Annotated in this window: 97 protein-coding genes, 1 tRNA gene, 1 pseudogene, 1 riboswitch and 1 other annotated feature (1 of these 101 running past the window's edge); of the genes and pseudogenes, 17 read left to right on the forward strand and 82 right to left on the reverse strand. The window is 36.3% G+C overall.

Annotated features, from left to right (window positions below):
• Window positions 1–21: 21 nt before the first annotated feature.
• Window positions 22–2,670: a magnesium-translocating P-type ATPase gene (mgtA, locus tag AB3I12_RS06605; RefSeq protein ID WP_010738332.1), complete on the reverse strand. Its 2,649-nt coding sequence runs from the start codon at window positions 2,668–2,670 to the stop codon at window positions 22–24.
• Window positions 2,671–3,017: 347 nt separating this feature from the next.
• Window positions 3,018–3,192, reverse strand: a riboswitch (M-box (ykoK) riboswitch).
• Between the two features lie 219 nt (window positions 3,193–3,411).
• Here mgtA and ndk point away from each other — a divergent pair.
• Window positions 3,412–3,855 carry a nucleoside-diphosphate kinase gene (gene ndk / locus AB3I12_RS06610; protein ID WP_010719910.1) on the forward strand — a complete coding sequence of 148 codons (444 nt, stop codon included), beginning with the start codon at window positions 3,412–3,414 and terminating at the stop codon, window positions 3,853–3,855.
• A 113-nt stretch (window positions 3,856–3,968) separates the two neighbouring features.
• Here ndk and AB3I12_RS06615 read toward each other — a convergent pair whose 3' ends face one another.
• Window positions 3,969–4,880 carry a helix-turn-helix domain-containing protein gene (locus AB3I12_RS06615; RefSeq protein ID WP_010738334.1) on the reverse strand — a complete coding sequence of 304 codons (912 nt, stop codon included), beginning with the start codon at window positions 4,878–4,880 and terminating at the stop codon, window positions 3,969–3,971.
• A 502-nt stretch (window positions 4,881–5,382) separates the two neighbouring features.
• Window positions 5,383–7,458: an LTA synthase family protein gene (locus AB3I12_RS06620; protein ID WP_063626671.1), complete on the reverse strand. Its 2,076-nt coding sequence runs from the start codon at window positions 7,456–7,458 to the stop codon at window positions 5,383–5,385.
• Between the two features lie 117 nt (window positions 7,459–7,575).
• Here AB3I12_RS06620 and AB3I12_RS06625 point away from each other — a divergent pair, with 117 nt between their 5' ends.
• On the forward strand, window positions 7,576–7,791 hold the full coding sequence (locus tag AB3I12_RS06625) for a hypothetical protein (protein WP_063626670.1): 216 nt from the start codon (window positions 7,576–7,578) through the stop codon (window positions 7,789–7,791).
• 63 nt (window positions 7,792–7,854) lie between these two features.
• Here AB3I12_RS06625 and AB3I12_RS06630 read toward each other — a convergent pair whose 3' ends face one another.
• The 8 genes from AB3I12_RS06630 to AB3I12_RS06665 form a co-directional block, all read right to left on the reverse strand.
• Window positions 7,855–8,475, reverse strand: a complete 621-nt coding sequence (locus AB3I12_RS06630) for a hypothetical protein (protein ID WP_010738336.1) — start codon at window positions 8,473–8,475, stop codon at window positions 7,855–7,857.
• Between the two features lie 405 nt (window positions 8,476–8,880).
• Window positions 8,881–10,431: a bifunctional UDP-sugar hydrolase/5'-nucleotidase gene (locus tag AB3I12_RS06635; RefSeq protein WP_063626667.1), complete on the reverse strand. Its 1,551-nt coding sequence runs from the start codon at window positions 10,429–10,431 to the stop codon at window positions 8,881–8,883.
• Window positions 10,432–10,787: 356 nt separating this feature from the next.
• Window positions 10,788–12,068, reverse strand: a complete 1,281-nt coding sequence (locus tag AB3I12_RS06640) for an extracellular solute-binding protein (protein WP_063626665.1) — start codon at window positions 12,066–12,068, stop codon at window positions 10,788–10,790.
• Between the two features lie 24 nt (window positions 12,069–12,092).
• The gene (locus AB3I12_RS06645) at window positions 12,093–13,391 is read right to left on the reverse strand and encodes an MBL fold metallo-hydrolase (protein ID WP_063626663.1); all 1,299 of its coding nucleotides are present in this window, start codon (window positions 13,389–13,391) and stop codon (window positions 12,093–12,095) included.
• Window positions 13,375–14,193 carry a carbohydrate ABC transporter permease gene (locus AB3I12_RS06650; RefSeq protein WP_053765872.1) on the reverse strand — a complete coding sequence of 273 codons (819 nt, stop codon included), beginning with the start codon at window positions 14,191–14,193 and terminating at the stop codon, window positions 13,375–13,377. The genes AB3I12_RS06645 and AB3I12_RS06650 overlap by 17 nt, the downstream gene beginning before the upstream one ends.
• Entirely contained in the window at window positions 14,190–15,077 is an 888-nt protein-coding gene (locus AB3I12_RS06655; protein ID WP_063626661.1) for a carbohydrate ABC transporter permease, read from the reverse strand. Before AB3I12_RS06655 ends, AB3I12_RS06650 begins: the two co-directional genes overlap by 4 nt.
• Window positions 15,077–16,153, reverse strand: a complete 1,077-nt coding sequence (locus AB3I12_RS06660; protein WP_010738341.1) for an ABC transporter ATP-binding protein — start codon at window positions 16,151–16,153, stop codon at window positions 15,077–15,079. The genes AB3I12_RS06655 and AB3I12_RS06660 overlap by 1 nt, the downstream gene beginning before the upstream one ends.
• A 365-nt stretch (window positions 16,154–16,518) precedes the next feature.
• A complete protein-coding gene (locus AB3I12_RS06665; protein WP_063626659.1) occupies window positions 16,519–17,916 on the reverse strand; it encodes a glycoside hydrolase family 1 protein in 1,398 nt (465 codons plus the stop codon).
• Between the two features lie 396 nt (window positions 17,917–18,312).
• Here AB3I12_RS06665 and AB3I12_RS06670 point away from each other — a divergent pair, with 396 nt between their 5' ends.
• Together AB3I12_RS06670 and AB3I12_RS06675 are read left to right on the forward strand one after the other, a co-directional pair.
• The gene (locus tag AB3I12_RS06670; protein ID WP_063626657.1) at window positions 18,313–18,738 is read left to right on the forward strand and encodes a hypothetical protein; all 426 of its coding nucleotides are present in this window, start codon (window positions 18,313–18,315) and stop codon (window positions 18,736–18,738) included.
• A gap of 250 nt (window positions 18,739–18,988) precedes the next feature.
• The gene (locus AB3I12_RS06675; RefSeq protein WP_010719924.1) at window positions 18,989–19,171 is read left to right on the forward strand and encodes a hypothetical protein; all 183 of its coding nucleotides are present in this window, start codon (window positions 18,989–18,991) and stop codon (window positions 19,169–19,171) included.
• Window positions 19,172–19,480: 309 nt separating this feature from the next.
• Here the strand turns inward: AB3I12_RS06675 and AB3I12_RS06680 are convergent, their stop codons facing one another.
• The 17 genes from AB3I12_RS06680 to AB3I12_RS06760 form a co-directional block, all read right to left on the reverse strand.
• Window positions 19,481–20,185 (reverse strand): deoxynucleoside kinase, encoded by a 705-nt coding sequence (locus AB3I12_RS06680; protein WP_010719925.1) that lies wholly within the window; start codon window positions 20,183–20,185, stop codon window positions 19,481–19,483.
• A 22-nt stretch (window positions 20,186–20,207) separates the two neighbouring features.
• Window positions 20,208–20,648 (reverse strand): nucleoside 2-deoxyribosyltransferase, encoded by a 441-nt coding sequence (locus tag AB3I12_RS06685; protein WP_010719926.1) that lies wholly within the window; start codon window positions 20,646–20,648, stop codon window positions 20,208–20,210.
• Entirely contained in the window at window positions 20,648–21,223 is a 576-nt protein-coding gene (locus AB3I12_RS06690) for a TIGR00730 family Rossman fold protein (protein ID WP_063626655.1), read from the reverse strand. The genes AB3I12_RS06685 and AB3I12_RS06690 overlap by 1 nt, the downstream gene beginning before the upstream one ends.
• A 1,322-nt stretch (window positions 21,224–22,545) precedes the next feature.
• Complete coding sequence (locus AB3I12_RS06695; RefSeq protein ID WP_063627693.1) at window positions 22,546–23,550, reverse strand: sugar kinase; 1,005 nt, start codon at window positions 23,548–23,550, stop codon at window positions 22,546–22,548.
• Window positions 23,551–23,569: 19 nt separating this feature from the next.
• Window positions 23,570–24,310, reverse strand: coding sequence for a KDGP aldolase family protein (locus AB3I12_RS06700; RefSeq protein WP_010719929.1), 741 nt, complete (start codon window positions 24,308–24,310; stop codon window positions 23,570–23,572).
• A 20-nt stretch (window positions 24,311–24,330) separates the two neighbouring features.
• Complete coding sequence (locus AB3I12_RS06705) at window positions 24,331–25,437, reverse strand: DgaE family pyridoxal phosphate-dependent ammonia lyase (protein ID WP_063626652.1); 1,107 nt, start codon at window positions 25,435–25,437, stop codon at window positions 24,331–24,333.
• A complete protein-coding gene (locus AB3I12_RS06710; protein WP_063627692.1) occupies window positions 25,421–26,533 on the reverse strand; it encodes an amidohydrolase/deacetylase family metallohydrolase in 1,113 nt (370 codons plus the stop codon). The genes AB3I12_RS06705 and AB3I12_RS06710 overlap by 17 nt, the downstream gene beginning before the upstream one ends.
• 8 nt (window positions 26,534–26,541) lie before the next feature.
• The gene (locus tag AB3I12_RS06715; protein WP_063626650.1) at window positions 26,542–27,630 is read right to left on the reverse strand and encodes a DUF871 domain-containing protein; all 1,089 of its coding nucleotides are present in this window, start codon (window positions 27,628–27,630) and stop codon (window positions 26,542–26,544) included.
• A gap of 22 nt (window positions 27,631–27,652) precedes the next feature.
• Window positions 27,653–28,987 (reverse strand): PTS sugar transporter subunit IIC, encoded by a 1,335-nt coding sequence (locus tag AB3I12_RS06720; RefSeq protein ID WP_063626648.1) that lies wholly within the window; start codon window positions 28,985–28,987, stop codon window positions 27,653–27,655.
• 496 nt (window positions 28,988–29,483) lie between these two features.
• The gene (locus tag AB3I12_RS06725) at window positions 29,484–30,185 is read right to left on the reverse strand and encodes a GntR family transcriptional regulator (RefSeq protein WP_063626646.1); all 702 of its coding nucleotides are present in this window, start codon (window positions 30,183–30,185) and stop codon (window positions 29,484–29,486) included.
• Window positions 30,186–30,425: 240 nt separating this feature from the next.
• The gene (locus AB3I12_RS06730; RefSeq protein WP_010719935.1) at window positions 30,426–31,187 is read right to left on the reverse strand and encodes a formate/nitrite transporter family protein; all 762 of its coding nucleotides are present in this window, start codon (window positions 31,185–31,187) and stop codon (window positions 30,426–30,428) included.
• A gap of 336 nt (window positions 31,188–31,523) precedes the next feature.
• Window positions 31,524–32,966: a glycoside hydrolase family 1 protein gene (locus tag AB3I12_RS06735; RefSeq protein WP_063626644.1), complete on the reverse strand. Its 1,443-nt coding sequence runs from the start codon at window positions 32,964–32,966 to the stop codon at window positions 31,524–31,526.
• A 14-nt stretch (window positions 32,967–32,980) separates the two neighbouring features.
• Entirely contained in the window at window positions 32,981–34,849 is a 1,869-nt protein-coding gene (locus tag AB3I12_RS06740; RefSeq protein WP_053765881.1) for a beta-glucoside-specific PTS transporter subunit IIABC, read from the reverse strand.
• A gap of 120 nt (window positions 34,850–34,969) precedes the next feature.
• Window positions 34,970–35,821: a BglG family transcription antiterminator LicT gene (gene licT, locus AB3I12_RS06745; RefSeq protein ID WP_010738350.1), complete on the reverse strand. Its 852-nt coding sequence runs from the start codon at window positions 35,819–35,821 to the stop codon at window positions 34,970–34,972.
• A gap of 256 nt (window positions 35,822–36,077) precedes the next feature.
• A complete protein-coding gene (locus AB3I12_RS06750) occupies window positions 36,078–36,800 on the reverse strand; it encodes a class A sortase (RefSeq protein ID WP_010738352.1) in 723 nt (240 codons plus the stop codon).
• Between the two features lie 51 nt (window positions 36,801–36,851).
• Complete coding sequence (locus AB3I12_RS06755) at window positions 36,852–37,178, reverse strand: nucleotide pyrophosphohydrolase (RefSeq protein ID WP_010719940.1); 327 nt, start codon at window positions 37,176–37,178, stop codon at window positions 36,852–36,854.
• Between the two features lie 172 nt (window positions 37,179–37,350).
• Complete coding sequence (locus AB3I12_RS06760; RefSeq protein ID WP_034699715.1) at window positions 37,351–38,544, reverse strand: MFS transporter; 1,194 nt, start codon at window positions 38,542–38,544, stop codon at window positions 37,351–37,353.
• 343 nt (window positions 38,545–38,887) lie between these two features.
• Here AB3I12_RS06760 and AB3I12_RS06765 point away from each other — a divergent pair, with 343 nt between their 5' ends.
• Complete coding sequence (locus tag AB3I12_RS06765) at window positions 38,888–39,577, forward strand: N-acetylmannosamine-6-phosphate 2-epimerase (protein WP_063626642.1); 690 nt, start codon at window positions 38,888–38,890, stop codon at window positions 39,575–39,577.
• Between the two features lie 281 nt (window positions 39,578–39,858).
• Here AB3I12_RS06765 and AB3I12_RS06770 read toward each other — a convergent pair whose 3' ends face one another.
• A complete protein-coding gene (locus AB3I12_RS06770) occupies window positions 39,859–40,743 on the reverse strand; it encodes a diacylglycerol kinase family protein (protein WP_063626640.1) in 885 nt (294 codons plus the stop codon).
• Window positions 40,744–40,846: 103 nt separating this feature from the next.
• Window positions 40,847–42,934 carry a VWA domain-containing protein gene (locus AB3I12_RS06775; RefSeq protein WP_231105544.1) on the reverse strand — a complete coding sequence of 696 codons (2,088 nt, stop codon included), beginning with the start codon at window positions 42,932–42,934 and terminating at the stop codon, window positions 40,847–40,849.
• 259 nt (window positions 42,935–43,193) lie between these two features.
• Between AB3I12_RS06775 and AB3I12_RS06780 the strand changes: the two genes are divergently transcribed.
• Entirely contained in the window at window positions 43,194–44,696 is a 1,503-nt protein-coding gene (locus tag AB3I12_RS06780) for a helix-turn-helix domain-containing protein (RefSeq protein WP_063626635.1), read from the forward strand.
• Between the two features lie 332 nt (window positions 44,697–45,028).
• Here AB3I12_RS06780 and AB3I12_RS06785 read toward each other — a convergent pair whose 3' ends face one another.
• Together AB3I12_RS06785 and AB3I12_RS06790 are read right to left on the reverse strand one after the other, a co-directional pair.
• Window positions 45,029–46,885 (reverse strand): ABC transporter ATP-binding protein/permease, encoded by a 1,857-nt coding sequence (locus tag AB3I12_RS06785; protein ID WP_063626632.1) that lies wholly within the window; start codon window positions 46,883–46,885, stop codon window positions 45,029–45,031.
• Window positions 46,869–48,845: an ATP-binding cassette domain-containing protein gene (locus AB3I12_RS06790; RefSeq protein WP_368015647.1), complete on the reverse strand. Its 1,977-nt coding sequence runs from the start codon at window positions 48,843–48,845 to the stop codon at window positions 46,869–46,871. Before AB3I12_RS06790 ends, AB3I12_RS06785 begins: the two co-directional genes overlap by 17 nt.
• 82 nt (window positions 48,846–48,927) lie before the next feature.
• Here AB3I12_RS06790 and AB3I12_RS06795 point away from each other — a divergent pair, with 82 nt between their 5' ends.
• Window positions 48,928–49,758: a MerR family transcriptional regulator gene (locus tag AB3I12_RS06795; protein WP_010719950.1), complete on the forward strand. Its 831-nt coding sequence runs from the start codon at window positions 48,928–48,930 to the stop codon at window positions 49,756–49,758.
• A gap of 478 nt (window positions 49,759–50,236) precedes the next feature.
• On the opposite strand, the gene aguA is transcribed toward AB3I12_RS06795, so the two are convergent.
• The 3 genes from aguA to ptcA all read right to left on the reverse strand — a co-directional run bounded on the left by aguA (window position 50,237) and on the right by ptcA (window position 53,962).
• A complete protein-coding gene (aguA, locus tag AB3I12_RS06800; RefSeq protein WP_010738362.1) occupies window positions 50,237–51,334 on the reverse strand; it encodes an agmatine deiminase in 1,098 nt (365 codons plus the stop codon).
• Complete coding sequence (locus tag AB3I12_RS06805) at window positions 51,288–52,706, reverse strand: APC family permease (protein ID WP_063626629.1); 1,419 nt, start codon at window positions 52,704–52,706, stop codon at window positions 51,288–51,290. Before AB3I12_RS06805 ends, aguA begins: the two co-directional genes overlap by 47 nt.
• A 236-nt stretch (window positions 52,707–52,942) precedes the next feature.
• Entirely contained in the window at window positions 52,943–53,962 is a 1,020-nt protein-coding gene (ptcA, locus tag AB3I12_RS06810) for a putrescine carbamoyltransferase (RefSeq protein ID WP_034866258.1), read from the reverse strand.
• A 270-nt stretch (window positions 53,963–54,232) separates the two neighbouring features.
• Between ptcA and AB3I12_RS06815 the strand changes: the two genes are divergently transcribed.
• Window positions 54,233–55,168 carry a response regulator transcription factor gene (locus tag AB3I12_RS06815; protein ID WP_063626626.1) on the forward strand — a complete coding sequence of 312 codons (936 nt, stop codon included), beginning with the start codon at window positions 54,233–54,235 and terminating at the stop codon, window positions 55,166–55,168.
• Between the two features lie 472 nt (window positions 55,169–55,640).
• Here the strand turns inward: AB3I12_RS06815 and AB3I12_RS06820 are convergent, their stop codons facing one another.
• From AB3I12_RS06820 to arsC, 16 genes and pseudogenes are all read right to left on the reverse strand, one after another.
• Entirely contained in the window at window positions 55,641–56,045 is a 405-nt protein-coding gene (locus AB3I12_RS06820; RefSeq protein ID WP_010719955.1) for a PTS sugar transporter subunit IIA, read from the reverse strand.
• A gap of 37 nt (window positions 56,046–56,082) precedes the next feature.
• Entirely contained in the window at window positions 56,083–56,892 is an 810-nt protein-coding gene (locus tag AB3I12_RS06825; protein ID WP_063626623.1) for a PTS system mannose/fructose/sorbose family transporter subunit IID, read from the reverse strand.
• The gene (locus AB3I12_RS06830) at window positions 56,879–57,775 is read right to left on the reverse strand and encodes a PTS sugar transporter subunit IIC (protein ID WP_010719957.1); all 897 of its coding nucleotides are present in this window, start codon (window positions 57,773–57,775) and stop codon (window positions 56,879–56,881) included. Before AB3I12_RS06830 ends, AB3I12_RS06825 begins: the two co-directional genes overlap by 14 nt.
• A gap of 12 nt (window positions 57,776–57,787) precedes the next feature.
• A complete protein-coding gene (locus AB3I12_RS06835) occupies window positions 57,788–58,267 on the reverse strand; it encodes a PTS system mannose/fructose/N-acetylgalactosamine-transporter subunit IIB (RefSeq protein WP_010719958.1) in 480 nt (159 codons plus the stop codon).
• Window positions 58,268–58,270: 3 nt separating this feature from the next.
• A complete protein-coding gene (locus AB3I12_RS06840; RefSeq protein ID WP_010738366.1) occupies window positions 58,271–60,049 on the reverse strand; it encodes a beta-galactosidase family protein in 1,779 nt (592 codons plus the stop codon).
• 834 nt (window positions 60,050–60,883) lie between these two features.
• Window positions 60,884–61,822 carry a hexose kinase gene (locus tag AB3I12_RS06845; protein ID WP_063626621.1) on the reverse strand — a complete coding sequence of 313 codons (939 nt, stop codon included), beginning with the start codon at window positions 61,820–61,822 and terminating at the stop codon, window positions 60,884–60,886.
• An 11-nt stretch (window positions 61,823–61,833) separates the two neighbouring features.
• Window positions 61,834–62,841 (reverse strand): tagatose-bisphosphate aldolase, encoded by a 1,008-nt coding sequence (gene lacD, locus AB3I12_RS06850; RefSeq protein ID WP_063626619.1) that lies wholly within the window; start codon window positions 62,839–62,841, stop codon window positions 61,834–61,836.
• Between the two features lie 22 nt (window positions 62,842–62,863).
• Entirely contained in the window at window positions 62,864–64,036 is a 1,173-nt protein-coding gene (locus tag AB3I12_RS06855) for an SIS domain-containing protein (protein WP_063626617.1), read from the reverse strand.
• A 12-nt stretch (window positions 64,037–64,048) separates the two neighbouring features.
• Window positions 64,049–64,780, reverse strand: a complete 732-nt coding sequence (locus tag AB3I12_RS06860) for a GntR family transcriptional regulator (RefSeq protein ID WP_010719963.1) — start codon at window positions 64,778–64,780, stop codon at window positions 64,049–64,051.
• Window positions 64,781–65,034: 254 nt separating this feature from the next.
• Window positions 65,035–65,223: pseudogene (locus tag AB3I12_RS06865) on the reverse strand (transposase); the annotation flags it as partial.
• On the reverse strand, window positions 65,192–65,380 hold the full coding sequence (locus AB3I12_RS06870) for a hypothetical protein (RefSeq protein WP_063626615.1): 189 nt from the start codon (window positions 65,378–65,380) through the stop codon (window positions 65,192–65,194). The gene AB3I12_RS06870 and the pseudogene AB3I12_RS06865, both read right to left, overlap by 32 nt.
• A gap of 199 nt (window positions 65,381–65,579) precedes the next feature.
• Entirely contained in the window at window positions 65,580–68,693 is a 3,114-nt protein-coding gene (locus AB3I12_RS06875; protein ID WP_063626613.1) for an AAA family ATPase, read from the reverse strand.
• Window positions 68,683–69,285 carry an ABC-three component system middle component 1 gene (locus tag AB3I12_RS06880; RefSeq protein ID WP_063626611.1) on the reverse strand — a complete coding sequence of 201 codons (603 nt, stop codon included), beginning with the start codon at window positions 69,283–69,285 and terminating at the stop codon, window positions 68,683–68,685. Before AB3I12_RS06880 ends, AB3I12_RS06875 begins: the two co-directional genes overlap by 11 nt.
• A 15-nt stretch (window positions 69,286–69,300) precedes the next feature.
• On the reverse strand, window positions 69,301–70,572 hold the full coding sequence (locus tag AB3I12_RS06885; protein ID WP_231105534.1) for an ABC-three component system protein: 1,272 nt from the start codon (window positions 70,570–70,572) through the stop codon (window positions 69,301–69,303).
• A gap of 20 nt (window positions 70,573–70,592) precedes the next feature.
• Window positions 70,593–71,657, reverse strand: coding sequence for a ComEC/Rec2 family competence protein (locus tag AB3I12_RS06890; protein WP_063626610.1), 1,065 nt, complete (start codon window positions 71,655–71,657; stop codon window positions 70,593–70,595).
• A 449-nt stretch (window positions 71,658–72,106) separates the two neighbouring features.
• Window positions 72,107–72,517, reverse strand: a complete 411-nt coding sequence (arsC, locus tag AB3I12_RS06895) for an arsenate reductase (thioredoxin) (protein WP_010719969.1) — start codon at window positions 72,515–72,517, stop codon at window positions 72,107–72,109.
• Window positions 72,518–73,039: 522 nt separating this feature from the next.
• Between arsC and AB3I12_RS06900 the strand changes: the two genes are divergently transcribed.
• Window positions 73,040–73,735, forward strand: coding sequence for a hypothetical protein (locus AB3I12_RS06900; protein ID WP_063626608.1), 696 nt, complete (start codon window positions 73,040–73,042; stop codon window positions 73,733–73,735).
• Window positions 73,736–74,143: 408 nt separating this feature from the next.
• On the forward strand, window positions 74,144–74,833 hold the full coding sequence (locus tag AB3I12_RS06905) for a hypothetical protein (protein WP_231105533.1): 690 nt from the start codon (window positions 74,144–74,146) through the stop codon (window positions 74,831–74,833).
• A 545-nt stretch (window positions 74,834–75,378) separates the two neighbouring features.
• On the opposite strand, the gene AB3I12_RS06910 is transcribed toward AB3I12_RS06905, so the two are convergent.
• From AB3I12_RS06910 to AB3I12_RS06980, 15 genes are all read right to left on the reverse strand, one after another.
• A complete protein-coding gene (locus AB3I12_RS06910; protein WP_010738374.1) occupies window positions 75,379–77,103 on the reverse strand; it encodes a DUF6119 family protein in 1,725 nt (574 codons plus the stop codon).
• Window positions 77,104–77,426: 323 nt separating this feature from the next.
• A complete protein-coding gene (locus AB3I12_RS06915; protein ID WP_063626606.1) occupies window positions 77,427–80,102 on the reverse strand; it encodes an AAA domain-containing protein in 2,676 nt (891 codons plus the stop codon).
• 83 nt (window positions 80,103–80,185) lie between these two features.
• Window positions 80,186–80,443 carry a hypothetical protein gene (locus AB3I12_RS06920; protein ID WP_063626604.1) on the reverse strand — a complete coding sequence of 86 codons (258 nt, stop codon included), beginning with the start codon at window positions 80,441–80,443 and terminating at the stop codon, window positions 80,186–80,188.
• A gap of 454 nt (window positions 80,444–80,897) precedes the next feature.
• Window positions 80,898–82,289, reverse strand: coding sequence for a Fe-S cluster assembly protein SufB (gene sufB, locus AB3I12_RS06925; RefSeq protein WP_010719974.1), 1,392 nt, complete (start codon window positions 82,287–82,289; stop codon window positions 80,898–80,900).
• Window positions 82,290–82,293: 4 nt separating this feature from the next.
• A complete protein-coding gene (gene sufU / locus AB3I12_RS06930; RefSeq protein ID WP_063626603.1) occupies window positions 82,294–82,764 on the reverse strand; it encodes a Fe-S cluster assembly sulfur transfer protein SufU in 471 nt (156 codons plus the stop codon).
• Window positions 82,751–83,986, reverse strand: coding sequence for a cysteine desulfurase (locus AB3I12_RS06935; RefSeq protein WP_063626601.1), 1,236 nt, complete (start codon window positions 83,984–83,986; stop codon window positions 82,751–82,753). The genes sufU and AB3I12_RS06935 overlap by 14 nt, the downstream gene beginning before the upstream one ends.
• Window positions 83,983–85,272, reverse strand: a complete 1,290-nt coding sequence (gene sufD / locus AB3I12_RS06940; RefSeq protein WP_063626599.1) for a Fe-S cluster assembly protein SufD — start codon at window positions 85,270–85,272, stop codon at window positions 83,983–83,985. The genes AB3I12_RS06935 and sufD overlap by 4 nt, the downstream gene beginning before the upstream one ends.
• 13 nt (window positions 85,273–85,285) lie before the next feature.
• Window positions 85,286–86,059: a Fe-S cluster assembly ATPase SufC gene (gene sufC, locus AB3I12_RS06945; RefSeq protein WP_010738387.1), complete on the reverse strand. Its 774-nt coding sequence runs from the start codon at window positions 86,057–86,059 to the stop codon at window positions 85,286–85,288.
• A 456-nt stretch (window positions 86,060–86,515) separates the two neighbouring features.
• Window positions 86,516–87,364 (reverse strand): MetQ/NlpA family ABC transporter substrate-binding protein, encoded by an 849-nt coding sequence (locus AB3I12_RS06950; RefSeq protein WP_010738388.1) that lies wholly within the window; start codon window positions 87,362–87,364, stop codon window positions 86,516–86,518.
• 23 nt (window positions 87,365–87,387) lie between these two features.
• Complete coding sequence (locus AB3I12_RS06955) at window positions 87,388–88,074, reverse strand: methionine ABC transporter permease (protein WP_010719980.1); 687 nt, start codon at window positions 88,072–88,074, stop codon at window positions 87,388–87,390.
• Complete coding sequence (locus tag AB3I12_RS06960) at window positions 88,067–89,101, reverse strand: methionine ABC transporter ATP-binding protein (protein ID WP_063626597.1); 1,035 nt, start codon at window positions 89,099–89,101, stop codon at window positions 88,067–88,069. The genes AB3I12_RS06955 and AB3I12_RS06960 overlap by 8 nt, the downstream gene beginning before the upstream one ends.
• Before the next feature lie 76 nt (window positions 89,102–89,177).
• Window positions 89,178–89,447: a binding site (T-box leader), on the reverse strand.
• 88 nt (window positions 89,448–89,535) lie between these two features.
• The gene (locus AB3I12_RS06965; protein WP_034699629.1) at window positions 89,536–89,874 is read right to left on the reverse strand and encodes a glycine cleavage system protein H; all 339 of its coding nucleotides are present in this window, start codon (window positions 89,872–89,874) and stop codon (window positions 89,536–89,538) included.
• Window position 89,875: 1 nt separating this feature from the next.
• Window positions 89,876–90,232, reverse strand: a complete 357-nt coding sequence (locus tag AB3I12_RS06970; RefSeq protein WP_010719983.1) for an arsenate reductase family protein — start codon at window positions 90,230–90,232, stop codon at window positions 89,876–89,878.
• A gap of 5 nt (window positions 90,233–90,237) precedes the next feature.
• Window positions 90,238–91,434: an FtsW/RodA/SpoVE family cell cycle protein gene (locus AB3I12_RS06975; RefSeq protein WP_010719984.1), complete on the reverse strand. Its 1,197-nt coding sequence runs from the start codon at window positions 91,432–91,434 to the stop codon at window positions 90,238–90,240.
• A 174-nt stretch (window positions 91,435–91,608) separates the two neighbouring features.
• Window positions 91,609–92,427, reverse strand: coding sequence for a LysR family transcriptional regulator (locus tag AB3I12_RS06980; RefSeq protein ID WP_053765903.1), 819 nt, complete (start codon window positions 92,425–92,427; stop codon window positions 91,609–91,611).
• A gap of 318 nt (window positions 92,428–92,745) precedes the next feature.
• On the opposite strand from AB3I12_RS06980, the gene AB3I12_RS06985 reads away from it, so the two are divergent.
• Both AB3I12_RS06985 and AB3I12_RS06990 read left to right on the forward strand, forming a co-directional pair.
• Entirely contained in the window at window positions 92,746–93,708 is a 963-nt protein-coding gene (locus tag AB3I12_RS06985) for a TDT family transporter (RefSeq protein WP_010719986.1), read from the forward strand.
• Between the two features lie 200 nt (window positions 93,709–93,908).
• Complete coding sequence (locus AB3I12_RS06990) at window positions 93,909–94,949, forward strand: YeiH family protein (protein WP_034866233.1); 1,041 nt, start codon at window positions 93,909–93,911, stop codon at window positions 94,947–94,949.
• Between the two features lie 142 nt (window positions 94,950–95,091).
• On the opposite strand, the gene AB3I12_RS06995 is transcribed toward AB3I12_RS06990, so the two are convergent.
• Window positions 95,092–95,577, reverse strand: coding sequence for a methylated-DNA--[protein]-cysteine S-methyltransferase (locus AB3I12_RS06995; protein WP_063627689.1), 486 nt, complete (start codon window positions 95,575–95,577; stop codon window positions 95,092–95,094).
• A 216-nt stretch (window positions 95,578–95,793) separates the two neighbouring features.
• Between AB3I12_RS06995 and AB3I12_RS07000 the strand changes: the two genes are divergently transcribed.
• Window positions 95,794–96,735 (forward strand): glycosyltransferase family 2 protein, encoded by a 942-nt coding sequence (locus tag AB3I12_RS07000; protein ID WP_034699620.1) that lies wholly within the window; start codon window positions 95,794–95,796, stop codon window positions 96,733–96,735.
• 226 nt (window positions 96,736–96,961) lie between these two features.
• Here AB3I12_RS07000 and AB3I12_RS07005 read toward each other — a convergent pair whose 3' ends face one another.
• The 3 genes from AB3I12_RS07005 to AB3I12_RS07015 form a co-directional block, all read right to left on the reverse strand.
• Window positions 96,962–98,443 carry a helix-turn-helix domain-containing protein gene (locus AB3I12_RS07005; protein ID WP_053765904.1) on the reverse strand — a complete coding sequence of 494 codons (1,482 nt, stop codon included), beginning with the start codon at window positions 98,441–98,443 and terminating at the stop codon, window positions 96,962–96,964.
• Between the two features lie 137 nt (window positions 98,444–98,580).
• Window positions 98,581–98,976 (reverse strand): hypothetical protein, encoded by a 396-nt coding sequence (locus AB3I12_RS07010; RefSeq protein ID WP_063626596.1) that lies wholly within the window; start codon window positions 98,974–98,976, stop codon window positions 98,581–98,583.
• Between the two features lie 846 nt (window positions 98,977–99,822).
• Window positions 99,823–99,895, reverse strand: a tRNA-Thr gene (locus AB3I12_RS07015).
• Window positions 99,896–100,014: 119 nt separating this feature from the next.
• On the opposite strand from AB3I12_RS07015, the gene AB3I12_RS07020 reads away from it, so the two are divergent.
• Entirely contained in the window at window positions 100,015–100,257 is a 243-nt protein-coding gene (locus AB3I12_RS07020) for a hypothetical protein (RefSeq protein WP_010719992.1), read from the forward strand.
• Window positions 100,258–100,651: 394 nt separating this feature from the next.
• Here the strand turns inward: AB3I12_RS07020 and upp are convergent, their stop codons facing one another.
• From upp to AB3I12_RS07055, 7 genes are all read right to left on the reverse strand, one after another.
• A complete protein-coding gene (gene upp, locus AB3I12_RS07025; protein ID WP_010719993.1) occupies window positions 100,652–101,281 on the reverse strand; it encodes a uracil phosphoribosyltransferase in 630 nt (209 codons plus the stop codon).
• Window positions 101,282–101,515: 234 nt separating this feature from the next.
• Window positions 101,516–102,463, reverse strand: a complete 948-nt coding sequence (locus AB3I12_RS07030) for an alpha/beta hydrolase (RefSeq protein WP_063626594.1) — start codon at window positions 102,461–102,463, stop codon at window positions 101,516–101,518.
• Between the two features lie 533 nt (window positions 102,464–102,996).
• The gene (glyA, locus tag AB3I12_RS07035) at window positions 102,997–104,241 is read right to left on the reverse strand and encodes a serine hydroxymethyltransferase (protein ID WP_368015648.1); all 1,245 of its coding nucleotides are present in this window, start codon (window positions 104,239–104,241) and stop codon (window positions 102,997–102,999) included.
• A gap of 231 nt (window positions 104,242–104,472) precedes the next feature.
• A complete protein-coding gene (locus AB3I12_RS07040) occupies window positions 104,473–105,504 on the reverse strand; it encodes an L-threonylcarbamoyladenylate synthase (protein ID WP_053765908.1) in 1,032 nt (343 codons plus the stop codon).
• A 191-nt stretch (window positions 105,505–105,695) separates the two neighbouring features.
• Window positions 105,696–106,535, reverse strand: a complete 840-nt coding sequence (gene prmC / locus AB3I12_RS07045) for a peptide chain release factor N(5)-glutamine methyltransferase (RefSeq protein WP_010719997.1) — start codon at window positions 106,533–106,535, stop codon at window positions 105,696–105,698.
• Entirely contained in the window at window positions 106,528–107,601 is a 1,074-nt protein-coding gene (gene prfA, locus AB3I12_RS07050) for a peptide chain release factor 1 (protein WP_010719998.1), read from the reverse strand. The genes prmC and prfA overlap by 8 nt, the downstream gene beginning before the upstream one ends.
• Before the next feature lie 2 nt (window positions 107,602–107,603).
• Window positions 107,604–108,188 (reverse strand): thymidine kinase, encoded by a 585-nt coding sequence (locus tag AB3I12_RS07055; protein ID WP_010719999.1) that lies wholly within the window; start codon window positions 108,186–108,188, stop codon window positions 107,604–107,606.
• 232 nt (window positions 108,189–108,420) lie between these two features.
• On the opposite strand from AB3I12_RS07055, the gene AB3I12_RS07060 reads away from it, so the two are divergent.
• Window positions 108,421–109,029, forward strand: coding sequence for a class I SAM-dependent methyltransferase (locus tag AB3I12_RS07060; RefSeq protein ID WP_063626592.1), 609 nt, complete (start codon window positions 108,421–108,423; stop codon window positions 109,027–109,029).
• A 140-nt stretch (window positions 109,030–109,169) separates the two neighbouring features.
• On the opposite strand, the gene lepB is transcribed toward AB3I12_RS07060, so the two are convergent.
• From lepB to AB3I12_RS07080, 4 genes are all read right to left on the reverse strand, one after another.
• The gene (lepB, locus tag AB3I12_RS07065) at window positions 109,170–109,739 is read right to left on the reverse strand and encodes a signal peptidase I (protein WP_010720001.1); all 570 of its coding nucleotides are present in this window, start codon (window positions 109,737–109,739) and stop codon (window positions 109,170–109,172) included.
• Between the two features lie 205 nt (window positions 109,740–109,944).
• Window positions 109,945–110,718, reverse strand: a complete 774-nt coding sequence (locus AB3I12_RS07070) for a DUF6681 family protein (protein WP_010720002.1) — start codon at window positions 110,716–110,718, stop codon at window positions 109,945–109,947.
• A complete protein-coding gene (locus tag AB3I12_RS07075) occupies window positions 110,715–111,215 on the reverse strand; it encodes a hypothetical protein (protein ID WP_025480242.1) in 501 nt (166 codons plus the stop codon). The genes AB3I12_RS07070 and AB3I12_RS07075 overlap by 4 nt, the downstream gene beginning before the upstream one ends.
• Before the next feature lie 187 nt (window positions 111,216–111,402).
• Window positions 111,403–112,134, reverse strand: a complete 732-nt coding sequence (locus AB3I12_RS07080; protein ID WP_063626591.1) for an epoxyqueuosine reductase QueH — start codon at window positions 112,132–112,134, stop codon at window positions 111,403–111,405.
• 153 nt (window positions 112,135–112,287) lie between these two features.
• On the opposite strand from AB3I12_RS07080, the gene AB3I12_RS07085 reads away from it, so the two are divergent.
• On the forward strand, window positions 112,288–113,688 hold the full coding sequence (locus tag AB3I12_RS07085) for a TrkH family potassium uptake protein (RefSeq protein ID WP_010720005.1): 1,401 nt from the start codon (window positions 112,288–112,290) through the stop codon (window positions 113,686–113,688).
• A gap of 167 nt (window positions 113,689–113,855) precedes the next feature.
• On the opposite strand, the gene AB3I12_RS07090 is transcribed toward AB3I12_RS07085, so the two are convergent.
• The gene (locus tag AB3I12_RS07090; RefSeq protein ID WP_010720006.1) at window positions 113,856–114,518 is read right to left on the reverse strand and encodes a CPBP family intramembrane glutamic endopeptidase; all 663 of its coding nucleotides are present in this window, start codon (window positions 114,516–114,518) and stop codon (window positions 113,856–113,858) included.
• 499 nt (window positions 114,519–115,017) lie between these two features.
• Here AB3I12_RS07090 and AB3I12_RS07095 point away from each other — a divergent pair, with 499 nt between their 5' ends.
• Window positions 115,018–115,343, forward strand: the start of a protein-coding gene (locus AB3I12_RS07095; protein ID WP_063626589.1) for an Rgg/GadR/MutR family transcriptional regulator. It continues 517 nt past the right edge of the window; the window shows 326 of its 843 coding nt (coding positions 1–326); it begins with the start codon at window positions 115,018–115,020; the stop codon falls past the right edge of the window.

Genomic DNA, 115,343 nt, shown 5'->3' on the forward strand with positions numbered 1-115,343 from the left:
ACGGTGTTCATTCATCAACCATTACAATAGTTCGCCGAATTTTTTAATATAGAATTTTTTGACCATTGTCACTAATGTCAAGTAAGCTAAAATCGTTACGACTAACCAAGTCCAGTAAGTTCCTGGTAACGGCATCAAACCTAGTTCTGCACCAAAGCCTGTAAATGGCAGAATCGAACCTACAACGATTCCTAATGTCGTAATCGTAAACATCGCAAATGTCGCATTGCTTTGGATAAATGGAATCTTTGGTGTCCGTAGTGCGTGTAGGACTAATGTTTGTGACCATAATGATTCAACGAACCAACCTGCATGGAACAACGCAATAAATACGATCTTTTGTTGTGCATCTAATGTATGGAAATCTCCACCTACAACTGCTGGACAAATGATAAAGTACATCAATAAGTAGGTAGTGATATCAAAAATCGAACTCGTAGGTCCAAAATACACCATAAATTTCCCAATGCTTGATGCTTCCCATTTTTTAGGCTCATGTAGATATTCTTTATCCATTTTATCCCATGGAAGTGAGATACAAGACACATCGTAAATCAAATTCAAAAAGAGAATTTGCAGTGGCAACATTGGTAAAAATGGTAAGAATGTGCTAGCAACTAAGACGGAGAACATATTCCCAAAGTTTGAACTTGCAGTTGCCTTGATGTATTTCATGATGTTCCCAAATGTTTCTCGACCAGATAAAAGACCTCTTTCTAAAATCGTTAAATCTTTTTCTAGTAAGATCACATCGGCTGATTCTTTTGCGATATCTACTGCTGTATCAACCGAAATACCGATATCCGCTACTTTCATTGCCGGTGCATCATTGATACCATCGCCTAAAAAGCCCACGGTATGGCCATTTTGACGTAAAGCTGTCGTTAAACGAGCCTTTTGTTGAGGATTCAATTTAACAAATACTTCATGATTTTCAGCAACTTGTGCTAATTCGCGATCATCCATTTCTGAAATCTTTTCACCAGTGATCAATTCATTAATTTCCAGACCCACTTGACGACAAACCGAACGAGTGACTAATTCATTATCACCAGTTAAGACTTTGACTGCGACACCATGATCTTTCAATGCTTTTAGTGCTTGTTTCGTCGTTTCTTTTGGAGGATCAAGGAAAGCAAGGTATCCAATCAATACCATATCTGATTCATCTTTCACTGAAAATTCGCCAACTACGCTTGGGTTTGTTTTTTGGGCCACTCCGATTACACGTAGACCATCTTCATTTAAATCTCTCACTTTAGCAAGAACTGATTCTCTTTTTTCATTGGTTAATGGACTAACGATCCCATCAATGTCGATGTAATTAGAGATACTCAACATCTCTTCGATCGCACCTTTGGTAATCATTTGTGTTTTACCTGCGGTGTCCTCTACAACGACACTCATCCGACGACGTTCAAAGTCAAATGGAATTTCATCCACTTTTCGGTAATTGATTTTATCGGTTGCTAATGTTTGTTTGGCTTCATCAATAATTGCTACATCCAACAGATTTTTTAATCCTGTTTGATAGTAACTATTTAAATACGCATGGCGTAAAACACGATCATCTTCTTTACCAGAACAATCCATGTGGTATTCTAAAATGATTTTATCTTGAGTCAATGTCCCAGTTTTATCCGTACATAACACGTCGATCGCACCAAAGTTTTGGATCGCATTCAAATTTTTGATGACTGTTCCTTTTTTCGCCATCACACTAGCGCCTTTAACTAAGTTCGTAGTAACAATCATTGGTAACATTTCAGGTGTAAGACCGACTGCTACAGATAAACCGAATAGAAAAGCTTCCAGCCAATCCCCTTTAGTCAACCCATTGATAACGATAACTGTTGGTGCCATTAAAGCCATGAATTTGATCAATAACATGGATGTTTTATGAATACCAATTTCAAAGCTTGATTTGATCGGTTTTTCAGAGAGCGTTTGAGCCACATGTCCAAATAATGTTTCATTACCAACAGATACAATAATACCTTCAGCACTCCCACTGATAACGTTACTTCCCATAAAAGCCAAATTTTCATAACTAGTTTCACTCAAAGTCTCATCATCGTAAACAATCGCTTGCTTTTCGACAGGGTAACTTTCACCAGTTAAGGCAGCTTGTGAAATAAATAAATCTTTGGCTGACAACAGACGCATATCTGCAGGAATCATATCACCTGCTGATAATCGAACAAGGTCTCCACAAACGATTTCTTCCATTGGAATCTCAGTATAATCACCGTTACGTTTAACTGCTGCGGTTACTTTTACCAATGATTTTAATTTTTCTGCGGCTTGGTTAGAGCGAACAGATTGAACCAACGTCATCGTTCCACTGACGATGACCATCGTAAAGATGATAATCACTCCAAATAAATCTTTATCCCCAGGAGCGGCTAACACGTATTCTGTGATAAATGAAATCACTCCGAGTGCAATCAATACCAAGGTGAATGGTGTAATATAAGCTTTTAAAGCTTCTACAATAAAGGGTGTTTTCTTCCCATAAGAGATTGAATTTTCACCATATTTTTCTCTTGATTCTTCAATTTGTTCGTCTTTCATTCCTTGATCAGTCGAATGAAAGAAGTTCAATAATTCTTGTTTTGTCTTTCCTGCAAATGCAGCATACATTTTTTGTGTATCTCTCTTTTTTTCCATCTCATTTTTCTCCTTAGACCCAGTAAATATAAGCAATACTTATTTAAGCTGGGTTATTTTTAGTTAGTTGAGTAATGGAGAAAATGCTGTATTTAAAGGGGCTGAAAACAGATAGATAATAGCCTCAGCCAGCAATTTCTCTCGCATTATTTTCTTCGCAGGACTGTCATCCATTTGTTCTCATCTCCTTTAACTTGATAAAATTGTTCTTGTTTCTCTTTCGTTTTAAAAGCATCAACTTCCCAACGAAACCACCTCCATTTTTTGTTTGTTAGGATTGTTTCAACACAAAAAGACCTTTCATCAAAAATTCAGCGAAAGGTCGAAAAAGCACATAAAAAAAAGCTTCTTTGATCTCATCGTTGAGTTTTGACACTGTACAACGTAAAAAGCAATTCCTTGCTTTTAGCTACCTTATGAAAAGCCTTGTCTCGACAATTCCTGTTCTACCCATTGGCGTCTCTCGACGTTTTTGGGCAGTAGCCTGTGTTTGTATAGGAGCCTCACCTAACAAATCCTATTTAGTTTTCCTTCGTAAATATAACAACTTATGCACCGATTGTCAAACTTATTTTTTGCTTTTTCCAAACATTTATGGTAAATAAATTGTTTTTGATTGATGGGATTAGAAAATTCTTATTGAATTTAATAGCCCGCATGTTGATCAGCTTTTTCACTTTGATTGTGGGTTTACTCAGACACCAGTATAATAAAGGTATAACAAAAAAAGGGGTGTATCAGATGGAACGTACATTGGTCATTATCAAACCGGATGGTGTCAGACGTCATTTAATTGGGCGGATCATCCAACGATTTGAAGAAAAAGGATTAGCAATTACTGAAATGAAGTTTGCAACAATGACAAAAGAACTCGCACAAGAGCATTATCATCACTTAAGTGGTCGGAGCTTTTTCGATGAATTGATTGATTATATGACCTCGGGACCAGTAGTCTATCTTGTTTTAGCTGGAGAGGATGTCATCGATATCGTCCGTAAGATGGTCGGTGCAACTAAAGCTGTAGATGCTGTTCCTGGAACGATTCGTGGAGATTATGCCTTACCTGGAACTGAAAATATCATTCATGCATCTGATTCAAGAGATGCTGCAACCAATGAAATCAATCGTTTTTTCCCATTATTCGATACAAAAAAGCAAAAATCTGAGATCGTTCATCCTGAATGACCAAACAGATTTGCTCTTACTGATAGTTGAGTGAAAGAGCAGAAAAGTACCTGACAGTTCGTTTAGTCAATGATTGTTGCAAGGTCTTTTCTACTCTTATTCACTTGTCTTACTTATTCTTGTTCTATTTTTGCAATCTGTTCAAACAACATCATTTTTTTCTCTTCTTCTTTTATCACTTCCAAGAGTTTCTCTTCAAGACGTTTGCGCTCTTTCTTGCCTAGGGTATATTCGATGACCGTAAAAAAAGTATTCAACTCTTTTGAAAGTGGTTCACCTAAGGCTTGTGCAATTAGCTTTCTGTAGTATTCTGTCATCAAACTTTCATAAATGATTGTTGATTTTTCTTTGTGTGCCAAACTGCGAGACATATCGAGGTTGATACTACGCGCTTTTTTGAAACGTTTTTTATCGATATAATAAAGCGTGAGATTCATTAAAAATGTAAATAAATAGTCTTCATTCAAAGAATCGGTCATTTGTCGCATTCTTTTTTTGATTTTCAAGTAATGATTGTCTAGAAATGAATCACTGAAAATATAGGGATACTTGGAAAGAATATCTAACTCAAAATGACCATATTCCCTGATTTTCATAAAGTATTCTTCAATCGTACGACACTCATATCCTAGAAATTCTAATTGCAACTCCATTTTTCCATTCGTCTGCCAAAACATCTGTAGATTTAACATTAAATAGTATAAATCAGCTGTTTTTTTATATTGCTTTCGGTTGTTGGCAATTTCCTTATAAGGATCAAAGTTCTCTTCTTGGATTTTATTTAAAAGATGCCGACTTTTCTTCGTTTTTTTGGGTTCTTCAAGCTGATTACGTAACCATTCATATTCGGCCAAAGAAATATTTAAGCGTTCCAAGAAGGCTTTTAGTGTACAAAAAGAGATCTTCTTTACGGTATGATTTTCGATTCCTACTAGAGATGTTTTAGAACAGATTCCCTTTGCTAACTGTGTTTGTGTCAACTTTCGATTCACTCGAAGTTGCTTGATTAATTCTCCATCATACATAATTGATCGTTACCAAAACCAATAACTGAGTGAGTGCCATGTACGAAACAGTTGATCTTTCATCCTTCTTGTAACACTTCTACAACACGTATCACATGACCGTTTGTATGATAAGAAATGTTTAGCCAAAGTGTTGAAAAATAAATTAGCTGCTTGGATCTGTGCTTCTATATGTACATGTTCGTTCATTGCCAGTTGTTGTTTTGATTAAACGTTTCCCCTCCTTGTTGTTTCTGATTTTTATTCTTCGGTCAACCTATAGCTGACAAGTTTATCCTGTTTTCCTTTTCTATTTTTATTTGATTCAACTGAATTCAGCCATCATTTTTTACACCTATCCAAATTTCCTCGGATTTTTCACTTCCAAAAGAATCGCTGTAAAAAATTTGTTTCCTTCACTAATTACATACGCTAAAATAAAAAAGTTTACGAATTATATAAAAAAAACTTCCAAAAAAGTGAAAACAAATCGACTTTTTTGGAAGTTTTATCAACTATTCATTTAATTATTCTCATCTGTTTCTGCAGGGTAAAGGTTAGTCGTTGTTTTATTTCCATTTTTAGAATAAACACTCGTGGACTTGCTTCCTTTTTGTTTTTCAATGGTTTCATTTTTCTCTGCATCATTTTTATAATCATACTTTTTAGGATCAATCGTTTTAAAGTTATCTGGTACATAGAAACGTAATAGATTCTCTTGATTCAACTTATCAGATAAACTTAAAGCCGTTTTGACTTGATTCTGATCTTTTTCCACTTCTTTTTGGATACCAGCTTTTTTAGGATCAATGATTTCCCCTGTTTGGTTATCATAAGTTTTTCCATCTAAAACGGTATATTTAGGTGTCACAAAATTACCATTTCTAAAGGCAACCAACTGATCATGCTGTGGTGAAAGCAAATCTGTACCAAAATGGATATAGTCTTTATCATTGATTCCTACTAAGTGTAACAGGGTAGGTAACACATCAATTTCGCCACCATATTCATGATTGATCTCACCTTTTTTATAACCTGGAATGTGGAACATCAATGGCACTCGCTGCATTTGAGCATTATCAAAATCATCCCAAGTAGTAGGGTCTTTTCCTAAGGCTTTCGCCAAGTCTTTATTATCCGTATTGGATATTCCAAAATGATCTCCGTAGATGACAAACATCGAATTTTGATAGATACCGGATTTTTTCAAATACGTAAAGAATTGTTCCAACGATTGATCTAAATAATGAGCTGTCCGGACGTAATCATCTACTCTGCTATTGCCAGTCTTCAATGATGGGAAATTAAAATGTTTATCGTCTGTATAGTATGGCGTATGATTAGTTACCGAAAGAAACTTAGTATAGAACGGTTGTTGTAAATGTTCCAAATATTTAGCTGATTCTCTGAATAAGTCCTTATCTAAAATACCATATCCCAACGTTTCATCTGAACTATTGAAATAAGAACGATCAAAGAAGTTGTCATAGCCTAAATTTTTATACACATGATCTCGGTTCCAGAAGCTCCCGACATTCCCATGGAAAACCGCGCTCGTATAGCCTTGCTGTTGCGCCAAGATTGCTGGAGCAGCTTGGAACGTGTTATCTGAACCTAGCTCGGTAAACAAAGAACCTTGTGGTAAACCAAAAGTTCCCGTCTCTAACATATTTTCTGCATCACTTGTTTTTCCTTGTCCAACTTCATGGAAGAAATTGTCAAAGCTGATCGTTGATTGATTCTTATAGATACTATTTAAGAATGGCGTTACTTCTTGACCATCTACCTTCATATTGATTAGAAATTGTTGGAAGCTTTCTAAATGCAGGACAATGATGTTTTTCCCTTTAGCCACGCCAAATGTTGCTGGATTAGGAGCAGCATAATGATTTTCGGTGTATTTTCTCACTTCTTCCACACCATTACTACTTGCATGCGCACGAACACTACTTGTCATCCCTGTTTTGATAGCATCGTAAATAGTATAGGCATCGATTCCCAAATATTTGACGATGTAAGAACGGTCAAACGTCCGTTGCAACAATTGGGGACGATTTGCTTCACTAAGCGCTAAATTTCCTGAAAAAATCAACGCTGACAGACAAGTAACTGCGATCGCCACTGGTTTAGAGACTGCAGGACTTTTTACTGGTATTTTTTTAACAAACATCCAGATGATGAGTCCTACAAATACTAATATATCCAACCAATACAAAATGTCATGAGGTCTCATTAATGCAAAGGAACTTCCTGATAAACCTTGTGAAACTTTAGAAAAGCCTAGAATAGACTTTACGGTCACGAAATCTGTAAATTCTCGATAAAAAATAATATTCAAATAAAGCAAAAGCGTATTTAAAATATCAATGATTAAAAGAACAATCAATGCGGGTTTCAATTTTTTTATATATAATGCTAAACCAAAAAACAACAATGTCGTTGCAATTGGATTAATCCACAGAATAAAGTATTGGATGCTGCCTTCAACGCCCAATGAAAAATCAACGTAATAGGCAAAGATCGTTTTCAGCCAAAAGAAAAAACTAGCTGTCAAAACAATCAGCAAACGATTTTGGCACAATTTTTTCAAATGTGTCACAAGTATCACTTCTCTCTTTTATTTTTTTTTATTCTGCTCCTAAAAAATGAAAATTTCCTAAAAAAAGGGTTATTTTAAGATTTTTTTTAGAAATGAAGGGAGCAATTATGGATATCTATGCCAAAAAAAAGAACCCCTCAGACTAAATATGTCCATCCTGAGGAGTTTTTGTTAGCTGTTTTTGTTTTGGTCAACCTGAACTACAATAGTTCTAGTTATCGAATGAAGCAAGAACAATCAGTCAAATATTCAGCAGAAAACAGTAACTTAGTAAAAACAAATGAACTTTCATCATTTCAAATGAATGACTATCATGCACCTCTCAGTACTTGAGCTGGAAAAGACGGGCTGTCTCATCTATTTCCCAGTTTGCGTACTCTTACTAAAATACTCGTGTTACTTTGCCTTCTGTTGCTGACTTGCTTTGCTGTTTTTTGTGCTATTTTTAGTTGTACGACTCGATTGTGTCTTGGACTTACTTTGGGTCGTACTTTGAATTGTTTCCGAACGTTCAGAAGAACTTTCCTGAGTCGTATCAGAATTTTCTTTGACTTCTTTATTCATCTTTATCCAATCTTTCAGACGGGTACTAACAACCTCACGATTCACCTTATCTGAATAGCTGGTTATTACTTTTCCGTTCTTTAATCGAGCTAGTTTTTCTCCGTCATTGGTTAAAAGTAAGACGGTCAAATGTTTATCGTTGAATTGATATTGTCTTAACGAAATAGCACTTAAGACATCATCAATATTGATAAACTGATTACTTTCCTTGTCTTTTGGCAAATAAAGCTCTAATTCTCCCTTATCATAGTTGGCTACTATCTTGTAATCCTTCCACCAATAAGTAGAAAATTCCTTTTTAAATTTATCTACTGATTCTTTACTTGCAATGATTTTTTCTGTTTCTAGTTGAGCGATATCTGCTGTCATTTTTCCTGAAACTGCGGCTGATAAAAAAAGCAGTAAGAAAAAACCAACTAACCAAAAGAGAAGAAAAGGACGTTTTTTTCTCATACCTTTCTCCACTCCCATTCAAATTTGCCTATTCCATTATATACAAAAAATGAAGAGTAAAGACAAAAAAGTAAAAAAAGATATTAAATAACGAAAATTTTTTTATAAATAACCCATACTGATGGATCGTTTTATAAAAAAGGTTGTAACTAAATTTATAGTAAAGCAAATTTAGAACGTTTCTAAGATCATACTTTCACCAAAAAAACGTTATAAGTACATTGAAAATAACCTGAAACTTACAACACTTGAGACTGTTAATCATTTACAACAATTACCTTTTGGATTAGTTTTGATAAACAATTTTGTTAATTGCATGCTTCGATTTATTTACCTTCGTTTTGGCTTGCTCTTTTCTTGAATAGACTTGAATAGACAGATTTCACTAATTTCTGTCCCCCTTGTTTACTTGATTACCCGAAAGTTATGATTCACTTCAGCATGAATTTGTTGATGTTTTCTTAAATAATCAGCAATCAGTTCAGTCATATCGATTTGGATTTCACGAATGATTTTATCGGCAGAGAACATGTGATAATTCCCACCACCGACCGCTCTGTACTGATTCATGACTACTTCCAGCTCTTCCTCAGGATGGATCGGTTTGCCTGCTCTGGCTAATTTAGTGATCCTTTGCCCTACTGGTTGACGTAAATCGATCTCATAATCAATGCCCTCATACATGTCATAATTATAATACTGTGGTTTAGGTTCAATGAACGCAGGATTAAATACGATCTCGCCTGATTCTATTGCCAAGAAGTTTGCTGTTTGTTCTAAGGCATCTCTTAGATCCTGTCCTGTAATTTTAAGAACTGCTAAAGTATTAGGATAAATATAATTGGTAATAATTTCTCTCATTGTAATAGTTTCATTGAATCCTTGACCTTCATTGTTGAACAGAGCCGTTCCAGAAATCGATACTCCGCTGGCAGCCATTTGCACCTGATTAATAAACTCAATATAAGGATGTTCCACGATTCGTGCTTGCATCGGATCAGTGATTTTCATGTCTCCTTGTACCTCTCCCACTGGTTGATCAAGCCATGTTTGCAATTCATTTTCTGTTTTTTGAACAAGTGAAAGAATATCTTCATCTGCCTCGTCAGTTACTAAGGAAATCAGTTCTGCTTTTCCGTCCGAAACACGATAGCCATTAACTGTTCTTTCCAAGGATAATTCGATTTTACCTAAAAATTCGCCACGATAGCCCGGTTGGATAATCGGCACACCATTTACCTTCGCAGCAATCACTCGATGTTGGTGCCCAGTAATCAACGCATCCATCCCAGCTACTTCTTGGAGTAGTTGGAAGCCTTCATTTTCGCCAGTCAATGCTTCGGTGGGTTCGCCAGTCTCTAAATCTTTCTCGAATCCACCATGATAAGCTACAACCACTACATCTGCTAATTCTCTAAGTTTAGGTACATACTGTTTCGCTGCTTCAACTGCAGAAACAAATTGTAGGTCTTTAATTGTTTCAGGTTGTTCCCAATGGGGGATATATTGCGTGGTCAACCCTAAAATCGCCACTTTGATCCCTTGTTTTTCAATCATCACATAGGGCTGTCCAAAATAAGGATCGCCTTTGCTCGTTAAAATATTAGCAGATAATACAGGATGCTGATAACTAGCGATAGCTTGTTCTAAGTAAGATAAGCCATAATTAAATTCATGATTTCCTAATATACTAGCGTCCACATCCATTTCATTTAAGACATTCGTTAATTCTGAGACGTGGTGATCTTGTTGTTTTGCTAAGTAGTAACTAAAAGGTGACCCCTGAATGAAGTCACCGTTATCAATGACATAAAGAGGGTCTGGGCTAGCTTCTCTGATTTGTTTGATCCTACTAGCAATTTTTGCATAGCCATAAGGTTGTTCTTGATCCGTCGCATAGTTCGTTGGATAGATATATCCATGGACGTCACTAGTTGCTAACAATGTTATTTTCATACTTGTCTCCCATTTCATGCGACTGAACCAAAACTTGCCTCAGTCTCTTTTAGTCTCTCTAAAAACGAATAAACGGCGTTCAAGAAGCAACTCCTCAACAATAAGCGATGATTTTCTAAAATATGAGGAGCTATTTTAAAAAATTCTCTCTTATTCGCTCGGAGTTGAACGCTTCTCTCACAGCCTCTTGTTCACAGCGAGACAAAAGCAGCATCTTCGAAAAATAAGCCGAAATTGACCCAAAATTTGAGAAGAAAATTTCGGAAACTCCTTCTTATTTCTTGATGTTAAACACTTTTGTCACAACCGCCTAAAGCAAACAAGCTAACGTTCTTAACGTTCTTTCGTTCGATTGTTTATTGATTCCAAGCATCTTCCAATTGAGGAACGGAATCTTTTATCAGTTTCTTCGTATCTTGATTCGTATTCGATAAAATGTTTTCCATGATCGAACGTACCTCATTATAAGCAGGATCTGCGTTTTCAATCACAGGGATCGAGAATAGATCAGAAGTAGCTGCTTCTAAATATTGTGGTACTTTTGTTTCTGTAGAATTCTTGTATTCATCACTTTCAAGAACCGATTCAACGATTGGCATATAACCAGTCATATTTGCCCAATACAGTTGGTTTTCCGGTTGCGCTAAAAATTTCATATATTCAAAAGCAGCTGTGCGTTTTTCAGCACTGGCACTACTGAACATATAGATATCCGTTCCTTGTTGCAAATTGATTTTTTCAGGACGTGGCGCAACGCCATACTCAAATTTTCCTTCAGTATCTTTTTTCACATAACCTTCTCCAGCAATCGAGCCAACAAACATTGCCACTTGTTCATTTGCAAAAGGACCTGACAAGTACTTATCCGATCCAGCAATTCGGAAATAACCATCTTTGACGCCCTCAGCATAGTAATCGATCACTTTTTGTGATTCTTTCCCATCTAAAGCTAAGTCTTTGTCAAAATCAACACCTTGATTTTTCATACCGATCGCATAGTAGTTATTCAATGAATCAAACCCAGCACCCACCACTTGCCCATCTGATTTTTCATAGATCGTTTTTGAAGCTTCTTTTAATTCTGCTAGTGTCGTCGGCACTTCAACGTTATATTGTTTTAATAGATCTGCATTGTAGAAAAGCATTTCCGTTGATTTGTTAAAAGGGATACCATATTGCTTGTCATCAATTTTAGCACCTTCTAATAATGAATCACGGATTTCTTCCTGATCCTTCCAGCCAATCGTATCATTTTCGATATAAGGGTTTAAATCAACCAACATCTCATCTTGAGCGGCATTCCATAGCCATCCTGGATAAGCTTGAGTGATTGTCGGCAGATCCTTAGGTGAAGGTAATGTCGAATTGATTTTTGCTTGAAGATCCGAATATTGCGATTGATTTTGCAACTCTACCTTGATATTAGGATTTTCTTTCATGAAGTCATCTGTAAGTTTCGTTAATGCTTCTTCTTGCGCACCATTCATCGCATGCCAAAAATTGATCGTTGTCTTTTCATTGATTTCTGTTACGATATCCTCACTTGAACTATCTACCTTTTCATTCTTTCCACAAGCACTTAACGCAAATACTGCTGCTGCAGCCACAAACACAGAAGCCCATTTTTTCATTTTCATCTTCTTTTTACTCTCCCTTTTCTCTTATAAAATAATTTGTTCGCCACGTTTTGGCAAAATTCTTTCTCCATAAGGATTGACTAATTTCTCGGGTTTTAACGTATGGATCGGCACTAACACTTTTGGTTGTATCTTGTCGATGATTTCAGCTAAATCAGCTGGAAATGCGTGTCCAGACAGCGATAATCGAACAAATTCAACTTGCTTTTCAGCTAAAATCTTTAAAAAGACAGCATATTGTGGATCAAAATCTCCCAATGGTTGGGCATCACTATGAATGTATAAACCTCCTCCTTGCAAGTTTTCTATATTATCAACGACTTGCCAAACAAAAGTTGTTTCATCGTTGCGTAAAACTTCGTAGGGATATTCTAATTCTGACTGAAGAATCGGAATGACTGGACTATCCGTTAAATAGTAATAGGGCACATCCATTCCTAGAACTTCTTTCATTAATGCAGCCATATTCGCTTCTAAAACCATCGTTCGCGGGGATTGTTTCACCAGCATTTCAAAGCGTTTAAGGTTTGCTGGGTACCCATTGAAAGTAATTTGACGATTAGGATATTGATCGACCAGTTCACAAAAGCGCTGAACTAGCTCTTCTTCCGTAGCAATTGGCGTTTGTTCGCTTATTTCTCGGTCAGGAAAACTGATGCTGACGCCTTCCATCATCAATAAGTCAGTCTGAAATGATTTTTGACTAAACGTTTCTGTCATTTGCCGGTCATATCCATGAAGACGCAAGTCACCAGTGTAAGTCAAGAATCGGTCAGGCGTTTTGATTAGTAAAGCAGCTGCACCATACGCATCATGATCGACTGGTAGAATCTCCACACTGATTTCTCCGATCTGGACAGTTTCATAAGGAGATAATCCATTCATTTCACGTATAAACCCTTCTTTTTCAAAAGGAGAAGGAATCAAGAAATCGTTGTTTCGATGAAGGGAATGTAAGATTTGCTTCGTTTCATTTAAAGTGTATAAAGGAATTGCTGGATCAAGATAATTGATCATTTTTGAATGATCTAAATGAGCGTGAGATAAGAAAACGGCTGTATGCTGATACGGCTCTCTTTCTCCTGCTTGTATGTGCTGTACTTGATCAAACAGCCTTGGATCATATAATCCATTCAAGTCAGGAATCAATCGATGTTCAAGCAATGTATTTAAAGATTCATCAGCTAAGTCTAATTCTGGACGGTACTCTGTGCCAAAATCAAAAAAGATGTGTGAATCGTGGTAGGCAACTTCAATGATCGTTCCACCGATCGTTAAGATTCCGCTATGGAAAGTAATCACTGTTTTATCCTTTGATTCCATTTTTCGCCACTCCTCGTATAATTTCTTTTCTAAAAATCAAATAAATAATCAAAATCGGGATAACTGTTAACGTCGCCGCCGCCATTTGTAAATGAACATCACTCCCACTTTCAGAGGTAAAAGCAGCTAAACCATTATTTAACAGGCGGAATTTTTTCTCGTTCGTCACAAGCAGTGGCCATAAAAATGAATTCCAACTTGAAATAAACGTCAAGATACCCACCGTGACTAATGCTGGTTTAGACATCGGCACTAAAATTTTCCAAATATACTCTAGATCACTGGCACCATCGATTTTAGCTGCTTTATAAAAGGTACTGGAAATACTCTTTAAATACCCGTTCAAATAATAAATATAAAAAATACTGGTCAAGAAAGGAATGATCAATGCACTATAGCTGTTTAGTAATCCCATTCGTGAAATCGTATTGTAATTCGTAAAAATAATGGACTCATAAGGAACCATTAGTAATGAGATCATGATCCCGATAATCAATTTTTTAAAACGAAATTCCAGACTTGTTAACGCAAAAGCCGCTAAAACAGATGTGATGACTGTAGCAATCGTAGTTACTAACGAAACAAAGACGGTATTGAAGAAATAACGTAAAAATGGCGCTTTTTCAAATACCTCCGTATAATTTCCCCATTGAAATGATGTTGGCAGTATGGTTGGCGGAATACTCGTTGCCTCACTATATGTCATCAACCCAGCTAAAATCATATAAATAAATGGAAAAATCGTTACGATCCCTAAAATTCCGATAAATAGCAATGAGAGTCCTGTAACAACTTTTTTCATCCTCTTCTCCCTACTTTCTTCAACAATTTATTTTGAATAAATGTGATCAGTAAAATGACGAGGAACAAAATGACCGTCGCCGCCATAGCGATCCCTGGTCGACCAGCGATGTGGAATTTATCGTAAATATAAAAGACCGCTGTCGTAGCACTTTTGGCGATCCCTGGCTGCCCACCAAACAAAGCATAGACTTGAGTATAGACTTTAAACGCTCCGATGATATTGACAGTCAACAAGAAGGTGATCGTTGGGATCAATTGAGGAAACGTGATCCGACTAAAAATCTCCCAAGCATCTGCTCCAAACATTCGAGCAATTTTATAATGCTCTTCGTCAATATTTCTTAAACCAGCCAATAAGATAATGATATTGAATGCGAGACTGGTCCAAACCCCAAAGATGATCAACGTTGTCATACTCATCGAAACATTATCTAACCAATTGATTGATTCAAATCCTAAAAAATTCAGCAAATAATTAATGAGCCCATAGGACCCGTTGAAAAAATAGCGAAAGACGATCCCGATAGCAATCGTACTTGTCACATAAGGCATGAAAAAAATCGTTTCAAAAAAAGTCTTATGTTTCACTTTTTCAAAGATCACCCAAGCGATTCCCAGTGAAAGGAGCAATGAAATAGGAACAACTGAAAAAGCAAACAATGCGGTGTTTCTTAATGCTTTGATAAAGACTGGGTCTGACAACACACGCTGATAATTCTCAATTCCTGCAAATTGTTGATTGATTAAGGAGCCTTTTTGAAAGCTCATCGCTAGTGAACGGAACAACGGATAGATACTGAACAAAACAATAATGACCAATGATGGCAGTAAGAAGAACCAAGCTTTCGGTTGATTTTCTGGATCATATGCTTTTTTGAACATTAGTACACCCGCTCCCCTTCTTCATCGAAAAGAAACATTTTATGGTACTGGAAATCAAAAGAGAGTACCGTATCTTCCTCGATGAGTTTTTCAATACTAACGATCGATTTCAGACGTTTCGCAGCGAGCGAAAAATTCAAAATCTGTTCACGTCCGATCAATTCAACTCCAGAAACTTGTACTTCGAACAATCCGTTAGTCGTTGGAAAAACGTCTTCTGGTCGAATCCCTAAGATATATTTTCCATCCACTAATGGTTTTCTTAATTGAGCGGATTCCAGTTTCGTCAGAGGAATTTGAAAATCCGTATGGCTGATTTTCCCTTCACGAACATTGACCTCGACCGGTAACGTATTGATGATCGGGTTACCGATAAAATTGGCAACAAACAGGTTAGCCGGGTCTAAGTATAAATTCTGCGGAATATCATTTTGTTGAATCACACCTTCATTCAGTAAAATGATTTTGTCACTAATCGAAAGTGCTTCTTCTTGATCATGCGTCACAAAAATCGTAGTGATTCCAACTTCTTTTACCAAACGACGAATTTCTTCTCGTATCTTTAATCGCAAGCGTGCATCCAAATTACTTAAGGGCTCGTCTAATAATAAAACTTCTGGTTTCTGGACTAAGGCTCGTGTAATAGCCACACGTTGTTGTTGTCCACCTGATAAAGTCCCTGGTTTTTTATCTTGGAGTTCTTCGATATTCGTTAGTTTCATATATTCCTGTGATATTTTTTTAGCTTCCGCTTTTTTGATTTTGTTTTCGCCAACCGTCAATGGAAACATAATATTCTCAACCACAGTCATATGCGGGTATAAAGCATAATTTTGAAATACAAAACCAATATTCCGATCTTTCGGTTCCGTTCGTACCACCGACTCTCCACTAAAACGAATGTCCCCATGACTAGGGCTTAATAACCCCGCAATCAAATTCAAAATCGTTGATTTTCCACAACCACTAGGGCCAAGCAAACAAACCAAATCCCCTTTTTCGATTTGAAAATCAACAGACTTCAGTGCTTCAAACCCATTATCGAATACTTTCTTCAGATTGATAACCTCAATCATTTTTCATAGCCCCTCACGTAATAAAATTTCTTTTTACAGGTGTTAATAATTTCTACCTTATAATCAATGCTAACGCTTCTATGTGTAGATTGATTTAATTCTGTGTAAATATCTTGAAAAGAAAACCATCTGCTCACACTTCCTCCAAAAAAGATAACGTTCGTATTTTAATCATATAGAAACGGTTACAATTGATAAAAAATAAAAAAATCACTTAAAAAGCATACTTACTTTATAAAGATATCAAATAACATTCTTTATTTATATACATTCAAAAGCGTTTTCATTGTATTCTAATTTTTCAAACAAACAAAAATATTCCTCTTGACCGTTTATTAAACGGATCAAGAGGAACGTTGACTTTTTTATATTGTAAATTGGTTGGTATCAGATAGTTTTTTAAACCAGTGACCAGATTTTTTGATCGTCCGTTTACCATCATTCGCTAAATCAACGGAAATAAATCCATAACGATTTTTGTAAGCATTGGTCCACGACCAGTTATCCATACACGTCCACATATGATACCCCAAGCAATTAGCACCTTCTTCGATTGCTTGGTGAACATATTTTAGATGTTCTTGGACAAATTCAATGCGATAATCATCGTGGATCATCCCATCTTCTTCGATAAAACGTGCTTCATTTTCAACACCCATACCGTTTTCAGAAATGAAACAGTCAATATTACCATAATGGTCTCGAACATTGATTAAGATATCATAAATTCCCTTTTCATAAATTTCCCAACCACGATAAGGATTCATTTTACGATTTGGCATTTCATAATTATCAAAATAATCTTCTGGCATTGGTCCATTTTCATGATCAATCGGTGTTTCTTTCGCTTTGACTCTTCTTGGTTGGTAATAATTGATCCCTAATAAGTCAATGGTATTTTCTTTAATGATCGCTAAGTCATCTTCTTGCATCGCTGGTACCATGTCTAATTCTTTCACAATGGCGATCAATTCTGGTGGGAACTCACCTTTAACTGCTGGATCAAGAAACGAACGATTAAAAAAGGCATCAGCTAATTTAGCTGCTTTGACATCTTCTGGGTTGTTTTCATCCCGAGGATAGCTTGGTGTTAGATTCAAAATGATTCCGATTGAGCCATCTAATGCCATGGAATGATACGCTTTGACGGCTAATGCAGAAGCCAGCGCTTCATGATAGCCTACTTGGATCGCCTTTTTCATATCGGACTCTTCCGGGTAATGCCAACGGTAAAGATACCCAGCTTCAACTGGCACGATTGGTTCATTATGGGTAAACCATTTTTTGATTTTCGTCCCAAATAATTCAAAACAAATCTTAGCATACCTTTCATACGCTTCAACCGTTTCCCGATTAAGCCATCCGCCTTTTTCTTGCAAAGGCATCGGCATATCAAAATGATATAAATTCACAAATGGTTCAATGCCATTAGCGATCAATTCATCGAAATACGCATGGTAAAAATCAACAGCTTGTTGATTCACTTCGCCAGTCCCTTCAGGAATCAGGCGACTCCATTGGATCGAAGTACGAAAACTATTGTGTCCAGTTTGTTTCATTAATTGAACGTCTTCTTTATACTTCGTGTACACTTGTGATGTCTTTTCAGGACCTACTTGATCAAAGAACTTTTCTGGTTCTTGGCTAAACCAATAATCAAAAATATTCTCTCCTTTACCATCGCCAGCAATACGACCTTCTGTTTGTGGGCCACTTGCGGCTGATCCCCACCAAAAATTACTTGGAAATTGATAATTTGTCATCCACTCACACCTTCTATTAAAGAGTTCAGTTTATTTGCTAAATAATACTTGTTCCCTACTCAATATAGCAAACGTTTACACCAGTTACAAGTTAATTTAGCAAACGTTTTATTTAGTGGAAACGACTCGTACACCCCTACTTTATTTGCTGTACTGAGCAAACCAGTTCTTTTGAAGGGGAGTTGACATCTGTAAAGAAATGAGATTGAATAGAAGAGACATAACCACCTTTTTTCAATGGAATAGACAAAAGCTAGTATTCCTAAATCTTATAATAGAAGCTATACTAATTTATTAGTCACAGTAAACGCAACGACAGAAACCCAGCCAACTTGGTTGACTAGCGGATTCACACCGTTTGTAGTTAAAGCTGTATCATACAATGGAGGAAATATTTTGAAGAAATTAGTCATCATGGTTCTTTCGCTTGTCAGCTGTTTTACTTTATCAGGATGCAGCCTATTCGGTGGATCTGGTAACTCAGCAGACCAAATGACAGATTCATCGACTCTACAAGCTGAAAAAGAGGATATCAGTAACAGTAACTATTCATTAAAAGTCCGCAAAGACATGAATTTAGTCAGTGGGCAAATCATTTTTAGCGATCATAAAATGGAATGGACACGTACCTATACAGGAACTGAAAAAGATACCGCAAGTACTTCTCAAGAAAAAACAGTACTCAATGATATCAAGATCAAGACCGAAGCAGACACTTATACCATCTCTGGTAAAGAAGATGGTAAAGAAGTATCCGTTACCTTCAAAAAGATCGGAAACTACCGAATCGAAGATCAGGACGGAAATATTTATAGTTTGTAAAAGACCTAAAAAGACCGACTTGACCTGATCAGTAAAGGAAAAACTTTTAGAACAGCTTTTATTTTTGAAAAAACTTGCAACTGTTCTGGCTGTTTTCTTGTCACTTCGTACAAAAAAACGAGAGCTGACATGGCTCACTCGCTAGGAATTAACCGGAATTAAGAGAAATTGTTAATTTCTCTTAATTTTTTTGTTTCTGCCATTTCTTTCTGGTATATTGGGTAAGCACAATGTGATAAAGGAGAAAAAAATGAGTATATTTGATAGTCATGATTATTGTACTTGTACAACCAGTAAAAATATTCATACCGAATTTAGTGATCAAGGAAGCTTAAGTATTTGCGATCACTGTCATAAAACTGTAAAAGATTCATTTAAGTCATTTGAATCCTATACGAAAGAAAGACATGCGGATGTTTTAACTGTTAAATAAAGTCTCGGCCTTATTTTGTATAAGTATGGCAGGATACCAATAGGTCAAAAGATTTGAAGAGGTCAAAAGACACGTTCAAATCTTTTGATCTATTTTTACTATCTTTTTCACTTAGCCAAAAATAGATTTTTCCTTGATAAATTGATTACTATCGAACTGTGTTCTTTCGAATCATGTCTTTTCAGGAACCGCTCTATCAAAAACAAGCTGAAAAACCGCCAAATCGTTTCGACTATCTTGGAGGTTTTCCAGCTTGTTTCTTAAAATGAACGATGTCATCATCTTTTTTAAATGGAACATTATGACTGTTTACTGACCCAGTCCTTGTCCTTTTGCATGTTGATTCTCAGTAAAGTATTTCCCTGCCTCTACATCGCTTAATTCTGCTAATTTTTGTTGGATTTGTTCAATGACCTCTTTTGCATGTTCTGGCTTTTCAACAAAATCGAAGCGGTCACCATCGATTTGAATCTTCGGACAAACATCAAAATCTTCATACCATTGATCATAACGTTGATTTAAAGAGCGATAATAGTCATAAAGTGTCTCATCACTTTCCAGCTGTTCATAATCACGACCCCGTTTTTTGATGCGATCCAACATTGTATCCAAGGACACTTTGATATGAACCATCAAGTCTGGACGTTTCTTAGGAGCAACATCATCTAACTCGTTAAGCATCGTATCCAATAAATTATCATATTGTTGCACTTCAATATCGGTCACTCGACCTAGATCTGCATTTAAATGAAATAGCAGGCTATCTTCATAGATCGAACGGTCTAACACGTTATCATCATCCACTAAAGCATTTTTCATCGCTAAAAATCGTTTATTCAAAAAGAAAATTTGCAATAAAAAAGCATACTGTTCTGGATTTGAATAAAAAAGTGGTAACACTTCATTGTCCTCAACACTTTCATAAAATGGTTTTGAGTCGATTTCTTTCGCAAGCATATCTGTCAAACTGCTTTTTCCTGCACCAATCGTTCCTGAAATTAATATCACTGACATGCAATCCTTCCTCTTTCTATTTCTATAAGTACTCGCCTACGTATTTCGTTACTGGTAATGTTTTAAAATCGTAGTCACGTACTTCGTCAACTGTTTTTAAATAAGTATGCAAACTTTGAGTAATCATCAAATTAGTTGGAACAGTCTCTTCTTGGAAAACAATCATTGGTTTTTTCATCATTGTCGCTGCCCCTAATTCATAAGCTGTCCCTGGATCAATGATTTGATGTTCATAATCTAAAATAGCTACTACGTAATCAGCTGCTGTTAGTTCTGCCATATCTTTTTCATAAACTTCTTGTGCCCAACCTGCACTAAACATTTCATAATTACTTTCTTGATGATGTCTTGGTGAATAAAAACCAGTCACCGTTGGATTTTCTTCCAATGCTTTTTCGATACGAGCAACACGCTCGACTTGCTCCTCTGAAAAGAATGGACCTGCTAAATAAATTTGACTCATTAATTTGCCTCCTCTAATAATTGTTGTGTTTCACTTACTTCTGCGCGTAATAAATCGACTAGTTCTAATGGGTTATTTGAAAAAAAGACGTAATCCAGCCATTTGGCATCCATAAATTCTTCTTTGGCAAACGTTTCTAATAACGTCTTTAAACCTTCATAATATCCTCCGATATCTAAAATACCAATCGGTTTCTTCGCTGTTAAATCAATGGCCATCCAAGATAAAAGTTGAGAAAACTCTTCTAAGGTTCCCAATCCTCCAGGAAAGATCAAAACAGCATCTCCTTGTTCAAATAACAATACTTTTCGTTCGTCGATTGTCTCGGTAGGAATAAAAGTTGTTACATTTGTATTCGGTAACTCAGAATCAAAAAGCCCTGTTGGATAGATACCAGTGACTTTCCCATTGTTTTCTAGTAAAGTCTGACTGAAAACTCCCATGATACCCGATTCTGATCCACCATAAACCAGCTCAATCTCTTCTTGAGCCATATATTTTCCTAACGTTTGGGCAATAAATTTATAGCTTTCTTTATTACCAAAACGGGAGCCACAAAAAACTGTTAGTTTCAAAAAAACACATCCCAACTCAAAAGTCTAACTTCATTTTACACTTGTTTTTTTAAAATAAAAGACTAGATTTTGTGATTTTTTAGTGGTATATAAGAAAACAAACACTATATCTAGTGTTTGTTGGCGAAAACTTTTTTAATCTTTTTTATTTTAAAAAAATATTAAATAACATAAATGTTTAAATTTGAAACGACTTTCTTAATTAAGAAAGCTTGCTTTCATCGTGTTCTGACAATAACATTCACTCATTTAACGAGAATCTAGCATCATTCTTTTCTCGAAAAAAATTTGATAAAATAATTGTTATGTTTCATTATCTGTAAATGTTTCGCTAAAAATTTTATGTATATGAACTCCCCAATCAAATGCTTTCTTGAATTGTTCTATTTTCTGATATTCATCACATTTTGACAACCAATAAGAAAGACCAACTTTTTATCTAATAGCAAAAAAATAAGCCAATACTTGAAAGAAAATCTACATTCCTTCAATATATCGGTTTTATCTCATGGTACGACGGCTCACTCAATTATTGTTCTGATCTTGAAAAACGATAGAAACAGCCAAATGCTTTTATTCTAAAACATGTGCTTTTTTTATGTTCCTTGAAAAAGCCAAAACCAACATTGACGCACTTTACTCGCCCAAGTAAACTCTCCCCTATTTGTTGCACTTGCTATCTTCATTTTACTCGTTATCCTCAGGTGTATGTTTTTGGATAAAAAAATGGACTGGACACATCGTATCCAATCCATTTATGGCACAGTAAATAAAACACATGTAGTTCATCTATTTTTCTCATCAAAAAAGGTAGATTTCTCCTTTGAGATTCGATACAATAAACGAAGTTGATGGTTTCCATTGACTATGGCAAACTTGATTGGTCAATGTGGTTGACTTTTTCAAGACCTCTGTTTCTGGCTGCCACTAGAAATGGAGGTGCCTTTTTTTATTTGGCTGTTTCTATCTGTTCCTTATAATACTGATCGCTTACGTGGTAGTCAAGAGAAAACGAAAACCTACAAAAAACTGTACTGTTTTTCTCCCAGATTTTTGTCAAAAATATTTCTCCTTCTTTTAGACCCTAAAAACAACAGAGAAAGTTAGCGATCTAAAACGACCGCTACAGTTGCAACTCTATCCAATCATTTCTGGATTTTTACCATCAGCTTATTCAACTCTTGGCTGATCCGCTATCTACTAAAAGCTAACTTTTAATATTTCAGACGATGTCAAAAAGTCTTGAAACACTGATTCCCGTTTCAAGACTTTTTTAACGCTCCGATGCATTTTATTTCGTCCATTCATCGCAAGACTATTTCTTAGCGAATCAAATCGACATCTGGCGCATCTAGTAATTGTTGAACCTGTTTTCTAGTTGTGAGCGGAACATCTCCTTGGATTGCATGAGCCAAACGAGCATTTCCTGTTGCAAACTCGACGGTTCTAGTCAATGACCAGTTTTCCGCATATCCTAATAATATCCCAGCCGCAAAAGCATCCCCTGCACCAATTCGGTCTAAAACAAATAACTCGTAAAAAGGTGTTTCAACGTCTTCTGTGACGGTGATCAAATATCCTTTTAATTGTTTTCTTCCTTCATTGCTAGTTCGTTTCGTACCAGCAAACCATTCGATGTCATAATAAGCTAAAAAGGATTGGATATAGGCGATAGGATTTTTCGTTGAATCGCTTGTTCGCCATTCTAATAATTCCGTCAAATCACGGATCGAGCCAAATAAAATCGTACAATAAGGTAAAATTTCCTCATAGCGTTGTTTCAAGAGGTTTCTTTGATCTTGTTCCTGGTTCAATGTTGGCCGAAAGTTGAAATCAAAACATACTTTTTTTCCCTGAGCATGAGCTTTCTTGGCAAGAGAAATCGCTGTTTCGGCACACTGATCAGACAAACTCAAACTGATCCCGCAAATATGCACAAGATCTACTGTTTCAATAAACGCCTGTAATTCATAGTCATTTTCTTGAGACAATCCAAAAGAACTATGTTTTCGATTTTGGTAAGTAACTTCAGTAGGACGAACACCATACCCCATTTCTGCGAAATAGGTACCGATATGTTGTTCTTGTTGGATTACATACTTCGTTTCAACACCGATACTTTTTAAGTTAGCTAACGCAGCACTGCCTAAGCGATTATCGGGCAGAGCCGTCAATAGATAACTCTCCATATCAAAATGAGCTAGATTACCAACTAGATTCACACCTGTTCCGGTATATGCCAGTCTTAATGTATGAGTTTGTTCTAGCATCAAGTGTTCTGGAGGTGTCAATCGCAACATCACTTCTCCAAATGCCCCAAATTTCATTTTCTCACCTTTTTTCATCTTAGCTGACAACTTTTTTCATGATTTGTAGTAATGTCCGGACATCCTCTGGCTTCGTATTGCCCGTTTCAGGGTCAATAATCGAGCTGTAGACATGGGGAATAATCTTTTTCACCTTGGCATCGACAGCGATTTGAAGGATCTCTTCAAAGTTGGTTAAATCAATTCCTCCTGTTGGTTCTAATGCAAAATCATAAGTGGCACAAGCTTGCGCTACCGCCTCATACTCTTTTTGATGTGCTAACCCTTTCATTGGAAAATACTTGATTGATGTTCCTCCCATATCTTGCAGTAAGCGAATCGCTGTTTCAATCGTGACTACGCCTGCTGTACCTTGAGAACTTAAAGGACCGGTTGCAATATTGACATACCCTTCTTTACCTGTTGGTGAAACTAATCCATTGACCACTGTTTCATTTTGACCTAACACAGCTCGTGAAGCACCCACTCCAGTAAATACTTGGTTCACATGTTGTGGTTGCAAGACTTTTGCCAAACGAGTCACCATTTGACTCTGGTTTGGATCACCTGCTCCCAAGCCAACTGATAGCGCATTATTCGTTGCTGCTTGATACTTTTTCATGTCAGCAATCGCTGCTTCGTCTGTTTCATAGTTTTTTGAAAGCACCCCCAGCAAAATATGTCCTTCAGCTGCTTCATAACACTCCACCGCATTTTCAACAGAATTAGCTAAAACATTCAAACAAACTTGATCGTGTAAATAGTTAGGAATTCGTGACATTTTTTTCTCTCCTTTTTCACTCAAGATAATTTTGTTTCATTCATGATTTCTTGCAGGCGAACAATGATTTTTTTCATTTCTTCTTGATTGACCGAACGTATGTCAAATTCAATGATACCATGATTCGCTTGATAATCTCGTGTATAGACTGCTGGATTTTTTTCTTTTAGTGCCTGAATAACTGAATGTGCAGAACGATCACTGATTTTAACACTCGCTCGATAAATCTCTCGACCAGCTGGATCTTGAACAATAGTTGCTGACAAATGATCAATGTGATTCAACTCTTCAACAAATGGTTGTAAACGGTGCTTCATTGACTCACCAGATTCACTGCCATGTTCAAGATAATCGGTGACCGCTTGAGTAAACCCTAAAATATTCTCTTTACCGATTTTCATCGAACGACCGATCCCTTTTGATTGTAATCGTACCCATGGTATATAAGGATTCTTTCCAATCACCATCCCTGCACTTGGACCTTCGATCGCCTTTGCACCCGAATAAATCACTAGGTCCACTCCTAGTTTAGTGTATTTGAATAAATCCTCTTCTGCTGCTGCATCAACAATCAACGGGATTTCATGTTTTTGGGCAACTGCTACTGCTTCTTCTACTGACAACATACTTTTTTGAACCGTATGGTGACTTTTGACATAAAGAATCGCTGCGGTATTTTCAGTGATACAGCTTTCAAGATGTTCAGTGCTACACATATTGGCATAACCTGCCTCGATTACTTGCCCCCCACCTTGTTGAATCATTAATTCAACGGATGTGCCGTAATCAACATTGTGTCCTTTGGGTAAAATAATTTCCTTTTTCTTGATAGTTGTTGAATAAGGATGATAAACATGAGTTAGACTTCCTTTGCCAATAACCGCTGCCACTGCTTGAACAATACCAGCAGAAGCACAAGAAACGATCTGAACATCCTCAACTGCTAAGAGATTCGCCAGATAAGCACCCGTTTTTTCACTCAGGTCTGACATTTCAAAAAAATGTTCGCCGCCAAAGCGTTGCGCTGCCAAAACAGATTCCGATACTTTGGAAACACCTAAAATCGTCATCCGGCCTGAAGCATTGATCACTTCTTTTAAATTGAATTTATCATAACTTACACTCATAACTCTTTCCCCCAATAACTACGCTAACTGGTTTGATTTGTTGATCGATCACTTGCTGTTGTCCATTCGAGTCAGTGATCGTCTTTTCTTGGTCAACAAATTCAAATATTGTAAAATCCGCATCAAAACCTACTTCTATCTGACCTTTCGTTCCTAAATGAAAATTTTTAGCCGGCACACAAGTTACCTTTTCTAAAATTTCTGACCAGGAATAGCCGATAAAATGCAATTTTTCCATCGTTGTCGCTAAATCGTAAACGGGGCCGTTCTTTCGATTACGAATATAGATATCCGTGCTAATAGAGTCCGCTTTGATTCCTTGGTCATAGGCTGCTTTTGCCACCTCAAAATTAAAACTGTCGGTGCCATGACCAATATCGAAAATCACCCCTTTGGCTAAGGCATCTTTGACAAACGGTTTAATCTGATGAGTTTCTTTCTCCATAATCCCGTTATCTTTCCCATTAAAACAATGGGTCAAGATATCGCCTTTTTCCAGGAGCTGCAAAATTTCTTCTAAATGTGGTGGGGCAGAGCCAATATGCACCATCAAAGGAATTTGATGATTCTCTTTTTGAATTTTTTTCGCCCATTCCAGCGGTGTCAATCCATTATTCCCAACCACGGTTTTGCTCATTCTGGCTTTGATTCCCACGATAAATTCTGGAAATTCAGTCAATTTTTCTTTGACCAAATTCGCTTGTATCTTGGATAAATCAGCTAATTCATCTTGTTCTACGATGCCCCACTTTGAAATATTCAACAAGGCATACACATTGGTTTTGGCTTTTTTTGCTCGTTCATAAAATTGATGGATATTTTCGGCACCTGTTGTTCCTGCATCGATAACCGTTGTTACCCCTTTACTCACACCAATCTGGTCTGGGTAATCATAATATAAAGTCATTTCCTCAAAACAATGGACATGGTCATCGATCCAGCCAGCAGAAAGATAGTGCCCTGGCTGCAACGTTTGTTCTGTTTTTCCTTTTTCTGGGATACTTGTTGCGATTTTCTGGATTTTTCCATCATTGATCCCAATATCCAGTGTTTCGCCAGTTAATCTACGTGCATTTCTGATCACTAAATCGAACATCACAACGCCTACTTTTCTATAAATTTGAACTTCGACCATGGGTGGATAAAATCTAGTAAGAGATGTTCTTCTGGTACAATTGCACCAACTTTATTTTTCCTTGCATCCCGATGTGGTTCTAAAACAATTTGAAGTTCATTTTTGTATTTGCCAAATGTATCATTTCCAATGACTACATCACCGACTTGAAATTCATTTTCGTTATCATGAGCTTCATTTTCTGCATTTTTATATTTTTTTCGAACTTCAGTGGAACGAATAACCTGTTCAGTGATATCTCCTCGACGAACATGTTGTTCTCCTAATACAATTTGTCGTTCTACTTCATGAGTAGCTGTCTGCCACTCGATCGTAAATACTGTTTGATAGCGATCCATTTCCCCTAACATACGCAGCTCTTCTTCAGATGCGTAGGCATTTCCAATAATGACATCATCGATCAACCCAGTAGCAAACAAATGTTTTGCTGCTACATGGACCGGTAAATGACGGTGCATCTCTAACGTAGTCAACCCATCATTGATATCCCAAGGTCCGATTGTTCCCACCTGAGAAGAAACAAAAGCAGCCGTTCGTAACCCTTGTTTTTTAAATCGTTGGCTGCAAGACTCAAAAAATCGGTAAGGTAAGCCTGTTCCTTCTTGAGGATAAAAATTATGACACCCATAGAGAAAGGGTTTATTTGCTTGATGAGACAAAATATTATCCAAATAAGCAACATCATTACTCATATTCAACTCAATCGCTAACTGATAAGGGTTATATGACAGCAAAGCTTCTTTTCCGCCGTCAAATCCTAAATCAAGACGGATTCCATCTGCACCAGTTTCGTGGAAAAAACTTAAGTCGTCATACGAAATGTCCAACTGTTCAAAAATGTTGGGAGCAACATCTAAAATCGTTTCAAATCCCAATTCTTTCGCAAAATGAATCAATTTTTGAAACTTTTGTTTTACAATCAGAGGATCTTCCGTTACTTCTAACATACTCATAAAAATACGGGTAAACCCATAACGTTGTGCTAATTGCAAATATTCTTGATCTTTGATTGGATCACTATGATCTGGGTAAAGTGAAATCCCTAGTGCACGTTTCATAGCCACTAACCTCCATTTTTTATTATGCTTGTTCCTCGGTAACGCCCGTCACCATTGGTGCTTCTTCTTGCGCTTGTTCTTCTGCTTCACGAGCCAGTTGTTGTTTTTCGAATACTTTGAAGAACGGATAATAAATAGCCAATGTGATCAGGAAGTTAGCAATGACTAACACGCCAGCCGCTACGCTCCAGTTTGTACTCATCCAAGCCGCGATTGGCGAAGGAATAGCAAATGGTAACCGAGCCGTCATCATTGGTATGAGACCACTAACCGTTAAGACATATGACAAAGTAGTCGTTACTAACGGTGCAAGAATGAACGGAATCCCTAATACTGGATTCATTACAATCGGTGCCCCGAAGATCACTGGTTCATTGATGTTGAATAGTCCTGGTAAAATCGATAATCGACCTAAACTCTTTAAATATTTTGATTTGGAGAACATGAATAAAACCACTAAAGCCAAGGTTGTTCCTGCGCCACCGATCCACACGTACCACTGTAAAAACTGTTCTGTAAAAATATTCGGCATATTATGAGCATTCGCACCAGCGTTGAAAGCATCAATGTTTTCAGCAATCGAAATATCCCAAAATGGGCGAATCACTGGTCCCATAATGGCTGGTCCATGAATCCCAAGAACCCAGAAAAAACAAATCAAGAAGACTGTTAATAAACCACCAAACAAACTATTCCCTGCAAGTATGCCTTTTAGCGGCATCAATAACTCACTTAAGAACCCATTCAGATCAAAACCAAGCATATGTCGGATCACCCAGAAGAAAATCAAAATCACCGCTCCAGGAATCAATGCAACAAAAGAGTTTGTCACTTCTGGTGGCACCCCATCAGGCATCTTGATTGTAATTTTCTTTTCAATGAAGAAACGATAAATCTCGACAGAAATAATTGCTGTAACAATGGCACCAAATAATGAACCTGATCCTAGATTCGCAATATTGATATAACGTCCTGCTGTGATTCCTTCCAAGTCTTCTAATACCTGTGTCGGTGGTGCTGCCACGATCAGAAAAGACATCAATGCTAATATACCAGCCGTCAAGGAATCAACTTTATAACTTTTTGCTAATGATGAAGCAATCCCAAATGTTGCGTATAATGCCAAAATCCCTATCGTATAACGAAAAGGAATATCCAAAATTTGCCGATAGGGTTCGATCACTGCTGCCACAGATTCAATCGGAATGTTCAGTAAAATCGTAAAAAATGAACCGACGATCGTTAGTGGCATCGTTGCAATAATTCCTTTTCTAATTGCCGTCATGTGCCTCTGTGTTCCAATTCGGTTAGCTACTGGCATAATCTTTTGTTCAATCAATCCTACAAACTTATCCATTGCCACTCTCTCCTTTTATAACATTATAATGTTTATCAAAGTGATCGTACCATATTATGCTGATTTTGTAAACGATTTCTATAAATAGTAAAAATTTTTCTACTCTCTAAGGAAGCTAATCCTAAAAATACACAATCCTTCCCCCATCACAAGAAACCACCTGCGAATATCTTGACCCATGTATCTGATGGCTTCTGCGGTAATAACGGCGTGCCTTACAAAATATGAAAAGCTATTTTCTGGTAAGCCTTTAACCTGAGGCTTTTACCTCCTGATAGACGGTGTTTAAAAGGTTGCTTCTGCGGTAATAACGAGCGTACTTACAAAATATGAAAAGCTATTTTCTGGCAAGACTTTAACCTGGAGCTTTTACCTCCTGATAGACGGTGTTTGAACGATTGCTTCTGCGGTAATAACGGCGAGCCTTACAAAATATGAAAAGCTATTTTCTAAGGCTCGCCGTTATTACTTGAAGCAGAACATCGTTCAAACAACCTTATGTTTCATAGTCTATATGATAAGGATGCAGATTGGTCTCGTAAATTGCTTCTGAATATTCGATTGTTTTCCCCAAGTGAGTCTTTGATTGTCGCGTTCTTTTAATCGCGATCTCTGAGGTAGTTTTTAAAATTTCCCGTTCATCCTTTGTTAGAAACACAGCGGAAAAATCATCGGCAAAGGAGGCGATGGCATAACCTTTTTGGGTCAATAATCGATATAAAGACTCTTCATCAAATACTTTGCGCTTGATTTCTAGCAAATCACTTGGCAGATAATGCGTAAAGTAAATATAAGGACGGTCGTTTAAGTAGTATAATCGCTTAAAACAGACAGCCGTTGAACCAAAAGAGGCAAATAATGGATGATCTTTTTTTAAAGTGATTTTCTTTAATTCCAACGTTTCTTTGTGAACTGTATGTTGTGAGTTTTCTAGAATCTGTGTAAAACTTGCCGCTTTTGACAAACGATTGTATGGACGATTACTTACTACCGTCGTCCCTCGTCCGCTTTTCTTTTCGACATATTCATCTGTTGCTAATAATTCAATGGCCTTACGAACCGTGATCTTACTTACTTGAAACATTTCTTCTAATTCATTTTCTGTAGGCAACATGGTGCCGACAGGATACTTTCCTGAAAAGATATCTTCTTTGATCTTGTCTGCAACTTCTAGGTATAGTACACGTGTCCTTTTCATAACTTCACCTTTCGATTTTATTACTAGAATCATAGCACATAAAAAATAAAAAAAGAATATAAACGCCATGGATTAGCTATGTTGGTGGATTGAGGATTAAGACAATAGTTCTTCTTTTTTATCTATAAAATTATAATAGGAAGAAATTATTTTATCATTTACAAAAAACACCAAAGTAAGCAAAACGCAAACTTCGATGTTCTTATTAGTCTTCTAACTTATCGATCAACATGCTTATTTTCAATGATGCTTATAGCTTGCATAGTAAAATCCTGATACGAATATTGCACCGCCGACAATATTACCGATATAAACTGGGATAAAATTCAAGAGAAATTCTGTCCAAGTCGCTTGTCCTTCAAAAATTGCGGCTGGGATCACAAAGCAGTTAGCCACACTATGCTGAAAGCCGATGGCAACAAAAATCATTACGGGGAACCAAATAGTCAATACTTTTCCAGCTGCATCTTTTGCTCCATAGGATAGCCATAATGCTAAGCCGACAAACCAGTTACAACCGATTCCCGAACCAAGTGCTTGCCACCAAGAAGCTTCGATCTTATGATCAGCAATATGGATGACTTGGTCCAAATAAACGCCTGAATGAGTCAATCCGACAAAGTGTCCAAAGAAATATGCAACAAAAATGGCACCCACGATATTAGCTAACGTGATAATTGTCCAATTTTTAACTAATTGTGAAAAAGTTACTTTTTTATCCATAAAAGCAATTGCAACCGCCATCATATTTCCAGTAATTAATTCCCCGCCACCAAGCAGGATCACCAATAGTCCGATAGGAAACACAGCCGCCCCTACTAAACTAGTTAAACTCGCCAGTGATTCTGGAATCGAAGCTGAAACTCTGATGTAGGCTAAATAACCTAACGAGATCATTGCTCCTCCGATAAAACCTAGAATTAATTTCGCAAGAATTGGCTTTTGGATCTTTTTAGTTCCAAGATGGATACTGATATCCATAATTTCTTCTGGTGTATACATAGATGTTCAAACCCACACTTCCCATATTTTTTCAAAAATAATAGTGATTTATTTCACATTTTCATTTTAGATTATATCATCTTCCATTCCTAATCCCTATGATTATTTTAAAATAACCGATATTTTTTTATCATTCTATGACAGGGCACACAAGTGAGACTTTCCCACATCTCGTGATTTTTTTCTTTAGAACAACGAGAGTAAAATGAATCGCTCGATCAAATAGAAAAAAGACCATTTTCGACAGTGATTTGTCAAAAATGACCTTATTTTCTTTATCAGAAATGAACTATTCTTAATTTCTTAGTAAACAACGGTTCTATCATGAATACAAACTTACAGTTTTTCTCCATTGGTGGCGATGACTTTTTGATACCAATCAAAAGATTTTTTCTTTGAACGATTTTTGGTTCCGTTCCCTTCATCATCCAAATCAACATAGATAAATCCATAACGTTTACTCATTTCACCAGTCGAAGCACTTACCAGATCAATACATCCCCATGGCGTATATCCCATGAGTTCCACTCCATCAGCCACCGCTTCTCCCATTGCTTCGATATGCCGACGTAAGTAATCAATACGGTAATCATCATTGATTTGCCCGTCTTCTTCTACCTTATCAATCGCGCCTAACCCATTTTCAACAATAAACAATGGTTTTTCGTAACGGTTGTACAACTCGTTTAATGCAATCCGTAAACCTTCTGGATCAATCTGCCATCCCCATTCACTGGCTTCTAAGAACGGATTTTTAACTCCACCTAAAAGATTACCCGCTGAGGCCGCTGCATCTGGGTCCGTTTCGTTGACTGCAGTAGACATATAATAGCTGAAACCGATATAGTCGACTGGATATGCTTGCAACAACTCAAAATCTTCAGTCGTTTGTTCTAATTTGGCACTATCTACGCCATATTTTTCATACGTGCGGTTTGTGTATGCCGGGTATTGTCCCCGTACTTGAACATCTGCACAGAAGAAATTGAATTCTTGGTTCTGGATCAATGTAGCTACTTGATTGATTGGATTAGCATCTATGCTATACGTCGTTGCATAGATAATCATACAACCCACTTGGCTATCCTCTCGTAATTCATGAGCGATTTTTACAGCTTTACTACTTGCTACAAATTGGTTATGCCATGCTTGGAAGATATTTTGATAATCAGCCGCACCATTACTTTTTACTAATCCTTGACTCAAAGCTGGAAAATGAAAAGCTGAATTGATCTCATTGAACGTCATCCAATATTTGACTTTATCGCTGAAGCGTTCAAGCACCACTTTAGCAAAGCGTTCGTAAAATTCAATCAGTTCTCGGTTTTTCCATCCGCCATATTTTTTTGCTAGATTTAATGGCATTTCGTAATGGGAAATCGTGATCACAGGTTCAATCCCATGTTTCAAACATTCATCAATCACTTCTTCATAAAAGGTTAAACCTTTCTCATTCGGTGTTACTTCGTCTCCTTGAGGGAAAATCCTAGTCCAAGCAATGGAGAAACGATAACATTTAAAGCCCATTTCAGCAAAAAGCGCAATGTCTTCTTTAAACCGATAATAATGATCGATCCCTTGATGGTTAGGATAGGTATATTTATCTGGTTGGATCGTCCAATCAAAGTCTTCACTGCCAATAACTGCAAATCGTTGTTTCCCCCCAGGCATCGCGTCAGCAACTGAGAGCCCTTTCCCATCTTGATCATAAGCACCTTCTAATTGATTGGCAGCTGTAGCGCCACCCCATAAAAAATCTTTTGAAAACTTTGTAGTCATCTGCTATTTCCTCCTTATTTGACAATTGCTAGAAAATCTTCACTAGCAATCAGTTCTTCTTGATTTAATTCCAACACATCAGCAAAATGTTCCGTGTTTGTAATAACGATTGGCGTGATCACACTGTATCCAGCGGCTTTAATCGCTTCAATATCAAATCGAACCAATAAATCACCAGCTTTTACTTGATCCCCTTGTTTTACAAAAGTCTCAAACCCTTGTCCTTCAAGCTCAACGGTATCCATACCGATATGCATCAAGATTTCAATTCCATCTTTCGTTGTTAAACCAACCGCATGACCTGTTGGGAAAATGGTCGTGATCTCCCCATCTGCTGGCGCAATCAATTCACCTTTTTCCGGATCAATCGCAAGCCCTTTTCCCATCGCTCCAGAAGAGAAAACTTTATCCGGAACATCAGATAATGGCAGGACTTTCCCGCTTAAAGGACTTTTTAGATTATGTCGAGCAGAACTAATCGTGTCACCTGCTGTTGTTTGTTGATTTGTTTCTAGTTTTTCATCTTGGACGGTTTCATCAAATCCAACGATCAGCGTACCTACGAATGCTAAGACAAATGAAAGAGCTGTCGCAAGGATTGCCATGGTCACATTGGATTCAACTGCTTGGTTCGTACTAATAAACGTTGGGATCGTTAACAAGCTTACTAACCCGCTAGAGAAAGCTTTCACACCAGCAAAACCAATCATTGCGCCTCCGATACCGGCTGACAGACAAGCAACGACAAACGGTTTCTTTAACGGTAAAGTTACCCCATAAACAGTTGGTTCCGTAATGCCAAAAAGTGAGGTAATTGTAGATGAAATACCTAATGAACGAAGCTTAGTATCTTTGGTCCGAATCGCCACTGCTAAGGCTGCACCACCTTGAGCTAAAACGGCTGGTAAAAGCATTGGAACCATGACGTCAAACCCATATTGTTCAATATTCAAGAACATGATCGGTACAAAGCCCCAGTGCATCCCAAACATTACGAACACTTGCCATAAACTTCCCATAATCAAGCCCGCAACTAATGGACTAAAGCTGTAAATCGAATTAAATAGACTACCTAACCCATTACCGATAACTGTCCCGATTGGACCTAACAGTAAGAAAGTTAATGGCACCATCACCAATAAAACGATCATTGGTACAAAAATCATTTGTAAAAATTGTGGAATCACTTTTTTCACCAGCGGTTCAAATTTGCTTTGGACCCAAACAGCTAAAATGATCGGAATCACTGAAGATGTGTAACCTGATTGAGCTAACACGATTGGTAAGCCAAAGAAATCCACTGCCCCTCCAGCTCCAGCTAGTTGCGTGATTGCTGGATAAACTAACGCCATAGCAATTGCCACAGATAAAAATTGGTTCGTTTTGAATTTTTTGGCTGCAGTAAAAGCTAACATCACTGGTAAAAAGGTAAAGACACCATCTGCGGCTGCAAATAGAACTTGGTAAGCCCCAGTATCCGTAGCCAGCCAACCTAACACCGTTGCCAAAGATAAAAATCCTTTTAAGATCCCTGCAGCTGCCATTGCGCCTAAAAATGGCGTGAAAATACTAGAAATAATATCAATCAAGCGATTCAAAGGATTTTTTGACTGATCCTCTGTTCCTGATTGATCTGTCAGACCTTGCTCATCAACGATTGCTTGGTAAACGTCAGCCACATTACTACCGATAACTACTTGGTACTGACCACCACTTTGTACTACTTGAATCACATCTGGATCCTGTTTTAACTTTTGTGTATCTGCGACCGATTCATCTTTTAATTTGAAACGTAAACGTGTCGCACAATGTACTAAACTATTGACATTCTTTTCACCTCCGACTGCCTCCCATACTCTTTTACCAACTGCTTGATTATCCATCTTCTTTTCCTTCTTTCTAGTTGATTTAATCAAATAAAAAACCTAGATTGAAAAAACGGTCACGAAAATTCGTGCCCTATTTTTCAATCTAGGTTTTGCCTGCTTTACCAGTAACAATCCTTAAGATTGGGTACTTTGTTTTTCACTCACTACACGTTGGATGTGAATCGTTAAATAGATTTGTTCTGCGACTCCCATTGGTTCCTGTTGTGTTTTTAAGAGATAGTCATTGATCCGTTCCGAACAGCGAAAGGCTTTTGGATACTTCCCTTGAACGAGCGCATAGAGAAATTCATCCTGCTCATCCGAACTTTCGCCTTTTAAATAGCGTTGTGTAAAAAATTGTAAATGGGTGATGATTCGTTGGTAATTCAACGATTCCTCGTCAAATGTCACACCAAAGAACTTACTAATAATGCTGAGAATATCTCTAACGATCGTCGTTGCAGTCATCGTGACTTGCATATCCCCATTTCCTTGTTGGCTATTCACTAAATGAAAAGCGATAAATCCTGCTTCGTCAATCGGTAGACTGACTCCAACTTTTCTCTGGATCAATTGCAATACTTCTTTGGCCACCAAGTATTCTTTCGGATAAAATTTCTTTGTTTCAAAAAGAAGTGGATTTGGTAACTGGATATTTTCGTTCGCTCGACAAATCGCATAATGAATATGATCGGTCAATGTCAAATAAATATTTGACGACAACGAAACGCCTAATCGTTCTTCCGCCACATCAACGATCTGTTTGACTAATTCTACTTCTTCTAATGGGACATCCGCCATCAGCTGTTGAAATTGATTGGTTGCTAAGGAATCTTTTAAAACAAATTCTTTTTGAACTGCTGTTTTATCAATCCTATCACCAGGTCTTTTTTGAAACGCGAGGCCTTTGCCCATACAGATAATCTCTTCACCTCGTTCGTTTTTTGAAATGACGACGTTATTATTTAAGACTTTTTCAATAACCATTTTCCCTCGCCCTCTCATAAAAAAAATAAAAAAACCTAGAATCCCCCTGTACTTTAGGTTGAATTCTGGTTTTGCCTGCCGAACAGTAACAATCCATCGATTATCTGAACCAAGCATAGCACCCTTCTTTAATTTTTGCAAGCCTTTTCAACTTTTTTTTTTAGTAATTGTAAAAATGAGAAATTAAAAAACCGACGAAAACTATTAGCTACTCGAGCGAACTAGCAATCGTCGGTTTTTCATTAACTATTTTCGTCTAAAATGTTCGTGTTTCCATATTGAATGCTGCCTTCATTTCTTTCGTCGCTTTTTTCATTGGTGTAACCTTCTCTAATTCGCCTTGAACGACTAATCGAGTCACCGCATTCATATCTCCGCACGTAATCAAAGTAACGAGCGATTTTCCTTCTTGGATATTTAACAGCTGGGTTTCCGTCGGTGCCACTTTTTCTTTAAAGGTTGCTTTATACGTATAGACATTTTCCAAATCTACCAAATAGATTTTATCTCCTAATGATAAATTTTCTAGTGGCGTGAATAATAGTTGTGGATTGCTCGAACGATGACTCGCTAAAGCATAATTTCCTTTTCCCATTTGCTGATTAGGATCTAATGTCCCCGCACCATAAAGCAAGTTCGCATTATCTAAACCTCTAAAAATCGGGATATTGATTGCCACAGAAGGAACAGCAATACTACCAATAACTGGTAAGTCCGTTCGATTCAATTGGGCACGCAACACACTTTCCGTACTCATTGACTCCACTGCATCAAAATCAAAACTTGCCTCTTTTTCGTTGTTTTTCTTGATTTCATCTTTTGTCACATTGGCAATTGCGTATTTATCTCCGGTATTTTTAACAAAATAATCTTTGATCTGTTCATTAAAAATTAACGCTAAGCCAACCAATAATAGTAAAAATAAGAAAAAATTGGCGATCCATCTTTTTACTCGACCTTTGCTTGGTTTTTCCTTCATTCACTTGCCTCCCTTATTTAGCTAAAATAAACGCAACCTATAGTTTCACACTTAAAGTTCTGTATATTTCTTTCGTTGTCCTCGACTTGCTTCTACTGGATATTTCAATTTATTTTTTGCTAATTTTTCTTCAATAATTTCATCAAGATCCAACTGTAAATTGTCAGCCATCATGTAAGAATAGATCAAGACATCTGCCAGTTCTTCTTTGATCCGCTCTAATGAAGTTTCCTTCACTTCTTCTGGTTGCTTCCATTGAAAAAGCTCCAGTAATTCAGAAGCTTCTAAGGAAATAGAAATTGCAAGATCTTTTTCGTTATGAAATTGTCGCCAATTTCTTTCGTCTCTAAATTGATTGACTTTCGCCATACTATCCATGAACATTCACCTATTTCTTTATTCGATTACTAATAATCATACCATGTTTTTAATAGAAAATAAGTATATTTACCTAGATAAAATAAAATATACGTATTTATTTAACGATCTTTTTATAAAGCAAAATGATAACGAATGTTACTTATCCACTGATAACTTACACCAATGGATGTTATTCTTGTAAGCTGAATTTTAATTCTTTTACACCAGTAAGTGTCCACAAGACCACTAGACTGACAAGATAAATACTACTTAGAAAAATAATCACAGCAGATAATTGATAATGATCCATCAAAAAGCCAATAATGATCGAAGAAAATCCACCTACAGCTCTACCTAAATTCATAATAAAGTTATTGGCTGTTGCACGGATCTCAGTAGGATACAGGCTACTAATGATTGCACCATAGCCGCCATACATGCCATTGATAAAGTAACCAACAACCACCGCTGCTGCTACTAAACTCCATTGACTACGAGCTAAAACGAGTAAGAAGACCGAGAGCGCTGAACAAATCAAGAATAAAGTAAAGGCTGTTCTGGGACCTAATTTATCCATGATGATCCCAAAAGTCAACATACCTAATGACATCCCCACAATCGTACTCACCATCCATAAAGACGAACCTGAAACGGATAATCCTAGTTGTGCTTGCATGATCGAAGGTAACCAATTCATCAAACCAAAATAACCAGCAATTTGGACAGTCACCATAAGACTCAAGCCAATCGTCTGCCAAGTAAGTTGTTTTGTTTCAAATAGATTGCGTAACTTTGTTGCCTTTTTAGTTGCTTTCGCAGCTTGAAATGCCTCCGGTTCTTTTAAGCCATGTCGGATGACTAAAACTAATAATACAGGTAATACACCAATCACATATAACATGCGCCACCCGAGCCATGGAATGACGATTGCCGCCAAAATAGCAGCGAGAGCCGCGCCTACTTGGGCTCCAATACCAGCAATGGACGAAGCTCGTCCAATTTGTTTTTTTGAAAAAGTTTCAGAGATCAAAGACATACAAGCGCCATACTCGCCCCCAGCCCCGATTCCTGCAATAAAACGAAACAAGTAGACTAAATAAATCGTTGAAGAAAAATACATCAATAATGAAGCAATTGAAAATAAGATAACCGTTTGAGAGAACACCTTTACTCGACCATATTTATCCGCCATCAGACCAAAAAAAATACCTCCAACGAGCATCCCCAGATTAGTGATCGTCGCAATCATTCCCGCTTGCGTTCCACTAATATGAAAAGTTGCAATCATTGAAGATAAAGAAAAAGCTAGGAACATGATATCCATATTCTCTAATGCAATCCCTGATGATGTTGCTAATAAAACCTTCCGTTGATACTTCGTCATTTTTGTTACCCCTTTTCTTTCATTTTTACCCTAAATTGTTAAAATCATATATAAAAATCAAGAAAAAAGCAAGAAATTTTGTTTTTTTATGTCAATTCATTCACTCAACTGATCTACGCTGTTTTTGAGAACTATCACTTGCTCAATAATTACGAAATCGCTACACTTATTTTGTAATCAAAAAATAAAGCGTTTTTCTAAACCGCTTATTTGTCTGATCAAGCAATTTATCTTAGATATCCATTATCTAAGTAATCACTTTTTTGCTATCATTCGCATAGCCTTAGCTCTTTGCGAAACGTTTTTGTGAAACTGAGAAAAAACTATAAAGGAGAAAAACAGAATGGACAAACAATTATTCTTAGAAAAAATTGCTGGTGGGCTGATCGTTTCCTGCCAAGCCTTACCTGGAGAACCTTTTTATACAGAAGAAGGTAGTTTGATGCCTTATTTTGCTTTAGCTGCTGAAAAAGCAGGAGCTGTTGGTATCCGTGCGAACTCAGTACGGGATATTATGGCGATCAAAGAAAAAGTGGCCCTGCCGATCATCGGTATCATTAAACGTGATTATCCTCCTGAAGCGCCATTTATTACAGCAACCATGCGGGAAGTTGATGAACTAGTAGCCACAGGGGTTGAAGTTATCGCTTTGGATTGTACTTTACGCAAACGCCACGATGGTCTGAACATCAATGAATTCATTGCTAAAGTCAAAGAAAAATATCCACAGCAATTATTGATGGCTGATATCGCCACTTTTGAAGAAGGAAAGAATGCTTACGAAGCAGGAGTTGATTTTGTGGGGACAACTTTAAGCGGCTATACAGAAGAAAGTGTGAAACAAGCTGGTCCTGATCTCCCACTCATCCAAGAACTGATCCAAGCTGATATATGCGTTATTGCAGAAGGTCGGATCCACACGCCACAACAAGCCAAACAAGTCAAAGATTTAGGCGTAGCTGGCATCGTTGTAGGTGGCGCGATCACACGCCCTCAAGAAATTACTCAACGCTTTATCGAAGCATTAGATTAAGAGACTCCTTCATTTTTTCAGGAGAAATGCTTTTTCGTCCTTCTAACTAAATCAGCTAAATAGAACTAACCAAAAACAGCCAGAACGAGACTGAGCCAAACCTTGCCTCAACCTCATCCTGGCTGTTTTTCAGTTTATTATTCCAACTTTATTCACAGCCTCTGTCTCACCAGATTCTCAGATCCGCTTAAAATCGACATCAGATGACAGAGGTACCTACTGTTCAAAACAAAGGCTATGACTCAGATCAACAGCTTAGAAAGATGATCCTCCCTGGTTTCTCAACAATAAATCATCAGATGAGAAGGAAGAACTTTTAGTGTGACAGGCAGATTGACACCTTCATCGCCATCCACATTTGTTGCCAATTCTTGGTCTTCATTCAAAGCAATCTGGATCGTTTCACAGGTTTGATAAGCCAGATGATCGGTAGAAGAATCAACACCTTTTAACAAATCAGGCAATGTTTTTAACGTATCTAACAATGAAGTGTCTTTTAAATAAACCAAGTGCAATTTGCCATCGTTTACTTTAGCATTAGGTATCAATGTTTCAAAACCACCAATTGAATTAGTTAATCCTACCAGCAATGTACTACTTTCAATTTGTTTTTCCTGCCCATCAATGACTAACTGGAATTTATAAGATTGGGTTCCAGCCAATTGCTTGATTCCTGAGATAAAGTAAGCAAACTTACCATATTTTGTTTTCTTTTCTGGATCTACATCATTGATTGACTCAGGAATGGTCCCGATCGCCACGACATTCATAAAATATTGGTCATTGATTTTCCCAATATCTAATGGTTGCAACGCATCCATTGAAAGATGAGCGATAGCTTCTTCGGGTTCTAACGGTATGCCTAAAGCACGGGCTAAGTCGTTGACTGTCCCTAACGGAATAAAACCAAAATTTGGACGATGTGCTTGTTCAGCGATCCCATTGATTCCTTCATTAACAGTACCATCTCCACCCATGACAAACACGCTGTGATACCTATCCACTGTCGCTTCTCGAGTAAAATTCTTGGCATCTCCAGCTTTTTTCGTATGAAGAACAACGACTTCATCAAACATCGTGGTTAACTTTTGATGGGCCAGTTTTTCATATTCTTGTGCTTGTTCTCCTCCAGAACTTGGATTAACGACCAACAACGCTTTTTTCATCCTGGTTCCCCCTTCGTTTCACAACATGACTTTGACTAAACTATAGCACAAAAAAACTCAGAGCATCTAGTTTCAGACATTCTGAGCTACACCAGCTGATTGGCTATCTTATTTTACGAATCAAATAATAACCCACCGATCCGACGATCATCGTTCCCAGAAAGACCAGAATGGATGAGGAATGTTCATTTGTTTTTGGTAAATGTTCCGCTTCAGAATCAGTCGAAGATTCAGAAGCAATCTGGAGCATCGCCTCTTTTTTAGTTGTACTTGGTCCAGAGTTTCTTAAGTCGATGGTGCTTGATTCCGTTGTGCTTGGCTCCGTCGTGCTTGGCTCCGTCGTGCTTGGTTCTGTTGTGCTTGGTTCTGTTGTGCTTGGTTCCGTTGTGCTTGGCTCCGTTGTGCTTGGCTCCGTTGTGCTTGGCTCCGTTGTGCTTGGCTCCGTTGTGCTTGGCTCCGTTGTGCTTGGTTCTGTTGTGCTTGGTTCTGTTGTGCTTGGTTCGGTCGTTTTTTTCGTATTCGTGATCACAAAAGAATTGCCATTATTGGTTACAGTACTCTCAAACTCATCAGGTACATTCACTTCCGCTACTTGATAAGTAAAGTCTTCTCCTTGATTATTGTATTTTGGTAAGACCGCTTTTTCGTTTCCCACTGGCAGTTCCTTGATCGTTGCTTGATAATTATCTTGTTTTCTTAAAGAAAGCACCGCTGAACTTTGCCAACTCGTAGGATCAACGACCGAACTCCTGCGAATCACATAGTCAATAGTCTCTGGGATCTCGGATGCCGCTACATTTTTCCATTTTTTTGCTACTTGGATTGTTGTTGTCGGTGCCTTGATTGAAGGGATTGGAAAATCAAGTAATTCACTTTCATTTGTTGGTGCTAACGTTGTCCGTCCATTACACAAATACCAAGTTTCGCCTTTAAAATGAGTATTTTCAGTGTTTAAACGGACTTGATAGGTACACGTAAGCCGTTCATTTTCCCCTAATGCAATATTTGCAATCGTAATCGTTTGGTTCGCTTCCGATACAACTACATCAGCCACTACATCATTGGCTTGTTCCCAATTTCCTTGTTCATTTTTTCGCCAACCGACTAATTGATAGGAGCGTTCATTAAACTCACCCGCTCCTTGGAGTAAAATGTCTTGCCCCATAGGATCAGTGATCGTACCATTAGGAATCGTTTTATCAATTTGGTTGGCGATCTCTGTTAAGGCAGAACCCAAACCGCTTAGATTTTCATCGGTTGTAAGGTATTGTTGCGGTTTAGAAGCTAAGTTTCGCCCAATATATTCCCCTCGAGCAGAAGGTGCTGTCGCTATCGAATAACAGGTAAAACCCGAATGCTTGAGAGAAACGATCGTCCCTAAGGTCGCATCTGTCACAACTGAACTACTAACAGAAATTGCATTGGGATCAGAAGGGTTACTGTTCGTCGTATAGTATTTGTCAGAATCAGTTTGAAAATCTTGAATATAATGATCGGTATGGTAGCCATTATAATCAATGATCTCTCCCTCATTTGGATACTCTTTCGCTCCTTGTACTGGAAGATAACTACGATTAGCACTATCATCACCAATATGAATAAATAATTTTTCCGCTTCTGGCCGACTTTTCTCCAATAATAACCGTTGCCCTGCTAATAATCCTTTTTGCATAAATGTTCCCGAATGTGACTCAGCGGTATATTTCAAGAAGTTCTCTAAGTCATTCATATTACTTGAAAAACCATTTGTTGAATAAACCTCTCGATTGTATGCTACGATCCCCACGCGGATATTCCCATTAGCTAACGAATCCGCTAATTCATTGCCAAATTGTTGTAATCCGATTAAAGCATTGGTTAATTTTTCGCCAGTCATGGAGGAAGAATAATCGATCACCAAAACTAAATCAATCGGTGTTCCGATCTGGTTACCTTTCACATCTAACGTGACGTCAAATAAACCTTGTGTCTTGCTATCTTCTGTGACACTCTTTTTTAAATATGCACGGTCGGCGTAATTAACATAATTTTCTTCGTCAAATACGGCTTCTGGTGCATGGCCATAATCATAATTATAGGTATTCCCTACTGCTGTTCCATTTGTTAAACGTTGTCCCGTAGAATCGGTATAAGCAAAATCAACCGTCTCCGCAAATGATTTTTGCATCCCTATTCCCAGTAAAATACTCATTAATCCTACGAATAAAATCACTATCTTGAAATAGCTGTCTTTTCTCGTTCCCATCATTTCTCTCCTTTTCTACCAACAGATTTCCCCATCCTTATTAAAACCCTAGAATTTTTTCAACAATTGCTAGTATAAATTTTCTGGAATCTTTTCTGAGCTAAAAAAATGTACATTTGGAATACATTAAAATCCTCTTTTTATGATAAGATGGCATCAAGTAACAGCTAAGAATCGAGGGAAATCTTTGGTTAGGAGTTTTTTTATGGAAATATTCAATGATTTTTTTGGAAATGATGTCAAAAAAGAAATCGAACTTTTACATTTTTTATATCATCAAAAGCGCTTTGTAACGATTGAAGAAATGAGCCAAGCCCTCAATATGGATCGGCGTTCGATCTACAAATATTACGATGTTCTAAGCAATCATTCCCTAATGACAGATGAAAGTCGTGAACCAATTTTTCATACAAAACATGGTCTCGGCTATAAATTCACAGGAACCAAAACAGACTATAAAACGGTGATTCGTAAAATATTACAAGAAAATCCTTTTTTCAATTTATTTGAAACTTTATTGTTGGAAAATGAAGTGAATCTAGTCAAATTCGCCTACGAGAATTATTTATCCGAATCTACTGTACGAAAGCGAAGCTATGAACTAGAAACGCTACTACAGCCATTGGGGTTTACCGTAAAAAAAAATAAAGGAACGCTCTATTTAGTCGGTGATGAACCTCGTATTCGCTATTTTATGGTTGCTTTTTTTTGGAAAAACTTTTCTGGTCTTCACTGGCCATTTCCAGGTATTTCTCAACAAAAATGTGAAATGCTCGCCCGACACTTTTATGAAATCAATGAAATTCCTTTCAATGAGATTGAACTAAAAATTACTACTTATGTACTAGCAGTGACGATTATTCGGTTTAGAAAAGGCAAAAAAATAACATCTGAAATGATCACTTTAGCTCCTGATCTACCGCCTAAAGACCAAGAAATCTTCCAACAATTGACGGACCAGCATTCATCACTCTTAAAAAAACTGACAGATGAGTTGAGTGAACACTTCTTACTCGAAACAATGGAGAGCCATTTTATTTTCTTGTGGCTACGATCAAATCTGGATCTCACTTTTTCTAAAGAGCAGTTAGCTGATTATTTTGCCATCCAAGAGGAAAGCGTTCAAAATCGTTCTTATTTGCAAGCAATCATCCATTTGTTACTGAAAGATACAGACTCTCAACAATTGTCTACCAGAAAAAAGAACTTGATTTTGCGAACGATTCTTTCTGGAATTTTGTCCGTCGAACTATTTGGAGAGACGATCCATACCTTGACTGGCTATAATCTACAGCACTATGTCTCGCAGAATTTTCCCAACCTTTTGATGCGTTCTGAACAATTGTTAGATCAAATTGATCTTTACTCATCCTCAGATAGCAAACGAAAAGGACTTGCGTTACATGTAGCGATTGCTTGGACCTTGGTTTCACCACCATCCACCTTTATGAAAAAAATCAACCTTAAACTCGAAACAGATTTACCTTTGGCACTTTCTTTAACAATCAAAGAACGTATCGAGTCTTCTTTTCAAAGCTACTACCATCTGGATATTCGCAGCCATTTCGAAAACGAAGACTATGATCTCTGCCTTAGTACCGCTCCTTTAACAGAAAGTTTTGAAACCGTCCCCGTTTTACTGATCAATGCCCAAGTCACATTAGCCGATCTGCTGGCAATCAAACAAGTACTTGAAGAGCTGGTGTAGTAAGAGCAGAAGAAATGGAATGTTCATTATTTGAACTGCGGATAACACTTCTTCGATCATATTTATACTTTTTCAATTCATAAAAATAGCCTAAGATTTGTGGGAAATAAAAGCAAAAAAACTGAGGTTGAGACAAAAGTGTTCAGCATCAAGAAATAAGAAGGAATTTCCGAAAATTGCTTCTCAAATTTTTGGTAAATTTCGGCTTATTTCCGAAGATGCTACTTTTGTATCACCGTTTATTCGTTTTTAGAGATACTAGAAGAGACTGAGACAACTTTTGTCTCAGTCCCAGACTCTTAGTCAGTACTATATTTCTAAAGTTAAAGATCTTATTTTTTTAAAGCCAGACTAGGTGATAGGTTGACCAATCGATAATTAACAAAACCAGTTATGCCAAAAACTAATCCAATATTTACTAACAACAAAAGCATCCCTAGTTGGAAATTAAACTCTAGATTATAACCAAAGTTCTGGCTATATACAGTATTAAAAATAAGAAGCCATATACTACTAAATAAGACGGATAGTAGACAAAATAGAACGGTTTCTCTTCTCAATATCTTAGAGATATTTCTGGTACTATATCCTAAGCAACTTAGTATACCAACTTCAGAATATCTAGTGATAGAAATTCGATAGATTATAATAAAACTAACAGAGATAAATAGGAGTAAAAGTAAATTGGATAATATGGTGAACAACTTTATAGTATCAGCAAAACTATTTTTAAAAGCACGAATGTCTTTTTCCTTAGTGTATATATCGTACCCCTTACTTTTCAGCAGGCGATGAATTTTGGGAATGTCCTCAAAATTTTTCACACTAAACGCTATAGCAGAAGCCTCACCTTTAGCTACTTCTTTATAAATTTTCTTTTCCAGCTTCGTACTCATTGTAAAGTTATCAAAAGTATCGTTTGAGATACCACTCACTTTCATTTTTATTTTATGTTTTTGTCCCTCCTTATCAAAGTATTCAAAGTCAACGTACTTTCCAACTAATTGATTAATATTCTTACTCAAAGACGAGGCAACACTTAGAGATAGACTGATTTCATTCCTATTATCTTTAGGCATGTCCCCATAAATCATCGAAAGATTGGAAGAAATGAATGTTGGTGATTTAGTATCTAAGTGTTTATTCTTATGATCATATTTAAGATTAATATTTTGGAGATTATATTGGTAATACACATCCTTAACGTTTGGTAATGTTTGTAAATAAGTAAGCCCTTCAGATAAAGGCTTTTTTGAAAAAGCAATTGATCCTTTACTATAGTAATCATTTTTTTCTTTAAATGACTGTATTTCATTTTTTATTGTATTTTTTATTCCTAACGTTGAAATAAAAGAGACCGTTCCTAATGAAATCAATACGATAGCAAGTAAATTTTTTAAAAAATGTATTCTAAAATTCCTGATTGCTATCCAAAAAAGTAATTTTGAGTTGAGTTTTGGGACAATCTCTTTAGCTTTTTTCGCTGTGAAAGTCTGACTTTCCTTACTATAGTCTAATTCATATCGCTCTTTTTCTTTAACTATTTCTATTGTATGATTTTTTAAACAGACTATTTCATCGGCGTACTTTGAAACTTTTTCACTATGTGTAATAACAATCACGGTTCGATTCCTTGCCAACCTTTTTAGTATCTTCATCACACCATCACTATTTAATTCATCTAAAGCAGCCGTTGGTTCATCTGCAAGAATTATTTTAGGATCGTTCATTAAGGCTCTCGCTATAGATGCTCTTTGTTTTTGACCACCGCTTAACTCATGGACCATTTGATTTGCCTTGTTTTTTAAACCAAGTTCCGTTAATAAATTCAATCCTTTTTCGATTTTCTCTTCTTTCGTTAGTTCAGAGTCTAAATGTGCCCCCATTATGACATTTTCAAGTACTGTATATCCATTTAAGAGATGATAATCTTGAAAAATAAATCCCACATTGTTGAATCTATAATTAGACAAGTTTTTATTTGAGAAATTTTTTTCCTTAAAACATAAATTTTCAATTTCCCCATCATAGTCTATATCTAAGCCTGCTATTAAATTTAATAATGTTGATTTACCAGCTCCACTATTCCCTAATACACAAGTTAACGTACCATCTTTAAATCGATAATTGGCATGTAGTAGTATATCCAAATCTTTGTACTTTTTACTGACATTATTTAAGTAAATCATTCGGATCACCTTGTTTCATTTTATGAGTAGGATTAGTTTTAAGAAATAATAAGTAGGATAGGATACTGATTATTATTGATTGGACAAATGGCAGCAACAATACCAAAACTAAGTTATTAGTAGATACTATATATATACTAAATATTTTTTGACTTAAAAGACTAAGCAATGGGAAAGTTATCAGAAATAGAAGAGAAGACATTATTCCAAGTATAAAGTATTCTGAAATGATTAAACTTAAAATATTTTTATTACTGAAACCATTGAATTTGAAAAAACGAAATTCACTTTTCTTTATATAAAAATTGAACAAAGCCAGAACAATACTAATTGTTAGTGACAATACAAAGAATATCAAACTGATGGTAACCCCTTGCTCCTCATTTTTCTTTCTCAATCGGAGCATGTCTTCAATCATGCTAAAATCTCCAGAAGGTTGTAAACCTGATTGTTGTAGTTTATTCACGATAGGTAAAATATCATCTAATGTTTTTGCTCTTACGTTATAACTTATCGATTTCTCAATGCCTGCTTGTTGACGCATTTTTTTGATAGCTTCTACACTAAACAACAACGGGCCATCCGTTAGTTTCCCGTCACGTCTTCCTAAAGTGCTGGTAATTGCTCCACCTTTAGGATTATTTTCAATGACTCCCACTACTTTTACATCATTTAATGAGACCTTTGATCCTGTAATTTCATTGATTCCAATCTTTGGATTTACGTCTATAAGTCCTGTCATATTTAAGTTTTTCCCGATTACGTCGGTGGGTTTTAGACCTAGTAAATCCAGTAACCGTTTAGGAACAGCCACTTCTATTTCTCCAATTGAAGGATATCTTCCAGCTATCAATTTCGTAATTGCAGGCAAGTTAAAGCTATCCTTCACTTCATAATTTTTAATCAAATCTCCTACGTTTAGTTTCAAATCACCCACTATTTCCAAGGGTGCCACAAAATCTACTCTGGGATCATCTTTTAATAAATCTACTGCTCCTGAAGTATCTTGTTTTAGAGAACCAGAAGGACCACCACCTGTCGATTCTTTTGACAAAGAAATATCTTTGATCGTCTCTCCTCTTTCTTTAACGAGACGGCTAAAATTATCATCTTGTTTTTCTTTTATTTCCCCACTCAAATTAATCAACATAAAAAAGGAAGAAAGTATGAGTAAAATAGTCGTTAATATAGAATATATGGATGCGCCTTTTAGAATGTTAAAAGATTGAGAGATACAATTTTTTAAAGATAAATAAGGAGGTTTATTCAATCGATTGTTTTTCCCGTCATCTTTTGAGTGTTGTTTACTTTGCCCTACTAATTTTAGTTGTCCTTGCTCCATGCTATAGACATTTGCGTCTTTTTCAATTAAACCTTTATCATGAGTGACTATTATCACTATTCTTTCTTTAGCGATTTTTTTTAGCTCCGTCATGATTTTATTAGCAGCTAAAAGATCTAATGCTTTAGTTGGTTCATCTGCTATGATTATTTCTGGATCTTTTACTAATGCTCTAGCTATCGCTACTCGTTGTTTTTGTCCGCCAGATAATTTTGCCACTTTCATTTTAGCTAATCCAGATATTCCTAGTTCCTCTAATACCTTTGCTACTTTCATTTTTCGTTCTGCTTTATTTAAGTTCGATAGGCTTAGAACTAAATCAATGTTACATTCTACACTTAAGTATTCTATCAATTGGTAATCTTGCCAGATAAAACCGATTGAATTGTAATAATAGTCGGATAGTTCTTTTTTCGTAAAACGTTTCATCGACTGATTGTTAAAATAAACATCTCCTTCAAAATTTTGATCCATACCACTAATGATATTTAATAGCGTTGTCTTCCCACTACCCGATGGACCGTAAATAAAATTGAGGCCTTTTTGGAAATCTCCTGATAAATGATTCAATACTATTTCATTTCCAAATACTTTTTTTATTTCGATTAAACTTAACATAAGAATCTCCTTTTATAACGAATTTGGGTTATTGCTCTGCTAGAATAAACTGTAACGTTACGTTATATTCAAGGAGGTAATTATGAATAATTATTTAACAATCAGTGAATTTGCAAAATACGTCAATTTAAGTAGAAGAACCTTAATTTATTATGATCAAATTGATTTATTCAAACCAAAAAAAATATCTACTCATGGTTATAGATATTATACTTGTGACCAATGCTTTGAATTAGACGTTATACTAACCTTGAAATTTCTTGATGTACCTTTAGAACAGATTAAATATTTTCTCGATAATCGAAACATGGATGACACGCTGACAGAATTTAAAAAGCGAAAAGAAATTTTAGATGAAAAAATCAATGACTTAAAACATATGCAGACGTTTTTAGAAAATTATATCGATCGGTATACAACATTGAAAAATATAAATTTTGATATAATTACTCATTCTTATAGAGAAGAAGAATCTTTTATTTGTTCTGATTTAATGCATTCTCATTACTACGACTCCATCGATTCTTTATCTAGTTATAGTGATTTTTATTTATCCTTAGATCAAAAAGATTTATTTAATGGCTATCCTATAAATTTTTTAGTAGAAGATTCTATTTTTTCTGACATTCAAAAAACTCCTTTTAGGTCACTAATTAAAATAAACAAGGAACAAAGCCATCTTTACGACGCAGAGAAAATTATAACCAGATCGAATGGAACATATGTCTCTTTCTTCATAGAGGATTCAAATTATAATAAGCAAGAAATCAATCAGAAACTACTGAACTATTTTCAAAAAAATAAATTTATTCCAGAAAGATTTTTTTGGAAAATATTATGGCAAGATGAAATTACTACCACGATTCCTGAAAAACGTGTATTTGAAATCTTGATACCTGTAAAAAAGAATTAATCGTTTACTGAAACTAAGAAAGTTCCTTATTTCCCCTTCTTAAAACAACCTCTTAAAAATGATTCAATTTGTATATATATGCATTATTGTTTTAAAATATACTTAAAAGGTACCTAGGAGATTTTTATGGGTTTGGGAAAACTATGAAAAGATCTCACCCACATCTGGCTTCCTCTAATGGTTGAATCACCAAGCTGATCGTCAGCTAATGATAGACAATGAAACAAAAAAACATACTAAGATTAGTGGGTAAGATATTCGACGGAATATCTTACCCACTATTTTTTATAATCAAGTATAGTGAGATTGGGACAAAAGTTGTCTCAGTCTCTTCTAGTATCTCTAAAAACGAATAAACGGCCGTCATTGATCAGGTCAGTAATCGAATTTGCTGCTTTGGGCTTTGGTCAATTGTTCATGAGCAGCGTCGCCTAAAATTCCACCAAATGCGATGACAATTTTTGAGATAAGCCTCCACCTATCTTTGCGGTTGTTGTTGTGTGATACAGTGAATATTTCCACCACCGTATACGATCTCAACTGTATTTACGCCTACGACTTCTTTATCTGGAAAGAATTCTGCTATTTCCTCAAGTGCCAGCTCATCATTTTTATCTCCATACTGAGGAACGATCACACCGTTGTTCGTGATCAGAAAATTCATATAAGAAGCAATACAAATGTCGCCATCTTCACGTGGCATCGTTCCTTCTACGTAATCGATCTTGAAATCCCCATTGATTGTGACATTCTCTACTGGGCAACAAAGCTTATGAACTTTTAATTTGCGGCCTTTGGCATCGGTCATTTCATTCAAACGCTTATAAGCAGCTTGAGCCGCTTCATAAAATGGGCTGTTTTGATCTTCAGTATAGATACAAGCCACTTCTCCGGGACGAACAAAACATGCCACATCATCCACATGCCCATTGGTTTCTTCCGGATCGATCCCGTCACCTAACCAAAGTACTTTCTCACAGTTTAAGTAGTCACATAATTTTTGTTCGATCTCTTCTTTTGTCATATGAGGATTCCGACCTTCACTCAATAAACACATCTCAGTCGTTAAAACAGTGCCTTCTCCATCAACATGAAAGGAGCCCCCTTCTAAAATAAAATCCTCCGTTCGATACGAATCCACGTGCTCGATTTCACAGATCTTTTGTGCAATCAAATCGTCTTGATCCCAAGGGAAATACAAGCCATCGACTAATCCGCCCCAAGCATTGAATCCCCAGTCATTGCCTCGTAATTCACCATTGTCGTTGATGACAAAGCTAGGACCACAGTCACGAATCCAAGCATCGTTGTTCGACATTTCATAGACAGTGATGTCGGCAGGCAATTGACGACGGCAGTTTTGATATTGCTGTTGCGACACGACCACATTCATTGGCGTGAATTTGCTGATCGCTTTTGCGACTTCGGCAAATGCTTCTTGAGCTGGTTTGCCTCCATCACGCCAGTTATCTGGACGCTCTGGCCAAATCATCCATACTTTCTCTTGTGGTTCAAACTCTCCAGGCATTCTAAACCCGTCTTGTTTCGGTGTGGTCTTTTCGATTCGCTTTGCCATGATACAGCACTCCTTCTTTTTTGATTTTTTTGATCCAGATAATGATTTCACCAACGAGGGCAAATATAATCGCTCCAATCGTGATTGGTAATTGCTGACTCAGCGATTCAGCATCAAACTGCAAAGGAATCGCTGTGAAAATCAATGAGATCACGATCATGATCATCGGTAGTGCGACTAATACCTTCAAGAACAAGTCGCTGCCGCTCACCTTGAAAGGTCGAGGTGTTTCTGGATCGATTTTGCGCAATTTATAAAACGCAGGAAAAACAGGTACATATGATAGTAGGAACATTACTAGGTTCAACGAGAAAAATGCCCAAAATAAATCTTGATTTGGTAAAATTGGTGCGATGATGACAACGATAGAAGCAACAATACCATTCATAATCGCCGCACCAGTAGGCATGCCGTTTTTTTTGCTGCGTTTGGCAAATACTTTCGGCATATCGTCATTTTCGGCTGCATAACAAGCAGTATTGTTAACCCCTAACGACCAAGAAATCATATTGCCAAACAATGTCAGTAAGAATAAAAAGGCCATCGAAATAATGAACCAGCCGCCTGTTGATCCTGTCAATAACTTAAAACTATCCATCAATCCACTGCCTGTACTAATCTGATCCGTAGGAATTGCTACACCGATCCCGAATGCAGAAAAAATGTAAATGGCTGCAATCACCAGTCCACCGGCAATGATCGATTGAGGGATTTGCTTTTTAGGATTTTCCATATCATTCGCGAATGTACAAATCACTTCGAATCCTAATAAGTTAAAAATGATTACTGAAATAAAGGACAAACTATTTAAATTGAAACTTGGCAGCATGGAAGAAAGAGTAAACTCATTCGCCACACCCTTAGTAAACGCAGTATAGAGACCTAAGCCACCGATCAAGATTGCCAGCAGCATTTTGATAACAGCTGCTCCATTCAAAATCCACACACTGTCACTGACCGGATAAAAACTGATCCAAACAATGATCCATATAAAGATCAGTTCGATCATGATAGCAGCAGCTGTTGAAAATTCGCTGCCTGTGATCGTCATCAATAAATCAGGGCAGACTACTGCTAGAGAAGCTAACCACAGGGGATAATTGATCCAGTAATACCAAGAAACGCGAGATCCCCAGCGATGTCCGAAGGCTTGTGTCACCCAATCATAGATACCGCCATCACCGATATAAGTTGTTCCTAACTCTGACGAGATCAATCCATACGGCAAAAGGAATGCAATCAATAAAAAGATCCACCAAAAAAATTGTGAATTTCCGATTGCTGCTACCGGTGCAGCCGCTTCTGCCACAAATACAACACAAATAACAGATAATATAGCACTCATCAAACTAAATTTTTTCTTTTCTCCCATTGTTTTCTTCCTTTCCGGTACAAGGGAATAAGGTTGGACCAACGATTGAACGATTCTTGCAACCAGCGGACTCATCTCACATGAATCCTGGTGCGGCATAAAAGCTGCATTAATGTGAGATCAAGTTTCTGCTAGAAAGAATCGATTTTCAGATCGTTAGCCCCTCCTCTAGAACAGAGACAATCCTCACGCATCGTCATGATACGCAGATTATTTCCTTTCCTCATCTCTTGCGTCTAAAATGTTTCACCTAGCAAAGCTTCCAAGTCTTTTTTAGCCGCTGCTTTTTTGGTCTCATCGATTGGATTTTTTTCCGCATAATCCCGCATCAAGTACACTAAGAGACCGCGAATCGAAGTCAACCGATTTTCTGCTTCATCAAAACAGATCGAGTTCGGTCCATCCATGACTTCATCTGTGACTTCTTCCCCACGAGTGGCAGGCAAGCAGTGCATAAATTTCGCTTGTTCCCCAGCACGTTTCATCAGGTCCGTATTCACTTGGTATTTAGGATAAAAAATACGCATGCGTTCCTCTTCTGATAGTTCAGCTTCATACAGTCCATACCAAACATCTGTATAAACAAAATCCGAACCTTCGATAACATCGATTTGATCGGATATCGTATAGGAGCCGCCAGAATCTTTGCAAATTGCGTCTAGTCGTGCGCGATGGTCTTCGTTTAACTGGAACCCTTCTGGTCCAAATTGAACGAATTCCATTCCCATTTTTGTTGCAATCAATCCTAAAGAGAAACAGACTTGTGTGGCATCTCCAATAAAGGAAACCTTGCAGTCTTCAATTTTTTTGCCTGCTGGAAGATGTTCGATCATGGTGCAAAGATCGCCAATTTCTTGCGTTGGGTGGTTGAAGTCAGACATACCGTTAATAACTGGGATCGTGGCATTCGTTGCTAAGTCATACACACTATGATGACGTTCCACACGAGCCATCAAAATATCAACTAAACGAGAAAGAACTCGGCTCGTGTCTTCTATCGTTTCATGACCACCCAATTGAATTTGCCCTGGTGCTAGATATTCTGCGTGTCCCCCTAATTGTGTCATTGCTGTTTCAAACGAAACCCGCGTTCTGGTAGAAGACTGTTGGAAAATCATCCCTAACACTTTGTTCTTTAGCAAAGGAGGATAAAAACCATTCTTGATGGCCGCTTTGATTTTCAATGACAGGTCAACAATTTGTTGAATCTCTTCCTTCGTGTAATTTTCAGTTGTAATAAAATCTTTTTTTCCCATAATGAAACCTCCTAAGTAATTTGTTTGCTTTGCATCTTCACTTTAGGAAAAAAAGTGAGAGTTTACGATAAGCTATTAGTTGTAAACGTTATCATTGTCGATCTATACGTGCTACAGGCTGGTTTATTTTTGGATATAAACCATTTATTTTCCAAGGGTTTACAAAAGTTTAGAAGTAAGTTTATAGGAATTAAAAGTAAAGATAAAAAAATCGGTGTTATAATTAAGATAAGAAATTTAAGGTAAGGAAAAAATGAAAGGGGATTCAATATGATAGCTATTTTTGTTTACAACATTCTATTGATCATTCTATATTCAATCACGATGACTTTTGCTATTTATGCTTATTTAAAAGAAAAAAACAACTTATTTCTCTGGATCAGTTTGTATTTGGCATTCTTCATTTTTGATAACACGATTATTTATATGACGGAGTTCCTCAATTCCTTTGCACAAAGTTATGATCAAGCATTTATGAGTGCGCCAGCAGTTAAAACGATTATTTTTATGGGAAACGCCTTTTTTTCCATTTCTATTCTTGCCGAACTACAAAAAGAAAAACTTTCCCCTCTCCATTATGCTTTACTGCTTGCTTTGGCTGCTTGGATGATTACCATCCCATTGATGGATAATTCAGCCTTTAAAGTCTGGCTCTATTATCTGGGCAATCAACTCTTCCTGTTTTACCTAGGAATTTATTGTTGGCGAGGAACAAAAAAGGATGTACCTTTGCTGAACAAACACTATTTAAAGCAATTGATGTTCATCAATCTCTTCTTTAGTATTTTGATCATTATTGAAGATAGTTTCGTGATTTTCAATGTCGATCAATATAGCTCCTTAGTGACAAAAATTTATAATCGTAGTGTCTCAGAGGATATTTTTTCGATTGTTATATGTGTTTTATTACTGCACTTCTTTATCAAAAAATATCAACCTCAGAAAGAAAAAACACAAAAGCAAGACACCTCTCTCTTGATTCAAGACTTTTGTCAGGATCACCAGTTTACTCAACGAGAAACGGAAATTTTTATATTGCTACTGTCACATCGAACCAATCAGGAAATTGCTGACCAGCTCTTTCTCTCATTAGGAACGGTTAAAACTCATGTCCACAATATTTTTATTAAACTTGACATAAAAAAGCGCACGCAAATTATCCCCCTTTTTGAAAAGTATAAAGAAGCCATTGAGTCAACCGTTTAAAAAAGTCCTGGAAGTATCCCTTCCAAGTTCTCAGTCTGTAGACGAGTCTGGGACATTAATCAGAAAAAATCTAATTAATGTCCCACTTTTTTATGAGGTTAATCATAAAATAAAAAAATGGAGAATGAGACAAAAGCGGCATCTTCAAAAATTCGCTGAAATTTATAAAAAATTTGAGACACACCAAGTAGATAATAATCAACACCAAAAAAAAGTATTTATGTTTCTTGTCAAATTTCGGAAATTCCTTCTTATTACTTGATGCTGAATACTTTTTTCTCAATCTTTCACCAATCATTCTAGAATTTCTCTTTACCAACATCATTTGACAAAGGGTCTCTTTTTTGTCCAAAATTTTGAACAAAACTAGATAAAAAGACATTCCAAACTCAAATTACAAGTTTGAAATGTCTTTTATCTATAGTCTGATCAGAGAAATATTTCTTTGGCTTCATCACTCATATATTTTATCTTACTCATCTTCATCATCGTCATCACTGAAAATCCGTCCATTCACATAACAAATGTTACTTGTAGCAGATTCGATTAATGAAAGTTCTGTTCCAATTAATTGACTGTTAATGAAGTCAATGACCATTGGCATGTTCATGCCTGCGTATAAGTCAATTACTTGACCCTCGAGAATTATTTTTGAAACTACATTACACGGAGTGCCACCCATTAAATCTGCTAATACTACGAAATCATCTAAATTGGCAATTACTGTTTCAAACTTTTCACGAAAATCTTCCGCTGATTCAGAAGGAAGAAGGCTTACTGTGTGAATACTTTCCTGAGGCCCCATTATCATTTCTGTACTTTTTTTCAATTCTTCACAGAAAAGTCCATGACTAATTAAAACTAATTGTTTTCCCATTGAACCACTCCTCATCACTAATTGGAATCAGCCTGACTTATTTTGAAATCACGCCTAAAGCTGATAATGCTACACAAACCACTAATACTATGAAAATTGCCTTAGTAGAAGTCATATTCTTTTTGCCAAGCATCCAATAAATTGCTGCAACGATACCGGCTGGTAATAATCGTGGTAAAATCATATCCAGGTTGTTTTGCATGTTTAACGTCACATCACCAATACTTGGTGCCCAAGACAATTTTACATTAATCATGGTAGCGACCAACGCTCCAACCATGAAGACCCCTAACAAAGTTGCAGCATCTGTCAAGGCAGTTAAGCGATGTTGCATCGTGGTAACTAAAGAGATTCCTTCACGATAAGCAAATTCTAATTGTTTCCAACGGAAAATCATAATAGCGATTTGTGCGATAATCCAAATAAAAATTCCAGTTGGGTTGCCATTAATTGCCATATTGGCTGCTAAGGCTCCAAAAATTGTTGGAATTAACGCTGCGAAAATCGAATCACCAATTGCTGCAAAAGGCCCCATCAACCCAGCTTTTAAACCTGAGACAGTGTCTTTACCATCAATACCTTCCTTTTCCTCAATAGCCAAGTCAATCCCGGTAACGATAGTATTGAAGAAGTTTGATGTATTAAAGAATTGGGTATGAGTTTTCATCATTTCTTTTAATTCAGGAGAATTATCACCATAAAGCTTGCGTAATTGCGGCAGAATTGTATAAAGATAGCCTGATCCTTGCATCCGTTCATAGTTCCAGCCTAATTGGAAAGTAAACAAGCTTCTGCGATTGATCTGCTTAAAGTCTTCCTTCGTTAACTTATAATTAGATTTCGTCATCTTCAATCTCTCCTTCATCTGAATCATTCGATGTAACATCTTTAGGGGCTGGCGAATGTGGTATCAGCTGTCCATTTTTGTAACTGATGGCTGCTAAAGAAAATCCAACTAGTGCAATTGCTAACATTGGAAGTGAATTAAATATTCCTTCGAAATTCTTCACAACTCCTGCAACACCCGTTCCTAAAACCTGCATGTTAGTAAAGACGGTTCCTAGTAATGCCGTTAATGTAAATCCTAAAATTAGGTAAGGGAAATGCTTTTTAACTGGTAAGTAACGTAGTAGAATAGCAAAACCGACAGCTGGTAAAACTGCTCCAGCTACTGATAATCCATCGCCTAACCACTTCAAATCACCATTTAGCACGGCTACCACTTGTTCTACTAGTCCTCCTCCAAATGCTAATGCTAGAAAAACGGGAATCATACGAGAAAGTGACCAAGAGAGGGCTCCCATTAAGAAATTACGTTCGATCCCTTTGTAGTTCATATCTTCAACTAATTTATCAATGCGATGCGCAAAATACGTATTCGCAAAACGGGCTAATATATCTAATTGAATCATCAAGCTAGCTACTGGTACCGCAATTACGGCAATTGCTTGCTCTGGGTTCATTCCTAGCGCTACTGAGAAAGCTGTCGCTAAAATCGTTCCAGAGTTGGCATCAATTTTTGATGCACCCCCAAAGGTACCAACACCAAGTACAGTCAATTGCATACTACCACCAATAATAAGTCCTGCTTTTAGATCTCCCATCACTAGACCAGCAAATAATCCGGCAAAAACGGGTGCACTCAACGATGAATAAATTTGTAACTCATCTAAAATTTGATACCCTGCGTATAATGTTAATAATAAGATCTGCCACCATAAGATATCCATTTATTTATCCTCCTATTTCGCTAATAAAGCCATAAAATTTTCTGCTTTATCACTTGGAACCATCTGCGCTACTAAGCGAACACCTTTAGCCTGTAATTTGTTAAATACTTCTACATCTTGATCAACCACATTGATTGATTTAGTAATGGACCGTGTTTCATTCGTCTGTGACATATTCCCAACATTAATTTCTTCAATTGGGACTCCTAATTCTACCAACTTCAATAAACGATCCGGCTCCCGAGCAATAATCAATAATCGTTGAGAATCATATTTTCCTGCTAAAATATTATTAGCAGCTTTTTCAATCGGCAATACACTTAATTTAACTCCTGGTGGAGTTGCCAGCTTTAATCCACTTTTTTCAATATCATTTTTTGCAACTTCATCATCTACAACCATAATCCGTGTGATGTTCAACTTGGTTGTCCATAAGTTGGCTACTTGTCCATGAATTAAACGTCCATCAATTCTTACTCCGATAATACTCATTGTTTATCCTTCTTTCATTTCTTTATATAGTGGTGCTTTTACTAATTGGATCTCTGGTTGGAAAGTTCCTTCTGTTTCAAAAATCACTATTTCATTGTTTCCTTTTTTAAATAAGCTTTTCGGAATATATAGCGAAAGTGTTGGCCCAACTTCCCAAAAACGTCCAATATTGGTCTGATTAACAAATACGACACCTTTCCCAAATTTTGATAGATCAATGAAGCTATCCTCCACTTCATCAAGTGTTACTTCATAGCGATAAAAACTTGGCTGGTTAGGATGCCATTCCTTTGAAAAATCAACTTTCTCGCATGACTCTAGTGGTAAACAATACTGATTCCAATCAGTGATAAAATGTAGATCAGCCATGACCCCTGTACGAATTCCCTTTTTTTGTGTATCGGCTAATAATTTATGACCATAATTAACACGCCCCATATTTTCAATTAGAATATCTAATTGATTGTCTTCCTGAGGCATTGGAACAATGATATCTTCACCAATTTCTGTCTGATATTGTGTAGCTTGCAGTTTTTGATTTAAAAATAGTTGGCTACGGTCTCTTCCATCGATTACTCTCAGTCTTTCATGTTCTGCATCTTTTTTTATTGAGGTGCGATACAGAATATAACCTGTATTTTGTCCTAACATTTCCATCGTTTCTGGATATTTCATTTTTACTGATTGACTAATTGTATCTAATGTTGAAAATAAACTGACTTTATCAATTAATGGAATATCTTTCATTTCCATTGTGTCTTTTGTCAAAGGTTCCATTTGTTGGATATCAGGGAATGTTTCATGAATCATTGTCTGGATTGCATAATATTTTTCGGTTGGATTTCCTTGCTCGTCTAAGGGTGCTCCGTAATCATAAGAAGTAATCTGTGGCAAATCAATCACTCCTCTAGCTGAGCAACCATTCATAAATCCAAAATTTGTTCCTCCATGGAACATATACAAGTTAATACTTCCTCTCAGCACGACCTCTTTGATTGCCTCAGCTAATTCTTTTGCATCACGTTGTACAATCGGTTCCTTCCAACGATTAAACCAACCATCCCAAAATTCCATACACATTAAAGGCCATTTTTTCCCATGCTCATTGAAGAAAGCTTCCATTGAAGAAAAATTTTCTTCAGCCTTTGAACCAAAATTTCCAGTAACTAAAATATCTTCATCAATCATGCTGCCTGCTCTGAGTGTCGCTCGCCATGGTCCATCCGAAGTGAAAAATGGCACTGTTATTCCTCTGTCCAACATTAAATCACGTATCGAACGTAAATAGTCTTTTTCTTCTCCATAAGAACCGTATTCATTCTCAATTTGAATCATTAAAATATTTCCACCATTTGTCAGCTGATGCGGCACGATTTTTTTTATTAAAACATCATAATAATCCGCCACATGGTTCAAATAAACGGTTTCATTTGTTCGGATCCGAGTTCCCTCATTAAGTAACCAAGCAGGAAAACCACCAAACTCCCATTCTGCACAAATATATGGAGATGGTCTAACAATCGCGTATAGTCCTAATTCCTCAGCAATGGACAAAAAATGTTCTAAGTCCAAAATTCCCTCAAAATGGAAATCTCCTTTTTTAGGTTCATGTAGATTCCATGGTACATAAGTTTCAACTGTATTAAATCCCAATGCTTTCAGATTATATAACGAGTGATACCAATCGGCTGAATCCACTCTAAAATAGTGGATAGCTCCTGAGAGTATCTTAAAGGGCTTACCGTTTAGAAGAAAATCTTCTTTAATCTCAAATGTGTTCAAAAGCTCCCTCCTTCAATAAAAGCGTTTTCAATATATTGATATATCAAATAATTTGAAATAGAAAGTCAACCCTATCCAACATAACAGAACGTGTTAAAATCAAATTATACATACAAAACCAAAGACTCTAACGAAAAGTTTAATTCTTTGATGTTGTTTGAAGGGTTAATTTAGACATCCCAAAATGGCAATAAACTTTATACAGAAGCAGAATTAATATAAATATTTAACGTAAGCTCTATTACAGTCATTCGCTCCCTGAATGAATAAAGGATGGATTCATAATTCGTCATCAAGGTCGTGACTCATTTGTTTCACGTAAAGAAAAACTGGTCTAGTTTTCTGACATTGAATTATTCACTATCAGCAATGATCAAGTCCAAGTTTTATCAATCGCTCGAGGGAATGATCCACACTATTTAAAGAAGCTTGAACTGCCAGCCTTAGCATTTTATGATTGCATCAGACATTTACGAAAAACTAAAAAACTGCATATATCTATCAGCAAACTTATTTGCCCGAACAATATGTGGATCCTAATTGTCAAGAATTGTGTTATTACAATTCCAGCTGTCAGCGCTTTAAACAAGACTACAATATCCACATGAATGAGGAAGATTTTACGGAAACAAATAAAATTATATTTCCAACTCCTTTAAATGTTGCGAAATTATTAAAGATTCTTACCGATGAACCGACCGTTCTGCAAGTCCGAGTGACGAAACGTAGAGGTTCACAACAACTACTGGAGTACGTTGAATCCTACAAAAAATGGAACTTCTACCAAATTGAGTTGGTCTCAAAAAATCATTGATTTTATCTAGATCGATTTTTTCACTCAATCTTTTTTACAGTTATTTTTTCAATATGCGATTGAATATTCACCGGTGAAACATGACCTGTTTGTCCTTCTTGTGCATTAGCCATACCAGTAGCCATACAAAACTTCAAAAGTTCTATTTCATCCATTTCTTGTGATAGGCCGTAGGCAAATCCAGCGACTGTAGCATCTCCTGAACCAACTGGGTTGACTGCTTTTATCGTAGGGAGCGTAACTCGATAAAAACAATCTTTATGTTTTGCGAGAGCTCCAGCTTTTCCTAGAGAAACAATGATCCATTCAATACCTGCGAAGATAGGTTGAATCAATTCTTCCTGGACTTCTTCTAATCGATCAATCGAAAATGAATGTCTCAGTAGTGTCGATAATTCCTCAAGATTTGGTTTGATTAAAAATGGCTTCTGTTTGCCAGCTAAAACCTGATGCAAGCTTTCCCCAGAGGTATCGACAAGAACCTTTGCGGACTGCTCTTCTGTCAATTGGACCAACGTTTGGTAAAAATTTGATGGCAATCCTTTTGCAAGACTACCTGAGATTGTGACAATCTTTGCTTTTTTTATTAGCTCCTTGAAGTTTTCTAGGAAATTCTGCTGTTCTTCATAGGAAACTGTTGGGCCCGCTTCCAAAATCTCAGTTTGATTTCCTTCATGCAAAATAGCGATTGAATCCCGGCTTTCTTCTTTGATTTCTGTAAATTTCTGCTTAATACCGGCATGCTTTAATTCATCTGCAATAAACGCCCCATGAAACCCACCGAGAACTCCTGTAGCGAGTACATCCCCCTTTAGATCATGGATTACTCGGGTTACATTAAGTCCTTTTCCACCTGCTGTTTTATTAACTTGATCTGTTCGATTGACAGTATCCACATTCAAGGAAGCAAGCGGATAGGAAATATCAATTGACGGGTTCATCGTTACAGTTACTATCACGAGCTCTCCTCCTAGTTCACAGCTGCTTCTTTTTCAACTTGGACTTTGTCATACCAAGAACTGGCTGTTTGTGCCAAAACGTTGTTCAAGCTTTCGATATTTTCACGACCTTCACTTTTCAGCCAGGCACGAGCAGATTCTTCACCAGATTTGATAAACGGCTTCACACCATTTTTCCAAGTAGCTCTACCACAAAGCACACCATTAAAGGTCGAACCTGAATCTTTAGCAAAAAACAATGTTTGTTGGAATAGCTTCGTAGAAACACCGGCACTCAAGAAAATAAAAGGCAAATCTGTCGCTTGACTTTGTTCCAAGAAGTACTTTGCCGCCTCCTCTTTGGTATACGCTACTTCATCTGTACTGAAACCCTCTACAAAATTCATATTGACAGGAACTTCTACCTTTAAAACATCTACTTTGTACTGTGGTTTCGAAAATTCCTTCATCATGCTATTGACTTTATGCGGTTTTACTTTGGCATATTCAAGTGAATGAACATCTGAAATTTGAGTATCATATGATAGCAATTCTAAATAGAATGGCAAATCTTCTTCGGCACACTCGCTACCTAAACGTTCTACGAAGACATGCTTCTGATGATTGATTTCCGGATCTTCATCTACGTCATAATAAAGTAGAAACTTAATCGAATCGGCTCCTTGCTCTTTTAATCGTAAAACTGACCAATTTGCTAATAAATCAGGCAAGCGTCCCGGTGTTGTTACATCATAGCCGGTTTTTTCATAGGCCAACAACAAACCAGCATCTTCATGTCGTGCACTTGCAGCAGGAAGACCATATTCTGGGTCCAATAAAATAGAAGATGCATAAGGGGTTAATTCACTAGAAACTAACTCCTTGAAACGCTCAATCTGTTCATCATTTAATTCTACATTTAAGGCTTTGATCATTTTTTTTAATGCTCCGCGTTGATCAATCGCTAAGGCACTGATAATACCATCTTTTGTCGATAAACGATCCATTGCTGCTTTTTTTCCTCTGGTTAATGTAATCATGGTTCTTCCTCCCAGTTTATTTTTACTTATATTTGTGAATCGTTACACCTTTTACAACTCGGTTAACTGTTCCTGTTGGTGACGGTGTATCTGGTTTATTATTCACTTTAATCGATGATAACAAAGCGACTATTTGGGCAACCATGATATAGCTTAGTGCTAAATAGCCATCTGGCAGTAATTCGGCCTCAGTTGTAAACTCGAATTTATCGCCAGTGAAATTCCGTTGCCCTGGTTGAGTAATGGCGAACACTCCGGAAGCGATTTCATCTCCACGTACTTCTTCTAAGACATCCAAGTCGTAATCACGCGTGTAAGGATTATTATTAACAAAACCGAACATGATTGTTTTTTGATTAATAAACGACTTTGGACCATGGCGAAAGCCCATTGATGAATCAAAGATGGTAGCAATTTTTCCGGCTGTCAATTCCAGAATCTTCAATTGCGCTTCCCTTGTTAATCCAGCTAGACTTCCTGAACCAACATAAACAATGCGTTCAAAATCAAGCTGAACGATTTTTTCAATTTCATTTACTCGGGTAATTACTTCATTTCCTAAATTACTTAAAACCTTCAGGTATTGTTGTTTCTTCACTAATACTGTTTGATCGAATGTCAACAAAGCTCCTAAAGTCATGCAGGAAAAGCTACCAGTCATAGCAAAGCCACTATCATTGGAACGTGCTGGCATCAAGAATAAAAAACTATTGGAATCGGATTGACTAATTTGAGCTAGTTTTCCTTCTACAGCACACGTAATTGATAAATGATAGATCGTATCAACCACCTGATTTGCAATTTCAACTGCTGCCAAGCTTTCAGGACTGTTTCCACTCCTCGCAAATGATACAAGTAAAGTTGGTTCTTCTTTAATTAAATACTCTTCAGGTTCTGCGACAATATCAGTCGTTCCAATACTTTCAAAGCTAAATGCTTGGCGATCACCGTTCTTGCGCAAATAAGGAACTAATGTGTCTCCTACATATTGAGATGTTCCTGCACCAGTGAAGATTACACGTGTTCGCTGACCATTTGCCTTTTCTTTAACTATTGCAAGAAAATTATCTAATTCCTTTTGAACTGTTTGATAGTGATCAAGGGTTTCTTCCCAAAGTTCCGGCTGTTGGCGTATTTCGCGTGTCGTGATCTCAGCACCCAGCTGATCCAGTTTTTCTTTTCCTACTGTAAACATGTTTCGATTCTCCTAACTATTTCGAATATGGCGGATCTGATAATGAAATTGATCCGCACGGGCGACACTTAAAGTAAATTCGATAATTTCATTTTTCATATTATAGGTTTGACGTGCTAAATGAAGGACAGGTGCTCCTTCTGAGATTATCAGCTGTTTCGCATCTTCCTTTGAGGCAACACTTGCATATAGCTCTTCATCTGCTAATCGAACGGTCTGATTAAAATCCTCGGAAAAAAGATCATATAGAGGTTTGCTTCTTAAAAGCTGATCATTTAATGATAAGAAAAATTTGACTGGCAAATAGGTATCTTCGATCATAAGCGGTTCCCGATCAGCTATCCGCAATCGACTTAATTTGAAGACTACTTCTCCTAATGAAAGATTCAATTGTTTTGCAATAAATTTGTCCGCTTCAATTTTTTCAAAAGCTAAGATCCGCGTCTCAGCAGTTCTACCTAAACTTTTCATTTGTTCAGTAAAGCTATAGGTTCCTGCTAAATCTGCTACGTTCTTTTTGATATCGGATACAAATGTTCCTTTTCCATGTCTCCGATAAATATAACCTGTATTTTCCAACTCTTTCAAAGCTAATCGAACCGTTGTCCGACTAACTCCGTATTGAGCAGTTAATTCTCGTTCAGAGGGTAATTTATCATGGGGTATCATGTTACTTTCCATCTGATTTTTAAGTAAATCTACCAACTGATGATACAAAGCTTTGTTTTTAAAAGAATTTCCCATAGGTTTCTCCTTCTTTTAAACTGGTTATAACCACAAACTAATGGTAAGATGGTTTTTTTATTTTTGTCAACAAACAATCTGGAAAAAATTCTACAACCGTCTTAAATCGTTGATTTAGCAATGATTATTTTATTGAAATAATAAAACTATCCATTTTTAAGAAATTGTTCCTAGCGAAAATAACAGTCATAAGTGCTGAAATCTGATACCAGTTGAAAAAAATAGGAAATAAAAACCTACTAATCTTAGTATGTTTATTTGCTTAAAAAAGTTTTACCGTGACGAATCAAAATTCGCCGTTTGAAATGATAAAAATTTCGTTTAAATACTTTGATAGGCTTGTTTAAACATCCTAGTGGTCCATTTGAGTAATTGTAGCAGAAGGCATTTCGGATCTGTGTCAGAAACTTTCTAAATGTTCGCAAAGTTGTCGTATAGGTTTCGATTTCTCTGGTTAAATAGCCCCCAAATAGTGAATAATGTCTTTTCTATACCGTTTAAATCATAAAAAAGATATTGGCGAATTTCGCCAATATCAAAAAATGTAGAGCCTAAAAAAGCTTCTGCTTTCGTATAGGTAGTAGACAACTCTCCATCCAACCTATATATTCTTCCTATCTATATTTAATCTAGAAAAAAAGAATCAATCCCTTATTCGTTGGGATTGATTCTCTATTCGTCTCTTTTTTAACTTCTGTCGGCAATTTTTGTTTTATACTCTGAATCTTTCAGCTAACCTCAGCTCTCATCAAAGAGCTCCCTTTTTCACTTTTTCACTTTTTCTGACTAACTAAATTTGTTACAACTGATTCTCTGTATAATTCATTTCGATAAAACTGGCATTATGGTAATTGGCATCTAATTTTCTCTGACATAAGTCAAAAAACTGGCGGTTATGGGTGGAAAAGATGATCTGTGTTCCTAGCTTAAATGCAAGGATTCTTAATAGATCAATAAAGGATAATTCATTAAGACTATCTAAGTGTTGGATTGGATCATCCATGAAAATCGTATTCACTTTGTCTGTATTCTCTAGAGCGGTTCCTAGAAAAATACTTAAAGACAATATATTTACTTGGGCAGAACTTAGATATAAAATCGGGGCATCCTCTTCATCCTCTGTTCGTTTGCACATAATATCCAATCCTAATTTATCGGGATTTGCTTCATTGATTTTAAAACTAATCTTACGAAAATCAGGGTGAGGTTCGATCATTTGAAAAATCTGATTGACGGTATCTAAGTTAAATGTACTTTTGATTTGCTTTTTGATCTCGGTTAATTTACTGTCTTTTAATTCTTTTAGTTCTTGTACTTTGCTACTTAAGTGGTTATAGATTTTTTTTACTTTTGCTTGTTCGCTTCTTTTCTCTTCGATACCTGTTTCAGAGATAAAATCACTGGTAAGCCCAGATAGTTGACCCAACAGTTGATTTTTTTCCGTTAATTCGTAAATAGCTGTGGTCAACTTTTGCTTATTTTTTTCCAATTCTTCTGGTGCAATGATTACTTGGTCAAACAGCTGATAAGATATCTTTTCGATATATTTCCTCCGTACAACGAGCTGCCGAATCTGCTCTGCTTGGATTCGTTGTTCTTCTACTAATTCTGTTTTACTTTTCCCATTTACTTGTTCTAGTCGTTGTTCTTTTTCAGCAATAAGCTTGGTTTCTTGTTCATTGATTTTTTCTAACTCGCGTTTACATTGCCTTTTAAAATCAGAGATAGCAGAAATACCAAGCGCTTCATAAAACGCCTGTTCTTGCTGATAATATTGATACTGTTCGTTTCCTTTTAGATCATTTAAGCTTTTTTTTGCTTGTTGATAATGTAATTCGATCGTTTTGAGCGTATGAGTATTCTTGACATTCAGCTGTTCATTTTGATTGATTTTTTCTTTGATATTTTGGTATTCATTCGTTAATTTTACCAATTCCTCCTGTAGTGACTTTACTCTTTTCTGAGTTTCTTCAGCAATTTTTTCACAGTCAATCTCATATTTTTGGCTGTATTCATTTAACTTGTACCAGTGTTTCTCATTGGTTAAATACGCTTCTTCTTGTTGTTTTAATTTTAAGGTTACTTGTAACAGATCTTGGTCAAGTTGGTTGATTTCAGTTTCCTTAACCGTTATTTGTATCTGAATCTGTTGTTTTACTCCAGAAACTACATCAGTTAACCGCCTAGTTGATTCATCGATCATTCCTTCTAAGCGGCTGATTTCCTTCGTCAGTTGCTCAATCGGTAAAAGATCTGTCGTACTAGCTTCAATTTTTTGGATGATATGTTGAAATTCTTGATGATCATGGAGACATAATGGACAGACAGACGAAGACGTATCCGTTACGATAGAATAACCTAATTTTTTCAACTGTTCTAACTGACTGCCCAGATCTTCTAAAGAGGAACGTTCCTTCTTCTTTTGTGCTAAATCAACTTCCAATTTTTTTCTTTCTTGCCAAATGTCATCAAGTTGGCTTGTCTGTTCCAACAAAAATGAATAATCAGGATCTTTTGAATAGTCTTTTTGGCTTAACTGATGATCGTCTAAGTTTAGTAATGAAAACAATTTTGTCAACGTTAGCTTTATCTTACCTAACTTGGCTTCCAAATCTATTTTTTTCTTTTTCTGTTGTTTGATTTCATGATCAAGTAATTGTCTTTTCGCTTTAACATCGGAATAACTGTTTAATTCTTTGATTTCTGTTAATTGATTCGTCCGCAACGCTCGTTTATTTTGACACTCACTTAATGTTACTTCTTGCTCTTGATGCTCCTTTTGTAAAGTAATCAATGCTTGTTCACATTTTTTTCGTTGATTGATCCATTCATTGATTTCTCTATTACTGTTTTGTTCAGCCATTTCTAGTGCCTGAAAATCTGCTTCATGATTGATAAGAAAGTTACAACGCTTGAGATGGTTGCTCAAGTCTATTTTTTCGTCAAACAGTGCTTTCTTTTTTTCTTCGATTGTCTCAATTTCTGTCAAATGGGCTAACTTTTCGTTGACATCAGCAACCTGCTTTTCAGACCATTCGATCTGCTGCGGTATTTGTCGATACTCTTGGGTCATTGTGATTAAATTTTCTAGCTGTTGTCGCTCCTCTTCAAACTGGTTCAATTTTATTTGATTATTGCTTTTTAATTTGTTCGATTCGATATACAATTCTTGTAAACCTAATTGATTCTTTAACAATGGATCTTTTTTACTATTCTTTCCGTTTAACTTGGCATAATTTTCTTTCAGCTGGTTGATTGTTTGCCATATTTTTGCATTACTTTCGAGTTTTTCAATCTCTTTTGTTAGCTGATTCATTTTAGTTTCTTGTTGTCCTAATGCTTTATTCATTTCATTGACGAATAAGACTAGATTTTTATAATCCTCAGATACATTTTCTTTGTCCCAAAAATTACTTAAAGCATCATATCTTCCTTCGGCACTCTGTGATCGCAAAAAAGCATCGATTTGATTGTGTGTCAATAAATTTTTTTGTCGTAAAATCTTTAATTCTTTCGCTGTTAAATCAACCGTTTTTTTGGTCTCATTCCCTTCAACGTAATCCGTTGTTTGCTTTCCATTTAACTTTTTCGTTGTTAATGCATAAAAACTGCCATCATCAAATGCTAGTTCCACACTGCCCACTTCGGCTGAGGAATATTTGTTCTTTAAAATATACTTTCGCTCTTTGGAGGCGATATCACGGACATTTTTATTTTCATTCAGTCGACTGATTTCGCCAGTCAAGCTCCATTCGATGGCATCAAAAAAAGAGGTTTTTCCGGTTCCATTTGGCGCATACAAAACAATCAAATTTGATATTTCATTAAAAACAGGATTCACACAATCAAAATATTTTTGCCTTTCAAATGCTCGAAACGAATCAATTTTTATCCCTTTCAATTTAAGACTCATCGGTTCCTTCCTTTACGTTAAGATTTGACAGCTCATGTTTTATATACTCTTGTATTCGTGCTTTTTTCTCTTTTTTAGCCATCGTTTTTAATTCTGCTAACAAATGGATGATTTTCTCATCATTTTGCCGCTCATCCTTAGCCAGTTTCTTTACTGGTTTTGTCTGTTCCAGATTCAATAATAATCTTTTTTGAATTTTATTTTTTTGTGCTTCTTTTTGTGCTTCTTTTTGTGCTTCTTTTTGTGCTTCATTAGTAGCAAATTCTCGAAAATTATCCACGATCACCTTTCTGGTTGCATACTTGTCTTGTTCAATACTGGCTTTGATTGGCTTCGCTACTTTGGCTTTGACAAAAAGAAAAAAATAAATATTCCATCGTTCAATCTTCCTTTTTAATTGACTTTGAAAACTGTAGGCAATCTGATCGTTGATTTCTTCATAGTTGGCTAATAACTCATCTTGATTATCAAATACATAACAAAAAAAATGGATTCGATACTTTTCGTTTGCTTGTTGGTACGTGTAACAGGTCAATCCCGTCGTTTTTTCTATTATTTCATACGTAGTGATTTCTTTTAATATCTCTACCATTGTCATCTACCTCCATTAGTTTGCAATTTCTTCAAACAAACGAGTTAACTCCTCTGGAAACCTCTGAGAAAACTCAACGGCTGTTAACCCTTTTGTGTCGTGTAAAATCTGATCAATTTCATTTTCGATATAATCGACATGAACAATAGGAAATAATTTTTTTTCATTGGGATTATCAATCGTTAACCGATCAGAAACTTCTGGATGATCGATGTTCACGACGATTCCCTCAATTTGTTCTCGCTTGGCAATACTCCCACCCCGAAATTTTCTCCTTTGATTAGTTACAAACAAAACATCTTGTTTATCTAGCTTGTCATAAAGTGTACTTCTAAATAAACTCCCAATGAAACGGTCAAGTGTTAGATGATTTGTAAATAATACATGGATACCAGCTCTTTCCTTTTCCTGAGTGAGTAATTTGAAACAATCATCGATCTCAAAAGCAATATTTGTTTGTAATAACTTGTAAAGCAAGATCTCCAGCCAAGCGATCCACAAGAATTTATTGGTATAATCCTCATTTTTCTGAGAAGGAAGAAACAGATAATCACTTAACCGATTATGGATCAATTTAGGTGTTATGTCGGAAAAACATTCACGATAACATTTTTCAATCAGAAAAATCAGCTTATTTTCTTGTCCACCTACTTCTCGTAATTCATTTATGATAGATGTCAAATATTCACTAAAATCATTCAAGCAACGAGGTACCAGCATGATATCAAACTCTTCTAAAAAGAAAGCAACAATATGTGCGATATGAATCCCTTCAACAATTCCTTGTTGCCCCGCTGACTGAAGTTTCGTAATAATCCCAGTCAAATAACACTTACCTTCTCTTTCGACGTACACTCCTGATCCTGAGCAACCTCGCATGTTCTCATACTCCGTGTTGTTAGACGATCCTATTTCATTGTCCAGTACCAATTTAAAAATATCTGGCTTACTGATTTGAGTTGCCTTTCCTCGATAAGGAGTTCCACCGTCTTCTTTCATACACTCTGGATAACCATAAAATACGATTTCTTGCTTATTTTCTGGTTCCATTATAAGCAGTTCAGGATAACCTTTTTTTACCTTCACTTTGATAATCGATAAATCTAGACTATCTGAGCATCTTGGTGGTTCTAAGATTTCTAGTTCAGATTGGGTATAATCAAATAGTTTGAAGTCATTAATTGTTTCCCCAACCACACAATGTTTTGCGGTGATCACAAAACCCGTTTCACAATCCTGCTGATACAATAAACCTGAACCATAAGTATTGGTTCCTCTAATATTCACTGATAACTCTTCAAAATCATTCATATGTCAATCGTTAGTACCCTCTCATTCATTTTTTTCTTGATCAATTGAATCCCGTATTTTTTTATTTCTTCATTTGTAAATAACCCCTCACTCGCATCAGAATAATTAAAATAAAAATTCGTTGGTCGTTTTTTTGTGTAGTTGTGGTAAACAATCCTTGATAAGGCTTCTTTGTGCGGAAAACCATGACGATTCCCCTTATTTGAACTAATCAAATAATTTTCACATTCAATCTGTTTTAATAAATCGTCACTAGTATTCGCTTTACTCCCATGATGAGCCACTTTTACCAAGTCAAAATGCAGCTCTTTTTCCCCATATAGTTCTTTTAACTTCGCAGTGACAGTACTTGGATGAGCATCTGCTAGCATCAACAGTCGTTTGCCTTCATACTCCAATATAAAGCTAATACTGCTCCCATTTGCGACAGCGCGATCTTCTTGGAAAGCTTTTTTGATCAGTTCTTCTACGCTTCCCTGATGATTGACATTTCGACCGCTGATCAGTTGATCCCTGGTTTCTTTTTGAGTTGCCTTTTCCCAATCTGTATATAATTTCCTTAGACTTGCTTCATCAGGTGTCAAAATCGTCATTTTTGCCCCATTGAGTAATTTGGGCTGACAAGAATTGTCAATAACTGTCATCTTTTCAATCCTCAAATTCTCCAAATACCGATCGAAAGACTCCCCTTGTTTAAAACTAATCTCTGACTTTTCTTGAACGATCTCCAGTTGATCATCATAAACAACCTTTGTATCAAACTTTTGCGATAACAGCTTTCTAGAATTAAAAAACACTCGTTTAATACATGACTTATCAAAACTCGACTGAGAAAACAAACTCAAAAATCCCCGAATATGATCGGCATCAATATGTGTCAAAACCAGTAAGTCAATGCACTCGCCTTTCTGGCTAATTGTTGCAATTTCCTCTTTCAACTGCCTAACAACTTGTTGTCCTTGACCTCCATCGACAAACAGATTCGTCCGTTGATCTTCTTCTCCATACTGAACGATCAAACAATCGCCATCATAAGCAGGTAAAGCTTTCACTGTAATCATTTCTCTTTCATTGCAGTCCTGTCCCTGCAACCTCCTCCTTCTTCTGCTTTCTTTTCGCTGATCTTGTTATTCTTTACTAACCAAAATCACACACAATAAACTTCTATTCATTTGTTATTGGCGATGGAATTCAGCTGACAAGAAGAGCTTTCAGTCCATTAGTTAATTGCGCGAAATACACTCTTTTCTTTCTTATCTTACTCCCCATAACATTGTTATTGTAAATAAATTTTGATTTTTAAACGCCAATCATTCTCATAACCAGAAATAATTGCTTGATTCATAACTCGCCAAATAATTGAGAAGGCGACAAAAAAATATCGCAAGCAAAAAAAAGCCAGCAAGACCATTTTAAGGCTTGCTGACTTCAATTCTTGATTGTTAAAATTTAGCACTATACAGACAAATGAAGTTCAAATGATCACTCAATTCCCAAAAAATACTGACTCTCACTGGTTCTTGAGTTCAATTACCATTGCTTTAATTCTATCTCTTGTTTTTCTAAAAGCTGATGCTATTTCTGCTTCAGTTCCAACTGCTTGTGCGGGGTCTGTTAAATCCCAATGAATGTGCTGAACACCTACAGGAATCGTCGGACATTTATCTTTTGCATCTCCACAAAGCGTAATAATCAAGTCTGCTTGTGTAAAATAATCCTGATCGATCAAATCAGACGTTTGGTTTGAAATATCAATTCCATCCTCAGCCATAACCTGAACCGCTCGTGGATTCAGTCCATGAGTTTCAATACCTGCGCTTTTAATTTCCACATCCGAGGCAGATAATAATTGACGTGCATATCCTTCCGCCATTTGGCTACGACAAGAATTTCCCGTACATAAAAAATAAATTTTTTTCATTCTTATTTCTCCTCCTGGATATGAGCATTCAATATAGCTCGGTCATTATTTTATTCTCTAACTAAAAGCAAGCATACAGGAATTTTTGTAAGAAAGCATCAAAAAAGAGTGAAATGATTGAAAAGTTACGTCATCAATTATCAGTTTGGTATGTTTTGGCCATCAGTTCTGATCTTCTTTTTACCTGACAATTAATAAATGTCATTATCCATGGATCGTCTAAAATTGAAGAAAATTCATCATATTCGATGTCATGAATCGCTTCCTAAAAGGATTTTTTACTAACGAATGCTAAATGAACGCTTTGTTTTAAACAGCAGTTTGACGAACCTTATTCTATTGAAAGAAGCTAGAATAACCGTAGCTATTAGCACCCCACCCATAATTTCACTACATTTGGTTTTATACTAAAAAAATGAAATAAATTGATTGATTGAACACATTGAAACCTAACCTTGTTCCTTTAAACTTAAATTGTAAGCGAAGATCGTTTACATAAATTATATTAAAGGGAGGAATACCATGAAAAAAAAATTACCATTGGTCAGCCTATTGTTTGGTTTCATTGCTTTAATGTTTTTCTTACCACTAACCAAAACACACGCTGATGTCACCGTAACAAACGATTGTACAGATCCGTCACATTCATTTACAGCTTCCATTAACGCAGATAATGGAAAAGATGTCTCGTCAGACTACTACAAAGTAACAGTTGGACAAACAGAATCTTGGCGCAGAAATGATCCTAGAGGCCATATTTTAGCCATTGTTTATTTAGAACAACTTAGGACCTACTATACTCCAACTAACGCCGCCTACTCTTTTAAAGATGGAAAACTTTATTCCCAAGGTAGCACAACAGAAATCACTCCGTTAAAAGTTGAAACAAATTCGCTTGTTACGCGAAGCATGAACGTTAACATGATTAATCTTTCCACAAGTCTTACAACAGTATCGTTAAGTAAATGGAAAAGTGGCGGATCGACAGACTACTTTACGCTAAACCACCTTGATAGTGAAACTTGGAGCAGAAATGATGATCCAAGAGGCTTTTTAGTTTCAGTCCTATATAATGGCGGATTCTCAAAAGAATACATATATTATTTACCTAGCATACAATACCTAGGCTACAAAAATTTTCTGACAATCAGAAAAGATGCTATCTATGATTGGGATGAAACGCAGAAATTAAAAGTAGTTAATGTGATTGACTACTAAGCATGAAGAACCATTAAAGCGATCGAATAATAACTAATGATGAGCCTAGGGAGAAAAGATGCCCTAGGCTTTTTCATTAAGTACAAAAATAAATAACCAGTGTTTTGAAGTTGAACTTCACACAATAGAAATACCGTCTTCTAAAGTATAAAAAACGTTTATAAAGACTATCCGCTTATTCACTCATCTTACAGTACTTTTTCCACCCTCTTGCTAGATTTCAGCCAGCTCCTCAACTATTCAAGAACTGATCGATATTCCAAAGAAAAATTCCACTATACTTGACTCTAAAATAAAAAAAATGAATAAAATAGTAAATTAGAATCATTGAAAAATAGTCTGCATCCTTTAGACTTAAATTGTAAGCGAAAACGTTTACGACTATATTATATTAACAGGAGGAATATCATGAAAAAAAAATCATCACTGGTCAGTTTATTAATAGGAATGGTCGCTTTAGCCATCTTTTTAATACCGACCAAAGCAGCACATGCTGACGTCACTGTAACAAACGATTGTACGGACTTTTCAAGCATCCAGGCTTCAATTAATGCGAATTCTTCAGGACAGGGTAACACAAATTACTTCAATATTGAACCTGGTCAATCAGACTCTTGGAGTAGACTTTCTCGTACTGGGTTTATCTTGGCGATTGTCCATAAAGGAATGCTAAGAACCTATTATACGCCAACGAGTGCTTCTTACTCTTATAAAGATGGTAAACTTTATCAAAAAAACAACTCAGCTGAAATCACACCATTGAAAGCCGTAGTATTCTCTGAGGAAAAAGCTACTAAAATTGTAAATATGGTCAATCTCTCTGATGGAACAGTTCAGGTTGCATTAAGCAAATGGAAAACTGGCGGGTATGCAGATTACTTTGAACTTTCTCGTCCAGCCGTTGAGAGCTGGAGCAGAAACAATGATCCAAGAGGCTTTTTAGTTTCATTGAGAGCTAAAGGCGAAATGAATGAATACATATATTATTTACCTAGCATTGAAAATATCGGTGGAAATTATTTAACTATTAAAAACCAAGCCATCCTTGATTGGGATGAAAGAACTCCATTAAAACTTGTAAATGTTATTAAATATTAATTTATAAGCAAATAAACCAAAAGAGACTGGGCCAAAAAATTGACGGCTCTATAATTTATGGGACTGAAAAATCAAAATTGATTCTTCAGCCCCATTTTCATTTTTGCTATAAAAAAACATATCGTTCTCTAGTATGATTAAATCACCAAAACCTAACCAACTGAGAGGACGATATGCTCTATAAATGATTTCAACAAAAAAATGCTAAAATTAATAGATAAAAATTTAACAAAATTCAAATAAGAACTGAGCTAGAATGATGGTCCTTTTTGATCCAGATTTGATTTTGTATCATTCATATTTTTTAAATAAAGAGTAAAAAAAGCCAGTAAAACCTGCCATTAGATATTTCTAGCTAAAAAATTTTAATTTTTGCAGATTATTCCACATTAAAAATACCTTCTCAATCAGTCTCATTAACCATCAAATCAAGTAATTAAGAGTCCATATAGTAGTTTAACGAGTTAATGGTTATCAAATTAAAATGATCAAAATCTGGTCATTTTAGATATGTTATTAGGAACAATACTTAATGTAAAAGTCTACTAAAATTGATCTTTTTTATTAACTTGAAGGTCTTTCCCCATATAAATTTTTGGTGTGAAATTATTTTCTAATATTGAACTATACCAATCAACAATCTTTAATTTTAATAGAATTGAACCTATTTGATTGAAGTCAAATTTCTTTTCTTCTGTCATCTTTACATATTTTTTTGTACTTTGTAACCACAACACTGAGGAAATCCTAGAATTTAAAATTTTCTCAATATTTTTTTTCTGAATATGAGGAAATTTACCTTTATCTTCATCTGTAGATGCTTTTCTATCATTATATTTTAATAACTCTTCTTCTACATTAAACTCAGTAATATTTCTTAATAATTGAAGTGATAATATAGATTGCTCAAAGCTATACATACTATTTGATGTATCCATTCCTCTTTTGATTGCTATTAACTCCTTGGTATCCTTTTTGTATACATCTGCTATTTCTATTGGAACTCCGTTGTAATTAATGTTTCTTTGATGTAACTTTATATAATTTTTATTCTCACTTAGTTTTTCAATATACCCACCTTCTCCTTTTAGCCTTCCTTCACCAGAAGAATAGTATATATTAAACTCTTCATTATACTCAATAACTCTATTTATCTCTTCTAATTGTTTTTTTAATAACTCTGAAAATTTATCGTTAAAGTATCCCCAAAATCCTGAATCCAAAGTATATAACATATTATTATATTCTAATTCACAATAAATCCATTCTTTTAATAGACGATTTTCAATTACATGATGTTCATGATTAGTCACTCTAATTTTCAGATCTGTTAAAGAAGTTATTTTTTCATTGTATTTACGAATGTATTCCAGTATAGAACTGTCGTAAGGTTCTATCTCTTCTTTCGTTTCTTTCAAATGCTTACTAACATATATCTCTAAATGGTTATTCTCCGAATATATATTAATCGAATTATTTACTAAGTGTATTTTACTCACGTCCAAAGCTATACCAATTTCATTGACATCATTTACTATTCTTTCTATAACTTCTTCATCCAATGATCCTGATAATTGAGAACTTTTCGCAATCCTTTTCTTTCTAGGTAAAATCGATTTATTTTCTTTTAAAGTTAAAGCTTTATCTACATTTTTTAATAATTCAGATAATTGATCAAATCCTTCTTTACTATTTATATCAAAATTTTTCGGAAAAGATACACCAGTTCCACAGTCAATAGAATTTCCATAAAAACTAAAATCTGGTTTTCCACTTATATAAGCATAGCTTTCACTTGCTTTAGGAAATTCTCCTTGATCTTTCTTATAATTAGTGATACCTTTCATTTTATTTTTTTGAATATAACTCACATTTTTTAAAGTAATATGCTCATTTTTGATGGTCTTTTCAGCAAACTTCAAGCCAAATTCTTCGTCAATAAACTTTTCAAGAACTCTAAATCCTTGACTTAACGAATGTGCATATAAGTTATTCGGAGTTTTTAGTATAATAACTGCATTATATTGATATAAAGTATCATCTATAATATTATGCTCTTTATAGTCTGCTTTACCAACATTAAAGAAACGTAATAATTCAGAAAGCCATTCTATCTGTTTCTTTTCATGACTCTCAAAGAAGAAAAACAATTCTAAATTATTTTTTGGCTCAGTTCTACTTTCTCCTATTTGTATATAACCATTTTCATTAAGTATCCTAGAAACCTCAGAAAAATTATTTGTTCTACATTTAGATAGTATAAGCTTCATTTTTTCATTTCCTTACATCACTTTATTTGTAAATATTAATTCCTATTTTTTAATACAAATATTTCCTTCCCCGAGGAACATCAAATTTATTTCTTATATAACCCAATGTATTCTTGTAATATTCCATATTTCTTTCCTTTTCTATATTTTTTAAGATTTTTAATTCCAACTGTAGTAATGCTGACAAGTCTTTATTATTTGATACACCGTAAAACCTCGAATTGACCAATTTCTTTCTCTAATCGGATTCGTCTTATATTGCTAACGATTACATTTTCTTTATAAATAACTTTCCTATAAACTGAGCAACTACTCATTTCAAATTAGGCACCACTCTTATTCATACACTCGTTTAAAAATTTTTTTGTTTTTCTCTCGATATTTCCTTCAATTGTCTTCAACCTAAGCAAAGGAATTTCAGCTTTTTCTAAAATAATATTTTTAAGCCTGTCACGTTCTTGCTGCACCTTATCATCATGACTACTTCCATCCACTTCAATCACTCCAATCGGAATCTTGCCGATCTTATAATAAATGACAAAATCACAGCTCGATTTTTGCTTCATGAATTCTATCTCTCTATCAGTAAATGAATTATTTTTAATGGAGACAAGTTGGATTAACTTGATCTGCATATGAAACGTCAAAGAAGCAAATTCATCTGTCCTTAAAATATCCCTCAACAAGGCAGCCATAATCCGCTCAGATTTGAAATATGAGTCCTTTAAATTTAATTGAGTATTTAATTTTTCCAGAGAACGATCATATTCCTTATATAATAAATCGAATGCAGAAATTACTGGACTATCATAGATGTATTGATCAGAGGCATAGTACTTAATATATCTAACTAAAGCTGCCAAACTTTTATTATTCTTTGTAAACACTTGATTACCAGTTACTAAAGTGAATTTATTGATGGCTCTAGAAACAGCTACATTCACCAAATGCGGATTATCAACAAAATCAATCGATGCTTGACTGCTTTTTTTCTTATCCAAAACTGTTGAAAAAATAATCTCTTTACATTCTCTTCCTTGAAATTTATGAATGGTTGCTCTAGCAAACTCTTCTGGTAGATACTTTCCTGCTAAATTCACTTGATTGTTATAAGGAGCAATAAATCCGATGTCTTTCTCATCTGACCAGCCAACTTCTACTAAAGACTCAATTTCCCGCAAGTTAGCTCGTTTTCTTGTATGATTTCCTTTAGATGTGGTAATTAGTTCAATGGATGCTTCTCCTTCATCGATAGTCATAGGAATTAATTGATTATTGTAAAATTGCTGATTGCAAAATTGGATAATTTTAGGATGGCATCTATAGTGCTCTTTCAGCAAAGTAATCGGCACTTTCTCTTTAAATACATTGATAAAAGAATCCAGTAAACTATATTTTGTACATTCGTAATCATTAGAAGGCGCCTTGATTTCTGTCTTTTCAGGTATGTGAGGAAGTTGTTTGCGATCACCCACCACAATAATATTCTTTGCACAGCCCAGACTCAAAATCCCCGGAACGATATCTTGCTGTGATGCTTCGTCGATAATGATATAGTCTAATATCGCTCCCTCTGCTATAGAATTAATAATCGAATGTGTACTACTGCCAATCACTGGAAAACGTTTAATAAAATTACTGAACTCCTTTTTATAGCTATCTGCGGTAAAATTTGAATTAGATGGAATTGATTTTGATAATTGTTGCTTGAGAAATTGCATTGATTTATTCGTTAACTCTTCTAATAATTTTTCGAAATTATCCCTATTCAAATCGTTCTTATATTTTTGTAATTGCTGCTCTTTTTGTTGTAACGTTTTTTCATAATAATGAAATTGTAGAGAATAAATAAAATTTATTCGTTCAGTATAAGTATTTAAAAACTTAGTTCTAAATATTCTAAACCCTAGCAATAAGCGGAATCTCTCTTTAAAAGAAAATTTTATTTGAGAAAGATAATTCATATATGCAAGTAAATCAGAAGTTTTCTCTGGACTTAATTTGTATCTTTCGACATCCATTAACTCTACAAGTGTATTTTCTTCATGCCATTCTTCTAAGTACTTTTTCTCAACAAGCAGCTCGCTGATTTCTGCGGTCAATTGCGCTACTTTATTTTGTGTAGCCAGACTTGCTTTCACCTTCGCTAAAATATCATCAATTTCCTTTATAGGAGTAGCTGCAGAATTTGAATTATAACGAGGAACTTCTTTTACCCCTGCAAAGAATTCTGTCCTATTAGTTGAACAACCTAATTTCGCAATAAGGTAGTCTAGTTCTTTTTTAGCCATCTTCTCATACACATTTTCAACTGCTGGGTTGTTATTTGAAACAATTGCAACAGATTTTTTATTTATTAAAATATTTGCAATGATATTTAAAATAGTTTGTGTCTTTCCTGTACCAGGAGGACCTTCAATAATACTAATTTGAGAGGAAAAAGCATTTTCAACAGCTTTTAATTGACTCTCATTCAATCCAAAGGGAAAAATCAAATGTTTCAAAGAATTTCTAGCCTCATTTTTACCATAGCAATACGAATGCAACGCGGTTCCTTTATAAGGAGTGATTTTTTCCAATTGCCTCTTGATGTTTTCGGCCATAGATTTATTTGATGGACTAGCATTACGAACACGCTCTTTGACAATTTCAGTAAAATAAGAAAATATATCCTCATTTTTCAAATCAGAACTCGCAATAATACTTACTTTTTCTGACTTCATGACATACTTTTTTTGGTCATTTGGATAGTTTACAACAACATACTTATTCCCGTATTCAGTGGCTTTATCTATTTGTTGATAAACATTTTCTTCTTTAGATAAAAGACCTGCATGTATCTCTTTTTGTGGTGTAATTTTACATAAATCTAATGGCTTCCAAAACGATTTACCTGACGGGAAATAAACAGTTATCATTAGTTTATTGTCTTTTTCCCAGAGCTTCCAATCAATTATTTGATTCGTTTTGTCTTGTCCATTCATAGATATGGAAAACATTTAGATCATACCACCTCAATTTCAGACTATATGCTTATTCTAGATTATTGGGAATAAAAGATTTAACTGGAATTCAGAGCCACTCAACTTTTCTTGATAACTTCTTCTACTGTACTTGAAACATATTCCATTTTTTCAAGTTCAAATGCTTCCATCTCTTGTGCATGTTGTTCTGCTAGACATTTTATACTAATAATAATTGCATTTATTTCATTAATATCTTCTAAACTGATTGAATTTAATGTCAATCGTTCATAGGACATCTGGCTTAATGCTGAAAGACAGCTACTTAAACTATATGAATCAGCTACTAATTTATCGAGATCTACATTTTTTTCCATGAAAGATACTCTCCATTCTTTTATCTAGTTAAGGAACGAAACATCATTATAAATTTAGATTAGAGCTGTTGCTTATCTTAATTAACTAATTCGGTATTAAAACTATTGAATCAAATCTTTACTATTAAATAACTGTATATGCTATCAAATTACGTTTATATAAATGATTAACATAAGTTGATACTAGTTCGTATTAAGTGACTTTCTCGTAGAATTCAGAAATATTAAGTTATATGGATACTTTTTGTTCATGTTAGCATATTTCCCTCAATTATTTTCTTCTTTTTTCAACTTATTTCATTTAATTTTTTATTTTATCTTGCAAATATTTGATAAAATATTTCATTTTTTCTATAGCATTTAACTTTTAAAGCTATCTTCTTTGCAAAGATGACTGAACTAACAAAAAAGCTAGAAACACCCTAAAAAGGTATTTCTAGCTTATGGTATTCATTTAACCCACGGAACCTTCCATCTCATAACTGATCAAACGGTTGAGTTCGACTGCGTATTCCATTGGGAGTTCTTTGGTGAATGGTTCGACGAAGCCCATGACGATCATTTCAGTGGCTTCGGATTCGGTTAGGCCTCGGCTCATAAGATAGTAGAGTTGTTCTTCTGAGATTTTTGAGACTTTAGCTTCGTGTTCCAAAGAGACTTGGCTGTTGTGGATCTCGTTGAATGGGATCGTATCGGATTTGGAGTATTCGTCCATGATGATCGTGTCGCATTCAATGTGAGAGATAGAACCGGCGCTGTTTTTAGCGAAGGTTACTTGTCCTCGATAGTTGACTTCGCCACCGTCTTTTGAGATTGATTTGGAGACGATGGAGCTTGAAGTGTTTGGTGCGTTATGGATCATTTTCGCCCCAGTATCTTGGATTTGGTTTGCGCCAGCAAATGCAATGGAAAGCATCGTGCCACGCGCACCTTTGCCGTCTAGGTAAACACTTGGATATTTCATCGTTGTTTTAGCTCCTAGGTTGCCGTCGATCCATTCGACTGTGGCACCTTCGTAAGCTTTGGCTCTTTTGGTTACTAAGTTATAGACATTGTCTGACCAGTTTTGGATCGTGGTATAGCGACAATAGGCGTCTTTTCGGGTGAAGATTTCAACGATTGCTGCATGAAGACTGTTACTTGAATACGTTGGTGCTGTACAGCCTTCGACATAATGGATGCTGGCTCCTTCGTCAACGATGATCAATGTTCGTTCGAATTGTCCGGTATTTTCGGCATTGATCCTAAAGTATGTTTGTAATGGAACGTCGACTTTTACCCCTTTAGGTACATAAATAAATGTTCCTCCTGACCAAACAGCTGAATTTAATGCAGCAAGTTTGTTGTCAGTGGGTGGTACTAATTTGGAAAAGTATTCTTTGAATAATTCAGGATATTCTTTCAATGCAGAATCAGTATCGGTGAAGACGATCCCTAATTTTTCAAATTCGTCTTTCATGTTGTGGTAAACGACTTCTGATTCATATTGAGCAGAAGCACCTGCGAGGTATGCTCGTTCTGCTTCAGGAATCCCGATTTTTTCAAAGGTTTCTTTGATTTTATCAGGTACATCTTCCCAATCTCGGGCAGGTTTATCACTTGGTTTTTGGTAATATTTTATGGCATTAAAGTCGATGTCAGACAGGTCTGGTCCCCATTTTTGCATGGGCATTTTATTGAATGTTTCCAAGGATTTCAAACGAAATTCTAACATCCATTCAGGTTCACCTTTGATTCGAGACATTTCTCGAACGACTTCTTCAGTTAAGCCTTCTCCTGTACTGAAAACTGGTTCCACATCATCGTGAAAACCAAATTTATATTCTTCTAATTCTGGTACACCCATGTTCTCACTCCTCTTCCTGATGCACGTGATGGAAGGTTGCAGTGCCGTTTTCTTCCATTGCTTTTTCTAAGGCTTTCCAGCCTAATGTGGCACATTTGATTCTTGCGGGAAATTTGGCTACGCCACTGAGCATTGCTGCATCGCCTAATTGGTCGATGGCTTTGACTTCTTTTCCTTGGACTAATTGCGAGAAATCAGTGATCAATTGTTGTGCTTCTTCAACAGTTTTTCCCATGACAGCATCGGTCATCATGGATGCACTGGCTGTACTGATGGAACAACCGTTACCGTTGAATGCGATATTTTTGATGATTCCTTCTTTAACTTCGACTTGTAATTCGATGACATCGCCACAGGTCGGATTATTCAGTTCGATTCGACTGGTTGATTCAGTCAATGTACCTCGATGATGAGGATGCGAAGAATGATCAAGTATGACCTGGCGATAGAGATTATCTAGTTTAGAGAGTGCCATGTTGGAAAAACTCCTTCGTTGCAAGAATTGCTTCGACTAAACGATCTGCATCTTGTTTCGTATTATAAAAATAAAAGCTTGCTCGTGCAGTCGCCGAGACTTCTAAATAGTTCAATAAAGGTTGGGCACAATGATGCCCTGCACGAACAGCGACACCTTCCATATCTAAAGCAGTAGCTACATCATGAGGATGTAAGCCATCTAGATTAAAGGCGATGACTCCTGTACGAGTAGCGGGATCTTGTGGTCCATAAATGGTCAACCCATCGATTTGTTGTAGTTTAGGTAAGACATAGGCAATTAATTCTTTTTCATGATCATGGATATTGTCCAACCCAACGTTTTCGAGATAGTCAATCGCTTGACCTAGTGCGATGGCTCCAGCGATATTAGGTGTGCCGGCTTCGAATTTCCATGGAAGTTCTTTCCAAGTACTATCGTACAAGTCGACAAAGTCGATCATTTCGCCACCAAATTCGACTGGTTCCATTTGTTCTAACCATTTTCGTTTGCCATATAAGACTCCGATCCCAGTCGGTCCACACATTTTGTGTCCGCTAAACGCAAAGAAATCACAGTCTAATTCTTGGACGTTGATTGGCATATGAGGAGCGGATTGTGCGCCATCTACAACTAGTACCCCACCTTGCTCATGGACAAGTTTTCCTAGTTCTTTAACGGGATTGATCACACCTAAGACATTTGAAACATGAGCAATCGATACGATTTTTGTTTTGTTAGTGATCAATTGTTTTGCTTGTGTCATGTCTAAAAATCCGTCGGTAGTCAAGTCAATATATTTTAATGTTGCTCCTGTCTTTTTGGCTAATTGTTGCCAAGGAATGACATTGGAATGGTGTTCCATGTAAGAAATTAAGATTTCATCCCCTGCTTGCAGAAACTGTTCACCAAAGCTGCGAGCGACCCAGTTCAAACTCGTAGTAGTGCCACGAGTAAATAGGACTTCAGCAGTTTCAGCTGCATGGATAAACTTTCTGACCTTTTCCCTAGCGCCTTCATAGGCAAATGTTGCTCGTTCGGCTAAGGTATGGACTCCTCGATGCACATTGGCATTATCTTGTTCGTAGTATTTTTTTATTGCTTCAATTACTGCTGTTGGCTTTTGCGTAGTGGCTGCATTGTCTAAATAAACGAGCGGTTCATCATTGACTTCTTGAAATAATATTGGAAAATCTTCGCGAATGGTTTCTTTCAGAATCATACATTCAACTTCCCTTCAATAACCTCCACTAACTCTTTTCGGACTGCTTCTACTGGAATTGCTGTTAACACAGAGCCAAGGAAGCCTCGAATAACCAATCGTTCTGCTTCTTCTTTATGAAGACCACGGCTCATCAAATAATACATTTCTTCAGGATCGACCCGACCAACACTGGCAGCATGTCCTGCAGTGACTTCATTTTCATCAATGAGTAAGATCGGATTGGCATCTCCTCTTGCTTTATCTGAAAGCATCAATACTCGACTTTCTTGTTGGGCATCGGCTCCTTTTGCGCCTTTTAAGATATGTCCGATCCCGTTGAAAGTCAACGTCCCTTTTTCTCGGATCACACCATGTTGTAAGATATGTCCGATCGTATGAGGCGCTTTGTTCGTGACACGCGTATCAATTCCTTGGATTTGTTTTCCTGAGCTAATGGCAACGATTTTCACTTCTGCATGGGCGCCTTCGCCAACTAAATCAGAATCAAAATCAGCAATTACATGTCCATCATTCATCACGCCGATTGCCCAATCTACAGAAGCATCACGTAAAATATGACCTCGACGATTGATATAAGAAGTGATATTTTCTCCTAATTGATCGACAGCTGAATATTTGATTTTTGCTCCAGCTTTAGCGATTACTTCGACAATGATATTACCAGAAGCTTTTTGGATTTTCTCTTTAGTCGTTTGGAATCGTTCCAAGTAAGAGAACTCACTATGTTCCTCTGCGACGATCAAGACATGTTTAAAGAAATGCTGTGCTAAGTTGCCATCTTGGATGAATAAGCTCTCAATTGGCTCATTGATCACGACATTTTTAGGAACATATAAAAACACTCCGCTGTTCATGAAAGCAGCATGTAAAGCGGTCAATTGATCTTCATCCATTTTCACTGCTTTTTCCATATAGTATGGTTTGATTAAATCTGGATGCTCTTGGAGCGCTGTGAAGATATCTGTAAAGATCACGCCTTTTTCCATGAGTTCCACTGGTAATTGTTCAAAGATCGTACTTGTTCCTTCTTGCACCAACACAGGGTTATCTTTCATTACGTCAAACCCAGCTACATTTCCTGTCTCACTAAAGTGGTCTGTGAACTCATGGATATCGAATAATGGCCAGCGATGGAATTTTACACGATCGATCTGAGGAAGTGGTAATTGATTGGCTTTTTCTAACGCTGCTTGACGTAATTGGGTCATCCATTCAGGTTCCCCTTTGCTTAAAGAAAAATTGGTAACTGCGTCAAGTTGGTCGAGCCAGTTCGTTTCTTTCATTTTCCGCTCCTCCTTACGCTTCTTCTTCTTTATAGTCAATTCCTAGTTCTTTGCTGATGCCAGCATACCCTTCTGCTTCAAGTCGTTTCGCTAGATCTGCATTCCCAGTCATCACGACACGTCCTTCCATCATGATGTGGACGACATCAGGAGTGATATAATTCAATAATCGTTGGTAGTGGGTGATGATCAATGCGCCAAAGTTTTCGCTACGCATTTCATTGACCCCTTTTGCTACGACTTTCAATGCATCGATATCTAACCCAGAATCAATTTCATCTAAAATGGCAAAAGTTGGTTCTAACATCAATAATTGTAAGATTTCATTTCGTTTCTTTTCGCCACCAGAAAAGCCTTCATTCAAGTAACGTTCGGCCATTTCTTCTGGCATATTTAACAGCGCCATTTTTTCATCTAATTTTTTCAAGAAAGTCAAAACAGACATTTTATCGTCTTCATCACGTTTGGCATTGATCGCTGCACGCATAAATTCTGCATTCGTGATCCCAGGAATTTCGCTTGGGTATTGCATCGCTAAAAATAATCCTAGACGTGCCCGTTCATCGACCTCTAAATCTAAGATATTTTTTCCGTCAAATAGGATCTCGCCTTCAGTGACTTCATAGTTTGGATTCCCCATAATAGCGGCTGACAGCGTCGATTTCCCTGTTCCATTTGGTCCCATAATGGCATGGATCTCGCCTGTTTTCATCGTTAAGTTTACGCCTTTAAGAATTTCTTTCTCTTCAATTGAGACGTGTAAATTTTTTATTTCTAAGACAGACATGCAAATTCCCTCCAGATTCTGTTTCGTTCTCACTTATTTTAGACTAATTGAGAATAGAGCGCAATGTTATAACCCACTAAAATCAAAACTTTTTTCACGAGTTATCATTAAATCAATATTACTAGATAATAATATTTATAAAGAAACTTCTGTTTTTAGTATTCATAGATCACTGGTTATGTTGTTTTGTTTTATGTAAAACGATAGGTAAACGTTGGCTTGCAGAATGATGTCAGTACGCATCTCTTGATTACCGCTTACCTGTTCTTAATAAATGCTTCTTGAAAAATGCCATAATAAAGAGAGTTCTCTATTGGTTACATAGCTAATTTATTCACTATCCACTCTACAAAAAAACATCAAAGCTAGTAAAATCAACTAACTTTGATGTTTTTGATGACTTGATTATTTTTTAGATTAACATTTGATTTTGTTCAACTCTATTTTTTGAAGTGCTTATTTAGCATCAGCTGCGACAGGTTTGACTGAACCGCCCCATTTGTCTTCGATCCATTTTTGAACGTCTTCACGGTGTAAGACTTCAAGTAATTTTTTGATTTTTTCGCTATTTTCATCACCTTTACGTGTGGCAATGATATTCACATATGGTGAGTTGTCTTCTTCTAATAAGACAGAATCTTTCAATGGATTCAAACCAGCACCATAAGCAAAGTTTGCATTGATCGCTACTAAGTCACCTTCATCATTTTGATAAGTAGAAGCTAACAAAGAAGGATCAATCGAATGATTGAATTTTAAGTTTTTAGGGTTTTCAGCGATGTCATCAAACGTAGCTGTTTCTAGATCTACGCCATCTTTTACCTTAACTAAGCCAGCATTTTGTAAAATAGTGATGATTCGTCCCCAGTCAGATTCTGAATTTGAAGTAATCACTGTTGCGCCGTCTTTTAAATCAGCAATGTCTTTGATTTTCTTTGAGTACAAGCCCATTGGTTCAATATGGACAGCACCCGCATTGACAAAATCATAGCCTTTTTCTTTGATTTCTTTATTTAGATAAGGAATATGTTGAAAATAATTGGCATCGATATCGCCTTCTGCTAAAGATTGATTTGGTAAAATGTAGTCATCGAATTTCACGATCTCTAAATTAATGCCTTCGTCTTTCAATAGCGGTTGGACGTGTTCCAAGATTTCTGCATGAGGTGTTGGTGATGCGCCTACTTTTAAAGTTGTATCGTCACTTTTTGATGAAGCACCTTTACTATCGCTATTATTGCCACAAGCTGCTAACCCTACAGTCAGCAAGACCGCTGCTGCAAATCCAAAAATTTTCTTTTTCATATCCTTTATCCTCCTATTTCTTCTTATCTTTTATCTGTTTTCTTTGTTAAAAAGTCCCCGATTCCTTGAACAATAAATACAATGACTAGTATCACTAACGTTGCCACAAATGTCACGGTCAGATTACCACGTTGGTAACCTTCTTGCCAAGCAAGACCTCCCAAACCACCAGCTCCGATCGCACCCGCCATCGCAGTAAAGCCGATCATCGAAATGGTAGTAACTGTCAATCCGGAGATCAGCGCAGGCACGCTTTCTGGTATCAAGACTTTCCAAATAATTTCCCAGTAGCTGGCACCCATCGCATCCGCCGCTTCTAAAACTCCAGGACTAACTTCACGAAAAGCAATTTCAACTAGACGAGCATAAAATGGGGCAGCTGAAAGTACCAAGGCAGGAATAGCAGCTTGCGCCCCTAACATGGTTCCGACGATTGCTTTCGTGAATGGAATGATCAAGACCATCAAGATCATAAATGGTGTAGATCGAAAGATATTACTAATAATCGAAACAATGCCATAAATGATTCGTGCATAAGGTTTATTTTTCCGTCCAATCGAATACAGGATCAAACCTAGTACCAAACCAATGATGGTCACTAATACCATGGACACCAACGTCATATACAGCGTATCGATGAATGCTTGTTTCATCGTTTCCATGTTGATTTGACTAAAATCTAAATACGTTTCTGCAAAGCTTTTATCCACGGTGGATCACCTCCACTCCAACACCTTGTTCTTTAATAAACCGCTCTGCTTGATCCAATTCGTTCTCTGACCCAGTCATCAGTGTCGTTAAGGAACCAAAAGAACCTTCTGCTGTTTGTTTGATTTTACCGTAAACGACATTGATGTCGACGTTATACTGACGAATGGCTTGAGAGATGACTGGCTCGTTAGCATTTTTTTCGTTGAACACTAATGTCACTAATCGACCTTTTGGATTTTCTTTGATCAATTCAGCCAATAATTCTTTTGAGTCTGCTTCTGGTTCGATATCTTGTTGCACGAAACGTTTTGTTACTTCTTGTTTTGGATTTTTGAAGACTGTCAAAACATCGCCTTCTTCCACAACTTTTCCTCGTTCCATCACAGCTACCTTGTTACAGATTTTACGAATCACGTTCATTTCGTGCGTGATCAATACGATCGTTAAATGTAATTTCTTATTGATAGCTAATAAAAGATCCAATACTTCTTCAGTGGTTTGTGGATCTAGCGCACTGGTTGCTTCGTCACAAAGTAAGATCTCAGGTTCATTTGCCAACGCTCGAGCTATCCCAACTCTTTGTTTTTGTCCTCCTGAAAGTTGAGAAGGATAGGCATTTCCTCTACCTTCTAATCCGACTAATCCAAGTAATTCTTCTGCCCGTTCTTTACGTTGAGCTTTAGGTACGCCTGCTAATTCTAATGGTAGTTGGATATTTTCTAAAACTGTCCGTGACCATAACAAATTGAAATGTTGGAAAATCATACCGATTTTTTTACGAAATGTTCTTAGGTCTTTATTTTTTAGTTTGGTAATTTCTTGGTCATTCACAACAACCGTTCCGCTAGTAGGTAGCTCTAATCCATTCAATAAACGGACAAGTGTACTTTTACCTGCTCCAGAATAGCCAACGATGCCGTAAATATCACCCTTTTCAACAGTTAATGAAACATCATTTACCGCTTGGATCGTTCCATTTTTACCACCAAATGTTTTCTCAACATTGGTTAATTGGATCAATGACATATCGCTCACATCTTTCTTTTATTTTTTACATGGAGATCAAGTAGGAAACAAAAAAGCTTCCGCCCCCTTGCTTTAGCAAAAGGACGAAAGCTGAAACTTCCGTGTTACCACCTTGATTTGCTGCTATCTCACAATAACAACCTTTACCAGTACTTGGGTCATCGTTCTTTCATCATAATCATGCCCGTATACCGTTGTGCTGTAACGGGCACCCCCGTAGTAAGTTTGCAAGGCTCACCTACTCTGCTCTAAGACCATCTTCCATCTCATTTCCGTTACCCTTTTTCAGCAATCAGGGCTCTCTTTGAACGTCTGTGACATGTACTCTTCTTTTCAAAGCTTTATTTATGATTGTTCTGATTATAGCAGTTGGAAAATAACGTGTCAACATTTTACCGGTTACTTCTTTAAAATTTTCTGAAAATTGCTAACTCTTATAATTTCTCAAATTCTGTTGGATCGACTTCTTTAAAGCTTAAAAGCCAAGCATTCATTTCATCTTGATCATTTAAGACATTGATATCTTCATTGATTTTTTCATTCACGGAAGAAACCGTACCGCTTAACGGGCTAGCAAATTCACTGACCGCTTTTTCAGCTTCCACTTCGATCAAAGGCTCCCCGCTTTGATAAGACTGACCAGCTTTTGGCAAATTGGCAAATGTGATATCACCTAATTCTTTTTGTGCTTCATTGGTTAAACCGACACAATATTCTTTCCCATTAAATAAGATCCAAAGGTTATCTTTTTTCTTCAAGTGTTTCCCAGCCATTTTATATCAATACTCCTTCGTATATTTTTTCATTAAAACCGATTGCGACGAGTTGTTTGCCTTTGACGATCAGGGGACGTTTGATCAACATCCCATCACTTGAAAGAATGCGACTAGCTTCATTGATCGAAAAATCAGCCACTTGGTCTTTTAGCCCCATTTCCCGATACTTCATGCCACTCGTATTGAACAGACGACGTAATGGAATCTCATTATGTTCCAACCAGTCTGTGATCATTTCTTCCGATGGTGGACTAGCAATCATATCAATTACTTGATAATCAACATGATGCGCATCCAACCAAGCTTTCGCTTTTTTGCAAGTGGAACATTTCGGATACCAATAAAAACGATACAACAGTGTTACCTCCTAGAAGTTTTCGCAGGCGCCTCATTTTGATACCTCATGGATAATATCAAACCGATACCAATCATATTTCCAAGGATCGATGACCCACCTTGACTAATGAATGGCAGGGGAATCCCTGTTAATGGTAAGAGTCCAATATTAGCACCAATATTTTCAAATACATGGAACAAGAGCATCATGATCAAGCCGCTGGCGATATAAGCATAAAATTCATTGTTCGTATCAAAGCAGACACGAATCATACGATAAATCAAAATAAAATACAAGAAGATGACGAATGCGCCACCGATAAACCCAAAATTCTCACCAATCACGGTGAAAATCATATCTGATTCACGAACAGGTACATAGATATTACTTACATTGAATCCTTTACCTAATAATCCACCAGTTCCTATTGCGAGCAACCCTTGTGCTGGCTGATAGCTCATCCCAGTCGTGTCATGGAATGGATCAAGCCAAGAATCGATACGAGCAAACTGGTAAGATTTAAACCCGATTTTATATAATAAATCTCTTCCGCCTTCTGTGGTAACTAAAAAGATCGTCCCAGCACCGACAATCACTGCCAAAGCAATTACGGGCACGATAATGCGCCAAGAGATACCAGACATTAAGAAAACTCCACCAAAAATTGCTAAGAATACCAGCATGGTCCCAAAATCATCTTGTGCCATAATCAAGGCTAAAACCGGGAGCGTCACAATCAACATCTTGGCGATCAACCAAAAATCTGATTTGAGCGTTCGTTCCTTCATCTGAGTATTATGTTTTGTCACGATCAACGCCATCATTAAAATATAAGCAATTTTCATTAACTCTGCTGGCTGAAACGTCAAGGAACCAAAACTAAACCAGTTTTTGGAACCGGTCGACTGGGCGAGGTTGCGGTCATAAAACTTTAACAAGAGTCCCATTACAATTAGACCAAAACCATAGAGATAAGGTGTTAATTTCCAGATCCATTTGGAATTCAAATGCATAATCACGACAATAGCAATTGAGCCCACGATATACCAAATCGCTTGCATCCCAACACCTCTTACTACCGAAGGGTGGTTAGGGTCATGACTCAGCGCGACATATAAAGAAAGCAATCCAATCAAACATAATAAGAAGACTGGTAATATGACGCCATAATCAATGCGATTATCACGATTATTATTAGAAGCTTTTATTTTTTTTTCCATGTTTCATCCCTTTTCTTAAAAACCATACTGTTCTATATTATAGCGGTCTAGCGGCATAATTGAAAGCCAAAGCAAATACATTTGGGAAAACTTAAAATTATTCTTATCTAATCATCTGCCTTGCTACTCTTCAGTTAGACCCATCATCGAGATAACAGATAACGTTCTGACGAATCATTTTTGATAGCGTTCATTATATCTCAAGATCTCTTTACCAATCGCTTGTAAATTCTCTGAAACTAAATTTGTTCGCTGGATCAAATAAAAATTTCGATGATACGCTAATTTCTCGGTTGGTACTTCTGGTGGCACTGCACGTTTTGATAAAATCGAACGTCCTACTCCTTCCTTTAAAAGAGCGGCAATGACTTCGTTGCTTTTTACTAACAACTTTTTCCCATGGATATTTTTTTCTTCAAAATACCGTTGCGTATAATGAAAAACTCCAGAAGTTGTTTCTCGAACTAACCATAACTGACTGTCAGGATCCCCCGCAATCACTAGTTCATCCTCCATCAATGAAAACCTTTGAACACCAGAAGTTTCTAAAGGTTTTTCGATAAAACCAAAGTCAGCCTCGTGTTTTGCTACTTGTTCCAACGCATCATGAGAATTGGCATAGGCAATCACAAAATTAATTTTAGGATATTTCAAAAGCAAATCTTTCAACAATTTTGGTAACAGATAGACGGCAAAAGTGTGAGAAGCAACGATTCGGCAAACTTCTTCTTCATTTTGTTCATCTAGTAATTGTTGTTGTGTTTCTTGCCACTCTTCTAATAAAACTAACGCTCGTTCGTAGAGTAGATCTGCTTGTTTTGTCGGCTTCATTTCTTTCCGACCATTTCGCTCAAAGAGAATCACTCCTAATTCTCTTTCCAGCTGTTTGATTTGATTTGAAACAGCAGGTTGAGATAAGAAAAGTAATTCGGCTGTTCGAGAAAAATTTCTTGTTTCGTATACGACACGAAAAGTTGTTAACAATTTCAGCATGCGATCACTTCCATAATTATTTATTATAGTAACTATATCAACTATTTGATTTAAATATATCATGAAATGACTATAATAGTAAATGTAACGCACAATATATGAGATTGAAAAGCAACGAATGTTTCGATCTCGCTCAGACATAAAAAGATCGTTACTTGTATTCTTAATGATCAGTCAGGGCTACCGATTTGTTTATTTCCCAATAAATAGTCATTCATAATTATTTATGCAACCTACTATCAACCTTTCCACCTGACTGATCATTTTGTTCTGAGCTTTAGACGACACACTCATCTTATGAAAAGGAGAATTCAATTAATGAAGAATTTTTTAAAACTTATTCCTGTCCCGATTTGTGGGCTCATTCTAGGTTTAGCTTCGCTAGGTAATCTGTTTAAAGAATATCATTGGATTCATCTAGGGAATATCATTGGTGGGATTAGTATGATTCTCATGATCCTAATGTTTAGCAAATTGTTCCTATTATTTGAACATACGAGACAAACATTACACGATCCAATCATTGCCTCGGTTTCACCGACTTTTACGATGTCATTAATGGTTATTTGTACTTACTTTGTACCATTTACGCACCTCTTACCAATCGTTCGGATCATCTGGCTTGGCGCTGTCCTGCTACAAGTGATTTTAGTTGTTTACTTTACTTACCATCATGTAATCAAAGCAGACTTATCACTGGAAGTCATTTATCCAAGTTGGTTCATTATTTATGTTGGTTTCGGGGTAATTACAGTAACTGCTGGAAACTTTTTCCCATTCATTGGCCAACTATTCTTTTGGTTATCTCTAGCTTGTTACGTTTTCTTATTGCCAATCATCATCCATCGGGTATTTTTCGTGAAAAACATGGCACATCCTACACTACCATTGATCACGATCGTTGCAGCTCCGGGATCGCTTTGTTTAACTGGCTATTTGAAAAATTTTGCGCAACCTTCCTTTTATTTAGTCGTTGCCTTATTTATCCTTTCGCAAACTTTATATTTTATCGTGCTATCTCTTTTACCACGATTACTTAAACTACATTTTTATCCAAGCTACGCTGCTTTTACCTTTCCACTAGTTATTTCTGCAACTGCTATGTTTTGTGCTGTAAATTACTTTCATTCATTAGGGATCGCTACTGGCTTTTTAACGATCTTGAAACTGGTTGAATTAGTAATCGCTACTGGAATGGTGCTTTATGTATTAGGTCATTATATCCGCTTCTTGTTCAAAGAACATGGAAACACAAATAAATATGTCCCTAAAGAAATTTAATTAAGATGTTATTCTTCTGTCTTTTTCAAATTTAGAAAAAGGCAGAAGATTTTTTGCGTTTTTAAACTTTGTCAATCAAAACGAATAGTGCTACTATTATCAAGGATATTCTTGAGTTCAGAGTCGTCGTCCTCTAAATACGAGTACCCGTTTTTCAACTCTGAAACATGCGCACAGATAATGAAAGGAATTTTTAGAACATGAATCTACAAGTAACCATTAATCAATTTAAAAATCAAGGCTCACGAAGAATCTTACCTGGATTACTTCTTGCTTTTTCAGTAGCAGTCATGAGCAAACTTCTCGCATTGTTGCTCCCACAGCTTGGTGCTGCCACGATCGCCATTTTATTAGGGATCTTGTTAGGTAATACTTTTTTCAAACAACCTTCTTTAGCCATTGGAACAAAATTCGCTGAAAGCAAATTATTGGAATGCTCCGTTTTCTTATTGGGAGCAACGGTTACGGCTCAAACGATTGCTCAAATCGGCATTAAAGGGATTGCCTTCGTCTTGTTGCAAATGAGTGTGACGATCGTCGGTGCCTATTGGATCGGCAAGAAATTGTTATTTAGTGATACAGCTTCCTTGATGATGGCAGGAGGAAATGCTGTTTGCGGTTCTTCGGCTATTGCAGCGATCGCTCCAGTGATCCATGCTGAAGAGGAAGAAAAAGGACAGATCATTACATTAGTTAATTTATTAGGAACGATCATGATGCTTTCTTTACCTTTTCTTGGCTTACACTTATACGGAGATCACTTAATTGAAAAAAGTGCCCTTTTAGGTGGAACACTTCAATCTGTTGGACAAGTAGTCGCTGGCGCCAGTTTGCTTGATGCTTCAGTTGTTCAATTTGCCATGCTCTTTAAAATTTTAAGGATCATGATGTTAGTTGCTGTTGTCTATTTATTTGAAAAATTTATCCAAAAAAAGACAGCTTCTGCTGAAACGATTTCGTCTGACAGTCCCAAGAAAAGAAGATTCCCATTACCATGGTATGTTTTAGGCTTTTTAGTTTTCTGCTTGCTCAACAGCCTATTTACGCTCCCAACTTTTATCGACAAAGGGGCTCACTTTATTAGTAATTGGTTTGAAATCACTGCTTTAGCCGCAATTGGTTTACGTTTAGATTTCGCTAAATTCATGAAAGAAGGACCTCGATTCTTATCTTATGGTCTAGCAGTTGGTTTACTGCAAACTGTTGCTGCGCTGCTATTCATTTGGTTAACAACACTATAACTACCGGATTCCACTGGTATAAGCGGTCTGCCTTTGTTGGCTTCATAAAATCCCCAGACTTAAAACCACCCCTTCGCCCCAAAATAGTCATTTCTATTTCAGGGCGAAGGGGTGGTTTTTAGTTCAATGATTCCAGTTCTTTTTATTCAGATAGTGCTTTTTCTAATACAAGTAGTTGACGTTTGATCAACAAGCCAGCTTCCGAATTTCCCATATAACCGGTTAATTGACCGTTTTGTCCAATCACTCGATGACATGGAATCACGATTGGTAATGGATTCATGCGATTCGCTTGTCCGATTGCTCGGACCGCTTTGGGATGATCAATGGTTTCTGCTATTTTTTTATATGTGCGTATTTCTCCATAAGGAATCTCTTGCAATGCTTGCCAAACCTTTTGTTGAAAAATCGTGCCTGTGTTTATTGATAACGGAAGTTGAAAGTCCTGCCGGTTGCCCTCAAAGTACTCAGCCAATTGACGTTCTGTTTCAAGTAGGATTTCTTGTTTCTTTCCTTGATCCTGTGCACCATTTACCGCCATTTCTTCAATCGGATGAAACGAAACCTTCGTCAACCCATTCTGATCTGCATCTAACCATAATTCTCCAATTGGCGTATTTATTTTCATTTTCATCGTCTAATCCTGAATGAACTAGACTTGCCCTCCTCTACCGTTCTACTATTTTATTTATCTTGTATTATTTTGGCTAAAAATGCAATTTAAAGTTTTATTAAGTGTCAGCTTAATGATAAACTAAAAATGATAATTACTTAAGTAACAGAAAATACAGTTTATTTACTATTCTGTTCGAACAAATAATATTTGCTTGAAAGGATTTATCATATGAAAATATCAATTGTTGTCCCTTGCTATAACGAAGAAAAGACTGTACCGCTTTTTTTCGATGAAGTAGAAAAATTCAAAGACGGACACGAGTTTGAATACTTGTTTATTGATGATGGCTCCTCAGATGGTACGCTACAAGCTATTAAAGCATTAGCGAGAAAATATGAATATGTGAGATTCGTTTCTTTTTCTCGAAATTTCGGAAAAGAAGCTGCCCTCTATGCGGGTTTACAAGCTTCGACCGGGGAGCTAATCACAGTAATGGACGTTGATTTACAAGATCCTCCAGAATTACTACCACTCATGATTGAAAAAATCACGACAACTGACATTGATTGCGTAGGAACGAGACGCTCAACAAGAGAAGGAGAACCAGTGATTCGGAGTTTCTTCGCTAAACGGTTCTATCAGTTGATCAATAAAATCAGTGACACAGAAATGGTAGATGGTGCAAGAGATTTCCGCTTGATGACTCGACAGATGGTTGATGCTGTTTTAGAGTTAACCGAGTACAATCGTTTTTCAAAAGGATTATTTAGTTGGGTCGGTTTCAAAACAGAGTATCTTTCCTTTGAAAACCGTGAACGAGTGGCTGGTGAAACCTCTTGGTCCTTTTGGAAATTATTCAATTATTCGATTGATGGAATCGTCAATTTTTCAGATGCACCACTAACGATCGCCTCTTTCACTGGCGCTCTTTCTTGTATTGGTTCGGGAATTGCTATTTTATTTATCATTGCACGAGCCTTATTATTTGGTGACCCGACAGCCGGCTGGCCTTCAATGGTATCGATCTTTTTATTTATCGGCGGTATCCAATTACTATGCCTAGGGATCATTGGCAAATACATTGGTAAAATTTTCCTTGAAACCAAACAACGCCCCGTTTATATCATACGTGAAACAGAACAAACCATCGTTTCTCGTGAAAAAGAATAAGTCGTGAATACTGACAGTCGTGAGAATAGCTATTTCTATTTCGAGATGTTCTCCCTTCGTGCCCAAGGTTTTCTCTATAAAAAAACACCTGAAATGAGCGTTTGATTTCAGGTGTTTTTTTATTTTTCTAGTTAGCAAATACATTACTTCTAAACATAACAATAACATTCCGATAAAGCTATTGAATGAATCTCTGTCACATTATAGGCAGGTAAAAGAAAAAAGACTAGCTGGTAGAGGAAACATTGGACGTTTCCTTTTGATTTACGACATTTTTTTCGCTGATGCATTGTTTAATTTGTTTAATTAGTTCTTGCCAATTATGATTGTTGGGCAATCGTTGCCATAAGATATGGGTACATTGAAGGTTTCCTAAATGAAAGTCAGAAATATAGATATCCGTTTTCGAAGAAATAACTTTTTCAATGACTATTTTTCCAGCTAAGGAATATTGGAGATGTTCTGCAATAAACTCTTCATACGCTTTTCCATAAGAAAAATCCAACGTAATATAAACAGCTTCTTCAACTGCTTCTAAGGGAAAATTTTCAATCAATTCCATCATATAGTACATGTATAAATCTGCTTTTTCTTCTTCATTAAGTAAAATAGAACGAGCTGTTTCCATAATGGTTTCATTGACTTTCTGATCAAATAAAGGATATTCTTCTCTTAAAAATTGAAAATTATGGATATTTCCAAAACGATGATGGATATCGGGCATAAATAACAACCGTTCATGTATCGGTTGCACATTTTTCAATAACACTTTAAACAGACGTTGATCAACAAAAGTTGAATCAGCAATACCTTTTAGCATACTTGAATAATTATTGTTAAAAATTGACAGTGTCGGATCTAGTTCAGAAAAATCTAGACAAGACTTCTTATCAATGATCCGATTAACATATAAATAGGCATACAAGACTGAAGCTTCTTTTACTGCTACTGTATCTGATATTTGGTACTCTGTCTTTAATTTTCCTGCAAGTTTTTGAACCAATATTGAGGTCTGATCAACTTTGATCGTCAGATGTGCTTCATCCAAATACGCTTTTCTCTGAATCCGAAGCGCACTGATTGATAGAAATAAAGATAATTTATAACGTAAACTATTACGGATTCTAATTCTAAAAAATTGTTCGATCCAAAATACAAGCCGATCACTTTGGTTTTTTTGTTGCTCAGTAAAAGGGGAATCAATCCCATTCAAATTATGGAGAATGCCATACCCTACCGAGCGAATCTTCCATTCATTCCCTACTATCTTATTTTTCTTAATAATGAGATGATCTTTTTCTAACAATTTATTGATTCGTTTTTTATAAAGATATAAAGAAGAATTTGAAATGTAATGATCGGTCGTAAATTTATTAATCGGTCGGTTTGAAAACAGCAGGAAAATAAGCAGCTGATAAGTTAGTGAACTATTTAAATAGTGCTGACGTAATTTAAGAATGTTCTCATCACAAATAAAAGAATATACTTGAATAACGCCCCGCTTTACGACAAAAAAATCATTTAAGCATAATTTCTGTTCTAGCTCCATTTTCAACTCATGAATTAATTTACTTAATTTAAATTTAGATATACCTGTTTTCTGCGCTAAAAAAGAGATTTCTACTCTTTCACCAAGTTTTGTCTGAATAAGTTCCAAAAGTTTAATTTTCATTTTTGAGTTTTCATCTAGCAACTGAACGATATCCATTTCGCCATTCCTTTCCCTAATTACTTCCAGTAGATGAATTCAATACACTAGAAGTATGCTAATTATTCAGTTTTGCTCTTTTTCCAAAAGACCTGATAGTCTTCAAGAGCATTGAATCCTATTCCAAACATTTCGAATCAGAGGCTAGAAAGGTTCTTTTCGTTCGTTTTTGACAAACTTCGTTGTTTTATTTGTTGCTGTGTAGTTGGTTTTATTTGCTGTTTTATTTGCTGATGAACTTGATAAACGATCTGTTTTACTTCATTTTTATTTATATTTTGAGTTTCAACAAGCTCTTTATTTTGAAGTTGACTAGGAATTTTAGGCGCTTCATTTATCGTTATTTTATGGTAAACATAAGTAACTGGTTGATACTGATCATTCAATGCATCCATACGCTCATCTGAAAACTGGCTCTCATCCAAAAGATTTCTTTCAAGTGTTGCTGCGTAAGCAAATGTTGTCCCGTTAGTAAGAACCTGACCAACAACTAACCCCATCACCAATACCTGATAAATTTTTTTCTTTTTCATTTTTCCCTCCTAATTTAAAATAAATTCAAATATATAATTAGAATAGAGTGTTTTTTATTGAATAAACACCAATTTTTTCCGTTTTTTTCTATTTTTTTCACTTTTAAAATAAAAAATAATAGTATTATGAAGGTTTGCTTATGTTTGCATATAAATATGAAAAATAAATAACTAATTTCAAGTGAATTTTTTTGATCGTCAAATTTCTTCAACTTTTAAATCAGAAGGTCATGAAGCAAGATCATACAGACCATCGTTTATTTCAATATAAAAATACAACTACAGAACTAGTTCGCTATCATTAATAACGACAAATAAATAACCAATAAAAAAATCGGTATAACATTTTAAAAATTAGTAATCTATATTTACAGTGAAAAAAAAGGCGACTTAGATAGCAAAAAAAGGAATAATGTGCCAAATAATTGACTTGATTTAAGAAAAAAATCATTTCCTATCCGCTTTTTTCCTATCCATAATTTTACATTTATTAGAAATCCCACTTAGTTTTTTTATAAAAAAGAACGAAACCTCTAGTTGTGCCAAACTCCTTTAATTTTCAACAGTTTTATGAGTCCATCTGTTTTAGCACTTGATGGCTGTCATTTGTTCAACAAAAAAACATCAAAACTAGTAGAATCTACTAATTTTGATGTTTAAAAATTGGTTGAAGAACCAGATCTTGATGCTTCTTCTCAGTTATTGAATAGTAAAACAGATCCAGAATAGACATCCCCGTATTCGCTATTTTTAATGATGGTCCTTCCTCTTCTTTTCAAATTCCTTACGAAAAAAAGCAACGATCTCAAAATAAAAAATCTTTGAGATCATTGCTTTTATAAATGATGCCAGCTGCAGGGATCGAACCTGTGACCTACGCGTTACGAGTGCGTTGCTCTACCAACTGAGCTAAGCTGGCGTTTCCATATGAAATTATATACGTATTTTAAAAATTTGTAAAGGCACAAGTGTAAATTTCGTTCTATTTCATGATTTTTTTCATAAAACGTGGTATAATTGATATGAAAGGCAGGTTTTATGAAAATGGCAACGTTTGGAAAATTTGATACAACTATCGTACCGTCAGAATTTGGGGAAAAATTTACGATCGACACTCACGTGACATTTATGATTCATGGAACACCGCAAACTGGAACAATTTCAAAACAACTGAAAAACTCGGCTGTGGTTGAAATTGACAAAACAGATGAAAATGCCAATTTAATGACACAAAGCAAAGGTGTAATCATCATCAATTACAAAGAATTGAAGAAAATTTAACACTAACCATCTCTGCGTTTTTTGGGATGGTTTTTTTATTTGAAAAATTTCATCAACTATCTAGGATTACTTATTCCATTCATGTCATCATAAACGTGCCTATTGTTCTCTCTAACTTAAAAATAGTTTTTTTTCTCACATCAATAAAGACTTATGAGATGTCAAAAACTATCCTCTATTCTTTTGCTGTTCCTCTTGTTCACTTAAGATTTCGCAAGACTCCATCCGTTTTTTCAAATTCCGTATATTCTTTGATCCATTTTCTTGCAGCTATTCTTTGAATAAACTACTTTCTATCAAAACCATGATAAAATTACTAGAATTAATAACAAACAAAAAACCATAATAGAATAAGAAATCCTACTATGGTTTGGTGCCTTAGCGTTTATTATTTTTATTTCGTACCAAATAAACGGTCCCCTGCATCGCCTAGACCTGGAACGATGTAGCCGTGTTCATTCAATTTTTCATCTAATGCAGCTGTGTAGATATCAATATCTGGATGTGCTTCTTGTAAAGCTTTTACACCCTCTGGAGCAGCTACTAGACAAACAAATTTGATATTTGAAGCGCCACGTTCTTTTAATGCATCGATCGCCATGATCGCTGAGCCACCTGTCGCTAACATTGGGTCAACAACAAATAATTGTCGTGCATCGATATCTTCAGGTAATTTTACGAAATATTCATGAGGTTCAAATGTTTCTTCGTCACGGTATAACCCGATATGTCCGACTTTCGCAGCTGGGATCAATTCTAAAATACCGTCAACCATCCCAATACCTGCTCGTAGAATCGGAATGATCGCTACTTTTTTACCAGATAACGTTTTTTGAGTTGTTTCTGTAATCGGTGTTTCGATTACGATATCTTCTAATGGCATGTCACGTGATACTTCATATGCCATCAACATAGCAATTTCGTCGACAACCTCACGGAAAACTTTTGTTCCACAATCTTTGTCACGAATAATAGTTAGTTTATGTTGGATCAATGGATGGTCGATTACTTGGAATTTGCCCATTTTTCTGGTCTCCTTTGTTCTGTCGTTTCTTTTTAATTGTAAAACAAAAAGACCCAATTGACTAGTCAAACCAACAACTTTTCAAAAGAAAATAAAATAAATAAAACAACAGTAATCAAAAATAAAAAAAAGCAGTAAAAAATAACAAAAAAGCTTTGAACAATGAATTTTTTTGTTATTTTTACTGTCTTTTAGTCAGATTAATATTACATATATCTGGTTATATAAATAGGATCATCGATCCTGCTGTAACCACTGAGTCGCTAAAAGCATCGCTGCTCTGGTAGCATTGGTTTGGTCCAATGAATTGACCATCACAAAATCGTGGATCATCCCTTGAAAACGAACCTGGGTGACTGCCACACCTGCATCACGTAACTTCCGAGCATAAGCTTCTCCTTCGTCTCTTAAAACATCCGCTTCACCAGTTAAAATCAAAGCTGGTGGTAAATCTGCCAACTCTTCAGAAGTCGCTCGTAATGGTGATGCTGTGATTTCTGACCGCTCTGAATCATCAGTTGTATATTGGTCCCAAAACCATTTCATTCCTTCTTTTGTTAAAAAATAGTTTTCGGCAAATTCTTGATAAGAATCAGTAGTGAAATTGGCATCCGTCACCGGATAAAACAAAAGTTGTTTTTGGATCGGCAACCCTTGGCGTTCTTTGGTTAAAATAGTCATTACAGTTGCCATATTACCTCCAACTGAATCGCCCGCTACCGCTAATTCAGATAAATCTAACCCTTTTGATTCCGCTAGTTCACTTAGCATTTGTAAGACTGCATAGCTTTGTTCGATCGCTGTTGGATATTTTGCTTCCGGCGAACGGCTGTACTCTGGAAAAACGACGACCGAGTTCGTGCGAACGGCTAATTCACGAATCAACTTGTCATGAGTTTGTGCGATACCAAAAACCCAACCAGCTCCATGAATATAGAAAATCACTGGTAATTTATCAGTATTTCCTTCTGGACGGACAAAACGAACGTTGATGGCCCCCCATTGACCAGTATCAACCGTTAAATCTTCAATGTCGACTGGTAGTTTATCAACGGGCGATTCTTGGACTTTTTCTAATAGTGCTCGTCCTTCTTCAGGTGGTAATTCGTAGATTCTTGGGTGGGGAGCATTTGCATCACTAAATTCGATTGCTGCTTTTTCTAATGAGATTCGTTCGGTCATCATGGTTCCTCCCTAGATTATAATAAAAAGCCAAATTACACCTCATATACTAGTGAGCCCCAATGAAAAAGTCAAAAAATCAGTTTGTTTGTTTTCTCTCAAACTCAGTCAACATAAGCATTCCCCATACTTCCCCCAGTACCTCCGTCTTAGTTTATCCAATCATTAAAACAAAACCTCAACACTTCCATACCTAATCCATCTCAGTCCTATATCTCAGGCTATTTTAAATAGATCTCACCAATGTATTCGTGCTACATCGATAGAAGAAAACTTTTGCCTAAATAAAACTAAAACACCCAAAAGAAGCGATTCCAACAACTTTCCCTTGAAAAAGTATCCACACCCAATAAGCCATTTCAAAAAATAATCCAAAGAATTCCAAAAACAGGAGAAGCGATTTTGGATTCTTCGGATTATTTTTAATACACAGTAAATTTCAGCAAAACTAAGAATTTTGGAACAGTTGCTTTTTTATGTCTGCTGATGGTACTTCTTGCCTTAAGCGACTCGTTTTGTAGTGATTATTCCTTTTATTTATTATATAAAGGATATTTTTCAGTCAATTCACGCACACCAGCTTTGACTTCAGCTAATTCGGCTTCATTCTCTTTGGCTTGTAAAGCTTTGACGATCAATTCCGCCACCTTCGCAGCATCTTCTTCTTTGAAGCCTCTTGTAGTAATTGCTGGAGTACCGATACGGATACCGCTAGTCTTGAACGGGCTAAGTGTTTCAAATGGAATTGAATTTTTGTTAACCGTAATATTCACACTATCTAAAATACTTTCGGCTTCTTTCCCGTTTAACTCTAATCCACGGACATCGATTAAAACTAAATGATTATCCGTTGCGCCAGAGACCACTCTTGTACCGATTGCTTGATTGAAGACTTTTGCCATCGCTTTGGCATTAGCAATAACCTGTTCACTGTATTCTTTAAATTCAGGTGTCAATGCTTCTTTGAATGCTGCTGCTTTCCCTGCAATGACATGCTCTAGTGGTCCACCTTGGATGCCAGGGAAAACTGCACTATTGATTTTTTTCGCTAATTCTTCATTATTGGTCAAAATCATACCACCACGTGGTCCACGTAATGTTTTATGAGTGGTTGTCGTAGTAATGTCCGCATAAGGGATTGGACTTGGATGGACACCAGCTGCAACTAAGCCAGCGATATGTGCCATATCAACCATTAATTTCGCACCAACTTCATCAGCGATTTCTCTAAATTTTTCAAAATCAATGATTCTACCATAGGCACTTGCTCCGGCAACGATCAATTTTGGTTGATGTTTTCTAGCTAAAATCCGCACAACATTGTAATCAATGACTTCTGTTGTTGGATCAACACCATAGTCTACAAAATGGTACGTTTTTCCACTAAAGTTGACAGGAGAACCATGAGTCAAATGTCCACCTGCTGAAAGATCCATCCCTAAAATCGTGTCACCAGGTTCTACTAAAGCAAGATATGCTGCCGTGTTCGCTTGTGAACCAGAATGAGGTTGAACATTGACAAATTTTGCACCGAATAATTCTTTTGCACGATCGATCGCTAAACTTTCAACGATATCGACAAATTCACAGCCACCATAATAACGATGCCCAGGGTAACCTTCTGCATATTTATTTGTCAAGATACTTCCTTGAGCCGCCATCACTGCTTCAGAGACAAAATTTTCGGAAGCGATAAGTTCCAAATTATTTTCTTGTCTTTCTTCTTCTTTTGCGATTGCTGCCCATAAATCTGGGTCAAACGTTTTGTAGTCTACCACACACAACAGCTCCTTCTTATTGTTTACTAAGAAATCATGAATCAACTAGCAATCTAGGCACGATCAGCTAAAATCCTTAACTGGTCATTCAGATCGCTGTAAAAAGCTATATCTCACGAATGATTGCTGATTCTTTCTCTTTTGAACATGATCTCTCAGTTTTATTCAAGTTTATTCAAGTAGAGTTTACTTTATTGCATTGTATCATAATAAAGTATGGGTACAAGCTACCTACGTTCTTTTTTCAAAATATTTTTGTCCCGCTGATTTTTTTAAGCGATTCATATAAGCATTTCCCAGACCTTCTTCTGGAAATACTGCAACAAAGATCATATCAAGTCCAAGGTTCTTCTCATCTAACCCACGTAATCCTGCAAATAATCCTTTCGTAGCGGCTTCTACTGAATCATCAAAATACATGTAGACTGCTGCTACATCAAAACGAACAGCTTCAGCAATTTTAGGACCTGCAATTACTCCAACACGCAAATGTTCTTCTTTCGCCCATTTTACAGCGGCTTCCCAATCATTTTCTTGGACCATCATGACTTGCGTATCAGGCGAATAGTGCTTATATTTCATTCCTGGTGATTTAGGTGTTTCAGTGCTTTGGACTAAATGACGATCAACGGCTACCTTTCCACCGATTACTTTTTCAAGCTGTTCTTTGGTCACCGCTCCTGGACGTAAAATCATGGGTTCACGATCCGGATCACTGAGATCGATCACGGTTGATTCCACACCAATTCGGGTTGCACCATCATCAATGATCCCATTGATTTTTCCTTTTAAATCATGATAGACATGTTCCGCAGTCGTTGGACTAGGTTTTCCCGAAGTATTCGCACTAGGACCAACAATTGGTATACCAGCTAATTGGATGACTTCAAGTGTTTTTTTGTTATCTGGCATACGAAAAGCAGCTGTGGATAACCCACCTGTTACAATAGGTGGTAAAGACCCTTTTTTGATCTTAAAAATAAGTGTTAAGGGACCTGGCCAGAAATGATTGACGATTTTTTCCGTTAAAGGATGAAAGTTATCCACAAATTGTTTTACTTGCTCAAACGATGAAACATGGACAATCAAAGGATTATCTTGTGGACGACCTTTGACCGAAAACACTTCGGTTACCGCTTCAGGCAAAAGTGCATTAGCGCCTAGTCCATAGACAGTTTCAGTTGGAAAAGCAACGAGTTCGCCACTTTTTAATGCTTGTGCTGCTTCTGATAATTGTTCTTCATGATAATAGTTTGTTTCCACAGTCTATCCACACCCTCATTTTTCAATATGCTTGATTTATTCTACTTTATCCTCATGTTATCAACAGAGTGTTGATAACTATTTTGTCAATAGTGGATAAGTATGTTGATAAGTCAATAACTCGTTTTCATCCTTGTAAAATCAATGTTTTTTTATGATAAAAAAACATAAAAAATATTTTTCATCCACAATCAGCTCATCACAGAAACTATTCGTTCATTTCCAAATAAATCTTTATGAATACTTACTTGTTTATTGGGGAATGCCGTTTGAAAGATTTGTTTCACGATTTCCCCTTGGCTAAATCCTATTTCCAAAAATAGTTTTCCCTCTGGTTTCAAACATTGTTTTGCTTCTTTTGCTATTTTTTTATAGATGGCTAATCCTTCATCTTCGGCAAATAATGCCATTTTAGGTTCAAATGTCCGAACACTTTCATCCATCAATTCCCATTCATCGAAACGAATATACGGCGGGTTGGAAATAATGACGTCAAAGGTTTGATCACTGACCGGTGCCAGTGTATCTCCATGATAAAAATGGATCGCCAGTCCAGCTTGTTGCGCATTCTCTTTCGCTACTGAGAGAGCTGCTGGAGATAGGTCCACAGCCGAAACGTCCCAGTTCTTTCTTGCAGCTTTTAAACTGATCGCAATTGCCCCTGTTCCTGTTCCAATATCTATGACCTTCAAGTTTTGTTCTGACGTTTCTTGCAAACATCGTTCAACTAATTCTTCTGTTTCCGGTCTAGGGATCAAAGTGTCCTCTGTCACTTTTAGGCGGTGGCCATAAAAGTCAGCATACCCCAACAAATATTGAGGCGGATAATTGTTCATCAAATGCTCCAGATCTTGTTCGATCATCTGTTGATCTTCGCTAGAAATGGGCTCATTCATCTGCAACAACCAATCAAGTTTTTGCCAACCTTTACGTTCAAGAAAAAGAAATTGGATACTATGACCTTCTTTTCCATGATCTTCTAAAAAAGAAGAAGCCCGTGATAGGACTTCTAAATACGTGGTCTTACCCATTTTGCATTTCTTCCAATTTTGATGTTTGGTCATACATGATCAACGCATCCACGATCTCATCCATTTTTCCAGCAAGGATTTGATCTAATTTTTGGATAGTTAAACCAATACGATGGTCAGTCACACGGTTTTGCGGGAAATTATACGTACGGATCCGCTCAGAGCGATCACCCGTTCCAACGGCTGATTTACGGTTTGCATCGTATTCACTTTGTGCTTCTTGTTGGATTTTATCATAGACACGGGCACGTAAAATCTTCATGGCTTTTTCACGGTTTTTCAGCTGTGAACGTTCATCTTGCATTGCTACCACGATTCCAGTAGGTAAATGAGTTAGACGAACTGCCGATGCTGTTTTATTGACGTGCTGACCGCCAGCCCCTGATGCATGATAGATATCTGTTCTGATATCTTTATCTTCAATATCGATTTCTACTTCTTCTGCTTCTGGCATGACCACAACGGTTGCTGTTGATGTGTGGATTCGTCCTTGTGATTCTGTAGATGGCACTCGTTGTACACGATGCGCACCACTTTCATATTTTAATTTTGAATAGACATTTTCTCCAGAGATCATCATGATGACTTCTTTATAGCCACCGATACCAGTAATACTTGCCTCCATCACTTCCGTTTTCCAACCTTGTGATTCTGCATATTTCTGATACATGTTGAATAAGTCACCAGCAAATAACGCTGCTTCATCTCCACCTGCTGCCCCACGGATTTCCATGATGATGTTTTTATCATCGTTCGGGTCCTTTGGTAGTAATAAGATTTTGATTTTTTCTTCTAATTCTTCTTTTTCTTTTTTCAAATCAGATAATTCTTCTTTGGCCATTTCAGCCATTTCATCATCTAACTTTTCACCTAATAGCTCTTCTGTATCTTTGATCCCTTGTACGACATCTTTGTAACGACGGTAGACATCAACAGTTTCACGAGTGTTTGCTTCTTCTTTTGACAATTGCATAAAACGTTTCGTATCTGAAATTACTTCTGGATCGCTTAGTAGCTCGCCCAGTTCTTCATAACGGTCTTCAATTGCTTGTAATTGATCGTACATCTTTATTCTCCTTCTGTCATAATTGATGGTTCAAAATAGTGTTTCCGACAAACGGGGTAATAGGCTTCATTTCCACCAATTTGTACCTGATCCCCCTCGTAAACTGGTTGACCATCGATATAATGTAAATTCATGATTGCTTTCTTATGGCAGAACCAACAGATCGTTTTCATCTCTTCGATTTTGTCTGCATAAAGCAATAGATATTTTGATCCTTCAAATAACTCATTTCTAAAATCATTCTTCAAACCAAATGCCATCACCGGAATGTTTAATTCATCAACAATTTTCGTAAACGCAATTACGTGTTTTTTCTTTAAAAATTGCGCCTCGTCGATCAATATACAATATGGCTTATCCTCCATTTGAAAAATGACATCAAAGACATCTGTTTCTTCAAAAATCGGCGTGGCTTCTCTTTTTAACCCAATACGACTAGAGACAACACCAACACCATCTCTGGTATCGATCCCACTTGTCATCAAGACAACTGGTTTATTCTGTTCTTCATAATTATGTGCGACTTTTAAGATCTCAATTGTCTTGCCGCTATTCATTGCGCCATACTTAAAAAATAGTTGTGCCATTTACTTGCTCACCTTCCAGTTTGTTCCTATGGTATTATACTTGATTTTCATTATTTTTTACAGTGAGAATTTTTCATCTGGTAAAAACGTTACTTTAGATTAAAACCTCATACATTTAAAACAATAGCTGCGTGTCTTTCAATTCTTCAAAATCAACTAGTGGTTTGGGAAAACAGATTTTTTTGCTATACTTAATAAAATTCATCTAACTTATGAAGTCAGGAGTGACCTTATGTCAGAAATCTTCAATCAAATCGCAAACCATTATGATACTTCCGAAAGAAAAGCACTAGCAAAAATTATTCAAGACGAACTAATTTCTCAACTACCTTTTTCCACCAAAGAACTGACTTTTATGGATTATGGCGGAGGTACCGGTTTGGTTTCGTTAGCTTTAGCTGACCGATTCAAGCAACTTCTTCTAGTTGATTCCTCTGATGCGATGCTAACAATTGCTGAAGACAAAATTAAGACTAGCGGATTAACAAACGTCTCTTCGGCAACGTTCGATGCCACAACCGAATCCATCGATCAAAAAATCGATCAAAAAGTAGATCTTATTTTGATGTCATTAGTCCTACTGCATATTCCTGACACACGTTTGATCTTAGAAAAACTCTACCACATGCTTACGCCAAACGGTCAACTTTTGATCATTGATTTTGATCACAATGATGCGATCAACCATCCAAAAGTCCATAATGGGTTTGACCATGAAGCACTTATGGCTCTACTTGAACAAATTGGGTTTCAGTCAACGAATATCCACACTTTTCACTCTGGTAAAAATTTATTCATGAACCAAGATGCTTCTTTGTTTTTTGCTAGCGGAAAAAAATAAAAAATAAGCCACAGAATCCTTAAAATAGGAAAAACTATTTCGGATTCTGTGGCTTATTTTCTGGGCTAGACAACTTGGTCATGACCACTGTTGCCTGCATTTTTGCTCATGCTCTTTCTGATACCTGCTCAGAAAGAGACTTAAAAGATTTTGATTTCGTTCAAAGGCCAGTAACGGAAAACTACTTTTCCTTGAATCATGTCTGCATCCACCAAGCCAAATATTCGGCTATCTTTAGAGATCAAACGATTATCTCCTAAAACTAAATATTTTCCTTTGGGCACGACATATTCAAAATCACTTGTGAAATGCTGCGAATTTTCAGCCTGTGCTTGGAAAGCTTCACTGTAAGAATATTCATTCTGCAATTTATCTTTCGCAAAATCTTTTTTAAACTCATTTAAATAAGACTCATTATATTTTTTACCATTAATCGTCAATTGATCATTTTCCATTTTCACGGTATCGCCCGGCATGCCAATGATTCGTTTAACGATCATTCGTTCTTCATCTCCAGGTTCTTTCGTCGTGATAATATCAAAGCGTTCATACTTTGAGATTTTCGACGAGATCAATCGTTGACCATCACTCAACGTCGGATCCATTGAATGTCCATTAACGGTAACTGGCGTAAATACATAGACCCGAGCTAATAAAATAGCTGCTAGTACTACGATCAAAATACCCCAATTTTTAAAAAATTCTTTCACAACATACCTCCCGCTTTACTTTTGTTTTCTCTTCGTATTATTCAATTGATTTTTTTATTGTTCTTTTTTATTTTACCTTTTTTAGAAAGTAAAGGAAAGAATAAGAATACATCACGTATAACTCTATTTTTTTTTTATTATTCAAAGGGAGATTCTGTCATTTTTCATCCACAATTTTCCAACCTGTCTTGATCAACGTGATCCATTAACTTCGTGAATGCTTTCTTCGTTGACTTCTACTGTAAACCATTGCTTCATTTTCTGGTTGTTCTTTTTTCACGATAAGTTTTAAACGATAAGGCTCATGATACCTTAAGCCTTCTTTGACGAAGTCACCACCTACAATAAACAACCCAACTGGTTCGAGCTTTTCATCCGCCGAATCCATAAGAATCGTTCCAACAGGGGCTAAATCCGAGTAGCTGCGCCCAATACTCAACTGATATTCTTTTTCTGCTACTTTTTTAACGTAATAATAAGGATAAAGTGTGTTACGATCCACAAGATAGCCATCCATTCTTCCTAGATCATTTGTTTTAATCTCACCATTCCCGATTAAATAACGCATGTTTTCAGCTAATCGCAATTGATAATCTTCATCATAAGAAACACTGACTTCTTTCGTGTTCACTTTGTCGATTGCACCGCTATTCAGCATCGCTTCTTCTGTTTGAATATTGAATGCTTCTTCCGGTAAATATTTGACAAACAATTGTGTCACATCCGCTTTGGTATTCTTATCCAGAAAGTAATAAAATACATTCAAAATGATAAAATACACTAACACTAAAAAGCCGATTCCATACAAGAAAAATTGTAAGTAATTTTGGTTTTGCCAAAGTCCATAAATAATCCGTAAAAGATACATCGTTGGGATCACACTTAAAATCGTATAGCCTCGATTTAAATATTTAGGACTAATATCTAAATAACCTAAAAACTTATGCACGCTATTGATAATATCTAATAAAATTGTCATTGTGAATCACCTGCTTGCTGATTATACACTTGCTTCCCATCTGTATTTTGGGTTGGCGTTACATTTTTCACGGTAGCCTCTCCACTATCTTGTCCTTCAGTACTTGGTGTCGTATTACTTGGTACTGTTGACGAACTTGAGCTTGGTTCTGTATGATTTCCTCCATTGATCGCATTCGTATCACTGGTTTCGGATGAACTGCTTCCTTGCTTGTCAGACTTTTCTTTCGAACTACTTGGTTGCTCTGTAGAATACGTATTTTCATTGGTTGAACTCGTATTTTCTTCCCATGTGCTCGATGAATCATTCGTCTGATCCAGTGTTGTCGACGTTTCATTAGATGTGGTCTCTGGTGTTGATGTTGGTGTTGTTTCTTCCACCGAACTTGAACTAGGGGTACGATAACTTGAACTGTTGACAACACCGGTCGCAGTAGCAACGATTGTTGAAATAGTTAAGACTGCTATTGGTTTCAAAATAGGTGCTACTTTTCGCATCATATCTCTTCCTTTATGTTTTATTTTTCATCACTATTATTTTTTATGCTTGGTCTAAAATTCATTTTTCCACCAAACTGAATATTCATTTTCAATCGAATCAATCGCTTTTATTTTGACACTTAATTATACTTAACATAAATTTCTTATTTTTTTCTTACGTTTTCTTGAAAATTTTATAATAGAGCTAATTAATTGAAATTTTTGAACTTGCTAAATAATCCTTTGCTTCTTGGTTTATTTTCTTTAAATCACAACCTTGCTGTTTAGCTGCAAAGACACAGCCACAGTAACACTGACGAAAAATGTCATACTCTTTACACATCTGGATCGATCGCTCATATCCTTTATTTTTCTTAAAATCACTTGGTAAGTAATGAGTTCCATAAATTTTTTGGATATCCATCCCGATTTGGTTGATCAGAGCAGCATTTTTCTTGGGTGAGATCGTTAATGCACTCCCAAAATAATCATAACCAAGTTCTTGGGCTTTTTGTGCTACCAGGTCTAAACGCATATTAAAACAGGCACTACATCTTGCGCCACCTTCTTTTTCTTCCGTAAGGCCTTGCGTAATGACCATTTTATTAAACTCGCTGGGGCGGTAATCATCAACGATCAGCTGAACATGATGATTGGTTTGCTCGTTAAACTGATCAACAAATCGCTTTTGTTCATGGAGTCTTCTTAAATATTCATTTTTAGGATGGATATTAGAATTTGAAAAAAATAAAGTAACCTCTGCAAATTGGCACATAAATTCTAACGTATGTGTGCTACAAGGAGCACAACAAGTATGGATTAATATTTTTGGTCGAGTTTCTTCTTGTTGCCATTGTTGGATCATTTTTTGTAGTACTCGATCATAATTTATTTTCTGGTTTTTCATTTTTTCAACAATTACCTTTGCATCAATCATTGGGAGACCTCGCTATTCTTCAATTCTTCCATAATTATATGCTATTTGATAGCAAATCAAAAGAAAACGTACATTTTGTTTAAGATTTCTTTGAGTATTATTTATAACCTCGGTATACTGAAAGAAACAACTTTTAAAAAGGAGGATAGTTTCTTGAAATTAACCCTTTTCATGCGGAAATTAAGACGTCGAAGCGAACGTTACGCTTCTAGTCATTTTTCTTCAATCCAAGTCATTGTTTTTTACTATCTTATTATGACCATTGTCTCTTTAGGATTGTTTTACATTCCTTTTTTTCGTGAACCAGATAGTCACGTACCTTTTATCGATATGCTTTTCATGGCGATCAGTACAATCAGTGTAACGGGATTGTCCACATTTGATATTAATTCGGCTTTTAATGATAACGGGGTAATCTTACTTGAAATACTATTCCAAGTAGGTGGATTAGGGATTATGATGATCTCTACTGCTTTTATTATCTTTTCTAAACGAAGAATCACGTTACGACAGCGACAACTGATCATGACGGATATGAATCAGCCACGCTTATCTGGTATTGTTCGTTTGATTCGTATCACCTTTGTAATTTTGTTGTGGTTCCAAGTCCTTTTTGGCGCTTTCTTTTCCATTTATTTCTATTATCGAGGCTACTTTGATCATTGGCGGGATGCACTTTTCTATGGATTTTACCAATCGATTTCTGCTGTGACCAATTCGGGTTTCGATGTCACAGGAAACTCAATCGAGCCGTTTGCACATGACTATCTGTTCCTATTTGTTATCATGTTTTTGATTTTTATTGGTGGGATAGGATTTCCTGTTTTGATGGAATTTCGTGAATGGATTTTGTATAAACGCTCAAAAGCAAAATTACCGTTTCGCTTTTCCTTATTTACAAAATTAGCGGTTTTAGCCTTTATCATCTTATTTGTTGGTGGGACGCTGTTAATCTTTTTACTTGAAAAAGACCATCTTTTTCAAGATTCTAGTTTAAGTGTCAAATGGATCAATTCTATGTTTTACTCTATGACTACTCGTAATGCTGGCTTACAAATCCATGATTTGGGTAATTTCCAAATCACTACATTGATCGTTTTTTCTTTATTGATGTTCATTGGATGTAGCCCCAGTTCGGTAGGTGGAGGGATTCGTACAACGACCGTAGCAATTATTGGTCTTTATCTCTACTCTTTCCTTAAAAGCGAAGACAACATCAATATTTTTGGTCGTCGAATCGATAATGATGATGTGCGTAAGTCAGTCGTTGTATTTATGTTATCTCTTGGTATGTGTTTTTTCTGTATCGTCTTTTTATCAGCTACAGAAAATCAGCCTTTAATTGCAATTATCGTTGAAGTAACTTCAGCCTTCGGAACCACTGGCTTATCCCTGGGAATTACTGGGAACTTGTCAGTAATTGGGAAAATCACGATCGCAGCTTTAATGTTTATCGGTCGTATCGGTATGTTGTATACTTTGATGTTATTTGTTCCAAAAGAAACACGAGATTTAGGCTACGAATACCCTACTGAAAAAATCATCATCGGGTAAAATTTCAGACAATCGACAAACCTTGAAAGGCTGAATCTGTATTTAGTATACAAAAATGCATCCTGTGTCGCTCTAATAAAAATAACCCAAAGTAGTCAGAAAATAGAAAAGCTATTTTCGGCCACTTCGGGTTATTTATTTGTACTGAAAACTTTGTTCTTATTTGTCTAAGAGGATAATAAACTTCCTAAAACAAAAGCAATTAAATCAAAAGCATAATGCACTGCCCAACTAGTATTCAATGACTTTGTTTTTAAATAGGCTTGGTTAAACCAAAGTCTAATTCCTCCTTGAACTAAGATGACTTGCACAATCGTGAACAACGCTGAACTTCCTAGATAAGTTTCAAAATGAATCAGACCAAAAATAATTGCTGTGAGCAATGATGCCACCTTAGTATTGATCCCCATTTTTTTACGTAAAGTATCAAAGATAGTGATCGAAAATAGTTCTTCTCCCAGTAAAGCAATTGGTAAAATAAATACAAAAAACCACCAAGGATTATCTTGCGCACTATTTGCTTTCGTCTGAATATCTAACAACTGTGCCAGTATTCCCATTATCATCGAAGCCAACATACCATAAATTTGTGAACCAACTAAAATTAGCAAGAATGTTTTTATAAATCGTTTAGGTGTACTAAATAATTGCCTCACACCAACAAAACCAAATACCAGTAAATAGCTTACTAAACCACTAATAACAAGAAAACTAAACTGAATATAATAAAAGTCAACCTGAGTCAACCCATAGAACCCTGCCCCTAATACTCCAAAAGCAATCATTATTCTAAGGACTTGATTATTTGGTTCTGTAATTCTTTTTGTCATATTTCTTGTTCCTCTTCCCTTAAATAATTATCATTTGTTCATTGATTAGTCGCTGACGACCCTTCACATGAGTATAGTTTACGTGTCTTTTATACTGCCCCATATCCTCAAACAAGCCTTCATCATTGACAGATTTCCAATGATTTATCATGAATGTTTTCCTTTAATTTTCCATAGTATAATCATCTACGAATGAAAATTCTTTTATAGTCCTATATTTAAGACTTTTGGTACTTTGTATCTAAAAATAACCTGACCATAAACACAATAAATATGCGAATAATTAGTTTTTTTTGAACTCCACTTAACCTTCATTCGTACTTATTTGTTATAAGAAACGCGCGGATAACACCCCTCGTCTAATTTTACTAATTTCTCTTTCTTTCAGTCGCTTTTCTGGTCACTTTTCCAAAAGTAACTTTCTTAGAATTTTGACAAATTTTTTGCTACTATTACTTCATTACATAAACACATAAAATAATTTTGATGGAGAGATACTATGGAGTATGGTCAGTTAGTACGAAAAATCCGATTAGATAAAGGTTTTTCTCAAAAGGAAATCTATTCAGGAATCGTAACAAAATCTTATTGCATTGAATTTGAAAAAGGAAACCATGACTTGTCTTTCCGACTTTTAGCTCAAGTGTTGGAGCGATTGCTGGTAGATGTGGAAGAATTTATCTTTTTATATGACTATTATCACTCTTCTTCACAAAATTTATGGAAACAATATGAATTGGCTTCTAATACAAAGGACTTAGAAAAGCTCTTTGAGATCTATCAAACGACAACCACTTCAAAAGATAAAAAAAGTCAGCTCCTAAA

The organism is Enterococcus sp. C65 (genome assembly GCF_040887165.1).
Taxonomy (GTDB): domain Bacteria; phylum Bacillota; class Bacilli; order Lactobacillales; family Enterococcaceae; genus Enterococcus_B; species Enterococcus_B hirae.

Coding starts and splice junctions, on each gene's coding strand:
- ndk (WP_010719910.1), top strand. CDS start 3,412: ATGGAACGTACATTGGTCATTATCAAACCGGATGGTGTCAGACGTCAT.
- AB3I12_RS06685 (WP_010719926.1), bottom strand. CDS start 20,648: ATGAGTCAAATTTATTTAGCAGGTCCATTCTTTTCAGAGGAGCAAGTC.
- AB3I12_RS07030 (WP_063626594.1), bottom strand. CDS start 102,463: ATGACCGAACGAATCTCATTAGAAAAAGCAGCAATCGAATTTAGTGAT.
- AB3I12_RS06880 (WP_063626611.1), bottom strand. CDS start 69,285: ATGGTAGAGATATTAAAAGAAATCACTACGTATGAAATAATAGAAAAA.
- sufU (WP_063626603.1), bottom strand. CDS start 82,764: ATGGCACTCTCTAAACTAGATAATCTCTATCGCCAGGTCATACTTGAT.
- AB3I12_RS06985 (WP_010719986.1), top strand. CDS start 92,746: ATGAAGAATTTTTTAAAACTTATTCCTGTCCCGATTTGTGGGCTCATT.
- AB3I12_RS06735 (WP_063626644.1), bottom strand. CDS start 32,966: ATGACTACAAAGTTTTCAAAAGATTTTTTATGGGGTGGCGCTACAGCT.
- AB3I12_RS06750 (WP_010738352.1), bottom strand. CDS start 36,800: ATGAAGGAAAAACCAAGCAAAGGTCGAGTAAAAAGATGGATCGCCAAT.
- arsC (WP_010719969.1), bottom strand. CDS start 72,517: ATGAAAAAAATTTATTTTTTATGTACGGGAAATTCTTGTCGTAGCCAA.
- sufC (WP_010738387.1), bottom strand. CDS start 86,059: ATGTCTGTCTTAGAAATAAAAAATTTACACGTCTCAATTGAAGAGAAA.
- AB3I12_RS06775 (WP_231105544.1), bottom strand. CDS start 42,934: ATGAGTATTTTACTGGGAATAGGGATGCAAAAATCATTTGCGGAGACG.
- mgtA (WP_010738332.1), bottom strand. CDS start 2,670: ATGGAAAAAAAGAGAGATACACAAAAAATGTATGCTGCATTTGCAGGA.
- AB3I12_RS06910 (WP_010738374.1), bottom strand. CDS start 77,103: ATGAAGCTTATACTATCTAAATGTAGAACAAATAATTTTTCTGAGGTT.
- AB3I12_RS06875 (WP_063626613.1), bottom strand. CDS start 68,693: ATGAGTCTTAAATTGAAAGGGATAAAAATTGATTCGTTTCGAGCATTT.
- lacD (WP_063626619.1), bottom strand. CDS start 62,841: ATGATTACATTAACCAGAGGAAAAAAAGCAGCAATGGATCGTTTATCG.
- AB3I12_RS06830 (WP_010719957.1), bottom strand. CDS start 57,775: ATGGATATCTTATGGTGGCAGATCTTATTATTAACATTATACGCAGGG.
- licT (WP_010738350.1), bottom strand. CDS start 35,821: ATGGTTATTGAAAAAGTCTTAAATAATAACGTCGTCATTTCAAAAAAC.
- AB3I12_RS06635 (WP_063626667.1), bottom strand. CDS start 10,431: ATGAAAATAACATTGTTAGCAACTAGTGACGTCCATGGATATATCTAT.
- AB3I12_RS07000 (WP_034699620.1), top strand. CDS start 95,794: ATGAAAATATCAATTGTTGTCCCTTGCTATAACGAAGAAAAGACTGTA.
- AB3I12_RS06770 (WP_063626640.1), bottom strand. CDS start 40,743: ATGAAAAAAGCGTTGTTGGTCGTTAATCCAAGTTCTGGAGGAGAACAA.
- AB3I12_RS06815 (WP_063626626.1), top strand. CDS start 54,233: ATGATAGCTATTTTTGTTTACAACATTCTATTGATCATTCTATATTCA.
- AB3I12_RS06920 (WP_063626604.1), bottom strand. CDS start 80,443: ATGGAAAAAAATGTAGATCTCGATAAATTAGTAGCTGATTCATATAGT.
- AB3I12_RS06760 (WP_034699715.1), bottom strand. CDS start 38,544: ATGACGAAGTATCAACGGAAGGTTTTATTAGCAACATCATCAGGGATT.
- AB3I12_RS07060 (WP_063626592.1), top strand. CDS start 108,421: ATGTCAGAAATCTTCAATCAAATCGCAAACCATTATGATACTTCCGAA.
- AB3I12_RS06890 (WP_063626610.1), bottom strand. CDS start 71,657: ATGATTACAGTGAAAGCTTTACCTGCTTATGATGGCGATTGTTTGATC.
- AB3I12_RS06695 (WP_063627693.1), bottom strand. CDS start 23,550: ATGAAATTTGGGGCATTTGGAGAAGTGATGTTGCGATTGACACCTCCA.
- AB3I12_RS06825 (WP_063626623.1), bottom strand. CDS start 56,892: ATGACGAAATCTAATTATAAGTTAACGAAGGAAGACTTTAAGCAGATC.
- AB3I12_RS06965 (WP_034699629.1), bottom strand. CDS start 89,874: ATGGCTGGGAAACACTTGAAGAAAAAAGATAACCTTTGGATCTTATTT.
- ptcA (WP_034866258.1), bottom strand. CDS start 53,962: ATGGGAAAAAAAGATTTTATTACAACTGAAAATTACACGAAGGAAGAG.
- AB3I12_RS06780 (WP_063626635.1), top strand. CDS start 43,194: ATGGAAATATTCAATGATTTTTTTGGAAATGATGTCAAAAAAGAAATC.
- AB3I12_RS06710 (WP_063627692.1), bottom strand. CDS start 26,533: ATGTTCGATTTAGTGATCAGAAATGCACGTAGATTAACTGGCGAAACA.
- upp (WP_010719993.1), bottom strand. CDS start 101,281: ATGGGCAAATTCCAAGTAATCGACCATCCATTGATCCAACATAAACTA.
- sufD (WP_063626599.1), bottom strand. CDS start 85,272: ATGAAAGAAACGAACTGGCTCGACCAACTTGACGCAGTTACCAATTTT.
- AB3I12_RS06675 (WP_010719924.1), top strand. CDS start 18,989: ATGAGTATATTTGATAGTCATGATTATTGTACTTGTACAACCAGTAAA.
- AB3I12_RS06855 (WP_063626617.1), bottom strand. CDS start 64,036: ATGTTTACAGTAGGAAAAGAAAAACTGGATCAGCTGGGTGCTGAGATC.
- AB3I12_RS07005 (WP_053765904.1), bottom strand. CDS start 98,443: ATGGATATCGTTCAGTTGCTAGATGAAAACTCAAAAATGAAAATTAAA.
- AB3I12_RS06795 (WP_010719950.1), top strand. CDS start 48,928: ATGAATAATTATTTAACAATCAGTGAATTTGCAAAATACGTCAATTTA.
- AB3I12_RS06975 (WP_010719984.1), bottom strand. CDS start 91,434: ATGGAAAAAAAAATAAAAGCTTCTAATAATAATCGTGATAATCGCATT.
- AB3I12_RS06905 (WP_231105533.1), top strand. CDS start 74,144: ATGAAAAAAAAATCATCACTGGTCAGTTTATTAATAGGAATGGTCGCT.
- AB3I12_RS06835 (WP_010719958.1), bottom strand. CDS start 58,267: ATGAGTATTATCGGAGTAAGAATTGATGGACGTTTAATTCATGGACAA.
- AB3I12_RS06625 (WP_063626670.1), top strand. CDS start 7,576: ATGCCAAAAAAAAGAACCCCTCAGACTAAATATGTCCATCCTGAGGAG.
- AB3I12_RS06665 (WP_063626659.1), bottom strand. CDS start 17,916: ATGACAAATTATCAATTTCCAAGTAATTTTTGGTGGGGATCAGCCGCA.
- sufB (WP_010719974.1), bottom strand. CDS start 82,289: ATGGGTGTACCAGAATTAGAAGAATATAAATTTGGTTTTCACGATGAT.
- AB3I12_RS06715 (WP_063626650.1), bottom strand. CDS start 27,630: ATGAAACGTGCACTAGGGATTTCACTTTACCCAGATCATAGTGATCCA.
- AB3I12_RS06725 (WP_063626646.1), bottom strand. CDS start 30,185: ATGAAAAGGACACGTGTACTATACCTAGAAGTTGCAGACAAGATCAAA.
- AB3I12_RS06615 (WP_010738334.1), bottom strand. CDS start 4,880: ATGTATGATGGAGAATTAATCAAGCAACTTCGAGTGAATCGAAAGTTG.
- AB3I12_RS06900 (WP_063626608.1), top strand. CDS start 73,040: ATGAAAAAAAAATTACCATTGGTCAGCCTATTGTTTGGTTTCATTGCT.
- AB3I12_RS06640 (WP_063626665.1), bottom strand. CDS start 12,068: ATGAAAATGAAAAAATGGGCTTCTGTGTTTGTGGCTGCAGCAGCAGTA.
- AB3I12_RS06630 (WP_010738336.1), bottom strand. CDS start 8,475: ATGAGAAAAAAACGTCCTTTTCTTCTCTTTTGGTTAGTTGGTTTTTTC.
- prmC (WP_010719997.1), bottom strand. CDS start 106,535: ATGGGTAAGACCACGTATTTAGAAGTCCTATCACGGGCTTCTTCTTTT.
- AB3I12_RS06680 (WP_010719925.1), bottom strand. CDS start 20,185: ATGTCAGTGATATTAATTTCAGGAACGATTGGTGCAGGAAAAAGCAGT.
- AB3I12_RS06755 (WP_010719940.1), bottom strand. CDS start 37,178: ATGGATAGTATGGCGAAAGTCAATCAATTTAGAGACGAAAGAAATTGG.
- AB3I12_RS06700 (WP_010719929.1), bottom strand. CDS start 24,310: ATGTCACGAATTCCTAACTATTTACACGATCAAGTTTGTTTGAATGTT.
- AB3I12_RS07080 (WP_063626591.1), bottom strand. CDS start 112,134: ATGATTGATGCAAAGGTAATTGTTGAAAAAATGAAAAACCAGAAAATA.
- AB3I12_RS06960 (WP_063626597.1), bottom strand. CDS start 89,101: ATGTCATTGATCCAATTAACCAATGTTGAGAAAACATTTGGTGGTAAA.
- AB3I12_RS06645 (WP_063626663.1), bottom strand. CDS start 13,391: ATGGAATCAAAGGATAAAACAGTGATTACTTTCCATAGCGGAATCTTA.
- AB3I12_RS06740 (WP_053765881.1), bottom strand. CDS start 34,849: ATGGATAATCAAGCAGTTGGTAAAAGAGTATGGGAGGCAGTCGGAGGT.
- prfA (WP_010719998.1), bottom strand. CDS start 107,601: ATGTACGATCAATTACAAGCAATTGAAGACCGTTATGAAGAACTGGGC.
- AB3I12_RS06790 (WP_368015647.1), bottom strand. CDS start 48,845: ATGTTAAGTTTAATCGAAATAAAAAAAGTATTTGGAAATGAAATAGTA.
- AB3I12_RS06720 (WP_063626648.1), bottom strand. CDS start 28,987: ATGGATAAGTTTGTAGGATTGATTGAACAAAAGATTATGCCAGTAGCT.
- AB3I12_RS06915 (WP_063626606.1), bottom strand. CDS start 80,102: ATGTTTTCCATATCTATGAATGGACAAGACAAAACGAATCAAATAATT.
- AB3I12_RS06935 (WP_063626601.1), bottom strand. CDS start 83,986: ATGATTCTGAAAGAAACCATTCGCGAAGATTTTCCAATATTATTTCAA.
- AB3I12_RS06995 (WP_063627689.1), bottom strand. CDS start 95,577: ATGAAAATAAATACGCCAATTGGAGAATTATGGTTAGATGCAGATCAG.
- AB3I12_RS06950 (WP_010738388.1), bottom strand. CDS start 87,364: ATGAAAAAGAAAATTTTTGGATTTGCAGCAGCGGTCTTGCTGACTGTA.
- AB3I12_RS07010 (WP_063626596.1), bottom strand. CDS start 98,976: ATGAAAAAGAAAAAAATTTATCAGGTATTGGTGATGGGGTTAGTTGTT.
- AB3I12_RS06650 (WP_053765872.1), bottom strand. CDS start 14,193: ATGAAAAAAGTTGTTACAGGACTCTCATTGCTATTTATCGGAATTTTA.
- AB3I12_RS07075 (WP_025480242.1), bottom strand. CDS start 111,215: ATGCGAAAAGTAGCACCTATTTTGAAACCAATAGCAGTCTTAACTATT.
- AB3I12_RS06655 (WP_063626661.1), bottom strand. CDS start 15,077: ATGTTCAAAAAAGCATATGATCCAGAAAATCAACCGAAAGCTTGGTTC.
- AB3I12_RS06730 (WP_010719935.1), bottom strand. CDS start 31,187: ATGTATACACCAGAAGAAATTATGGATATCAGTATCCATCTTGGAACT.
- AB3I12_RS06705 (WP_063626652.1), bottom strand. CDS start 25,437: ATGAGTGTAAGTTATGATAAATTCAATTTAAAAGAAGTGATCAATGCT.
- AB3I12_RS06990 (WP_034866233.1), top strand. CDS start 93,909: ATGAATCTACAAGTAACCATTAATCAATTTAAAAATCAAGGCTCACGA.
- aguA (WP_010738362.1), bottom strand. CDS start 51,334: ATGGCAAAGCGAATCGAAAAGACCACACCGAAACAAGACGGGTTTAGA.
- AB3I12_RS07070 (WP_010720002.1), bottom strand. CDS start 110,718: ATGACAATTTTATTAGATATTATCAATAGCGTGCATAAGTTTTTAGGT.
- AB3I12_RS07020 (WP_010719992.1), top strand. CDS start 100,015: ATGAAAATGGCAACGTTTGGAAAATTTGATACAACTATCGTACCGTCA.
- AB3I12_RS06765 (WP_063626642.1), top strand. CDS start 38,888: ATGGACAAACAATTATTCTTAGAAAAAATTGCTGGTGGGCTGATCGTT.
- AB3I12_RS06785 (WP_063626632.1), bottom strand. CDS start 46,885: ATGATTTACTTAAATAATGTCAGTAAAAAGTACAAAGATTTGGATATA.
- AB3I12_RS06860 (WP_010719963.1), bottom strand. CDS start 64,780: ATGGGAAATTCTTTTAAAAACAAAGCTTTGTATCATCAGTTGGTAGAT.
- AB3I12_RS07090 (WP_010720006.1), bottom strand. CDS start 114,518: ATGACAAAAAGAATTACAGAACCAAATAATCAAGTCCTTAGAATAATG.
- AB3I12_RS07055 (WP_010719999.1), bottom strand. CDS start 108,188: ATGGCACAACTATTTTTTAAGTATGGCGCAATGAATAGCGGCAAGACA.
- AB3I12_RS06660 (WP_010738341.1), bottom strand. CDS start 16,153: ATGATTGAGGTTATCAATCTGAAGAAAGTATTCGATAATGGGTTTGAA.
- AB3I12_RS06820 (WP_010719955.1), bottom strand. CDS start 56,045: ATGGGAAAACAATTAGTTTTAATTAGTCATGGACTTTTCTGTGAAGAA.
- AB3I12_RS06805 (WP_063626629.1), bottom strand. CDS start 52,706: ATGGGAGAAAAGAAAAAATTTAGTTTGATGAGTGCTATATTATCTGTT.
- AB3I12_RS06980 (WP_053765903.1), bottom strand. CDS start 92,427: ATGCTGAAATTGTTAACAACTTTTCGTGTCGTATACGAAACAAGAAAT.